This is a genomic window from Citricoccus parietis (assembly GCF_042433045.1).
Lineage (GTDB): Bacteria > Actinomycetota > Actinomycetes > Actinomycetales > Micrococcaceae > Citricoccus > Citricoccus parietis.
The window spans coordinates 1-115,343 of the sequence record NZ_JBHLWH010000019.1 but is presented as its reverse complement, the minus strand read 5'-3'; the positions used below and the strand labels follow the sequence as shown (position 1 = coordinate 115,343).

Here is a 115,343-nt window from a genome sequence, read left to right as displayed (position 1 = left end):
ACCGGCACACGGTAGTCGCCCTCGGTCTGGTGATAGCCGAGGATGCGGCCGGCGAAGCCGGGCACCGTGCCCGAGTAGACGACCTCGCCCGAATGGGCGACGTTCTCGGCGATCTGGGTGTTGTTGCCGCTGCCGGGGTACGCGACGATCAGGCCGGCGTTGATGCCCCGGGTGCCCGCGCCGCCGTCGGCCAGGGTCTCGAGGGTAGCGGTGACGATGTTCTCGCGCGCCGCGCTCTCGTCATGGATGTAGGAGGCGACGCCGGCCGGCATCTTCTTCGCGGTGATCTCACCGTCCACCCAGTTGTTGCGGACCGTGCTCTCCCCGCGGAGTTCGGCGGCCAGGCCGGCGACCTTCTCGGCGCCCGGGGCGTTGAGCTCCGCGTCGACGACGCTGACGCCTTCAATGGTCGCGTCGGTGGCGATCACGGCGACGCCAGAGACGTAGTCGCCTTCGTCCGCTTCGCCTGCCGGCCGGCCCTGCGCGGTCACGCCCTGGAGTTTGAGGTCGCGGACGGCGCCACCGTCGAGCTCGCGGATGAGGCCGAGGCGGTTCGACGACTCACTGGGGGCGTAGTCGAGGTTGGAGATGGTGTGACCCTGGCCCGCCAGGGTCCCGGCGAAGCGGTCGATGCCGGGGAAGGCCTCACGGTCGGTGAAATCGAGGTCCGCGGTGAGGATGAGGTGGGTGGCCTCGGTGTAGATGGGGTTCTCGCTGTTGAGCTGTTCGGCGAGGAACTCGAGGTCGTGTTCGCTGCCGACCTCGAACGGGAATTCCTCCGTGCCCTGGCCCGCGAGGGAGTACGTGTACTTCGGCACGGGGTGCCCGAGGGTTTCGTCGAAGGACCAGTGGTTGGCGAAGTCCCAGCCGAGGTTCTCGTAGGTGGCCTGCTGGGCGAGTTCGGCCGCGGCTACGTCCGTGCCGTGCTGGTTCTTGGTGCCAGGACCAGTCACCGCGTCCCCGGAGATCGTGATGGCCGAGTTCGCCAGGTTGTCCTCGGCCGTCCAGCCGTCGTAGCCGGTGTAGCCGACGATGCGTCCGGTGAAGCCGTCCACCTTGCCCTCGTAGGCGATGGATCCGTCCAGGGCCACGTTGTTCGAGATGACGCTGGCGTTCGGGTTGCCGGGGTACGCGACGATCAGGCCGGCGTCATTGCCGCGGTTGCCCTCGGCGCCACCGGGTGTCAGCATCTGCAGGTCCGCGCTGACGAGGTTGTGCGTGACCGTGGTCTGGTTCTTGATGTAGGCGGCGATGCCGGCGGGCATCTCGTTGGCCGTGATCGAGCCCTGCACGACGTTGTTGGTGATGGTGCCGCCGTCAGCTTCCGCTACGAGGCCGCCAGCCTTCTCGCCGTTCGGCGCGGCGAGCTCGGCGTCGAGCACGGAGCTGCCCGTGATGGTGCCGCCCTTGGAATAGACCGCCAGGCCGGAGACGAAGCCGGTGCTGGAGCCGTTGTCCCCGCTGACGCCGTCCAGGGTCAGGTTGGTGATGGTGCCGCCGTTGAGGTCTCGGACGAAACCCAGGTGGTTCGAGTCCGTCCCCTCTCGGGTGTACTCGATGTTGCTGATCGAGTTCCCGAGGCCGTCCAGGGTGCCGGAGTACGCGGTGATGCCGGAGAAGGCCGGCTGGCCTTCCAAGTCGATGTCCGCGACCAGGTCAATGTGCGAGGCGGCGTAGCTTCCGGAGTCGCTGTTGATCGCCTCAGCCATCGCGAAGAGATCCTCGGGGCTGTCCAGCTGGTAGGGGTCAGCGGAGGTACCAGTGCCGTCCACACCGTCCGGCGCGGCATGGGCCGCCATCGGCATCATGGGCACGCTCAGCGCCGCGATCACCGCCCCGACCATCGCGATCCTGCCGACGTTCTGCCGGCGTTGTGGCTGCGTCACTGCTGTCATTGGATGGCGTCCCCTACGCTGTTCAACTTTCACGGCTGGACTCACGCGAGTCACTCGTGCCCCGGTGAATCGAAAGGGCAACGTGGGACATCACACCGTTAGCTCGTGACGTGGGAGGGCCGCTTGCTTTGCGGGAATGCGCCCATCGGATGAACCGTGTGTGAACGAGGCCGGGTTGTAGACGATCGCCGTAAGCGCCGCGGTGGCCCCGGGTGTTTGCATGGAAGAGGCCTCACCCTGAGGGATCGGGTCTCATGGCCCCCGAGAGACGGCGGGCCGCAAGCTAGCGCCGGCGGCTTTCGGGCCAGCGACAATGAGGGCATGCCTTCCGCTGACGAACTCCTGGGACCATTCGCGGCCACCACCCTCACCCATTCCATCCAAACCGTCATGCCTGGGACCACGCTTCACGAGCTGCCCCGTGCCGCTGATTCGCTCAGCGGCCTCGCCCTCCGCGAGCGCGCGGACCTCCTGCGGGACGCCCTTCTCGCCGACCTCCCGGGCGACTACCAGTCACTCGCCCACGTCTTTCGTCAGGCGCGGGACCACAGCGCGGATTTCTCCGGCTGGCTCATCTGGCCGGTCACCGGTGCGGTCGCTGCCCGGGCCGTCCAGGAGGACACCGATGTCGCGTTCATGGATGCCATGGCGCTCCTGGCCGAGCTCACGGGCCGGCTGACCTCCGAGTTCTCCCTCCGCACCCTCCTGCGTCATGATCTTCCCCGGGGGCTGGAGATCATCACGGGATGGACGGATTCTGCGGACGAGCACGTGAGGCGCCTGGCCAGCGAGGGCACCCGCCCGTACCTGCCGTGGGCTGTGCGCGTTCCGGGAATCACCGCCCATCCCGGCGTGACCGTGCCGCTCCTAGAGGCTCTATACCGGGATCCCAGCGAGTACGTTCGGCGTTCGGTGGCCAACCACCTCAACGACCTCAGCCGGGATGCCCCGAACCTCGTGGTGGAAACGGCCCAGAGGTGGCTGGACCATCCAGAACCGACCACGCCGGCGCTCGTACGCCACGGCCTGCGTACCCTCCTCAAGAAGGGCCACCCCGGTGCCCTCGCCCTGCTCGGGTTCGCTCCCGCATCGGTGGACGTGGACGGGCCGCACCTCGCCGATACGCAGGTGCCCTGGGGCGGGGAGGTCCGCTTCACCGCGGTGCTGCGGAACAGCGGCCCGGAGCCCGCCCGCCTCGCCATCGACTACGTGATGCACCACCGCAAGGCCAACGGCAATCTCAGCACCAAGGTCTTCAAGCTCACCACCCGGGACCTCCCGTCCGGAGAGGAGTTGGTCATCAACCGGGCACACTCCTTCCGGTCGATCACCACCCGCCGCTACTACCCCGGCGGCCATGCGGTCGCGCTTCAGGTCAACGGCATCGCCACCGCTCCGGTGCCGTTCGAGCTACTGCCCACGGACGGCGCGCCCGGTTCCTGACCCTGCCCGCACCTGGAGCACCACCTCGCCCTCTCCAGGCTCTCCGCTCACTATCATGGGGAGCATGCCGCGGCGGGTGGACGACTTTCGGGGGCTCACGCAGAGGAGCCGATTGCGGCTGCTGCACGCCGTGCAACGGATCCCGGGCCGGCTCCTGCAGGAGCTCGCCGAGGAGACCGGGCTGCCCTTGAACACCGCCCGCGATCACCTGCGGGTCCTGGAGGACGAGGGGCTCATCGCCAGGGCTCCCGTCGAGACCGGCCGGCGGGGCCGGCCACCTAACGGGTACTCCCCCGTACGCCACACCGAGCACAGCCCCGTGGCGGAACGGCGCGCCCGAGCGGCCCAGGAACGGGGCGATGTCCTGCGTGGCCTGGACCCGGAGCTCGACCATCGCGACGCGCTCGGGGACGAAGCGGTCCATCAGCTCGACGCCCTCTACGAGCACCTCGAGGACGCCGGCCTGGAGCCGGAGGTGAACGACCGGGACCTCACGATCGGGCTGCTGCCCTGCCTCTACGAGGAGATGATCGACGCGGATCGGCCGGCGGTCTGCTCCGTGCATGCCCGGCTCGTGCGGGACCAGCTCGAACAGGTCCCCGGGCCGCTGGAGCTGCGCCGCCTGCATCCGTTCGTCGGTCCGGAGCGCTGTGTGCTCGTGCTCGGACGCCAGGGGGAGGCGGCGCCGTCGTCGCGTTCCGGCGGGATCGAGGCTGATCGCGACGATGCTGACCTGGAGCGGGCTGCCGTGCGGGCGCTGCGGGGCCTGCCCGACCGCGGACGAGAGCCGGGCCACGGAGTTCCCAGACCCGAGTAGTCACACCGGCCGGGACCCACCCAACACCGCATCCGCCGGGGTGAGGTCATGCGGGCTGTTGCGCCCACAAGTCGGGTCCAAACACCTCGTAGTGGATGTTCTCGCTTGGCACGCCCTGATCGATCAGCGAGCGACGGGCCCTCTGCATGAACGGCAGCGGTCCGCACATGAACACCTGGGCGCTTTCGGGGAGCTCGACGTCGGAGAGGTCCATGAACCCTGACTTCGCCGGATACAGGGTCGGCGCGGTCTCCGCGTCTTTGCGGTACCAGTTCTGGGCCCGTGCGTCTGGCATCGCCAGCACCTGCCGGCGCAGTCCGCTGTACAGGGCGTGGTGCGCGTGGGACTTGTCGGCGTGGAAGAGCCGCACGGTGCGCCACGGCTGCCGGCGGGAGAGGTCCTCCACAATCGCCGCCACCGGAGTGATGCCGATTCCCGCGGAGACCAGCACCAGGGGCGTGTCGCTCTCATCGAGCACCACGTCGCCGGAGGGTTGCGACACGTCGAGGATCGCGCCAGGCTGCGCGTGCTCGTGCAGCCACCCCGAGACCTGACCGTCCGGTGCGCCGTCCACGCCGTGCACGCGCTTGATCGTCACGCGCAGAGAGTCGCCACGGGGTCCGGAGGAGATCGTGTATTGCCGCGGCTGGCGCAGCCCGCCCGGCAGATCGACGGCGATGGCCACGTACTGTCCCGTCCGGTGCGCGGGAATCTGTCCCTCCACCGGGGACAGCAGCAGCGAGAAGACCTCCTCGGACTCCTCGAAGCGCTCCACCACGCGGTACTGGCGCCACGGGTGTTGCGGGTCAGTGCCACCCTCGGCGTAGAGCTTGCCCTCCTCGGCGATCAGGGCGGTGGCGAAGAGCCAGTAGACCTCGTCCCAGGCCGCCCCCACCGCGGGCGTGATCGCATCGCCGAGCACTTTTTTCACCGCACCGAGCAGGTAGCGGCCGACGATGGTGTATTCGGGCGCCCGGATGCCGAGAGAGACGTGCTTGTGGGCGATGCGCCGCATCACGGGCGTGAAGTCCGGTGCCCCGGGATTCAGCAGGTGCACCGCGAACGCCACGACCGAGGCCGCCAGCGCCTTCGGCTGCTCTCCGATCGCCTGGTTCGCCTGGTTGAACACGTTGAGCAGCTCGGGGTGGGCGGCGAACATGTCCGGATAGAAGACCTTGCTGATCTCTTCGGCATGCTCGGCGACGACGTCCGCCGTCTGGGCCACGACGGCTTCGGAATCTGGGGACAGTCTCACGGGGAGCCTCTTCTTCTGGGTCGATACGGAACTGCGGGACCCCCCGATCGTTGCGCACCGCCCGACCCGGGCGCTGGCGGTTTCACCGTGTTTATTCGGGAGCGGCGTCACCGCAGCAGATCTGCAGAGCCGCCGGGCGGATGGTGATCCGTGCAGCGAGGATCGAGCCGAAGCTGTCACCGTCGAGCTGCACGCCGTGCGGGACCTCGAAGCGGACTGTGAAGTCCCAGCCCTGGGCATAGGCCAGCGCCTGCATGTCGGGCGCCAGCTGCAGCATGCTTCGCCCGAACCGGGAGCGGTGGGCCACGCCCTGCACGGCCAGGCGCGTGCCGATTCGAGCCCAATCGAATCGGCCCTTCGGGCGCAGCATGACGACGTCCAGCAGCCCGTCGTCAGGCTGGGCGGCCGGAAGCAGGAGCATGCTGCCCGTGAGCGTGCCACAGTTGCCCACGATGATCGTGTGTGCCCGGGCTGAGCGCACCCGTCCGCCGTCGACCCGGTACCGCAGGTGAATCGATCGGTTGGCCAGGAGCGACTGCGCGATGGGACTGACATAGGCCAGCCAGCCGAGGTGCCGCTTGGCCAGCGCACTGGTGTTCTGAGCCATCTGGGCATCGAGACCGATGCCGGCCATGACCAGGAACACCTGGCTGCTCCGGTTCCCGGCGGTGTCCTCCAGCTCGGCCAACCCCACGTCGATCGGACGGGTCGTGCTGCCGAACGCGGCACTGACCGAGGCGTTGATGTCCCCCAGGGGCAGGCCCAGGTTGCGGGCCAGGAGATTTCCGGTCCCCGCCGGCACCAGGGCCAGCGCCGTTCCGCTGCCCTGGATGACTTCCGCGACCGCTCGTACGGTTCCGTCCCCACCAGCGACGATGACCACCGTGGGCTTCGTCGCCAAGGCCTCCTGCGCCGCGCTCCGGCCCGAGTCCTCCCGGCCGGTCGGATACCACCGGGACTGGTTCCAGCCGAGATGACGCTCGTGCGCCTCGACGGCGGCACGCACCTGGTCCAGCGCGATCCTACTGGCCGGGTTGTAGACGATCGCCGCATGCGCCGCGGTGGCCCCGGGTGGTTGCATGGAAGAAGCCTAACCCTGAGCCGTCAGGCCTCGGTTTCCTTTCGCGACGCCCGCGCCAGCCGTTCGACGAGCTCGTCCGGAATGGGTTTGCGTGGCGAGAAGGTGATTCCGGTCTTGGTCGCTTTGAGGCCCGCGGCCGCGATGTCATCGGCATGTGCGGAGATGGCGCCCGGCAGGAGATACAGCCCGCACTGCTTACTGAACGCCGCATAACTCGCAACGACAGTGCCACCGATGCTGAATCCCGGCATGTTGTACGCCACCATCTCCTCCGCCTCCGGCAGGGTGCGGGCCAGAATCGAGCGCAATCGTTGCAGCTCCGGCCGGAAGGGCTCGGCTGCCGCGGCAATATAGGCGTCGTGGTCGTCGATCGTCGTCATGACTGTGACTCGCTTCCGATTCCGGTAACTCTCAAGATTCTCTTTCCCTGTCCCCGAACACTCCTCCATTGTCCGGGAGTCAGGGCCCAGGGTGCTACTCGGCGATCTCCGCCACGGCTGACTTCCACCCTGTAGCCCGCTAGGGCAGATCAGACGGCCGGGGCTTTAATCTTGCCCGACCCCAGCCTGGGACATGACTCCCGGTGGAGAGCGGATGGAGAAGCCCCCTGTGGTAAGGGGCCTCCTCGTTCTATCGCAGCGGCGCGTTCTGCAACCACCACTACGACGCCGGCCCGGTCGCCTCCCGCACGGCGGCGATCGGCACGTCGTGCTCGCGGCCCCAGGCCTCCCATTCCACGGCGGTGAGCGATCCTCTGCTCCCCGATCGACCAGGAACTACCCTTGCACCATGCGGGAATCCTGGGCGTCCAGCGAGGCCAACCGCCGCTCCATGCGGGGCAACAAGGGACGCGACACCAAACCGGAGCTGGCCGTCCGGCGGCTGCTCCACGCCCGGGGACTCCGCTACCGCGTCAACTTCCGGCTCGAGCAAGACCTGCGCCGCACCGCCGACCTCGCCTTCACCAAGGCACGCGTCGCGGTCTTCATCGACGGCTGCTACTGGCACGGCTGCCCCGAGCACTACACCGCCCCCCGCCACGAACGCCCCGTACTGGTCGGACAAGGTCTCCACCAACCGCACCCGCGACGCCGAGACCACCCGGATCCTCGCCGAACGCGGATGGACCGTGCTGCGGTTCTGGGAGCACCAGTCCGCGGACTCGGTCGCGGCATCGGTCGCCGAGGCGGTCGCCTCGAAGAAGACGGACGACGCCGGCCTCGGCACCGTGGGTGTCCACGGTCCACACCAGGAGCATTCATGATGGGTCCCGGCAGCGTGCTGCAGTCGGTCTGGGACAACATCGCCCACTCCTGTACTGCCAACCGATATAGACGTTCTGGAGGGTGTCGTGTCCAAAGAAGCAGAGTTCACCGTGAAGCTCGAGCCTGAGCTTCGCGAAGAGTTCATGGCTGAAGCGGAAGCGGACCACCGCACTGCCTCCCAGGTGGTCCGTGAACTGATGCGGGAGTATGTCCAGCGCCAGCGCCATGCCCGGGAGTACGAAGACTTCCTCACGGCAAAGGTCAACGTCTCACGGCGGTCGCTCCAGGCGGGCGAAGGAATCGATCATGCCGACGTCAAGGCCGAGTTCACCCGGCACTTCGACTCCCCCACGTGAAAGTCCTCTGGCAGACGCTGAGTTCAGTGCAGCAGTCGTCCGCCTCACAGCCCAGTGTTGCGTCACTCCGAAGAGCTACCGGACGTGCCCCCTCGGGGGTGACGATCCGCGGATCAGTTCTGCGTAGCGTGCCTCTCGCACGGCAACAACGCCGACGAAGGAGCACCCATGCAACCCACCATCCCGACCCCAACCCCGAGCCCGGCCCAGCCTCCGGCATCGACGACCCCAAAGACCCTGCAGACCCCGTTCTGGCCCCGTCCGTCGGTGCGCGCGACCACCATGGTGGTCGCCTTCACCGCCATCATGCTCATCGTCAACTCCGTGGCGGCAGCGTTCGGCAACCCGGTCACCGCGCTGCTGATCGGCCCGGCCCTCGGGGTACTCACGCTGTGGCTCTACGCTGCCACCGTTCGCCGTCTCGAGAAGCGTTCCGTCACCGAGCTCGCCCGACCCAACGCCGCGAGAAGGGTGCTCATCGGTACCCTCGGCGGCCTCACCCTGAGCTGCGTGGCCATCGGCATCATCGCCGCGGCCGGCGGCTACCAGATCATCGGCTGGGGATCACTCACGGGGGCTCTCACCATCGTGGGCATGATGTGCACCGTGGCTGTCGCCGAGGAGGTCCTCTTCCGTGGAGTGATCTTCCCTCTCGTTCAGCAACGCTGGGGCACGTGGATTGCCCTCGCCGCGTCCTCCCTCCTCTTCGGTCTCATCCACCTCGTCAACCCTGGCGCTACCCTCTGGGGAGCCCTCGCTATCGCCGTCGAGGCAGGCCTCATGCTCGGTGCCGCGTACGTGGCCACCGGTTCGCTCTGGCTGCCCATCGGCCTCCACCTCGGATGGAACATCACCACCGCCGGGATCTTCGGCACCGTCGTCTCCGGAGGCGACGCACAGGAGGCACTCGTGCAGGCCGTGACGCACGGACCCATCTGGCTCACCGGCGGCAGCTTCGGTCCCGAAGGCAGCCTCATCTCCGTGGCGGCATGCTCCGTCGTCACCGTCATCCTGCTGGTCTCCGCCCACCGCAACGGCCGCATCACCGCCCGGCCCCGTCGGCGCTGATCACACCGGATGGTCCGCCACCCGCGCTCAGAACCCGCCCAACACCTCTCGCACCACAGCCCCCGGGTCCTCGGCCTCCATGAGCGCCCGCACCAGCGCGACGCCGGACACCCCGGTCCCCGCCAACGCGGCAGCGTCGGCGGCGGTGACGCTCCCAATCGCCACGACCGGCAGATTCGTCGCCGCCACCAACTCCGGATACCCCGCCACGCCCAGCGGCTCCCGCCCGGAATCCTTCGTCGGAGTCGGCCGGAACGGCCCGGCGCCGATGTAGTCCAGTGCCTCCCGCTGTGCCTCGGCGGCGCGGACCAACTCCAGGGTCCCGGTGGTCAGCCCGATGATCGCCTCCGGCCCCAGCAGCTCCCGCGCCGCGGCCACGGGCAGGTCGTCCTGGCCGAGGTGCACGCCGTGGACCGCAGCTCCCTGGGCGCGGGCAGCGAACGCCACGTCAGCCCGGTCGTCCACCAGCACCCGGGTGGCCGGGTTCGCCGCGCGCACGGCCTCCGCCACGGCACACGTCAGCTCCAGCAGCTCGGCCGCGGACACTTCCTTGGCCCGCACCTGCACGACGCCGGCCCCGGCACCCGCGGCGGCGGCCGCCACCTCCACGGTCCGTCGCCCGGACCCCGAGGTCACCAGGTAGCAGCGCAGGTCCAGCGGCTCCCGCCGCGCCGCCTCACCGTTCATGAGGGCACCCCGTTCTCCACAGCCTGACCCACCACATCCAGCGCATCCAACAACTCCACCCGGAAGCTTCCCGGCCCCGCGGCCCGCTCCGCGGCGAGCTCCCCGGCCACGTTCAGCCACGTGGTCGCGGCCAGCGCCGCCCGGAGGGGGTCCACCTCCACCGCGCAGCACGCCGCGGTCAGCGCCCCGAGCAGGCACCCCGTGCCGGTGACCCGGGTCAAGAGCGAGGTGCCGCGCGCCACCGAGGTGCCCCGGCCGGCGTCGAGCACCAGATCTATCTCGCCGGAGACGGCGACCGCTCCCCCGGTCTTCCGCGCCACCCCGCGCGCGGCCTCCTCGGCCGCGGCCGGCACCGCCAGCGAGTCCGCTCCACGCCCACCAGGCCCACTCCCTACCAAGGCCAGCACCTCGGAGGCGTTGCCCCGCACCACGGCCGGACGGGAGTCCAGCAGCCCCCGCGCCAGCGGCGTGCGAACAGGGGTAAGCCCGATGGCGGTGGGGTCGAGCACCCAGGGACGCCCGTCCCGCACGGCGACCTCCACCGCAGCCGGGATGCCCTCCATCGCGTCGGTGCTCAAGGTCCCGAGGTTGATCAGGAGCGCGTCGGCCACGGTGGTCACCACGGGGGCCTCGGCCAGGGTCTCGGTCATCATGGGGCGGGCGCCGGCGGCGAGCAGCCCGTCGGCCACGATCCCCATGGACACGGTCGCGGTGATGCAGTGCACGAGCGGCTGGCGCTCGCGCACCGCACGGATCACGTGAGCGACGGCGGCCAGGTCCGAATCAGGCGCAAGGTCCGGTCCCAGCTCGCTCACCCCACTCACCGGCCGTCCCCCGTTCCGACAACGCCCGCGGCGACCTCGTCGAGGTCCCCGTCCAGGTCCCGGGGTGCCAGCTTCGGCCCGAGCGCCGCACCGAGCACCAGCAACACCCCGCCCAGGACCACGAGCGCCATCACGGAGCCGTGCCGTCCCAGCCCGGCCTCGAGCGCGGGCAGATAGAACGGATAGAGCGCCGGGATGATCAGGGACAGGCTGTACCCGGAGCCGTAGCCGGTGGAGCGGATCTCGGTGGGGAACCGCTCGGAGAGGTACGCCGAGACGGGGCCGTAGGCGGAGACGGTGATGACCTGCAGCACGGCGGCGCACGCGGCCGCGGTGGCGAGGGTCGGCGAGTGCACCGCGAGCCACCACACCGCCGGGCCAGCGATGGCCGCAGCCAGTCCCCACAGCACGAAGACCCGGCGCCGGCCCACCCGGGTGGACAGATGCCCGGCCAGAGCCATCACCACGGCCTGCGCCACAGAGGCGATCCCCATGACCACGGGGACCGCGGTGGGATCCAGCGCGGAGTCGGTGGCCAGCCGGTCGGTCAGCAGCAGCACCGTGGTGTTGGTCAGCAGCCACAGCCCGGTCATCAGCACGAAGACCTGCCAGAAGGCCCGCGCCCACCGGCCTGCGAGCAGCTGGCGCAGTCCCGGCCGCCCGGCCGGCTTCGCCTGCTCCGCGGGTACCGTCTCCCCCGCCTGGCCCGCACGCTCAGCCTGTTCAGCCCGCTCCGCCCGCTGCCTACTGCGGTGGAACACCGGGGCGTCGGTGACCTGCCGGGAGTAGTAGACCAGCATCCCCACGGACAGCAGCGCGCCGAGCACGAACAGCAGCCGCCAGCCCCAGGCGGCGTAGGCGTCGGGCCCGATCAGCGCGAGCAGCCCGGCCACGGAGAACGCGATGGTGGCCTGCGCCCACGGGGCCATGGACAAAATCAGTCCGCTCATCAGCCCGCGGCGTCGGGGTGCGGACCACTCCATGGCCAGCGGGATGGCCGCCGAGTACTCCCCCGCCACGAAGATCCCGCACAGGAATCGCAGGGCCAGGATCAGACCGATGGTCCCGGCGCCGAGGATCTCATGGGTGGGGGTGGCAGCGATGGCCAGGGCGCACAGGGCCGTCCCGGCGATCGCGATCCGCGTGGTGCGGGTGCGCCCGAGCCGGTCGGCGATGCGCCCGAACACCACCCCGCCGATCGGCCGCCCCAGCAGCATCGCGATGACGATCAGCGCCCCGGTGGACGCGGCGGCGGCCGGCCCGGCGAGCACGAGCATCGCCGGGGCCAGGGCGGTCAGCGGCAGGAACACGTGGATGTTGTCGATCCAGTTGCCCACCACCCCGGCCCGCAGGGCGGCCTTGCCCTCCGGGGGCAGGTGCACGACGGCGGCCGGCGCCGTGGCAGCGGCCGTCACCGGGTGCTCCCGGCCAGCTGGGCGGCGGCAGTGTTGCTGGGGCTGGTGCTTCCGGGGCTGCGGGTGGTGCCGATTGCGGTTCCTTGGACAGCACTAGCCTCGCCGGGTTCGATGCGCAGCGCCTGGTCGAAGAACTCGAGCTCGTGGCGGCAGGCAGTCAGGTACGCCCGCGTCGCGGTGGCACGCACGGCCGGGGAGGCAGCAGCCATCTCAGACTCGAGCTGGGCCAGCGCCTGTTCGGTGGCGGTGACGAAGCCGGGGTCCCGGTAGGTGTCCAGCCAGGCGGCGTAGGGGTGGTCGGCGGGGACGGCGGGCAGGGCGGCCCCGACCTGCGCGTAGAGCCAGAAGCAGGGCAGCACGGCGGCCACGCCGACGGCCCGGTCCTCGCCGAGGGCGGTGGCCAGCAGGAAGTCGGTGTAGGCGGCGGTCACCGGGCTGGGCGCTGGCGTCGGGGCAGGTTCACTGTTGCGGCCGAGCCAGCCGCGGTGCAGCTCGGCCTCCTCCGTGAGGGCCCCGGTGGCGGCCTGGGACCAGTAGACCTGCGCGGCGGGGTCGGTGCTGCGGGCGGCGAGTGCGGCCAGGGCCCGGGCGTAGCCGTTGAGATACAGCGCATCCTGGGTCAGGTAGAACCCGAAGGCGTGCTTCGGCAGGCTGCCGTCCACGAGGGCGCGGACGAAGTCCGAGTCGGCGATGGCGGCGGTGGTCTCCTCGCCGGCGGCCCAGAGCGCGGCGGTCCACGGGCCGGCGGAAGCGACGGCTGGCGCGGGTCCGCCGTCGTTGCCGGCCCGCGAGGTACCCAGGTCCGCAGGTGTCTCGAGAAGGTGGGGGACGGCGTCGGGCGTGATCCAGGGGGCGGAAGAGGCGGCGGCCGCCAGCCGGCGGGCGCGGTGGCCGTGGTCCACGGGGCCGTGGCCGGAGCCGACGCGCAGGGCGGCGCCGTGGCTGATGGACTCGTGGAGCCAGTCGGTGGCCCAGGCGAGGGCGGCGGCGGGGGTGTCCCCACAGCCGAGGCGGGTGGCCAGGGCGGAGGACAGGGAGCAGCCGGTGCCATGCGTGCTGGTGGTGTCCACGCGGGTGGAGGGCACGGCGATGCGGGTGCCGTCCGGAGACAGCCAGGTGTTGGTGACGGTCAGGGTGTCCAGGTGCCCGGTCTTCACGATGACGGCCACCCCCATCTCCGCGGACCAGCGGGCGGCCTGGTCGAGGGCTTCGTCCTCGGTGGCGGCGCGGGGCGAGCCGGTGAGCACGGCGAGCTCGTCGATGTTGGGGGTGACCACGGTCGCGCGGCGGCAGAAGGTGACCATGGCCTGCTCGGCCTCGGGCTGCAGCAGGCGATCCCCGCTGGTGGCGATCATGACCGGGTCGACGACGAGGATCGGGGGCCGGACGTCGTCCAGCCAGACGGCGACCGTGGCGATGATCTCCGCGGTGCCGAGCATGCCGGTCTTGACGGCGTCGAGGGTGACGTCACTGCTGACGGCGTGCAGCTGGGCGGCGAGGAACTTTACGGGCGGGACGTGGAGGTCCCGCACGCCGTGGGTGTTCTGGGCGACCAGGCCGGTCACGACGCTCATGCCGTAACCGCCTGCGGCGGTGATCGACTTGAGGTCCGCGGCAGTGCCGGCACCCCCGGTCGGATCGGTCCCGGCGATCGAGAGCACTCGTGGCACTGCGGGCAGGGCGGAGCTGGGTGAAAATTGGGTAGGGCAAGAAGAAGTCACGCGGACATCCCTTCGCTAGTTCGAACTAGATCAGGTTCCACGGGTGTTATCTCAGCGCCGGCCGGCGCACCCCGTGTCCACGGCCCAGTTTAGACCGGTCATGCGGTGGGTGGATTCCGGACGTCATGGAGCGTTGGGCCCGCTAATCCTAGGCCCCACGTTCACGACCATCTCCCAATCGACCTGTCCGCCATGGCTGTCAGGATCGGCGGGGAGGCCTGCGCAACTTCGCCTACCGCCAGTTCGATCTCGTGGTCGCCTGACCCGCCTTGGAGGCCATCGCGATCACTGTTCAGCTGGTCCGCCGGCCGTGGAACGCGCCGACGAATAGCGGCGGGAAATGCTCCAGCCATACTCTCTTGGCACTTATACATGCCGCGAGTCCCGCTTTCTCCAGCGTCCGGAATCAATCAAACTCCAATACAGAAAGTGACACTCACCGTCAGGCTGCTTCATCCTTCGCGCTTCGATTTGGCGAGAGCGTCTTCCGATGAACTGCCCCAGTCAGAGATCGCATCATGTCGCCGAGGTCTAAACCCAGCGCCACGCCAAGCGAGATCACGGTAAACAATCCCGGCTCCAATGTGCGCCCGTCCTCGATCGCTTGAATGCTCGACTCCGCCACCCCTGACCTCTCAGCGAGCTCTCGCCTCGAAATTTTTAGTACATGTTGTCGCTCACTCTTAAGAAGCCGTCCCAGCTCTAAACTTCTTTCAGCATAAGGAAAAGTTCCCTTGCTCCTACGTCCCACCATGCAACCAAGTTACCAAACTAATAGTAACTCTGCATAGATGACGTGATACACTCGGATGCATGGCAGGCAGGCATATCCGCGACATGATCGCTGCGTACGGGCAGCGAGACGACTTGAAATTTCGTCGAGCCGCCCAAGCCATCATTCAGGAAGAGGAGGCGAAGAAGCACACCGTCCTCGCACGCGAGCTTCGTTCAGCGCTAGCCGCGAATGCAGGCGTTGGCGCATCCGAGCATGCCCCCGCACTCGAGCCACCCCTCGATAGGGACAGTTCACTACCGCTTGCTCGCGTGGAATACCCACAGCGATACTTGAGCGACCTCGTGCTGGACCGTAGCGTCGCTGCCTCTTTGGAACGACTTGCTCATGAAGTCAGAAATTGGCCTGCCCTTGATGCGGCTGGCCTACCAAGGCGCAATAGGTTGCTTCTGTCAGGACCGCCAGGATGCGGGAAGACATCGGCAGTTTCAGGAATCGCACACGAACTAGGGCGCCCTCTCGTCACCGCTCGAGTTGAAGGACTCATTTCGAGCTACTTAGGTGAGACCGCTGCGAATCTATCAAACCTTTTCGATTTCGCCTCAACCGGGTCCTATGTTCTTTTCCTCGATGAGTTCGACAGTCTCGGCAAAATGCGGGGCGATACGTCAGACCACGGAGAGTTGCGGCGGGTTGTAAATGCCGTCCTGCAGCAGATCGACACGTACAGTGGCCCATCCCTGATAGTCGCCGCTACCAATCACTCACAGATTCTTGACTCCGCACTCTGGCGTAGATTCGACTCGGTAATCGAACTCGGACTTCCAGACTCGCGACAAGTATCAGCGTTGCTGGGACGCTTGCTACCGAACAACGGCGCATCACTTGCGCGGCACTACGTTGAAGAACTAGTCGGTCTACCCCATGCGGCTACTGAGTACTTTGCCGTTTCCGCCAAACGCCATGCTCTACTCGAAGGAAGAAAGCGCATTGGCGACACAGACATTAATTTCGCTTTGACGGAGACAATCTCCCGACGCTGGTTATGATGTGCTGCCCTTGGCTGGTCATTGTCGTATTCTCATAGTGTGGCCGATCATCTAAAGCTCCCCCATCACTTGGATTTACCTTCGAAGAGGCCCCTGCGTCGATTTGATCCGGATCCACCTCCATTCGATTTTTCGGCACATGCCAAGAATCTCCGCGGAGTTCTGGAAGGATTGGAGTCTTCCACGCCCGGCATCTTCAGCTCTACCGTCAACGATGAAGTTGATACTGACCCTGAAGCACCTTATCTCGGCGACGTCGTGCTTAAGTTTTCGGGCTCTGCCCCCTTCACTAGCAACGCATTCAACGGAGTCGGCATGGTGCCGCTCGCTGTTAGCGAAGAAAAGCGATATTTCGCGCTCACCGACTCACAAGCACGAATGGCCTTCAACGAGTATGTTGGGGGGTTCCTGGACAACCCGGAGGACTTCACGGCCGGGTCTCAGGCTTTACGCGAAGCGCTAAAAAACATCAAAGGCGTAGAGCTATACAACCGAGACGATCGTTTGCAGGGCCTATCCTCCCCCATCGAGGGCTCCGTTATGGACGTCGACATTGTTCTCTGGCCGACGTCAATTGCGATTCAACGGGCCGAAGAAGAAGGGCGCCGACGAGTCGAAGTGCTGGCCAGCCTTATTGCAGGCTTTGCCGGAGAAGATGAACGAGTGGCTGCGTTGGCGACGTCATCAGATGATCCTGACATGTTATTGATACACGCTTCCCTCAACGAAGAGGCATTCAATGCCATAGCGAATCACCCATACGTTGAACGGATCCGAGGCCCGTTGAGCACTAATGTAACCCTGGCCGAAATTGGGGCCGGGGGTCCTCCAATGGAAGTTGTTCTGCCGGAGGGAGCGGCCATCGGGATCATCGATGATCTCGTGGACGACAACAATCCTTGGCTAGATGGCGTCGTCGTTGACCGACGATCGTTTCCCCCTGACTACGCGTTCGGACACTCGACTACTCACGGGACACAAGTTGCTGGCATCGCAGCTTGGGGAAATGTCAGAAATCTCCTTGACCCGGCCTTTGACGGCCAGCCACATCCGATCTATGCCGCTCGCCTAGCTCAGATGAACTCAACGTTCGACACACAGGTAGTCGGTAATCCAGCGGATCAGTTCCGAGATGCGCTGGATTGGCTCGCCTCATGTGGCGTCCGAATCGTCGTACTTGCCCTAGGGGAAGGTCATGCAGATGATGGCGCCATACCGTCCGATCTATCCGCCGTGGTGGATCAAAAAATCAAGGAACATGGACTAGTTGTCGTAACCAGTTCTGGGAACCTCCAAGTAATTGAGGGGCACTGGAAGGCTGACTATCCCGAATATCTGAGCCATCGAAGTTCCAAAGTGGCAGCGCCAGGGACAGCGGCAATGGCTGTAACGGTTGCTTCGATCGCGCACACGCATGCATTCGATAGGTCACGGTGGCCCCACGGAACCGCCATTGCGCCGGAGGGTCAGACAGCGCCCTTTAGTCGAACAGGACCCAGTCGGGGAACGAATTCGTCCGGTCGCCAGAAACCTGAATTCTCTGCACACGGCGGAAGCTGGGCGTTAGACCAGGCCACTGGCAATCTCATTGCAGACGACGCCGAGCTCGCGATCACGACACTCATTCCTCCAGTTAATGGCAGGTTATTCGGGTCCGCTTCTGGTACGAGTTTCGCTGCACCTCGGGTTGCCCATGAGATCGCCAGGATTCAAACTCGATATCCGGAAGCATCAGGAAACCTCTTACGGGCTTTAGCCGCCCTAGCAGGGGACCAGCGCCCCAGAGGCATGCTCAAGTCCGGAGACCACATAGCCGGCTTGTACGGCATACCCAATGCAGATCGCGTCTTGGACAGCGGGGACAATCGCGTCATCTTCACCTATGAGGGTGAGATGCCAACGAATCGTCATGCTGTAATACAGGTCCCGATTCCGAAGGAATTCGCGTATGGAGCCTCCGAACGCGAGCTGCGAATTGCTTTGGCATTCGACCCACCGGTTCGCAGAAGTCGCCGTGACTATGTTGCCGGTCGGATGCGCTTCGATTTTCTCCACCGCGAGAATATGGCCGACATTCGGAAAGCGTATGCGTCTCAGCCTACGGAAGCTGAGCGCAGATCGACTGGCACTGACCTCATCAAATTGCCGTCAGGGCGAACGCTGGAGCCACCAAAAAGTCGTATGTACACTGACACGCTTGTTTGCCGTTCTTATCACTCGCAAAGCGCAGGATGGGACGTAGACGACGAAAACTACTACATTGTAGTCTCTCATGATCACAGCCCCTGGACTGAATCTCAAAAGAAGAAATACACGAGTCAGCGCTTTGCCATCGCCGTGCAACTAATCGATCATGAACGACTCGACCTGGATCTGTATAACCACGCTGCAGCCGAGCTTGCAGTACAAGTCCGCGGGCGGGTGATCAATTGACGGCACATGAACACATCGAATTTGAATGGCAAGACCCGACCTCGAGTTTCAGAGAGGAAGTTCTTAGGGAGGGGACAGTAGCATTCGACCCACCCCGTCGCGCTAGGCAAGTGACAGTTTCAGGCCCTTGCCCCTATTGCTTGGGACCGAGCGTTTTCGTACAGGAACTTAAGTTGGTCCACGCCATTCCGGAAGGTGTTATTGGTCAGTCCGCCAGTAGAAAGCACGTAGAAATCACCGTGAGTTGTCGCTGCCAATTGTCTCATGAGGGACGGCCGTCAACAGAGTCTGGGTGCGGACAATCATGGGTTGCAACGGTGGAATCCTGATGAACGCAAGAATTGTCGGGGGGCGACCTGCTACGGCTTCTGAAGTGAAAGAGGCTGCAAACGTCGCTTCCATTTCAGGCAATCAGCTGCTGGCCGTTCGTCATGCCGCTACCAACTGGCGAAATGGCGTCGGACTGGCAAGTGCACTCGTTGTGACAACCACGACTATTACCGCTCCCGATGTTCTTTCTTCCCTTCCAGAGCAGTCGAGATTCGACGGCGGTTGGCTGCTGGGACTCGGCGCTCTATGCACTGCTGTATCCCTGACTCTGGCAATGCTCGCCTCGTTCGGCTGGCCAAGACTTGTACGAGTTTCTGAAACCGGAGCTCTACGGAAATGGGAAGGCCGAGCGTGCATCCGGGCGCGTCGAAATCTGACGATATCAATGTTCTTTGCCCTGGGGTCCTTCTTTCTATTTAGTGCTGCAATCGCTGTGATGATTTTCGAAGTACCCAGCCCAATAACTTTCCCCGGATGGTAAGGATCATGAGATATCAGGCTTACGTCAGGATATTATGAGGTTTGACCTTCTTCTCAAGTTACCACTTCATGCTGAGTTCCATTCATGAAAATAGTTAACCATGACTCTTTCTTCATGCGAACTCTGGAATTTATCAGTCGACTTAATCGTGTTTCTAGCGATATCCACTACGCAACGGCGCTCGCAATTCGGAAGACGTCAATTGGTATTTCTTGATGCAGTGTCCACGTGATCTGTATTGGTCGTTCACCCTTCCACGTACGCAAATCAGCCGTCCCGAGGCAGACGAATGGAGCGGTACCGATCTCGTTATTCGGAGATTCGCGAACGAACAGCAGGGTGTTCGTGCCATTGGTTCTCTTTGTGGTGTATCGACGGCCCGCAGCCGACCTCGCTCTGGTGTGGTTCTGACTTTCCCAATGAAACTGATGGCGGCTGATGGCGTAGTCGCGGTACATCGTGGTGGGCGAGAAGTTTCTCTCCGACTTCTTCAGGTTGATTAGGAGCGCGTCAGTGGAAAGCTCCTCGGACCAGGCAACTCCGGATACGTGAACGGCGTCGGGTGACTTATCGAACGTTCTGAGGCCGAGAGCGGGCAAGATCTCTTCGCGTCTGTAGTGAGCATGGGCCAGGAGCGGAGTCTCATTGCCCAGCGCCGTTTCGCTGGGATTCGTCCGAGTCGACGAGAGCGTGTGCTCGAAGATTTCCTCAACTTCATCCACGAATCTCCTCTGGGTGCGGACCCACTGGAAGGCCTCGTCCAGCGAGCCGAACTTACCCTTCTGATAGATCGCAGTGAAATACAGCATTTCAGCGAACTGTTTTTCCCGGGCGGACAGAGACGCGATCTCGATATCTTCACTCAGCAGTCGCAGATAAGTGTCAGCGCGCTCCTGGTCGTCGACATGGAGTAGCGCCGAAGCCCGCAAGACCTGTGTCAGCTCAATCTTCGGCTGATCGGCTCGAGGTTCTGCCCGGTCGGCCTTCATCTTGAGCGTCGTCCACGATCGGCCGTTGGCCCCGGAGCGGTAAATATCCGACAAGCTTCGACCAGCCTCCTCTAGGTACTGATCGAGCCGGTACTCCCACAGCGATCGATCACCGGCGTGATCACGAATGTCCTGCGCGAGCTGGTTCGCCGTCATCGCGATCTGTCCCTTGACGTTGTTGATGACGACGTCTCTGGCCACGGCATCCAGGACGATCTGAGATCCGGCGGGGAGGAAGGGGAAGTCGTTCTCGATGTCGTCGATCAGACGCTTGCGCCCGGACCCCGTGAGGGCGCGGAGTTTTTGGTCAAACCTGAACTCCTTCCGTTGCATGCCGATGAAATCCAGAGCCGTTAGCACGTCCTTGCCATGGGCCCTTCGGAGTCCGCGGCCGAGCTGCTGAAGGAAGATCGTTGCGCTCTGGGTGGGACGGAGGAAGAGCACCGTGTTTATCTGCGGAATGTCTAAGCCTTCGTTGAAGACGTCGACGGTGAAGATGCACTTGATGTCGCCACGGCGCAATCGTTCCAGCGCCGCGCGGCGTTCCCCTCCCGGCGTTTCGCCAGTGACCACCGCCGACGAGATATTCGCGAGGTTGAAGCGTTCGGCCATGTACTGCGCGTGGCGGACCGACACGCAAAATCCGAGGGCCTTGATGTCATCGACCGAGGACGACTTGTCCACGAGTTGCCGAACGATCAGCCTCGCGCGGGCCTCGTTGCCCGTGTAGAGATTCTCGAGCTCTGACGCGTCGTACTTACCGGACCGCCACGAGACCTCGGAGACGTCGACCTCGTCGGCGACTCCGAAGTAGTGGAACGGAACCAGGATGTCGGTGTCCAGGGCATCCCACAACCGCAGTTCCGAGGCAATGCGGTTGTCGAAAAACGACTTGACGTTGACCCCATCCGCACGCTCCGGCGTCGCTGTCAGTCCCAGCAACTCGGCGGGCTCGAAGTGTTCCAGGATCCGTCGGTAGGTCGATGCCTCGGCATGGTGGAACTCGTCGATCACCACGACATCGAAATGCTCACGTCCAATGGTGTTGAGCCCTCTCGAGGTCAGGGACTGGACGCTGGCGAAGACGTGGTTCCACCGCGTCGGGCGCTGGCCACCGACGAACAATTCCCCGAAGGAACCATCGCCCAGGATGTTCCGATAGGTCCGCATCGCTTGCTCAAGGATCTCCTTGCGGTGCGCCACGAACAGCAACCGCCGGTCCTTCTTGTGCTCGGTAACGAGGTTCCGATAGTCGAGACCGGCAACCACGGTCTTTCCGGTGCCCGTTGCTGCGACCACCAAGTTCCGGTGCCGGTCATGAACCGTCCGCTCGGCCTGGAGGTCTTCCAGAATGAGGACCTGATGCGGGTAGGGACGAACCTCGAGTCCTGACAGATCGACGTCCTTGCCTTCACTGCTGAACGACCCGTTGCTGATCTCGCGGTCCAGCCGTTCTGCATCCGTATCCGGGTCATACGGTTCAAACGCAGGATCCTGCCAGTAGCTCTCGAAGGTGGCCTTGAACTTCTTCATCAGCTCGGGGGTGGCTACCGACGACAGCCGGACGTTCCATTCCAATCCGTCGAGCAAAGCCGACTTCGACAGATTCGATGAACCCACATAAGCCGTGCTGAATCCGCTCTCGCGGTGGAACATCCAGGCCTTCGCATGAAGCCGGGTCGACTTGGTTTCGTAGCTGATGTGGACCTCGCCGCCGAAGTCCCGCACGATCCGGTCGAGCGCACGCCGCTCCGTGGCCCCTACATAGGTGGTGGTGATGACCTGGAAGGGCACCTGCCGGCGTTTCAACTCAGCAAGTTGTTCCTCGAGGATCCGCAGGCCGTGCCATTTGACGAAGGCACAGAGCAGATCCACCCGGTCGGCGGTGTCGAGCTCGGCACGCAGCTCCGCACCGAGACTCGGTTCGTGCGATGAGTTGGTCAGCAGGGCGGCCGCTGCCAGCGGTGATTCCGGACGGTGGAACGGTGCGGTCGACGGTTCATCGAGTGCCCGGACTTCCGTGAGTGTCGCCAGATTTCCTTCGACACGGGGAGCAGACTGTCGGTAGTCGTCGCCGAGTACCGCGATGAGCTTCCGCGCCAGATCGACTCGTTCAGCAGCCCCCTTTTTTGACTCCAAAGCATGTCGGATAACGCCCGATAGATGGGTCGCCAGGTGATGTGGTTCCTCCCCATCCTCCACATCAGCCGTCTCGTACCTGATGCCCTCGGAACGGGACAACTGGCGATCCAGTTCTTCGGTCAGCAAGGATTCATAGATCCCCACAGGAATATCCGAGGGTAAGCCGTTTCTGATCGGATCCACTGGAACGACCTTTCCCCTGAGCAGTGCCGAGCATCGGGATATCGGTACAGACGAAATCCCGGATGCTCGAACCGTAACAGGAGCAACGGACGCGATGAGCTACTGCGCCACGTAGCCGCCATCCACGGACCACACGGCACCGGTGACGAAGCTGGCGGCGTCGGAGGCCAGGAAGCAGATGACCTCGGCGACCTCCTCGGGCGTGCCGAGACGACCGATGGGCTGGCGGGCGGTCATCTGCGAGCGGACCGACTCGTCCAGGCCGGCGGTCAGCGGCGTCTCCACGTAGCCGGGGGCGTCCGCGTTGATACGGATTCCCGTGGGTGCGTATTCGAGGCCGGCGGAGCGGACCAGGTTGGCCACCCCGGCCTTCGCAGCCGAGTACGGCGCGGAGTTCGTCTGGCCCACCAGCCTCAGGATCGAGGAGACCGCGACGACGGCCCCGGAACCCTGGGCGTCCATGTGCCGCAGCGCGTGCTTCATGGACAGCGCCGCCACGGACTCCTCGTCGGTCACGTCGCACCGCACGGACAACGCCCGACCACCCGCACCTTCGATCTCAGAAACCACGTCAGCGGCCCGCGGATCGACATCACCGATCACCACGGCAGCCCCGCGGGCAGCCAGCGTTCGTGCGGTCGCCGCACCGATCCTGCCTGCCGCCCGGTCACCACCGCCGTGCGCCCCCAAAGGGCGAACGGTCCAGAGCCAGCCGAGGGCCGGCGTCGGGCCTCCCGACACCGGCCCCCACCGGATCAGCTGAACTCACGCACCGATCTCCATGGCTCGCTCGAGCGCGTCAGCAGAACCGTACTCGGCGGCCAGGGCGGCGATGTCCCGACCCATCCGATGACCGAACACCTGGGCCCGGCCTCGAGCCGTAGCCCGGCACCCGCCGCGGAACACGGACACGGCAGCGGCGCGCACGGAGTATAGCCCCGGAATCCGCTTCCCGTCCCCGCGGGTCAAGCGTGCCGCGAGCCCACGTCAATCCCGGCGAAGTGACCTCTTGGATTAGCCCGAGAGGCAGGAAGTCAGTAGCCCGGGAATGGGACGAGACCTGCTTCCATGCCTGCCTTGAGGCCAGCGTCGGCGTCGATCGTCTGGCCGTTGACGAAGCGGGCGTCGTCTGAGGCGAGGAAGAGGATGACGTTCGCGATGTCCTCCGGGTCCGCGAAGCCGCCGATCAGATCGTGGACTCGCTGCGTACGTTCTTCTCCCATGGCGTCGGTGAAGTGCGTGATGAGCGGGGTGTCCGTCAGGCCGGGGCAGACGGCGTTGATCCGCTGCCGGCGTTGGATGAAGTCGATAGCCCGGTGGATCGTGTAGAAACTGACGGCCTCCTTCGAGAAATTGTAGGCCTTGCCCTCGGGCGCGTTCTTGCGGAACCAGTCCAGCCCCTCCTCGAACGACGTCGTCTGGGCCAAGGCCTCGTGCTGCTCCCTGCGGGTGCGCCACATGACGTCTCCCTGTGAAGAGACATTCACGACGGCGGCCCCCTCGTTGAGCTGGCTCTCCATCGACTCCGTGAGGTGTCGCAAGCCCAGGTAGTTCACCGAGAAGATGAACTCGGGATCAAGCGTCCCGCCGGGTACCCCGGCGATGTTCAGCAGGCCATCCCAGCTACCGGACAATTTCGACGTAGCCTCGTCGATGCTCTTCGGGGACGAGAGATCTACCGTGATGTGCTGTTCGACCGCGGCCCGCGGTTCGTTGCGGTCCAGGCTGACCACCTGCGCACCGGCTTCGATGAGCTTGGTCGCGGTGGCGTGGCCCATTCCGGACGCCGCGCCGGTGACGATGATGCGCTTTCCTTCAATTGACATAGGGGGTCTCCTTGGCTTGAGAGATGATGAGGGGCTTGTTCGGGGTGAGAGGACGCGATGGGCTACTTCGCGGGCGCGTTGACGGCGTGCAACTGCGTATAGGCCTCATAACCCCACGCACCGTTCTCCACGCCGATTCCGCTCCACTTGAAACCGCCGAAGGGCATATCAGGTCGGATGCCCCGGCTGTGATGGTTCACCGCCGTCTGGCCTGCCTCGAATCGACGGGCCAGGTCCAGGGCGCGATCGATGTCCTCAGACCAGACCGAGCCGCCCAGTCCGTAGTTGCCGGCGTTGGCCCGGCGAAGAGCGTCTTCGTCCCCGTCATGGCCGATGATCGGCATGATCGGGCCGAACTGCTCCTCATCCACGATGCGGTCACCGTCAGTGACGTTGATCAGAACCGTCGGCTCGAAGAAGTTCCCGGGGCCCTCCATCGGCTTCCCACCGGTCACGGCCACGGCCCCTTGGGCGATGGCGGTGTCCGCGAACTCCTTGATCTTCTCCCACTGGGGCCGGGTGGCCAGCGGACCGATCTGGGTCCCCTCAAGGGCACCGTCACCTACGCGGGCGGTACGGGCAACGGTGGCGATGGCCTCGGCGAAGTCCTGCACCCGGGCTCGGGGCACGTACAGCCGTTTGATCAGCGAGCACAGCTGACCGTTGTTCTTGAAGGCGGCCCAGAACAGGTCGCTGGCGAAACGCTCCGGCTCCACGTCGTCCAGGACGATCGCGGCATCGTTTCCGCCGAGTTCCAGGGTGATGCGCTTCAGATCCTCCGAGGCGCTGGCGGCCACCCGCTTTCCGGTCTCGATGGAGCCCGTGAAACTCACCTTGCGGACCAGCGGATGGGCGGACAACTGGCTGCCCAGCGGATCGGGGCCCGAGGCGACGCTGAAGACGTTCGGAGGGAAGACCTCCGCGAAGATCTCCCCCACGGCCAACGCCGTGAGGGGGGTGAAGGGAGACGGCTTGATGATGATGGTATTACCGGCCAGTAGAGCGGGCGCAGCCTTCCACCCGATCAGCAGGACCGGCATGTTCCAGGGCACGATCCCGGCCACGACGCCCAGCGGCTGACGGGTGACCTCGAGGAAGACGCCGTCCACGGTCCTCTGTTGCACCGAGTCGACCTCCAGGTCCGCGTAGTACCGGAACCACCCAGCGGTCCGGGTGACCTCGCCGACGGAGTCCGGCAGGGGCTTTCCCTGTTCGGCCGTCATGATGGCCCCCAGCCTCTCGGCGTGGGATTCCAGAGCATCGGCGGCCTTCCGCAACAGCTCGCGGCGCGCGGACTCGTCCCGGCGCCAGGAGGTGAACGCCTCATCGGCCCCGCGGACCATTCGGTCCAGCTGCTCGGGCGAGCAGGCCGGTGCCTGCGCCACGAGCTCGTCGGTCGCCGGGTTGAAGACCTCGAACGTGTCCGCGGTCTCCATTGGCCGCCCGTCCAGAATCATGGGTGCTGCCTGCATAGGGTTTCCTTTCCTACTGTCCGATCTGTGTGTCCTGCATGTTCGGCCTGGTCTGTCTGATCTCTGTTGATGTTCCTGCCATCGCGTCTGCCGCCCCAGTGCACAGCTCAGTCCAGGAACCGCACGTTCTCCTCCAGCCCGGCCCGCGGCACCCGGAAGGCATTGGCCGCCGCCTCGGTGTCCTCATAGCCCAGCGCCACGGTGGCCACGATCCGCTCATCGGCCGGGATCCCCAGCGCGTCTCGCAGCGCCGGCGAATACAACGCCGGCGCCGCCTGGGGGATGGAGGCCAGACCCAACGACTCGGCGGCCAGCAGCAACGTGGCGATGTAGGCACCGATGTCCACGGCTCCGTACTCCCGCAGCTCGGCGGCCAGGGTCACCACCACCACGTGGGGGGCGCCGAAGAACCGAAAGTTCTCCAGGTGCTGCCGTCCGCGAGCCTCGCGGTCCTCCCGGCCGATGCCCAAGGCGCCGTACAGGGCGAACCCGGCCTGCCGGCGTCGGGCCAGCCGTTCCCCGGTGTAGGTCTCCGGGTCCAGCAGGTCCGGTTCCTTGCCCGCTCCCCCGGTGACGTGTGCGGTCAGGGCCTCACGGGTACGCTCCAGGGTCTCACCGGACAGGACGTAGGACGTCCACGGTTGCGCGTTGCACCACGTGGCGGTGCGCTGGGCCATCTCCAGGACGCGTTCGAGGATGTGACGGTCCACGATCTCGGCGGTGAAGGACCGGCAGCTGTGTCGGGACGCGAGCAGCCGTTCCAGTTCGCCAGCCGGATCGGTGGCCCCCTCGGCGCCAGCCTTCCCGGCTGGCGAAGCGGAATCGATGGCGGCAGTGGTTGCGGCGGTGGTTTCGGATGTCATGGTGTCAGCTCCACTAATCGACGGGTCATCTCAACGGGTTCTCAAAACGGGTCATCACATGGTTCAGGCAGCCTTAGCGGCATCCGTCCGCCGCCACAACAGCAGGCTGGCCAGCACGGACAGGACGCCGAAGGAGGCGGCAATGATGACGAACGGGGTCTCGCCCAAGGAGACCAGACCCAACAGGAACGTGCCGGCGGCCATGCCGGCGTAGAGGGCCGCGTTGTTCCAGGACAAGGCGTAGGCCCGGTTCTTGCCGGCGGAACGGGTCAGCATCTCCTGGCCGTTGCTGACGAAGGCAGCCCCGGCGGCGAAGGTCACCACCCAGCCGATCAGGGACAACCAGATGTTCCCTGCCGCGGTGGCGAACACGATGAAGACAGTCATGAGGCCGGCGTAGATGAGGTTCAACAGGGGTTGGGAACCGCCCCGGGCGTGGATCCAGTCCACGAGCCGCCCACCGACGACGGAGCCAATCAGGGATCCCACCCCGACGGCAGTCCCGACCAGGCCAAGTTGGGCGGTGTCCAACCCGAAGCGGGTGAACAACAGAACCCCGGCGAAGGTGTAGGTGGCATATCGGGTGGCCTGCGCGAAGAAGTTCGCCGTCACCAGGAAGCTCATGTTCGGCCGGCGCCAGAGCCCCAGCGAATCCGCGAGGGCCACCCGCAGACGGACCTTCTCCGGGACGCGGACCTCCTGGCCAAGTCGCAGGCCGATGAGTACCGCGAGCCCCGCCGCCAGCAGGCCGGTGCCGAGGAAGGCCCAGCGCCAGGACGCGAAGGAAGCGACCAGGCTGCCCAGGGGAACCCCCACGATCTGGCCGGCCGCGAACGTCGAGGCCACGCTTGCCACGGCCTTGCCGACCTCGTGCGGGGCGGCCGTCTCGGTCACGAAGGACCAGACCGGCGGACCCATGATCGACGCCCCGACTGCGGCCACGACGCGGCCGACGACCACCAGCCCCAGCGTGGGCAGCACGGCGACACCCAGCGCGCCCACGCTGAACACGGCCGCGCCGACCCACATGGCCGAGCGCCGCGTGAACCGGTTGGTGATCAGCGCGACGGCAGGGCTGAGCAGGGCGTAGACGAGGGAGAAGCTCCACCCGACCACGGAGGCCTCACCGCTGCTGACCTCGAACGTCTGGCTGATCTGCGGCAGCAGGGGCGAGACGATGAACATGTCCGTGCCGAGCACCAGGAACAGCGAGGCGGCCATGCGCTGCGCCGGCCACGGGGTGGCCGTAGGGACGTGTACGGTCATGGACGGTGCCGTGCCCAGAGTCCATCCACCGGACTGGGCGTGGTCGGCGGGCTGTCCGGCGCCGGCGCCGGGGTGCGGGAGAACCGGGGAGCCGGCGCGGGCTGCACCACCCCGTCCACCTCGAGAAGCGTGCCCCGGCTGCCCAGGTGCTCGTCCCGTTCGGCCTCCGCGTAGGTCAGGACCGGCGTGACGCAGGCGTCGGTGCCGCTGAAGATGTCCGTCCAATGGGCCTGGTCGTACTGGACAAACCGTTCCGTGAACAGTTCGCGCAAGCGCGGCCAGGTGGTCGGGTCGTCGCGGTCCGGCGCGGTGCGCTCGGGCACGGTGCCGTCCAGTCCGAGCCCGGTCAGCAGCTGAGGGTAGAAGGCCGGCTCCAGGGCGCCGACGGCCATGTGCCGCCCGTCCCGGGTGCGGTAGACGTCATACCAGGGCCGGCCGCCGTCGAGCATGTTGGACCTCGGCTGATCCGTCCAGCGGCCCACACCGCGCATGGCCCAGACCCACTGACCGAGCATCGAGGCACCGTCCACCATGGCGGCGTCCACCACCTGGCCCCGGCCCGAGACGGAACGCTCGAGGAGGGCGGAGAGAACTCCTGTCATCAGGAACATGGTGCCCCCGCCGTAGTCCCCCACGAGGTTCAGCGGGACGGCCGGCTGGGCGTCGGAGCCGGTGATGGCAGCCAGATGGCCGGTCAGGGACAGGTAATTGATGTCATGGCCCGCGCTCTGGCTGCGGGGACCGTCCTGGCCCCACCCGGTCATGCGGCCCAGCACCAGCCGCGGGTTGCGTGCCAGCAGCTCCTCCGGCCCGAGCCCGAGGCGTTCCAACACACCAGGCCGGAACCCCTCCAGCACCACGTCGGCCCCCGCGGCCGCCTCCAGGAAGGCGAGGCGGCCGTCGTCGTTCTTCAGGTCCAGCTCGATGACCCGGCGGCCCCTCCGGGTGCCGTCCAGCCGGTTGCCCTGGCTCTCCAGCCAGCCGGGGCGTGCCACCAGCACGACGTCGGCGCCCAGGTCCGCCAGCATGGTCCCGGCCAGCGCCACCGGGCCCAGGGCCATGACCTCCAGGACCCGGATTCCGGCCAGCGGACCCCGCTGCTGCGGCTCCTCGTCAGGCTGATCGGACATCAGGCGCCCCCTGCCCCGAGTAGGACGAACTCCGGGACGAAGATGATGAACACCAGCATCGCGATCCCCGCCACCAGGAAGGGCCCGGTGCCCTTGAACACTTCGACCAGGTCGACCTTCGTGCCGCCGTTCACCTCGGGATTCTGGGACACGCGGTGGACGATGTAGCTGAGGATGCCGATCGGCGGGGTGACCATGCCCAGCTCCACCAGGATGACCATGAAGATGCCGAACCAGATCAGGTCCACATCCAGTGCGGTCAGCACCGGGGCGAGGACCGGGACGGTCAGCAGGATCATGGCCAGGCTGTCCATGAACATGCCCATCAGGATGAACACGGGGATCAGCAGCAACAGCAGCATGGTCCGGGTCAGCCCGATGGACTGCACCCAGGTGGCGAGCGCCTCGGCCAGGCCGGACAGCGCCACCACGCGGGTGAGCACGTGGACGCCGATCAGCAGCAGGAAGATCGGGGCCACGCCGGCCACGGTCTCCTTGAGCGAGTCGATCATGCGCGGCCAGAAGGTCTTCCAGCTGCGGTCCTTGCTGAAGGCCCAGCCCATCACGATGGCGAGGATGGCGCCCACCGCACCCGCCTCGGTGGGCGTGAACAGGCCGGAGAACATGCCGCCGATGATGGCCAGGATGATGACGGTCATGGGGATCACGCCGGGCAGGGTCCGGAACCGTTCGCCCCAGGAGACGCTGCCCGCGGCGGACTTCGGTGCGAGGTTCTTGTCCGCCAGGGACCACAGCAGGATCACCACGGAGAAGGCGACGGCCAGGACCACGCCTGGCAGCACGGCCGCCGTCAGCTGCGGACCAACTGCTGTGCCCGCCGTGCTGGCGTAGACCACCAGCACCACGCTGGGCGGGATGAGCATGCCCAGGGTGCCGGACATCGCCACGGACCCGGTGGCCAGCTTGGGCTTGTAACCTGCCTTGAGCATCTCCGGGATGGCCACCCGGCCCAGGGAGTAGGTGATGGCCATCGAGCTGCCGCTGGCCGCGGCCAGGCCGGCGCCGGCGAAGTTGGTGGAGATCGCCAGGCCGCCCGGCAGCCCGCCCATCCAGGCCTTGGCGGCCTCGAACAGCCGTGAGGTCAGGTTGAAGCGGCCCATCACGGTGCCCATCAGGATGAACATGGGGATGACGCTCAGGCTCCAGCTGGCGGTGGTGTCGAAGGGGATGTCCTCGAAGCTCACCATCACCGCGCTGAACCCGGACATCCGCCACAGGCCCACGGCCGCGGGGATCAGGATGGCGAAACCGATGGGGATGCCCGCCAGCATCAGCACGATGGACAGGGCGATCACCATGATGCCGATGGTCAGGTCCCCGACCGGGCCGAACAGGATCAGGGCCAGCAGGACCACCATCACCACCACGGCACCGATCATCAGGCGCCGGCTCGCGACGCCGGCGGTGGGGGCTTCGATATTCTCCGCGCTCTTCAGCTCGGTGGAGACGTGGCGCTCCACCAGCACCGACTCGGGGTCGACCCGGCCGGCCACGACCATGTCCACCATGGTGGCCACGATCTGCACCGCCAGCAGGATCAGCCCGGCGGCGACCATGATCTTGACGGGCCACACCGGGATCTCCACGGCGCCCAGGGCCTCCAGGCGGATCTCCGTGGCGAAGGCGGCGCTGGCCACGGCGGCGATCGCCAGGGTGACCGTGGCCACCAGGCTGATCGCCTGGGCCGTCAGGTTCGCGATGATGGCGTCCCTGGGACTGAGCCGGTCCACCAGGATGGTCGCCCGGATGTGCTCGCCGATGGACTGCGCGAAGGCCAGCGAGAGGAACACCAGCAGCGGCATCAGCACATACTGCGTCAACTCCAGGACGCCCGTGATCGGCTGGTGGAGCAGCCGCATCACCACGTCAGCCCCGATCAGCAGGCACAGGACCATGGTCAGCACCCCGGCCACCTGGCCGCCGATCTTGCTGATCAGGTGGGCCACCCGGGTCAGCCAGGTCGTCCCCGTACCGTCCGGCTCGTTTGCCGCCGGGGGAAGGACCACCAGGTCGCCGTCGGCCTGTGGTGGGGCCTCGGCCCCGACCGGGAAGGAGTTCGCCTCGTCCCGGGGCCGGGACTGCTGTTCGGTAACACCGTTGGGGGTCATGGCCGGTTCCTATCCCACAGTTCGCTCTTGGCCGTCTCCTCGTATTCGGAGAGGTTGATGTCCTCAGGTGTGCCCAGGTCCATGCCCTGCACACGCTCGAGCCAGGTGTCCATGGTGGAGACGTACTCGTCGATCACTGCCTCCGGGTCCTCCACGGACTCAGGCGCGTCGGCCGGCATCTGGTCGATGACCTTCTCCTGCTGGTCCTCGATGGCCCCGACGAGGTCCTCCTCGCCTTGGAGGAAGGTCACGCCCTCGTCCTCGACCCCCTCGGTGCGGAGCTTCTCCTCGAGCCCGAGCCCCTCGTACTTGAGGTATTCGAGCCACCAGGTGTAGCCGGCGTCCCACACGATCTGCTGATCCTCGGGTTCCAGGGCCTCCCACTGGTCCTTGTTCATGACCGCGTACTGGGCGTTGATCCCGGACAGCGGGATCTCCGTGTAGTACTTGGCCACGTCCCACAGGCTGTAGGCCGTGACCGTCTTGGGCGAGGCCAGGGCACAGTCGATCACGCCGCGCTGCAGCCCCTCATAGGTCTCCGTGATGGCGACGTTCACCGGGATCATCCCGGCGGCCTCCAGCTCACGGTCCCAGAGGGCGCCGCCGCTGCGGACGCGCTTGCCCTTCGCATCGGCCAGCGATTCCACCGGCGACGTGCAGATGATGTCGTACTTGGTGATCGAGTGGGAGGAGAAGAGCAGCTTGATGCCGCGGTCCTCGAACTGCTCGTTCACCGCCTCCGAGTTCATGGCGAAGTCCGCCTGGGCGGCGTTGGCCTGCAGGATCCCGTCCGGGTACTCCGTGGAGGAGACGCTGCCCAACGAGCTGATCCACTCCGTCAACGGGAACTCGCTGCCGTAGTAGGTCGCGGTGAACATGCCCAGGTCGGCCACGCCCCCGCGGATGCCGGCCGGCATGTCCGCCGTACCGAGCAGGCTGCCGCCCCAGTACTGCTTGAAGTCGATCCGCCCGTCGGATTCCTCGGTCACCTGGTCCGCGAAGGCCTGGAACGGGCCGCTCGAGGTGGCGCTGGAGTAGTCCGCGTAGCGCAGCACCAGAGGGCTTTCCTCCGAATAGGCCGTCCCCGATGGGGTCGCTCCGCAGCCGGCGAGGGTGCCCGCCATGAGTGCGACCGCTGCACCGGCCAGGGCCCGCAGGCGTCTTCCGGGCCGTTTCTGTCCATGAGTTGTCATCGTGCTCACGCTTCCTTGACACGGGCGGGCCTTTCGGCCCGGCTCCATAGGTCAGAGACCCATCCTCTTGGCGAGGACGTTCCGCTGGATTTCATTGGTACCGCCGCCGATCGGGCCGACGCGGGAGTCACGGAAGTACATCTGCATGTCGTATTCCATGGCGTAACCGGAACCGCCGTAGACCTGCAGGCCGATGTCCGAGACCTTGAAGTTGTTCTCCGTGGCGATGATCTTGGCCGCCGAGGTCTCCTCGATGGCCAGCTCGCCGGCGTCGAGCAGCTCGGCGACCCGATACGTGGCCTGACGCGACTGCTCGGCCAGGAGCCACATATCCACCAGTTTGTGCTGGATGACCTGGAACGAGGAGATCGGCTGGTCGAACTGCACGCGCTGCTGCGCATACTCCCGGGCGTCCTCCGTCACGCGGTAGCAGTTACCGGCCGCGATGGCGGCCAGGCCGAGTCGCTCTCCGGCCAGGCACTTCATGAGGTTCTTCCAGGTCTTGCCCTCTTCTCCGATGCGGTTCTCCTCGGGAACGACGACGTTCTCGAAGACCACCTCGTTGGCGTGGGTGGTCCGCCGGCCCAACATCTTCAGGGGATTGATGGTGACGCCGGGGCTCTTGACGTCCACCAGGAACGTGCTCAGGCCCTGGTGCCGTTCGGCGTCCGGGTCGGTCTTGGCGATCACCACGATGTAGTCGGCCACGTGCGCGCCGGAGATCCACACCTTGGTTCCGTTGAGAACATAGCCGCCGTCTTGCTTGACGGCCTTGGTCGAGAGACCGGCCACGTCGGATCCGGTGCCCGGCTCGGACATGGCCAGCGCCAGTTTGACGGAACCGTCGATGACGCCGGGGAGGATGCGCTTCTTGAGCTCGTCGCTGCCGAACTTGGCCACGTGGCCGCCGGCGTAGACGGAGGTGATCATGACGGCCTGACCGATGCCCGCGTAGTGGTACCCCAGGGTCTCCATGAAATTGGTGATGTCCTTGTAGGAGCCGCCGGCGCCCCCGTACTCCTCCTCGAAGAACAGGCCGAGGAATCCGCTCTCCGCCAGCGCCTGATACGCGGCCTCCGGGAACTCCTTGGCCTCGTCGATGCGCCGGATCTCCTCCTTGGGAAGGGTGGACTCGAGGATCTCGAGGACGGCCTCACGAACCATCTTCTGGTCTTCGTTCAGACCGGTGGTGTTGACCAATGACTTCATGACTTCTCCTGTGAATCGTGGGTGTTCGTTGCTGTCTCGAGGCCCGCACGGGTGTAGGCCATGGTCTTCATGACCCCCCGCTGGACCACCGTGTTGTCCTGGTTCACCAGCTCCATCAGCCGGGTCACCACGCCGCGGTCGGGCTTCGAGGTGGCCCGGGCGTCCTGGATGGTGGTGCGCAGCCGCACCGTGTCACCGATGAAGATCGGGGCGAGGAACTTCCAATCCTCCACGCCCAGGGCCGCGATGGCCGTTCCGTCGAAATCCCCCATGCGAGCGCTGAGCCCGGTCACGATCGACATCCCGAGGGTGCCGTGGGCGATGCGCTGGCCCAGGGGGGAACGCGCCGCATACTCCGCGTCCGTGTGCATGGGGTTGAAGTCTCCGGAGATCCACGAATAGACGACGACGTCGGTCTCGGTCACCGTCTTCGCCTGGCTCTCCTGGATTTCCCCGACGGTGAAGTCCTCTACACACTTGCCCATTGGACGTTCCCTTCCTGTTCTTGCCCGGCCGGCAGCGCACCGTCCGTGGCGCCGGTGGTGTCCTCGCGGTCCTCCGCGAGGACGATGAGTGCGTCGACCGCAACGGGGCCGCGGTCCCGGGTGATGCGTACGGGGTTCAGCTCGACCTCCGTGGCGTGACCGTCGAGGTCACGGACCAGTCGGGAGAACGCCACGATGCAATCGGCGATGGCGTCGACGTCATAGGGCGCCTCGCCGCGGGCACCGTCGAAGACCCTGGCGAGGGTCATCCCGGCCACGGCCTCCGCTGCGGCCTGGTGGTCGATCGGCGTGAGGTGGACCTTCACGTCCTTGAGGATCTCGACCCAGGTTCCGCCCGAACCCAGCAGGACCAGAGGGCCGAAGACCGGGTCGAAGCGGGCGCCGAGGAGGATCTCCGGCCCGTCGCCGGCCATCTGCTGCACGCTGTAGCCCTCGATCCTGGCCCCTGGCGCGTCCTTCGCCAGCCGTTCCCGCATGCCGGTGACGGCTCCGCGGACCTCTTCGGCGGTCCGGAGGTTGACCCGCACACCGCCGACCTCCGATTTGTGGAGGATGTCCGGGGAGACCACCTTGACGACCACGGGAAAGCCCATGGACTCGGCGGCGGCAACGGCCTGATCGGGGCCGGCGACCACCTGTTCTGACGGAACCTCGATGCCATAGCGGGCAACGATCTCCTTGGCTGCCGACTCCGTCAGCGCTGTGGTCCCCGCAGCGTGGGTGGCCAGCAGGTCCGCTGCGGGGTGCTGGCCGGCAGTGCCCTGGTCGGTCAGGTCCTCGGCGTCCCAGTCGGTCCGGGCATGCCAGTCCATCCACTGCCTGATGGTCCACATGCACCGTGCCGGTGATCGGAAGATCGTCACCGACTCGTCGCTGTCCAGGTCCCGGCTTCCGGGGCCTTCCAGCCATTCGTTCATCCAGACGGCGGCGAGAGGCGTGCTGGACTGCCCGGCCACTTCGGCCAGGTACCGGGCCCGGATGCCGGTGGTCTTCTCGTGGACGAAAGTCAGTGGCACCACGACGGCGCCGAAGGCCGGGTCGTCGCAGAAGGCGGTGAGGCTTGTCTTGAAGGTCTCGACGTTCTTGAGCACCTCCGCGGTCAGGTCGGCCGGGTTGGCCAGCGATCCGAAGCCGGGGACCACGTCACGCAGCACCTCCGTGGTCGCCTCCCCGAGGGGTGGCAGGGGCAGGCCGTTCTCCTCGGCCTTGTCCGCACAGATCACGCCAGCCCCGCCGGAGGTGGCCATGATGCCGACGCCGTGACCGGTGGGGCCCTCGGTGTTCCGGTCGAAGAAGGCGGCGACCTCCATGAGGGCCTCGAAGTCCTCGACGAGGACCGCGCCCGCACGCTGGAAGGCGGCACGGTAGGCGTCCGCCGACCCGGCGAGGGTGCCGGTGTGGGACAGGGCCGCTTTGCTGCTGGCCGCACTGTTGGCGGACTTGTAGACGATCACCGGTTTGCCGGCGCGGCGGGCCTTGCGGATCGCCTCGATGAACCGGCCGCCGTCCGCGATGCCCTCCAGCAGGCACACGATGGTCGAGGTCTCCGGGTCCTCCGCGAGGTAGGACACGTAGTCGGCGACGTCGATGTCCACGGAGTTGCCGCAGGCGAGGAACTTGCTGAAGGACACTCCGCGGTGCAGCCCCTGCAACAGGGCGTAGCCCAGCGCGCCACTCTGGGACACCAGGGAGATGCGGCCGGCCTCCCCCTGGATCATCTCTCCACAGTCGGTCATGAAGTTCATGCCGGCCCGGCTGTTGGCGTTCACGAGGCCCACGCAATTGGGCCCCGCGAGTCGCAACCCAGCCGATCGGGCCGTGTCCAGCAGGCGTTGCTGAGCCGCCTCGCCGTCGGCATCACCGGTCTCCCGGTAGCCGGAGGCATAGATGACCGCCCCGCCGATGCCGAGGTCAGCGGCCTCCTTGATGACGGTCTCAGCGAGCTTCTGCCCGACCCCGACGATCACACAGTCCGGGGTCTCCGGCAGATCGGACAGCGTCGGAAAGGTCCGATACCCGAGGATGTCGTCGTACTTGGGGTTGATGCCATAGACGGTGCCGCCGAAATGCGCGAGGTTCTCGAGGGTGCGGCGCCCGAAGCTGCCCTCGGTGGCGGAGGCGCCGACGACCGCGATGGTCTGGGGCTCGATGAGCCTGCGCAGGTCTTCACGCCCATACAAGGGACGGTGGTGAGTCATGTCACTCCTGAATTTCAAAGGTTGATCCATTGCCAGTGTGACTGTAGTCTCACATCACGTCAAGGGGCTTTCCAAGCGCCTCGATTCGCAACCGCCAAGAGGAGCACGACATGGGCAGAGTGGCAGTCATCGGTTATGCGGCAACTCCTGTGGGCCGCCTCCAACCCAAGGGGTCGGACATCGGCTCCCTGGAACACGAGGTCATGGCCGACGTCGTCCTCCGGGCAGTCGAGATGGCCCAGGTGGACAAGTCGGAGATCGGCGGGCTGAGCTTTGCCCAGCCCCGCCCCTACACGCAGCAGAAATACTTCGCGACCTTCATGGCCAGCTATCTGCAGCTCCCGTGCGACGGGTTCGTGGCCGAGGTCCTCGGTAACGGGATGACCGGTGGCTTCGCCTTCGAGCACGCGGCCGACAACATCCGCACGGGCCGCGCCAAGGTGGCCCTGGCGCTGGGCGTGAACTACGAGACAGCCATCTCCTCCGGCGAGCACATGATGAGCTCCATGCGGGCCGTGGGTGACGTGGATTTCCAGGCGCCCTTCGGCATCACACCCATCGCCTGGTACGCCATGGACATGATGCGCTACCTCCACGACTTCGGGGCGACTCGCGAGGACGTTGCCACGGTGGCCGTGAAGAACCGCCACCACGCCACGCTGAATCCTCTGGCCCAGTACCGCAAGCCAACCACCCTGGAAGAGGTCCTGGACCAGCCCACCATCGTGCACCCCCTGGGGCTCTTCGAGGTACCCCCGCGCAGCGACGGGGCGGTGTGCCTGGTGCTGGCCGACGAGGAGGTCGCCCGCGCCAGTGGGCGGCCCTATGTGGTGGTGCGCGGCACCGGCTTCCATCACGAGGGCGCCCACCAGATCACGGCGACACCCAACGACATGATCGCCTTGAACGCAGCCCAGAAGGCCGGTGGCCAGGCCTTCGAAGAGGCAGGGCTTCGTCCGTCCGACGTGGACTTCGCCGAGCTGTACGCGCCCTGCACCATCGTGGAGGTCCTCGTCAGTGAGGCCCTCGGCTTCGCACCCCGTGGAGCCGGCGCACGGTTCGCCGCGGAGGGCCGCACCTCCCTGGGCGGGGACATCCCCCTCTCCACCTCCGGCGGACTGACCTCCCGTGGTCATCCCGCCTATGTCACCCCGCTCTACAACCTGCTGGAGGCCTGCGAGCAACTCATGCACGGCGCTGGGGATCGCCAGGTCGAGGACGCGGCCATCGGATTGGCCACGGCCGAACTCGGCAACTACAACGCTGCACTGGTCCACATCCTCGAAAGGGTCTCCTGATGATCAACACCGTCGAAATCGATCGCCCGCACCCATACCCGCCCCGGAAGACGCCCTTCACCACCCGCTTCTGGGAGGCTCTGGCCGAGGGCCGGTTCATCACCACCCGGTTCGGCTCCGACGGCGTCCCCACGTTCCCGCCCAGGGACTTCGACCCGGCCACCTGGAACCGCGATGTCGAGTGGGTGGAGCTGTCAGGACGGGGGAGGCTGTATTCCGTCACCTCCGTGCATGCCGCGCCCGAGGCGTTCAAGGCCTTCACGCCCTATCAGGTCGCGATCGTCGACCTCGAGGACGGGCCACGGCTGGCCACGGCATTCCTGGGTCCCGTGGAGACCCCCCTGGACAGTCAGGTGGAAATCGTCGCGTTACGATACACGGACAACATGGCCTTCGCCGCCCGGCCCTTGACCAGCTGATGCCATGCAGACCGTGACACCGGCTGGCCAGACCGGCCAGCACCGAGGAAAGCAGCCCGTGAGCCCTCCATCCCAGCCGTTCGCGAGTGTCCGACCCCGGCGCGCCGTCGACGACATCATCGAGCAGATCCGCGGCCGCATCCAATCGAACGAGCTCAAGCCCGGGCAGAAGCTCCCGAGCGAACGCGAGCTGGCCGAGCAGATGGGCGTCAGTCGGAACACCGTCCGCGAGGCGATCAGGATGCTCGAGGTCTCCGGACTTGTCACGCTGAAGAAGGGCGCCACCGGCGGGGCCTTCCTCACCGCCTCGAATGCCACGGCCCTGTCCCAGAACCTCCTGGACGGGATGTCCCTGAAGCAGTTCGACATCAAGGAGCTCATCGACGTCCGCCTGGTCCTCGAGAATTACGTCGTCGACCAGGCGTGCGAGCTGGCCACGGGCGAGGAAATCGAGGAGCTGGCCGCTGTTGCCGACGCCTCCAACAGGGCCGAGACGGACGTTCCCGAGTGGGAGGACCGGCTGACCCTGCACATCGATTTCCACCAGAAGCTGACCAGCATGGCCCACAACGGGGTGGCGGAGACACTCATGGGACCGCTGCTGGAGATCACCCGGCACTTCCACCTCAAGGCCGGCCCCACTGGCGGCCCCGAGACCCATGAGAACCGCACGAAGATGGTCCAGGCCCTCCGAGACCGCGATCCTGAAGCAGCCAAGGACGCGCTCGCGAAGCACCTGGACGTGCTCCAGCGCCGCATCCTTGCCGGCACCTTCGGCTAGGGACACCGAACGCCAGTCCTACTGAGCCACATAGCCGCCGTCCACGGACCACACGGCACCGGTGACGAAGCTGGCGGCGTCGGAGGCCAGGAAGCAGATGACCTCGGCGACCTCCTCGGGAGTGCCGAGACGGCCGATCGGCTGGCGGGCGGTCATCTGCGAGCGGACCGACTCGTCCAGTTTGGCGGTCAGCGGGGTCTCCACGTAGCCGGGGGCCACTGCGTTGACGCGGATCCCGGTCGGCGCATAGCCCAACCCCGCAGAGCGGACCAGATTGGCGACCCCGGCTTTCGCCGCGGAGTACGGCCCGGAGCCAGCCTGGCCGACGAGACCGATGATCGAGGACACGGCCACCACCGCGCCGCTCCCCCGCCCGTCGTCGGCAGCAGCCATGTGACGCAGCGCGTGCTTCATGGACAGGGCCACCCCGGTCAGGTCGATGTCCAGCACCGTGCGCCAATGATCCAGGTCCAGCTCGTGCAAAGGTCCCTTGCGCTCGGCGATGCCGGCGTTGGCCACCAGCACGTCCACACTGCCGGATCCGCCAGCAGAGCCACCGAATTTCGCCGCCACATCCATCAGCGCCGCCACGGAGTCCTCGTCGGTCACGTCGCAGCGCACAGACAGCGCACGGCCGCCCGCAGCCTCAATCTCCGCCACCACGTCCTCGGCCCGCGGATCCACATCGCCGATCACCACGGTGGCCCCGCGCGCGGCCATCATCCGCGCGGTGGCCGCGCCGATACCGCCGGCCGCACCGGTGATGACAGCGGTGCGGCCGGCGAACGGAGAAAGGGCCACGCCAAGGCTCAAGCCTTAACCTCCATGGCCCGCTCCAGGGCATCAGCGGATCCGGACTCGGCGGCGAGCTCGGCGATGTCCCGGCCCATGCGGTAACCGAAGACCAATGCCGGCCCGATGTGCGAGCCGTAGCCCGGGTATCCGCCACCGAACACGGACACGGCGGCGGCGCCCACGGAGTACAGGCCCGGGATCCGCTTCCCGTCCTCACGGATCACCGCGTGGCGGGAGTCCACGTCGATCCCGGCGAACGAGCCCAGGTCTCCCATCCGCACCTTCGCGGCGTAGTACGGGGCCTTGTCCAGGGTCGCCAGGTTCGGGTTCGGCTTGTGGTCCATGTCCCCGCGGAAGTGGTTGTAGGCGGTGGACCCGCGGCCGAACTCGGTGTCCTCGCCGGCCACGGCGTCCCGGTTGAACCGGTCGATCGTGGCCTGCAGACCGGCGGCGTCCACGCCGATCTTCTCGGCCAGCTCGGCCACGGTCTCACCCTTGACCAGGTAGTCCGCGGCGTAGAACAGCTGGCGCGGGATCGGCGTGGGCTTGGCGAAGCCGATCCCGTACTTGCGCATCAGCTTCTCATCGCCCACGATCCACGCGTAGACCGACTCCTCGTCCTTCATGTGGTCCAGCATCTGCCGGCCGAAGTCGTGGTAGCTCAGCGCCTCGTTGCCGAAGCGCTTGCCGTGCTTGTCCACGGTGATCATGCCGGGCAGGCCGATCTGGCGCAGGTGCGGGAAGAGCCGCTGGGTGCGGGTGACCAGGTTCTTGAACACCGTCACCGGGGCCCAGGAGCCCGGGGAGGACACGTCTGCGTTGATCCGCCCGCCGACCGCCATTGCCATCCGCGCCGAGGAGCCGTCGTGGCCCTGGGTCGGGGTAAAGTGCTCCCCGCCGTGGGCATCATGCGGGAAGTACTGGCGGCGCAGCTCCTCGTCCCCGGAGAAGCCGCCACCGGCCAGCACCACGCCGAGGCGTGCCTGCACGGTACCGGCATGCGTGCCGGACAGGACCGCACCGGTGACGGCGCCGTCGCTATTGGTCACCAGCTCCCGCACCGGAGTCGAGGTCCACACCCGCACCCCGGCCTCCAGCGCGGAGGACACCATGCGGGTCATCAGCGCGGATCCGTTGGTGCGCTTGAGCGGCTGCTGGAACAGGGCGGTGTCCACCCAGGTGCGCAGCAGCTTGGAGGCGGTGTAGGTGAAGGCCTTCACGGACTGGTTGGCCTTGAGGATGGTGGCCATGTCCGGGCCCACCTGCGGCATATACCCGAACACCGTGTAGGAGCTCAGGTAGGGCTGCAGCTCCTTGCGCCGGGCCCCGAGCATGCGGATGTCCGCGTCCGAGGGCAGGATCGCGCGCCCTCCCAACCGAGCTCCCGGCAGGTCCATCTGGTAGTCAGGGGCCTTCTCCGGGTAGGAGAACACCACCGAGGTGTTGTCCTCGAAGAAGTCAATGGCCTCCGGCACGGTGTCCAGGAAGCCGGCCACGCCCTCCTCGTTGTAGAAGTCGCCGGACAGCTCCTGGAGATACTCCTCCGCCTCGGCCCGGGTGTCGCCCGTGGCGGCGGCGCCCTTCGGGTTGCCCGGCACCCAGGACCAGCCCGCGGACAGGGCCGTGGTGCCCCCGAAGTGCGGGGACTTCTCCGCCACGATCACGTTCAGCCCGTCATGGGCGGCCCGTAGGGCGGTGGCCATGCCGGCGGCGCCGGAGCCGACCACCAACACATCACACTTGTGCACGGTCCCGCGGGCGGCACCGGCCCCAGCGGTAGGGGCGGGGGTGTTCTCAGTCATCGTTCGTCTCCTTGAGATCGTCAGAAAATCGGGGCCACCGGCCGAGCGCCGGCCGGCCGCGGAAGGCGACCGGACCGGCGTCGTAGGTGGTGGGTTGATGGGACAGGGGCTCAGATCCGGCCGGTGGCCTTGAGGTAGGGCTCGCCCAGCTGCTGGATGGGGGTGTGTGCGGTCTCCCGGGAGCTGAAGCAGGCCGCGGCGGCGATGAGGGCCACCACGCAGCCGAAGATCGCGACGGGGACCCAGCCGAAGGTGCCGGCGCCGAGCAGCATGCCGCCGATCATCGGGCCGAAGCCGGCCAGGACCAGGCCCAGCTGGTTACCCATGGCCATGCCGGTGTAGCGGACCGGGGCGGCGAACAGCTCGCCGAAGAAGGAGGTCCACACGCCGTTGAAACCGGAGTACAGCACGGTCATGAACAGCATCGAGGCGGCCAGGACCAGCCAGATGTTGCCGGTGCCCAGGGCCAGGAAGTACAGGAAGATGGCCACGGCGCAGCCAAGCATGGAGGTGATCAGCAGGGGACGGCGTCCGATCCGGTCGGAGAGCTTGCCGGCGAAGGGCATGACCGCCATGGACAGGCCCACCGCCACCGCGTTGACGGTCAGGATGTCCGTGCGCTCGAACCCGCCCTGGTCCACGGCGTAGGACAGGCCGAACACGGTGAAGATCGTCTGCATCACGGAGAACGCGGACATCAGCATCACGCGGAACACGTCCCCGCCCTGGTACTTCAGCACCTCGCCGGCGGGCAGCTTCTTCACCGCACCGGCCTCGGCCACCTCCTCCTCGAAGACGGGGGTCTCGTCCAGCTTGGTCCGCACCCAGAAGGCGATGGCCAGCACGAACACGGAGAGCAGGAACGGGATCCGCCAGCCCCAGCTCAGCAGGGCCTCCTCCGGCAGGGCCGCGATGGGGATGAACACGATCGTGGAGAGGACCATGCCCGCGGCGTAGCCCATCATCACGAAGGAGGTGAAGAAGCCGCGGCGGCCCTCCGGGGAGTGCTCGATCGTCAGCGACGAGGCCCCCGCGGACTCGGCGCCGGCGGAGAAGCCCTGCGCCAGTCGGGCGATAACCAGCAGCACGGTGGCCCAGATGCCGATCGAATCGAACGTCGGCAGCAGGCCGATCGACAGCGAGGCCAGGCCCATGATCATCAGCGTCACCAGCAGCACGTTCTTGCGCCCCAGCCGGTCGCCGAAGTGACCCATCACCAAGCCGCCGAGCGGACGGGCAATATAAGCAACACCGAACGTGGCGAAGGAGGCGATGGCCGCGATGGCCGGGTCACCGCCCGGGAAGAACAGCTGCGGGAACACCAGGGCGGCGGCGGTGCCGTAGATGAAGAAGTCGTAGTACTCCATGGTGGAGCCCAGGAAGGAGGCCAGGGCCGCCTTCTTCGGGGTGCCCTGGTGCTCCAGCACGACGTCGTCCCGGTCGCCTGCGCCGGTCCGCGCGGCGTGCGCTCCGGTCCCGGTGGGCGAGGGTGTGGCGGTGGTGCTCATGAGTGGTCCTCGGTGGTGTGGGAAGTGGTGTGGGTGTCGGTGGTGCTGACGGGGAGGTCGGCGGGGAGGTCGAGGTCCACGTAGGCCAGGTCCCGCACGTTCGGCAGGGAGAAGGGCTTGATGGCCTCGTGGGCAGGATGGGTGTTGTAGACGGTGAGGGCGTCACGGTCCTCGAAGTCGGCGATGATGACGTGGTCCCAGGACTTGTCCGTCTTCAAAACGTCGGGTCCGTGCTGGAGGGCCAGCAGTCCCGGGATGTTGACCTGGAGCTTCTCCAGGCCGGTGATCCACTGGGCGCGGATGTCCTCGGTGAAGGAGTCCTTCCAGCGGAACATCACGATGTGCCGGATCATGCGGAGACCTCCTCGAGGTCCCGGGAACCGGACCTGGCAGCGCCCGGTGCGCGGCCGTCGTCGTGCCCGGTGTATTCGGCCGGCTGGCCCGCCAGGCGGCGGCCGGCCAGGTAGGCCATGGTCATGAGCGGGCCGAGGGTGGCGCCGGCGCCGGGGTAGCCGGCGGCGTAGGGGCTCTCGGTGGTGTTGCCCGCGGCGAACAGGCCGGCGATCGGTGCACCGTCGACGTCGAGCACCTGGCCGTTGCCGTCCGTGGCCACGCCGCCGCAGGTCCCGAAGGCCCCGTTGACCACCTCGAGCGCGTAGTAGGGGCCGTACTGCAGCGGGCCGAGGGAGGGGTTCGGCCACTGGTTCTCGGCATCGCCCCAGTAGCGGTCGTACTCGGAGGTACCGCGGCCGAAGTCCGGGTCCTCCCCCACAACGGCGTGCTCGTTGAAGCGAGTCACGGTGTCCTCCAGCGCCTCGGCGGGGACGCCGATCTTCACGGCGAGCTCGCCCAGTGTGGGTGCCTCGATGAGGTAGTCCGGGGTGGGTTGGCCGGCGCGGTGGTCCATCAGTCCGTAACGCTCCAGATAGGACTGGTCGAAGACCACGTGCGCCGGGGTGTTCAAGGTCTGGTTCTGCGCCGAGTCCCAGGACTGCAGCACGCGGGCCAGATCGTTGTAGTTCTGCGCCTCGTTGGCGAAGCGCTGCCCGTGGCGGTTGACCATGATGGAGCCCGGGCCCTGGCGCTCGAAGCGCAACAGGTTCCCGACCGGCTCGCCGTCCCGGAGCGTGCCGACCACGGACATCGGCGCCCACCAGGCCTCACGGGTGCCACGGGTCATGGCGCCGATCCGCTGGGCCATCTTCAGGGCGTCGCCCGTGTTCGAGGGCGGGGAGCACATCGTGTACAGGCGGGTGGCGAGCATCGAGTCGGCCAGGGCCTTGTCCCACTCGAAGCCGCCCGCGGCCAGCATCACGCCCGTGTTGGCCTGGATCTCGGTCCCGTCCGCCAGCACGACGCCGGCCACGCGGCCCGCGGAGGTGCCCGCGCCGCCGTCGTGGGTCCCGGTGGTCAGCAACCGCTCCACCCGAGCCTCGATGGCGAACTGCACCCCGTGTTCCAGGCAGGCTTTGAGCAGCATGGCGACCAGGGCGTGACCCTTGGCCGCGAAGCCCTGCGTCTGGCGCTCGTTGAGCTCATCCCAGGGGAAGGTGGTGAAGGCACCCCAGTCCTCGTACTCCTGCATGGTGTAGGGATGGCGGCCGTCCGTGCGGACGTGCTGGGCCAGTTCCCCGAGGGCCTCGCGGGCGTTGAACAGCTCCGGCTCCACCGTGCGGCCGCCCGTGACGGCCCCGGGCAGGTCCTGGCGGTAGTCCGGGAAGTTGTCCAGGAAGATGAAGCGCACGCCGAGCTCATCCTCGGCGAAGCGGAGCATGGTGTCCCCGTGGTCGAGGGCGGCGTCCAGCAGCTCGGCGCGGCCACGGCCGCGGGCCACGGCCTCCACGTACTCGCGGCCAGCCTCCTTGGAGTCGGCGATCCCGGCCTCGCGGGCGTAGTGGTTGTCCACGACCCAGAGCATGCCGCCGGAGACGGCGGAGGTGCCGCCGAGCAGCTCGGACTTCTCCAGCACGAGAACGGACTGGCCGGCGCGGGCGGCCGTGGCGGCGGCGGTCAGGGCGGCGGCACCGGAGCCGACGACCACGACGTCGTAGGCGAAGCCGTCCGCGGAAGCCGGCCGGCCGGCGTCGGGCGTGGGGTCTGCGTTGAGCAGGCGCATGGGGGTGTTCCTTCGGTCAGGGGCCCGCAGCACCGGCTCGTTCAGGAACGTGTCACCGGTCACTGCGGAAGGTCTGAGAAGGATCGTGACACCGGCCACACCCGGGGCGAGAGGGGGTGTTCCATTGAATCGAACGTGCCCGTCCGTTCATCGGGACAGCCCCGCGTTTTCAGTCGAGTTCGGGTGGGTGTTGGGCCAAAACACCCACCCAACTCGACTCAAAGCGTGGGGTTAACGAGGACGGGGCTCACTGCGGCGCTGCATGCCTCGGGCGGTGGGCTCATAGCCGAGGCGGCGGGTGATGGCCCGGGCGGCGAACTGCAACTGCGGAATGGTCACCGCCAGGTGCTCCTCCCCACGGGGCACGATCACGGTGAGCGTCCCCACGATGCGCTGGTCCTCCACGAAGATCGGCACGGAGATCCCGCTGGACTCCTCCACGATGATCCCCGCCATGGAGACGTAGCCGTTGCGGCGAATATCGGCGAGGATCCCCCGCAGCTGGTCGGGGTCCGTGACGGTGTCCGGGGTGAGCTTCTCCAACCGCCGGCTCAGGAACCGCTCCTGCTGCTCCTCCGGCGCGTAGGCCATGAACACCAGCCCGGCCGAACAGCCGTGGACCGGCAGGCGGCCGGCGATCCGGGTGATGTTGATGGTCGCGTCATCGGCGGCGAGCCGCTCCAGGTAGAGCACGTCCGTGCCCTCCAGGACACCGAGCGAGACGTGGTTGCCGGTGTGGTTGAGCAGGTCCTCCATGGGCGGTAAGGCAGCCTCCCGCAGGGACGAGGCCCGCGACCCCCGCGAGGCCATCTCCCACATGCGATGTCCGTGGCGCAGCCGGCCGGAATCGTCCCGGACCAACAATCCCTCCACCTCGAGCTCGGCCACCAGCCGGTGCACGGTGGAGACCGGCAGCCCGACCTCCCGCGCAAGCTCCCGTAGATGCAGAGCCGGGACGTCATCCTTGAAGGCGGAGAGGATCCGCACCACGCGATGGATGACGGATTCCCCGGAGGGAGAATTGGCCAACTGGCTGCCTTTCGAGAGTGAGACGTCGATCATACCGTTCAACGGAACAACCCGGTCCGGCGCTCCATCCCAGCCCCTAGCGTGACGGCCATGAACGAGCATCCCACTCCACCATCCGGCCGCGCCGCCGGCAAGGTCGCCCTGATCTCCGGAGCCGCCCAGGGCATGGGCGCCTCCCACGCTCGCGCCCTGGCCGCGGCCGGGGCATACGTGATGATCGGTGACCTGCAGGAGGAGACCGGCACCGCCCTGGCCGAGGAGATCAACACCGACGTCGGCCGCTCGGCCGCCGCCTTCGCCCCGCTGAACGTGACGGTCCTCGAGGACTGGACAGCCGCCGTCGGGCACTGTGTCCGGGAGTTCGGGAAGCTGGACGTGCTGGTCAACAACGCGGGCATCTACACGCCCGGCAACGTGGAGGACGCCTCCGTGGAGGACTGGTCCCGGACCCTCGACATCGACCTGACCGGGACGTTCCTCGGCATGAAGGCCGCGGTGCCGGAGTTGAAGAAGCAGGACACCTCCTCGATCATCAACGTCTCCTCGATTGCCGGACTGGTCGGCTTCAAGAACCGCGCTGCCTACTCCGCCGCGAAATGGGGCGTGCAGGGGCTGACGAAGACCTCCGCGCTGGACTTCGGTGAGGACGGCATCCGGGTGAACTCTATCCACCCCGGCTCCGTGGAGACCCCGCTGACCGCCGGGCTGAAGCGGGGCCTCGGGCAGGTGCCGGCCGGTCGGGCCGCCCAGGTCGAGGAGATCAGCTCGCTGGTGCTCTACCTGGCCTCGGACGAGTCGCGGTTCGTCTCCGGCGCCTCGATCGCGATCGACGGCGGGGAGACGGCCGGGAACAACCTGCGGCAGGATTCCTGACCGAAGAGCGGTGGGCGCACCGGCACCTCCTTAGCCTCGATCGACCGACGTGGTTCGGAGTCGAGGGTTGATTCCGTAGACCCTGGGTGAGCCGGTTCTGGGCATATCAGTGTGGTCGGCCTCGCTGCCGGTGGTGTTCCACTGAAGCTCCTGAATCGTGCCGTTGATCGGCTGGTGGACTGGTTTTATACGGTCTGTGGTGGCGGGTGGAGGGCGGTGAAGAGCCGCTCGAAGGCGTGTTGCCAGGGCCAGGAATCGGGCATTCGGATCCGGAGCCGGCGGGCGCTGGAAGCGAGCCGGCCCGGAATGTTGACGAGTTTGGCCCTGATGGTGCCGGTGCGGGCTTTGGTGAAGGTTCCGGCGGCGAGGAGCCCGGCGGTGCGGGTGAGGTTGTAGGCTTTTCCCTGCGCAGACCAGCCAGGCGCTGTTGGCCCCGAAGTTTCCGGAGGGCAGGTGCGCCAGGGCGCTGTCTTTGAGATCAGCGTTGACCTGCTCGATGATCGCATGCTGGCGGTGAGTGGCGTCGGCGGCCACGGTATCCAGGACCTCTGGATCGGTGGTGGTGAAGAACGCGTGGAACCGGTGGGTGTCGAACAGGGTCAGCTGACCTTCACCCTGCTTCTGGTTCAACTCGGGGATCCGGCGCACCACCAACCGGCCAGCGACGCGTTCGGCTTTCTTACGAGAGCTGAAGGCGGTGAAGGGGATCTCGCCGACCTCAGCCTTCGAAGTCCAGGTCCCGGTGCCCTCGTCGTAGATCGCCTGTGGGTATTTGATTCCGGTCCAGGCCTTGTCGTCGATGGTGGCGATGGCCTTCTTGACGGCTTTGTCCATCCTGACCGTGACCGAGACCTCGGCTCCTGCCTTCAACGCTGTGGCCACCGTCGGGTAGCCCTAGAACGCCGAGTCGGCGCGCATCAGGACCCGACCCCGGTCCGTGGGACGCATTCGGCGCAGGGTGGCCAGAGAGTCACCAATCAGCCGGGCTGCCCCGCGTGGGGAGCCCGCCGAGCCTTGACGCAGGCGCTGGCCCAGGATCACCGGGGCCGTGCCGGCGGTGCTGGCGGTGGCCAGCAGCGCGTTGAGCCCGCGGACCCCCGAGTACCCGTAGCCCGAGCCCTGCTTCTGATAGCCGTGGACTTCGATGATTGTGTCGTCCACGTCGACAAACACCAACCCCGAACCCGAATCGGCAGCTGCCGGGTTTCCCAGTAGTAGTGGGGCCCGGTCAGCCAGTCCGGCCAGGAAGCGGGAGGCGACCGCATCGAGCTGGCGGACATGCCCGAAGGTGAAGGCGCGTAGGAACGAGCCCAGCGTCGAGGGCGCATAACATGCGTTGAAGAGCCGCTTCATCGCCCCGTGGCGCAGGATGGCCATGTCATCGATGCTGTCGGCTCCGGCGCACATCCCCGCGACCAGGGCGGCGACTTTCGCCCCGGCGTTGGCGCCTTTATCGGTCGGCACGCTCAACCGCTGCCCGGCCAGTTCATGAAGGCCCGATTCGGTGGCCAGTTTCATCAGCGGAACCAGCCCCGCGGAACCCACGAGATTCGGTTCGTCGAAGGAAACTGACAGGGCGGAACGGGTGTGGGAAACTTGCATCTGCGAGATGCCCTCTCATCGCGGTGGAACGGAACCTTAGACAAGTCCCATTCTTCCCGGTCAGACGGGCATTTCGTCTTTAATTACGGGCCCCACCCAGCGCGACGATCGGTGGATCAAGGCTTAGGCGATGAGCCCGAAGATGAACTCCTCAGCGTGCCTGATGGCCTTGGAGAAGGCCTGGTTGCGCAACGTCACCCGTTCCCGGTCCGCTCCGCCCTCCGGCTCGACGTACTGGGTCGGGCCGGGATGCAGAACCCAGATGTCGCCCTGCGGTGGCAGATAGAACACGCCGAACGAGCGGTGCTCGGAGTCATCGGCCCACATCGGCACGACGGCGACGGCCGCCCCCGTGTCCACATTGACCCACTGAGCGCGAGGCATCGGTGGCTCGGTCACCTCGGGATCCAGAAATGGGGCTGCGCCCTTACCCCACCGTTCCTCGAATCTCTCGTAGAAGGTGGGTAACAGCGAGTGGTTGTACGGTCGCCACGAACTCATTCCGGTCACCTCCATCAAGCTACCTCCGGGCCCGCACCCGCCCTTCGCCCCACCCTGTGCGGGTCCGAGGGCGGGACGGGGCCCCGGAACGATATCCGGGGCCCCGCTGTGCCGATTCTCAGGAGTTGGACTCCACCAGCTGCCTCGGCTCGCCGGCCGCCTCGACCTGGATGCGCCGTGGCTTGGCGTGCTCGGCCACGGGTATGCGCACGGTGAGAACACCGGCCTCATAGCCCGCAGTGATCGCTCCGGTATCGAGTTGCTCACCCAGGATGACCTGGCGGCTGAAGACACCGCTCGGTTGCTCCGAGGCCAGCATCTCGGCCCCTTCGGGTGCCCGCGGTGCCCGCTCGGCCCGGACGGTCAAGGCGTTGCCTTCGATCCCCAGGTCGATGGAGTTCGCCTCAACCCCGGGCAGGTCGAACGCGATGGCGAACTGGTCGCCCTCTCGCCAGGCTTCCAGTGGCATCGCGGCCGGCCTGGATCGGGTGCCCAGCACCTGCTCGGCGAGACGGTCAAGGTCGCGGAACGGATCGGTACGCATCAGCATGATGACTCACTCCCAACAGATGATCGATGTATTCAGTGGTCCCAGCCTTGAGGATCTCAACTGGCTGGTACATATTTAATAACTCACGGACACAAGGTGTGCAAGGGTGGATTCCCGGACGAGTGGAAAGGTTCCCCGAGGTGAGCAAGGACAACCACGGCGTGTACAGCATCTCGGTGACCGCCAGGATGGTGGGGATGGAGCAGCACAATCTGCGCCAGTACGAGAGCCGTGGCCTGCTGGAACCGGACCGAACCTCGGGCGGCACCCGCCTCTACAGCGACCGGGACGTCGCCGTGCTCCGGCGCATCGGCGACCTGCTGGCCGAGGGACTCAACCTGGCCGGGGTACGGCTGGTTCTGCAGCTCGAGGCACGGAACCGACAGCTGACGCATCAGGTGCGGCGCCTCCAGGACCGGGCGTAGACCGCGCGGAGCCAGGAACGGCTCCGTCCTCCAGCGTCACCCTCCGCGAGCGTGATCGGCTTTTCCGGCGACACCGCCGAGACTCCCAACATGGTCCGGTTCAGCCAGGATGCCGACCTCCTGGTCCACGAGGTCGTCAGCATGGACGACTACCGGGACCAGGACTTCACCGAGGAGTTCCTACACCACCTGGAGTCCTGCCACCGACGCCCGAGGGGATCGGGCGGATCGCCGCCGAGGCCGGCGCGGATAGACTGCCCGAATGTCCGCGCCTCCCCCTTCCCATCGCATCCCCGGCCGCACTTTGCTCGTGGGCTGCGGCGCCCTCGGCACCCGGCTCGGGGAGCGGCTGACCGCGGACGGCGGGGAGGTGTTCGCCCTGCGCCGCACCACGGCCGGGCTTCCCGCCGCCTTCACCGCCCTGCCGGTGGACCTGCAGGCGCCCGTGCGCACCGTCCTGCCGGCCGTGGACGCCATGGTCATCACCCTGCCTCCCGGCGGCCCGGTGACCGGTCCGGCGGGCGGACCGGCGGGTGGCTCGGCATCCGCCGGGCAACCCGCGCACGACGACGGCTACCTCGCCTCCCTGCGGAATCTCGCCGCCGCGTTGCCGCAGGTCCCGCCCCGCGTGGTCCTGGTCTCCTCCACCCGCGTGCTGGGCGGCCACACCCACGGCCGTCCCCTCACCGAACTCGACGCGCCTGCCCCAGTGGGCCCGCGCGCCACCACCCTGCTCGAGGGTGAGCGGCTGGCCACGGAGCTCTTCGACGCCGTCATCCTCCGCCCGGCCGGGATCTACGGGCCGGGGCGCGAGATGCTGCTGCGCAAGACCCTGGAGGGGGACCCGATCCAGTACGCCCGCCGCACCAACCGCATCCACGAGGACGACCTGGTCCGCACCCTGCACGCCCTGCTGACCTCGGCGGAGCCACCGCGCGTGCTGCACGCGGTGGACCAGGCACCGGCGCCGCTGGGCGAGGTCATCACCTACGTCGCCCACCGGCTCGGGGTCCCGCCACCGCCGACCCTCGAGCCAGCCGAGGCGTCCGGCACTGTCCTGGACGGCGCGCGGCTTCTGGATTTCCTGGGCAGCCTGGAGCACCCCACCTTCCAGTCCGGCTACGGTCAGCTCACCGACGCCCGGAACGGGGCGGGATCCCCGGAGCAGTCCTAGGGCACGTGGTGGCCGGCAGCCCGGAGCAGCCCGTACCACTCGCCCCGGGTGAGCGGGAGGTCGGAACCGGCCACGGCGTCGGCGATCCGCTGCGGGTTGGTGGTGCCGAGGATCACCTGCATGCGGGCGGGGTGGCGGGTGATCCAGGCCGTGGCGATCGCCGTCGGGGTGACACCGTACTGAGCGGCCAGCCGGTCCAGCTCCGCGTTGAGCGCCGGGTGGTCTGCGGAGCCGAAGATCACGCCACCCTGGGCACCGCGCTGGAAGGGCGACCAGGCCTGGAGCGTGATGCTGTGGAGGCGGCAGTAATCCACGATCCCCCCACCGTCCCGGGTCAACGAGTCCTCCTGGCCGGCCATGTTCGAGGCCAGCCCCTGGGCCACGATCGTCGAGTGCGTCAGGGAGAGCTGGACCTGGTTGACGAGCAGCGGCTGGCGGACGGCGGTCTTCAGCAGGTCGATCTGGCGCGGCGTGTGGTTGGAGACACCGAAGGACCGCACCTTCCCGGCGGACTCGAGCTGATCGAAGGCGCGGGCCACCTCCTCCGGTTCCACGAGGGCGTCCGGGCGGTGCAGGAGTAGCACGTCGAGGTACTCGGTGCGTAGCGCCCGCAACGACTCCTCGACGGAGGCCACGATGTGCTCGTACGAGGAGTCATAGTGCCAGTCCCGGTCCACGATCCCGGTCTTGGTCTGCAGCGTGATCTGCTCCCGCTCCGCAGTGCTGAGGTTCAGCGCCTCGGCGAAGACGCGTTCGCAGTGGTGGTAGCCGCCGGGGTGGTTGAAGCCGTAGAGGTCGGCGTGGTCAAAGAAGTCGGCGCCGGCCTCCCGTGCCGCGCTGTAGAGCTCACGGACCCGCTCTGGTGACAGGTCAGCGATCCGCATCATGCCGGCGATGATGTTGGGCACGGGTGTCTCGGTGCTACCGAGGGGCACGGTCTTCATGGGGCTCCTTGCCGGTGGTGGTCTCGGGCGGTCGGTAACAACCGACATCGCCGTCATCCCCCATGATGCCCGGTCACGGGAGATCCGTGGCAGGGCTCATTCCGGACCGAGGGCTCGGTCACAGGGGTACCGAGAGGGACTCCCAGGCCGCCTCGCTTGATGGTTCACTGGTCCGGTGACCGCGGCGGGCAACCCCTGCGGCGGACACCTCCATCCGTACTGACCGTGCAAAGGAACCTGATGACTGCTGTTGCCGCCTACATCGCCGCGAACGCCACCGACCCGATGACCCTCGGGACCGTGGAACGGCGACCCGTCGGCCCCCACGACGTGCGGATCGACATCCACTGGTCCGGCATCTGCCACTCGGACATCCACACCGTCCAGGGCGACTGGGGCCCGCAGCCCTATCCGCTGACCGTCGGGCACGAGATCGCCGGGATCGTGGCCGAGGTCGGCTCCGAGGTGACCACCCATCGGGTGGGCGATCGCGCCGGCGTCGGCTGCCTGGTGAATTCCTGCGGCGACTGCGCCAACTGCACCAACGGGGATGAGCAGTACTGCCTCAACGGCTCCGTGGGTACCTACGGCGCCACGGACCGGGACGGCACCATCACCCAGGGCGGCTACGCCACCGGGATCGTGGTGGATGCCGATTTCGTGCTCCGCATCCCGGAAGCCATCCCCTTCGAGGCCTCCGCCCCGCTGCTGTGCGCCGGGATCACCACCTACTCCCCGCTCAAGCACTGGGGCGCCGGACCGGGCACGCGGGTGGGCGTCGTCGGCTTCGGCGGGCTCGGGCACATGGCCGTGAAGATCGCCCACGCCATGGGCGCCGAGGTCACCGTGCTCTCCCAGTCGCTGCGCAAGCAGGAGGACGGCGAGCGCCTGGGCGCGGACCACTACTACGCCACGAGTGATCCGGAGACCTTCAAGACCCTGTCAAAGAGCCTGGACCTGATCATCAACACGGTCAGCGCCCCGGTGGACGTGGATGCCTTCCTGGGCCTGCTGGCCGTCAACGGCGCCCTGGTGAACGTGGGCGCCCCGGCCGAACCGATGAGCCTGAACGTCGGCTCCCTGCTGGGCGGGCGGCGCTCCTACGCCGGTTCCATGATCGGCGGGATCGCCGAGACCCAGGAGATGCTGGACTTCTGCGCCGAGCACGGCATCGCCGCCGAGGTCGAGGTCATCGGTGCCGAGCAGATCAACGAGGCCTGGGGGCGGGTCCTCGCCTCGGACGTGCGCTACCGCTTCGTGATCGACGCCTCCACGTTCACGGGTTGAAGCTCACGGGCCATGGTCCGGGTGTCCGGGCCACGGCCCGCGGCGCAGGGCTCAGGAACCGGGTTCCAGGCGCAGGATCCTATCGTCCTCCGGCCCGGGGGCCCCGCGGCCGTCGGTGTTGTTGGTCAGCACCCACAGGGAGCCGTCCGGCGCCACCGCCACGTCCCGCAGCCGGCCGTGCTCGCCGGCCCAGTGTTCGGCGGACTCGCCGAGCGCGTCCACGGGAACCTCCCGCAGCACCTCGCCCCGGAGGTTCGCGACGTACAGCGCGTCTCCGCTCACCGCGATCCCGCTGGGGCTGGCCTCGGCGGGGGCCCACTGCTGGACCGGGTCCACGAACCCCTCCTGACCGGCGATGCCCTCCACCTCGGGCCAGCCGTAGTTGGCACCGGGCTCGATCACGTTGAGCTCGTCCCACGTGTTCTGCCCGAACTCGCTCGCGTACAGGGTGCCCGCGGCATCCCAGGCGATCCCCTGCGGATTGCGGTGCCCGTAGCTGTACACCGGGGACCCCTCGAACGGGTTGTCCTGCGGCACGCCGCCCTCCGGTGTCAGGCGCAGGATCTTCCCGGCCAGGTCCCCGGTGTCCTGGGCGCTGGACGCCTGGCCCGCGTCCCCCGTGGTGGCGTAGAGCATCCCGTCCGGCCCGAAGGCGATCCGCCCGCCGTTGTGGTTGCCGGCGGCCGGGATGCCCCCGAGGACCGTCTCCGCCTCGCCGAGGGCCAGCGCCCCGGGCCCGCCCTCCAGGGGGAACCGGTCGATGCGGTTCTCCCCGCCGGCCGTGAGATAGGCGTAGAGAAAGTCCTCGTGGACGGCGAGGCCGAGCAGGCCGCCCTCGCCGCGCGGCGTCACGCCACCGACCACGCCGACCTCCCGGCTGGCCCCGGTCTCGTCCAGCTCGAGGATGCGGGCACTGTCCCGCTCGCTGACCAGCGGCACCTGGCCGTGGAAGGCCAGGGACCAGGGTGCCTCCAACCCGGAGGCCACCACGATGCCGGCCGCGTCCGGTTCCGCGGTCGGCGCACCGGAAGAACCCGCCCCCTCCGGTCCGGGCCCCGCCCGCTCCGGCGACGGAGCGGGCGTGCAGGCGGCGAGGCCGATCGCAGCGGCGGCGAGCGCTGTGGCGAACGCTGCGGCGAGGCTGACGCGTGGGCGACGGGCCGGCGTCGTGCCCGGGGTCCGCACGGTCACCGCGTCCCCTCGCGGATCTCCGCAGCCACCGGCGCAGCCTCGCCAGCCGCCAGCGAGGCCAGCAGCTGCAGCCGCTCGGCCGAGGCCGATCCCGGCTCCGCCGTGTAGACGAACAGTGCCAGCCCGGGGTCGGCGGTGATGGCCAGTTCCTCGTAGGCCAGGACGAGCTCGCCGACCTCGGGGTGATGGAAGCGCTTGGTGCCGGCGCCGTGGGTGCGCACGTCATGGGCGGCCCAGAGGCGGCGGAAGGTCTCCGACTGCGTTGACAACTCCCCCACCAGGTCCTGGAGGCGGCGGTTCTGCGGGTCACGGCCGGCCTCGGCCCGCATGATCCCCACGCACATCTCGGCCATCTGGTCCCACTCGGGGTAGAAGTCGCGGGCGGCCGGGTCCAGGAACTGGAACCGGGCCAGGTTGGGCACCCGGCCGCCGTCGCCGATCACCGGGGAGTAGAACTCCCGGCCGAGCCGGTTCACGGCGAGCAGGTCCTGGGTCTCGTTGCGCACGAAGGCCACCGCGTGGGTGATGGCCTCCAGGGTGCGCTGCAGTCCCTCGCGCGGCGTCCGCGCCGGGGAGGCGGGCCGGCGGGCCGGCCGGAAGTGGGGATGCCGTCCGCGGCTCGGGCCAGGTCGAAGAGGTGGGCGCGCTCGGTGTCCGTCAGGAGCAGGGCCCGGCACAGCGCCTCCAGCACGGAGGACGACGCCCCGGCGATCGCGCCCCGCTCCAGCTTCGTGTAGTACTCCACGCTGACTCCGGCCAGCACGGCGACCTCGCTGCGCCGCAGCCCGGGCACGCGGCGGTTGGTCCCCGCCGGCAGGCCCGCCAGCTCGGGGGTGACCTTGGCCCGGCGGGACATGAGGAACTCGCGCACTTCGGCCTGGTTGTCCATGGATTCAGCGTAACGAGGCCGGTCCGCGTGGAGGAGTCCCTGCCGGTACCCCCACCAGCGGGGCCTCGCGCCGGGTCGGGTCGGCGCCTTTCGGCAGATGGGCTGGCTATGCCTAGGGCGAGATTCTCAGGCCGCTCCGGGGCCTGGTTCGTGGCCCGGGACCATATTCATAATGTCTCACCTTTGATACCTTGAGTCACAGGACATCACAGAAGTGAGGCATTCAGATGGAAGCAGAGCAGATCGTTGGAGACCACCTCCGCCGATGGCGGCTGCTCCTGGACCTGCCCCAGGAGCTCGTCGCCGAACGGGCCGGCATCTCCCGGGCCACCTTGGCGCGCCTCGAACACGGCGAGGGCGCCCGGTTGGGCTCTGTCCTCGCCGTGGCCCGGGCACTCGGTATCCAGGACCACGTCCTGGCCGGCTTCGACCCTCTCAGGACAGATCTCGGCCAGGCTCGGGTCCGGCACCTGGGTCGGCGGCGGGCGAGGTCCCAGTGATGGCCCCGCACGTCGAGACCATTGAGGTCTTCTGCGGCACCCGGCAGGCCGGTTCGATGGGCGTCGAATCCGATCCGGTGAGCCCGCTGGAACACGTCACCTTCACGTACCACCCGGACTGGCTCGACGACGGGTTCACCCTCTCCCCCGACCTCCCCCTCCGGCGCGGCCCGCAACGCCCCACGCTGGGCCGCGAACTCTTCGCCTCGTTCGAAGACGCCGCCCCGGACTCCTGGGGACGCAAGCTGCTCTTCGAAAGGCTGCGCCTGCAGGCCGTCGAGTCGGGCATCCACGTCCCCCGCCTGACGGCAGCGCGAGGGCTGCTGATGGTCAATGACGACACCCGCCAGGGAGCACTGCGGTTCCACCAGCACGGCCGCTTCCTGTCCGGTTGGGCAGAGGAAGCCACCGTGCGCGACCTGGCAGATCTGGCCTCGTCCGCGCGGCGTTTCGCGGACACCGGCCACGTGGACCATCGGGACCAGCTGCTCATCGGCGCAGGCTCGTCCCCCGGTGGAGCTCAGCCGAAAGCCTGGGTGCGGGATGAGGACGGTTCGATGCAGTTGGCCAAATTCCCCAAGACCTCAGACCCGGGGGATGTGCACCTCTGGGAGATGGTGGCCATCCGCCTGCAATCCCTCGCCGGCATCACCGTGCAACCATCCAGACTGATGCCACTGGGTGAATACAGGAACATCTTCCTCACCCATCGTTTCGACCGCGACGGGGACCGCCGGATCCCCTACATGAGCATGCGCAGCGCCCTGCAACTCACGGACGGCGAGCATGCCAGTTACGAACACCTCGCCAGGGAGCTGTCGCTGATCTCTGCCGCGCCACGGGAGGATGCTCGGGAGCTCTTCGCCCGGGCGGCGTTCGGGGCCATGGTCAACAACATCGACGACCACATGCGCAACCACGGCCTCCTGCACACCGGCAGGGGGTGGCGGCTCGCCCCCTCCTTCGATGTGAACCCCTCCGTCTCCGGGTACTCGGACACCCCGCTGACAGACCGTGGCGACCTGGTGGACCGGGATATCGGCGACCTGTTGGAGGCTGCCGGCAGCTTCCGGCTCACCCCGGCGGATGCAGTCGCCATCCTGCGCCGGGTGGCCCAGGCCGTCTCCCACTGGCCCGAAGAGGCCCGGGGCCTCGGGGCGGATCACGAAACCATCGACGCGTGGAAACGTGCCTTCACCGGTCCGAACGTGGATCGTGCCCTTGCCTTGAACTGACGGGGGTACCTGCGGTACCTCTTTCAGCAGAGCCTCCCGGGCCGCCGTCGTGCATGGTTGTCTGGAACCTGACCCCAGAACCCCACCCGAAGGAGAACGCCATGCGCGCAGTCATCATGGACGCCCCCGGCCAGATCACCGTCGGCGAGCGCCAGGACCCGAGGATCATCGAGCCGACCGACGCCGTCATCCGCCTCACGGCCACCTGCATCTGCGGCTCGGACCTGTGGCCGTACCGGGGCGTGGAGCCGGCGAACCACACCCCGATGGGCCATGAGTACGTGGGCGTCGTGGAGGAGGTCGGGGCCGAGGTCACCACCGTGAAGCCCGGGGACTTCGTCGTGGGGTCCTTCGTCATCTCCTGCGGCCGGTGTGAGATCTGCCGGTCCGGCTACCCGTCCCGCTGCGTCCACGCCGTGTTCGTGGCGGGCAACATCGGCACCCAGTCGGAGAAGGCACGCATCCCGCATGCCGACGGCACCCTCGTGGCCGCCCCCGGTCAGCCGGATGCGGACCTCGTCCCCTCGCTGCTCGCCGCCTCGGACGTGCTCGGCACCGGCTGGTTCGCGGCCGACGCCGCCGAGGCGGGCCCGGGCAAGACGGTCGCCGTGGTCGGCGATGGGGCCGTGGGCCTGATGGGCGTGCTGGCCGCGAAACAGCTCGGGGCCGAGCGCATCATCGCCATGTCCCGCCATGCCGACCGTCAGGCCCTGGCCCGCGAGTACGGGGCCACGGACATCGTCACCGAACGCGGGGACGAGGGTGCGGCCCGTATCAAGGAGCTCACGGACGGGCTCGGAGCCCACAGCGTGATCGAGGCCGTCGGCACCGAGGAGTCGTTCCTGCAGGCCATCCGTTCCACCCGGCCCGGTGGCCACATCGGCTTCGTCGGCGTGGCCCATGAGGGTGTGACCCTGCCGATGGACGAGGTCTTCTTCGCGCAGGTGCACCTGCACGGCGGGCCCGCCCCGGTGCGCCGGTACCTCCCGGAGCTGATCCAGCTCATCTGGGACCGGAAGATCAACCCCGGCACGGTCTTCGACCTCACCCTGCCGCTGGACCAGGCCGCCGAGGGCTACCTGGCCATGCACGAGCGCCGCGCCACCAAGGTCATGCTCACCCTCTGAAAGGCACACGATGGAACTCGAGGACCTGCTCGCGGCGCTGAACGCCGGCGAGACCATCACGGGCGATTCGCCCCTGCACGAGGTCATGCACCGCACCAGTCAGGAGGCGCTGCGCCTCACCGGCGAGCTCAACGGCGGCTACCACGAGCCGGACCGCGTGCGGGAGCTGCTCTCTGAGCTGTTCGGCCGGCCGGTTCCGGACTCGGTGATGCTGTTCCCGCCGTTCCGCACCGACTTCGGCAAGAACACCGTTATCGGCGAACGGGTCTTCCTCAACTCCGGCTGCGCCTTCCAGGATCAGGGTGGCATCACCATCGGCGACGGCTGCCAGATCGGGCACAACACGGTCATCGCGACCCTGAACCACGCCCTCGATCCGGTGCGCCGCCTGGACATGCACCCGGCGCCCGTGGTGATCGGGAACAACGTCTGGATCGGTTCCAACGCGACGATTCTGCCGGGCGTGACCATCGGGGACAACGCCGTGGTGGCCGCGGCCGCCGTGGTGACCAAGGACGTCCCGGCGGACTCGGTGGTCGTCGGCTCCCCGGCCCGGGTGGTGCGCAGCCTGTAACCGCGAGGGCTGCCGACCAGGGGCAGGTCAGTGGAGACCAGTTGTGGGATCCAGACGCCTCTCCGCAGTAGAAGCGGCGGGCTCAGTTCCCGCACCCTCGGCACCCTCGGCGCTCTCGACAGATTCCAGAGACTCCGGGGACTCCGGATCCTCGAGGGTGTCCCGCAGCGGGACCGACTTGATCAGCAATGCGGCGATGATGGCCACCACCACCAGCGGGATCGCGGCGATGAAGACTCCGTGCAGGGCATCGGCCAGGCCGGCGCGGACCGCCTCGGCGATGCCCGCCGGCAGCTGGGACAGCATGGCCGGATCGAGCACGGAGTTCACGCTGACGCCCCCGGCCGGCATGGCCTCGGCGGCGCCTGCGGGCAGGTGCTCCGGGATGGCGGTGGCCAGACGGGAGGCCATGATGGTGCCGAGCACCGCGATGCCCACCGTGCCGCCGGCACTGCGGAAGAACTGGGTGGCGGCGGTGGCCACGCCTAGATCGCGGCGGTCCACGGCGTTCTGCACGATCAGCGTGAAGGTCTGCATGGCACCGCCCAGGCCGACGCCCACCACAACCATGGCCAGGGTCAGCTGGAGTTCGCTGGAGCCGTAGTGCAACTGGGTCAACAGCCAGAAGCCCACCAGCATGACGACGGTGCCGCCGACCACGAACATCTTGTACTTGCCCGTCTTCGTGATGAGCAGGCCCACCAGGATGCCCACCACGATCATGGCGGCACTCATGGGGATCATGATGGCCCCGGACGTGGTGGCGTTGACGCCCAGGACGCCCTGCGCATAGACGGGGACGTAGAAGATCGCACCGAACATGCCCATGGCAACGGCCAGGCTGGCGATGTTGGAGAAGGTGAAGATCGAGTTGCGGAACAGCCGCAGCGGCAGTACCGGCTCCTCGGCCTTCAGCTCGATCGGGATGAACAGGGCCAGGAACACGGCCCCGGCAATGTAGAGGCCGATCACCTCGGCGGAGTTCCACGGGAAGGTGGTGCCGCCCCAGGAGGTGGCGAGCAGGATGGTCACCAGGGCACCGGTCAGGGTGATGATGCCCGCGTAGTCGATCTTGGCCTTGCGCTGGACGTGCGGCAGGTGCAGGTACTTGGCAATGAACACCAGGGCGACGATGCCGAAGGGCAGCCCCGCGAAGAAGAGCCAGCGCCAGCCCAGGTGGTCCGTGATCCAGCCGCCCAGCAACGGCCCGGCGATCGAGGTCAGGCCGAAGATGGCTCCCATGAACCCCTGGTACTTGCCGCGTTGCCGGGGCGGGATGATGTCCCCGATGATCGTCTGGGAGAGAGTCATGAGGGCGCCCATCCCGAGGCCCTGCACGGCGCGGGCGATGACGAGCCACCAGAAGTCCTGCGCGAACCCGGACAGGATGGAGCCGGCCATGAAGATGACCAGGCCGGCGATGTAGAAGGAGCGCCGACCGTAGAGGTCGGAGAGCTTGCCGACGATCGGGACGACCACGGCAGAGACGAGCATGGCCGAGGTGGCCAGCCAGCTGTAGTGCTCGATCCCGCCGAGCTCGGCAACGATCACGGGCATGGCGGGCGAGACGATGGTCTGGCTCACGGCGGCCACGAGCATGCCCAGCATCAGGCCGATGAAGACCATGCGGGATTCGGGACTCAGCCCGGGGGATTTCGATGGGGGCACGGCGGCGACCACGGAAGAAGTCATGGGAGGGGGCTCCTCGGTCAAGGACGGGATGGCTCACCGATAGTAGACCCAAACTTTCAGCGCGTGCAAGTTTGCGCATGATGCACTTTTGCGCCGGAGTCGGTATCGTGGGGTCCCATGGTCACGACTTCCCCGCCGTCCGACGCCCCCCACGACGCCGGCCCGGCCGGCCCGGGCGGTGGCCTCCGGGAACGCAAGAAGCGCGCCACCCGGATGGCCCTGCGCTGGGCGGCCGTGCGCCTGGCCTCCGAACGGGGGCTGGACAACGTCACGACCGAGGAGATCGCCGCGGAGGCCAACGTCTCCCAACGCACCCTCTTCAACTACTTCAGCTCCAAGGAAGAGGTGATCGTCGGCGACGATCCCGAGCTGGGACGCCACGCAGCCTCCGCACTGAGGGCGCGCCCAGAGTCAGAACCGCCCCTGCAGGCACTGAAGGCGGTCTTCGTGGAACTCTCGGAGACCATGACCGTGGACGGTGACCTGTGGCGGGCGCGCATGAAGATCATCCACGAGAACCCCAGCCTCTACCCCGGACTCCTGGGCTCCTCGGCCGGATTCGTCCGTGAGCTCGCCGGTGGGGTCGCCGAGCGGACGGGGCTGGACCCGGAGCGGGATGCCTACCCGTCTCTGCTGGTCAGCGTGGTCATGTCCGCCGTGCGCACCACCGTGCAGCACCACCTGTCGAACGGGATCGAGAGGCCGGTCCCGGAACTGGTCGCCGAGGCTTTGGACCAGGTCATGGCTGGCTTGCCTCAACCCCGGTGAGCACCGGCCCGCCCACGCCGTCAGCTCAGCCGGGCAGGTCCTCCTGCATGACCGCCACCAGCGCCCGGATGCCCTGGGTGAGGGCCTCGAGATCCGCGAGGGCCAGGCGGTCCAGGGGGAAGTGGGTCAGTTCGGGCCGGGCCGCCAGCAGGTGCTGGATGGTGTCTCGGCCGGCGTCCGTGACGGTCACCCGGCGCACCCGCTGGTCACTGGGGTCCAGGGTCCGCGCGATCATGTCCTGCGTCTCCAGGCGGTCGACGATCCCGGACATGGTGGCCAGCGAGACTCTCATGGCGGAGGACAGCCCCCGGATGGTGCTGCCCGCGGGCTCGGCGACGAGGAGGGTGAGGACCTTGAGCTGCTGCATCGTCAGCCGCAGGGACATCATGGGCTCGAGCACGGCCGGAACATAGGACCGCTCCAGCTCGTTCTGCAGGCTCAGCAGCTCGCCGCGCAGGTGCTCGCGCTGTTCGGTCTCGTCGGGATTCACAGCCCCGAGCTTAGCCCGCAGCCGGCGTCAGCCAGAGGCCACCAACCGGAATCGCCGAATTGCATAGCCCTGCACTAAGCTTTGCCTGACCCTACGTTTCGATCGTGCCGCGTCCGGCGCGGTCCGACCCGCTTGCCAACCCCCATCGGTGGTGCCCGTGTTCCGTCTTGCCCGCTTCAGTCTGGCCAATCGCCTGCTGATCGCCCTCCTGACCCTGTTCATCGCAGCCTTCGGCCTGTACTCGATGACCCAGCTCAAGCAGGAATTGATCCCTGCGATCGAGTTGCCCCAGACCACCGTGGTCACCGCCGTGCCCGGCGCCAGCCCCGAGGTACTGGACGAGCAGGTCAGCGAGCCGATCTCCCGGGCCGTGGGCGATCTGGACGGGGTGGAGCAGGTGGTGGCCACCTCGTCGGCGAACATGTCCATGGTCTCGATCGCCTATGAGTACGGCACGGATGCCGATGAGTTCAACGCCTCCGTCGAGGCGGCCATCGACACGGTGACCCTGCCCAACGACGCCGAGGCGAACCTCATGTCCGGCGGCACGGACCAGATGCCGGTCATCTTCATGACCGCTTCCTCCTCCGAGCTGGACGAGGCCGAGATCTCGGCCGCCCTGCAGGACACTGTCAAGCCGCGGCTCGAGGCCATTGAGGGAGTCCGCTCCGCAGCCGTCTCCGGCGGTGCGGTGCAGCGGGTGGAGATCACCCCGAACCAGGCCTCGATGACCCAGCACGGGTTGAGCCAGCAGGCCATCACCCAGGCCCTGCAGGACAATGGCACCACCCTGCCGCTGGGCACCGTCAACCAGGACGGCGCCTCGCTGCCGGTCGATGGCGGCACGGCCCTGAGCTCGCTGGAGGACCTGGAGACCCTGCCGCTGGCCAGTCAGACCGAGCCGGGCACCGTGGTGCGCATCGGCGACGTGGCCGAGCTGGAGCTCGCCACCCAGGAACCCACCTCCATCACCCGGATGAACGGCGACCCGGCACTGTCGGTATCCATCACCGCGAGCCAGGGAGCCGACGTCGTGGGCGTGTCCCATGCGGTGGAGGACGCCCTGGCCGAGCTGGCCGCGGAGGTGCCCGGGCTGGAGCTGACCGTGGTCTTCGACCAGGCACCGTTCATCGAGCAGTCCATCGAGGGGCTGGCGGTCGAGGGCCTGCTCGGCCTGCTGTTCGCCGTCATCGTGATCCTGGTCTTCCTGCTCTCTGTGCGCTCCACGCTCGTGACGGCCCTCTCGATCCCGCTCTCCGTGCTCGTCACCTTCATCGGCCTGAACCTCGGCGGGCACTCGCTGAACATGCTGACCCTCGGTGCCATGACGATCGCGATCGGCCGCGTGGTGGACGACTCGATCGTGGTCATCGAGAACATCAAGCGGCACCTGGCCTACGGCGAGCCGAAGGTCCACGCGATCCTCACCGCGGTGCGCGAGGTGGCTGGCGCCATCACCGCCTCCACCCTGACCACCGTTGCGGTCTTCCTGCCGATCGCGCTGGTCGGGGGCATGGTCGGCGAACTGTTCGCCCCCTTCGCCCTGACCGTGGCGATCGCCATGCTCTCCTCGCTGCTGGTCGCGCTGACGATCGTTCCGGTGCTGTCCTACTGGTTCCTCCGGGCACCGAAGGACGTCAAGGACCCGGAGGCGGTCCGTGCCGAGGCCGAGGAGAAGGAACACCGCAGCTGGCTGCAGCGCGGCTACAAGCCCGTGCTGCGCGGCACCCAGAAGCATCCCGTCATCACCGTGGTGGCCTCGGCGCTGCTACTCGTGCTGACCGTGTCCCTCATCCCGCTGCTGAAGGTCGATTTCCTCGGCAACACCGGCCAGAACATGGTCATGGCCACCCAGACCTTCGACTCGGGCACGGACCTTCAGACGGTGTCCGAGGGGGCCGAAGCGGTCGAGGATGCCCTGGCCGATGTCGAGGGCGTTCAGGACATCATGCTGATGGCCGGCTCCTCCGGCGGCGGCGCGGGTGACTTCTCGGCCCTGCTCGGCGGCGGCGGCGGTTCGGCCACCTTCATCGTCAACACCGATCCCGACGCCGACCAGTCGGCCCTGCAGGAAGAGATCCGGTCCCGCCTGGCGGGCCTGGACGGTCCCGGCGAGGTCAGCCTGATGGACCCGGCCTCCATGGGCGGGTTCGGCGGTTCCGTGGACGTGGAGGTCCATTCCCAGGACGAGGCCACTCTGGCCGAAGCCGCACAGGCCGTCCAGACCGCCCTCGAGGGGACCCCGCACACGGCTGAGCTCAGCAGTGACCTGGCCGCGGAGCAGCCGACCGTCCAGGTGGCCGTGGACCGCACCGCCGCCCTGGAGCAGGGGCTGACCGAGATGCAGGTCCTCGGCATGGTGGCCGGGACGCTGTCCCCGCAGAGCATCGGCTCGGTGACCCTGGACGGTGACGACTTCGACATCTACATCGAGGGCACCGACGCACCGGAGACCATCGCGGAGCTGGAGGACATGGCCGTGCCCACTGCGGCCGGCATGACCACGCTGTCCGAGCTGGCCAGCGTGGAGGAGGTGACCGTTCCCGAATCGGTCACCCGTCAGGACGGCGAGCTGGTGGCCACCGTCTCCGTCACGCCCACCGAGGGAGAGCTCGGGGCCGTGACCACGGAGGTCCAGGAGCGCGTGGACGCGCTCGACCTGCCGGAGGGCACCCAGGCGAGCATGGGCGGGATCGCCCAGACGCAGCAGGAGTCCTTCGAGCAGCTGGGCCTGGCCATGGTGGTGGCCGTGATCATCGTGTTCATGCTGCTGGTGATCACCTTCCGGTCCATGATGCAGCCGCTGATCCTGCTGGTCTCCATCCCGTTCGCCGCCACCGGGGCCATCGGCCTGCTGCTGGCCACCGGCAAGCCCCTGGGCATCTCCGCCCTGATCGGCATGCTGATGCTCATCGGCATCGTGGTCACGAACGCCATTGTGCTGATCGACCTGATCAACCAGTACCGGGTTCAGGGCCAGAGCCTGCAGGACGCCATCTTCAACGGGGCGCGCCAGCGGCTGCGACCCATCCTGATGACGGCGCTGGCCACGATCTTCGCCCTGATCCCGATGGCCATCGGCATCACCGGTTCCAGTGGGTTCATCAGCCAGGACCTGGCCATCGTGGTGATTGGCGGGCTCATCTCCTCGACGCTGCTCACCCTGATCCTGGTGCCGGTGCTCTACCAGCTCTTCGAACAGCGCCGGGAACGCCGCCGCGCGGCTCGCGGCGAGCCCGCCGTCGGGGATGCCCTCGAACGCGAGCTGGCCGGGGAAGCAGTGGCCCCTGGCGTGCCGGATGCCGAGCCCACGGGCCGGCATCGGGACCCGAACGCCTCGTAATGTGACCTGCGCTGCCATGGCGGAGCACTCTTGTTCCTTGCCCGCAGCGAGGTGACCGGCACGTGACGCGGAAGTACTCGGCAGTGATCGCCGAGTACTTCCGCGAAGCTGGCGGTGGGTGGCAGGAAGAACGGCATGTTCGAGCCCCCGGCTACTCAGCTCTGCTGGAAGGCCACGATCCGCTCGATTGCCTCCGCCACCACCTCATACCCGGCGGCAAAGGACAGGCGGACGTATTCGTCCCCGTGCGCGGTGTCGAAGTCGGTGCCGGGCGTCAGCGCCACATGGGCCCGCTCCAGCAGCGCCTCGCAGTACGCGGTCGAGGTGCCGTACCGCGCGAGCATGGCCTCCCCCGGCTTCGCCCAGAAGTAGAACGCCCCGTCCGCCGGCGCGGCATCGGTCCAGCCCAGCCGGTCCTGGTTCTCCAGCACCAGAGTACGAGCCCGGGCGAAGCCGGCCACCTGGGCATCACAGGCGGCGTAGGACTCCACGGAGAAGGCCTCGACCGCCGCGTACTGCGCGGGGGCCGGCGGGCAGAGGGACACCGAACCGGAGAGCCCGCCGATCGCCGGCGCCAGGTCCTCCGGCATCAGCATCCAGCCGATGCGCCAGCCCGGCATGCCCCAGTACTTGGAGAACGAGCTGATCACCATCGCCTCCGTGGAGTACTCCCAGGCACAAACCCCACGCTCGACGCCGGCCCGGTCACCGGCCGCTCCCGCCGCACCGTCCCCGTCGGTCCCATCGTGCACCCCCGACGCACCGTCCGCGTCGGCCCCGCCGGACTTGGTGGAGATGTCTGAGGCGCCATAGGTGATGCCGTGATAGATCTCGTCCGACACCAGGCGCACGCCGCGCTCCCGGCACCACGCGGACAGCACGGCCATCTCGGCCCGGGTGGCCATGGTGCCGGTCGGGTTGTTCGGGGAGGCGAGAATCAGACCCGCCAACGGACCGTGCACGGACTCCGCCTCCTCGAGCAGCGCCGGGGTGGGCTGGAAGCGGACCGCCGGGCCGGCGTCGAGCTCCACCACCTGGCAGCCGAGCGCGGCGAGGATGTTGCGGTAGGCGGCGTAGCCGGGGCGGGCCATCGCCACCCGGTCGCCCGGGTTGAACGCCGCCAGGAATCCGGCCATGAAGGCCCCCGAGGAGCCGGTGGTCACCGCCACCCGCGCCGGGTCCACCTCGATGCCGTACCAGCGCTGGTAGTGGCCGGCGATCGCGGTGCGCAGCTCCTCGATCCCGAGCGAGGGCGTGTAGTTCAGGGCTCGTCCGGACGCGTGCAACTCGGCCGCCCGGGCACTGACCCCCGCGGGCGCTCCCCCGCCGGGTTCCCCGGCGCACAGGCTCACGACGTCGGCCCCGGCTGCCCGCAGCTCGGCCACCCGGCCGAGGATGGTCATCACCTGGAAGGCGGGCACCTGCGAGCGCGAGGAGGGGCCGAGCGGTGGGGCCGGGGGTAGTGGGATGGCGGGCTGGTCATCAGGCTGGTGATCGGGATGGGGGCTGGACATCATGCCCCATTGAATCAGCCGGCGGCCGGTGCCGTGAGCCCGTTGACCATGGCATCGATCCGCTGCGGGGACATGGCGTGGTGGATGGCCAGCATGCTGGCGCCGAGGACGCCGGCATCCAGCCCGGAGCCCGACTGGACGATCTGCAGGTGCTGCGTGGCCAGCGGGACGGTCCGGGAGTACACCGCCTCACGGATGCCCGCGATGAAGTGTTCGCCGGTCAGGGTCATGGAGCCGCCGACCACGATCACGGACGGGTTGATGAGGCTAATGCAGGCGGACAGGACCTCGCCGACGTCCCGCCCCGCCTGCCGGACCGCGTGGACCGCCTCGGTGTGACCGGCTTGAACCAGGCGCACCACGTCCTCGCCCGTGTGGGCGTCCAGTCCCTGCGCGCGCAGCTGGGCGGCCACCGCCGGGCCGGAGGCCACGGCCTCCAGGCAGTCCAGGTTGCCGCAGTGGCAGGGGACGCCGCCGCCGCGGTGCACGCGGATGTGGCCGATGTCCCCGGCCACGCCGTCCGCGCCGCGCTGGAGCCGGCCGCTGGCGACGATGCCGGCGCCGATGCCTGTGGCCACCTTCACGAACATCAGGTCGTCCACCTGTGGCCAGGCGACGTTGCGCTCGCCGAGGGCCATGATGTTGACGTCATTGTCCACCAGGACCGGCACGTGGAAGTGGTCCTGCAGGAATCCAGGCACATCGAAGCCGTTCCAGCCGGGCATGATCGGTGGATTGATGGGCCGGCCGGTGCGGTGTTCGACGGGGCCGGGGACGCCGACGCCGATCGCCAGCAGGTCGCCCGTGGTTCGCTCCGACTCCCCGAGGAGTCCGGTGGCGAGTTCGACGACGGCCTGCAGCACCACCTCGGGGCCCTGCGCCACCGCGATGGTGCGGGTGGCCTCCCGGAGGCGGTGGCCGGCGAGATCCGTCACGGCCAGTCGCAGGTGGGACGCGCCGATGTCCACGCCGAGAACCACCTTGCTGCCTGCCTGCAGGGCGATGCGTGAGGACGGGCGGCCGCCGGTGGGAACCGCTTCGTCGACGTAGCCGACCAGGCCCAGCTCCATCAGCGCCTCGATGCGGAGGGTCACGGTGGACCGGGACAGTCCCATGCGCTCCGCCAATTCGGTCCTGGTGCGGGGGTGCCCGTCCCGCAGGATCTGGAACAGTTCGCTGGCGCCTGATCCGCCCGATCCGTCCAGTCCGTCGAACCTGCTTATGTCGTTCATCGACTCATTACAGCACACGTATCGACGCAACGGCCCACTGGTCCTCCCTTCGCGCGGATCACCCTAGACCTTGAGTGGCTTGGCCGTGGCCCGGCGCTCATTGCGGGCGGCGAAGCGCTGCTGCAGGAGGACGGCCACCACGATGATGAGGCCCTTGGCCAGCGCCTGGACGGACGTGTCCATGTTGTTCTGCGTGAACATGTTGGTCAGGGTGCTGAAGATCAGCACGCCGAGCACGGTGCCCATGATGGTGCCACGGCCGCCGATGAGCAGGGTGCCGCCCACCACCACGGCGGCGATCGCGTCCAGCTCGTAGAGCAGGCCGTGCGTGGAGGTGCCGGCCGTCGTGCGGCCCATCATCATGAGCCCGGCGATGCCGGCCGCGAGCCCGGCCAGGACATAGAGGTAGACGAGGTGGCGCTTGACCTTGACGCCGGCCAGGCGCGATGCCTCGAGGTTGCCGCCGATCGCGACGGTGCGGCGGCCGAACGTGGTGCGGTTGAGCAGGAACCAACCGGTCGCGGCCACGAGGGCGAAGATCCAGACCAGCACGGGGACGCCGAGGAAGTCGGCGCGCATGAAGTCCAGGAAGTCGCCGTTGTTCACGATCAGCGTCCTGCGCCCGGAGATGAGCTCGGCGAGTCCACGCGCGGCCACCAGCATGGCGAGGGTGGCGATGAAGGCCACCACGTTGCCGTAGGCGATGATCACGCCGTTCACGAGTCCGGCAATCCCGCCCACGAGGAGCGCCACGAGCACCATCACCAGCCATGTGGACTGCGTGGCGGCCAGCTGGACGCTGGCCAGGCTGGCCACCACCGTGGTCAGGCCCATGACCGAGCCGACGGACAGGTCGATGCCGCCGGCCGTGATCACGAAGGTGATGCCGATGCTGATCACGCCGATGATCGAGGCATGGCGCAGGATGGTGAGGATGTTCTCGACCGCCAGGAACCTCTCTCCGCTGGTGATGAGGCCGATGGCGACGAGTGCGGCCAGGGCGATGACCAGTCCCAGGCTGCGGGCACCGGAACCGTGGAGGAGGTTCCGTCCAGGGGTCCTGCCGCCCGGGGCGCTGTGGCTGGAGGCCGGGGCCGGACGCCGCTCGGCCACGGGTGTCTTCTGCTCGCTCACGCGGCACTTCCCTTCATGACGAGGTCGAGCACTCCGTGCTCGTCGATGTCGTTGGCGTCGGATTGGGCCAGGACGCGGCCGTCGTCGATGACGAGCACGCGGTCAGCCAGACCGAGGACTTCCTCGATCTCACTGGAGATGACGATGATGGCGGTGCCGGCTGCGGCGAGCCGCCGGATGAGCGTGTAGATCTCCGCGCGGGCGCCGACGTCCACGCCACGGGTCGGCTCGTCCAGCAGGAGCACCGGGGTTCCGTGCACCAGCCACCGGGCCAGGAGGATCTTCTGCTGGTTGCCACCGGACAGCGTCCGCGCCGGACGGTCGGGATCAGCCGGGCGCAGCTCCAGGGCGTCGATCTGCTCCCGCGCCGCCTGGCGTTCGGCCGACTCGTCGAGCAGGCCCGCCCGCGCGAAGCGCCCGAAGGTGGAGAGGGTCACGTTCCGGTAGAGCGGCTCGTCCAGGATGAGCCCCTGGCTCTTGCGCTCCTCGGGGGACAGGCCGATGCCGGCGCCCACGGCCGCGCTGACCGAGCCGGGCGGGAGTCTCCTGCCGTTGACGCAGACGCGTCCGGCAGTCGCCTTCCGGGCGCCGTAGATGGTCTCGATGATCTCCGAGCGCTGTGAACCGACCAGTCCGGCGAGACCAAGGATCTCGCCGGCGCGGACCGTGAAGCTGACCGGCTCGAAGTGACCCTCCAGCTCCAGGCCGTCCACCTCGAGCGCCACGGGGGCATCCGCCGCGACGGGCGTCCGCGGCGGGAACACGTTCGCGACCTCGCGGCCGGTCATGAGCCTAATCAGCTCCGCTTTCGGGGTCTCGGTGACGTGGAGGCCGTTCGCGGTGCTGCGCCCGTCCTTGATGACGGAGATGCGGTCCCCGATCTGACGGATCTCCTCCAGGCGATGCGAGATGTAGACGACGGCGATGCCTTGGGCCGTCAGCTCGCGGATCACCCGGAACAGGTTCTGGACCTCGCCGGAGTCCAGGATGGCACTGGGCTCATCCATGATGATCAGCTTGGTGTCCCGCGAGAGCGCGCGGGCCATGCTGACGATCTGCTGGTTCGCGGCCGAGAGCGAGCCGACTTCCCGCGACGGAGAGAGGCCGCCGTGGCCCAGCCGCTGCAGGAGGGACCGCGCGGCCGCGTTCGTCCTCTTCACGTGCAACACGCCCCCGGTCGACCGCTCGTGGCCCAGGAAGATGTTCTCCGCGATGGTCAGCCCGCCGACCACGTCGAGCTCCTGGTACATCGTGGCGATGCCGAGTTCCAGCGCCGTGGCGGGGCTGTCGAGCTCGACGGCACGGCCCTCCCAGAAGATCTCGCCCTCATCCGGTCGATGTACGCCGGAGAGCGTCTTGATGAGGGTGGACTTGCCGGCCCCGTTCTGGCCCATGACGCAGTGGACCTCCCCGGCGCGCACGTCCAGGTCGACTCCCTTGAGCGCCTGGACGGCGGCGAAGCGCTTGGAGAGTCCGCGCACCTCGAGCAACGGGGACACCTGATCATGTTCCGACATGTGACGAAGCTAACACATTACGTCGATCATCGGTACAAGGGCGTCGATTTCTCTCATGGTTCTGTTATTGTGACTCACATCACGTCGATGAGCCGTCTTTCGGAAGCAGGCTCCCCCGACGCAGACGCACCCACTCATCGAGGAGACAGACATGCTCGCAGTTCGTACCGGACGGTCAATGCTCGTCACCACCGGCGCCCTCCTGGCGGTCGGTGCACTCGTCACCGGCTGCTCATCCGGATCAGCCGGTGACAGCACCCAGCCCACCAATGCCTCGGTGGAGGGCAACACCGAGGAGGGCGAGACCGTGGTCGTGGGCTTCTCGGGCCCCGCGGCAGACCACGGCTGGCTCGGGGCCATCAACGCCGCCGCCACCGCCGAGGCGGAGCAATACGGTGACATCGATTTCCGCGTGGCCGAGGGCACCAATGACGCCAACCTGCAGATCAGCCAGGTCGAGCAGTTCATCAATGACGGCGTGGATGCCATCGTCCTGCTCCCCACCGACGGCGCCGCACTCACGGCCGTCGCCACCAAGGCCATGGAAGCCGGGATCCCGGTGGTCAACGTGGACCGCGAGTTCTCCAGCCCGGCAGCGGCCCGTACCACGATCCTCGGGGACAACTACGGCATGGGTCAGAGCGCCGGGAACTACATCTGCGAGCAGATGAGTGACACTCCGGACGCCGTTGTCGCGGAGGTCGCCGGTGTCGACTCCCTGCCGTTGACCCAGGACCGCAGCCAGGGCTTCGCCGATGCCCTGGAGTCCTGCGGCCTCGACGTGGACAACCGCGTGGCCGCCGACTTCACGGTCCAGGGCGGCGAGGCAGCCACGTCCCAGCTGCTCGCAGCCGCCCCGGAGATCGATGCCCTCTGGAACCATGACGATGACCAGGGCATCGGCGTCCTGTCCGCCATCGACAATGCCGGCCGTGACGAGTTCATCATGGTCGGCGGCGGCGGTTCCGCCAACGCCATGCGGGAGATCCAGTCCGGTGAAAGCGTCCTCGAGGCCACGGTGATCTACCCGTCCACCCAGGCGGCCGACGGCGTCCGGCTGGCGCGCTTGATCGCCCAGGACAAGGCCATGAGCGACCTGGTGGAGGTGGAGGTCCCCAAGCGGATCGTCCTGAACGCCCCGGTGGTCACCAGCGAGAACGTCGAGGAGTACCTCCCCACCGCGTTCGAGTCGTAGAGCCATCCGCTGCGGGGCGGGGCGTTCCCCGGTGGAACGCCCCGCCCCGCATGCCGCCATCAACGAGCCGTCATCCATCCGCCATCCATCCGTCGTCCAGCCGACGCCCCCTGCAGGAGAGACCATGCCCCGCCCCGCACCGCCCCTGAGGATCGCCCTGATCGGGCACGGCTTCATGGGAGCCGCCCATTCGCAGGGGTGGCGGGTGGCGCCCCGGTTCTTCGATCTGTCCGCCCGTCCGGAGATGACGTTGCTGGTGGGCCGCCGTGCCGCCGGCGTCGAGGCTGCCGCCACCCGGTGGGGGTGGGCGGAGACCGCCACGGACTGGCGCGCCGCCGTCGAGCGGGAGGACATCGACGTGGTGGACATCGTGACCCCCGGCGGCTCCCACGCCGAGATGGCCATTGCCGCATTGGAGGCCGGCAAGCACGTGTTGTGCGAGAAGCCTCTCGCGAACACCCTCGGGGAGGCCGCGGCGATGGCCGAGGCCGCGGAACGGACCGGGGCGAACGTCTTCGCCATGGTCGGGTTCACCTACCGCCGGGTGCCCGCCGCGGCCTTCGCCCGTGACCTCGTCCGCTCCGGTGCGATCGGCGAGGTCCGCCAGGTCCGTGCCGCCTACCTGCAGGACTGGTTGTACGACGCCGAGGCACCCCTGACCTGGCGGCTCCAGAAGGAGCATGCCGGCTCCGGCGCGCTCGGTGACCTGGGCGCCCATGCCGTCGACCTGTCCCAGTTCATCACCGGGCAGAAGGTGACCGGCGTGAGCGGCATCCTGAACACGTTCGTCCAGGAACGGCCGCTTCCGGACTCGGCGTCGGAGCGCGGCCGGGTGTCCGTGGACGACGCCGCCCTGTTCACCGCCCGTTTCGACGGCGGCGCCATCGGTTCCTTCGAGGCGACCCGTATGGCCACCGGGCGCAAGAACTCCCTGCGCATCGAGGTCTCGGGATCCCTCGGTGCGATCGCGTTCGACTTGGAGAACTACAACTCGTTGGGCTTCTACGACGCGACCGCCCCCGGCACCCGCCAGGGCTTCACGGACATCATGGTCACCGAGCCCGAGCACCCCTATATGTCCGCCTGGTGGCCCACCGGCCACGCGCTCGGCTACGAGCACGGCTTCGTGCACCAGGCCCGTGACTTCGTCGAGACCGTCACCGAGGGCCGGCAGCCCGAGCCGTCCTTCGCCGACGGCTACCAGGTGCAACGCGTCCTCGACGGCGTCCAGCGCAGCGCGGAGCACGGCAGCGCCTGGACGGCGACCGGCTAGCAGCGGCGCCGCAGCATCGAACCGCACCACAGATCCCCACCGCAGAACCCCGAACCGAAGGAGCAACCGGATGGCACGCAACTACACCCTGTTCACCGGCCAATGGGTCGACCTGCCCCTCGAAGACGTCGCCCGCCTCGCGGCCGGCTGGGGCTACGACGGATTGGAGATCGCGGTCTCCGGCGGGCACCTCGATGCCTGGCGCTGGGACGATGACGACTACATCGCCGAGCGCCTCGGCATCCTGGAGCGGTATGGGTTGAGCGTCTGGGCCATCTCGAACCACCTGACGGGACAGGCGGTCTGCGACGACCCGATCGACTTCCGCCACCAGGCGATCGTCGGCGACCGGGTGTGGGGCGACGGCGACCCGGAGGGCGTCCGCCAGCGGGCGGCCGAGGAGCTCAAGAACACCGCACGGCTGGCACGGCGGCTGGGAGTGGACACCGTCGTCGGATTCACCGGGTCCTCGATCTGGCAGTACGTGACCCTGTTCCCGCCCGTGCCGGGGGAGGTCATCGAGGCGGGCTACCGGGACTTCGCCGACCGGTGGAACCCCATCCTGGATGTCTTCGATGAGTGCGGGGTGCGCTTCGCCCATGAGGTGCATCCGACCGAGATCGCCTACGACTACTGGTCGACGGTCAAGACGCTGGAAGCCGTGGGTCACCGTGAGGCGTTCGGCTTGAACTGGGATCCGAGCCACATGATGTGGCAGGGGATCGATCCGGTGGAGTTCATCTCCGACTTCGCCGACCGGATCTACCACGTGGACTGCAAGGACACGCGGATGCGGATGGGCGGAGGCCGCAACGGCGTGCTCGGCTCACATCTGCCGTGGGGCGACCCGCGGCGCGGCTGGGACTTCGTCTCGGTGGGACGAGGTGATGTGCCGTGGGAGGATGCGTTCCGCTCGCTGGCGGCGATCGGCTACGACGGTCCGATCTCGATCGAATGGGAGGACGCCGGGATGGACCGGCTGCACGGTGCGCCGGAGGCCCTCGCAGTGCTGAGGAAGCTGGACTTCCCGGCACCGTCCGCGTCCTTCGACGCGGCGTTCGAGCAACGCCGGCCGTCCGGCTCCGGTTCTCCGGACACCTCGCACTAACCGATCCGCAGTACCGGTTTGATGGTCTCGCCGGACTTGGAGTCGGCGAAGGCCTGGTCCACCTGGTCGAAGTCGTAGTACCGGACCAGCTCATCGAACGGGAACCGGCCCTGCTGGTACAGCGAGATCAGTGCGGGGATCAGGTCCTGCGAGGTGCCGGAGCCGCCCAGGGTGCCCACCACGTGCTTGCCCCACAGGGTCCGCTGGTGATCCAGGCTGAACCGGGCCTCGGCCGGCGCCCCGCCGATCAGGATCAGCGTGCCGAGCATCCCGACCGCCTCGGCGGCCTCCTCGATCACGGCCACCACCCCGGTGCAGTCCACGGCGAAGTCCGCGCGGCCGCCGCAGATCTCCAGAATCCGCTCCAGCGCATTCTCACGCCCGGAGTTGATGATGTGGGTGGCGCCGTACCGGGCCGCCAGGTCCAGGCGGGAATCGTGCAGGTCGATGGCGATGATCGTGGTGGCCGGGGTGTTGCGGGCCGCCATGATCGCCGCGAGTCCCACTGCCCCCGCGCCGTAGATGACCACAGACTCCCCGGCGGCGGGACGGGCGGTGTTCAGGATGGCACCCGCACCGGTGGTGATGCCGCAGGCCAGCACGCCCACCAACTCCAGTGGGACCCCCGGGTCCACGGTCACGAGGGCGTTCGCGTTGGCCAGTGCATAGGTCGCGAAGGAGGACTGGCCGAAGAAGTGCCCGGACAGCGTGGATCCGTCGGCGCGAGAGTAGGCCGAGGTTCCGGCCTGGGGGCCGATGAACCGCTGTCCGCTGGCCACGGCCGGACCGAGCAGGTCGCAGTAGCGGTGCTCGCCACGGCGGCAGTTCCGGCATTGACCGCAGTAGGGCCAGCCCATGATGACGTGGTCACCCACCGCTACCGAGCCCACGCCTTCGCCGACGGCCTCCACCACCCCTGAGCCCTCGTGGCCGAGCACGCCGGGCAGCGGCAGGGGCATGTCCCCGGCTTGGGTGATGGCGTCCGTATGGCACACCCCGGAGGCCACCACCCGCACCAGGACCTCACCGGGGCCCGGCTGCTCGAGTTCGAGCTCCTCCCGGACGAAAGGGGCGTTCTTCTCTTCGACAACCAGTGCTTCGATCTTCACGGTGGCCTCCTAAGCCATGATCAGGACGGGCTGATACCCGTCCGGGCGTTTCCGGTAGATCCGGGCCGGACGGCCCAGTCCGTTGCCACCCGGCGGCACGGCCCGCTCCTCGAGTGCCTCGAGGAGCGGCTCCATGGTCCGCCGGAAGGTGTCCTTCTGATGGACGGTTCCCGCCACGGCATCATGGGCCTGGCGAAGCTGGGTCATGGTGAATTGGGAGTCCAGTAGGTTCCACGGGTCCGGGGCCTGGCCGTACTCCCAGCGCACCATCTTCACGGCCCACGCGATGATCTCGTCATGGCTGAAGGGAAGGCCGTGGACCTCGGACACCGGTCGCAATTGACCATGGCCGTGCTCCAGCCCCAGTGTCAGCTCGGACAACGGCAGCACGTCCAGGTGGGTGACGGTGAGGACCCAGCCGCGTTCGTCCCGCCCGGGATCGTCGAAGACATGGAGCTGTCTCGGCGAGCGGCCCTGGATGTGCATCCGCGTGTCCAGGCACCGCAGCACCGCGTCACCCAGCCGCTCGCGTTCACGCAGCATGGTGCCCGGCAGCATCCACTCCCCCGCATGGCTGCCCTGGTCCCGCTTCCGCAGGACCACGTTCAGTTCCCCGTCGGCCACGGTCAGGAGCACGACGTCGGCCGCCACGGACGGGCGGGGATAGGCCAGCAGGTCATCGCGTTCCGGAGACATGCCTCCCAATCTATCCAGCCCGGGGGCGGGGCCCGCGTCAGGCGAAGAGAGCGGCAGCGTCACGGACGAACTCCTCGCCCGTGCGGAAGGTGGTGTCCCAGATCTTCAGGGCGTCCGCCACCGGTTCCTGCATGACGGCACGGCTGAATCCCTCCACGCCGAACCGTCCCGCATAGCCCAGGACCTGGACCTCCGCCAGGATCCGGGGCAGGTCCAGGGAACCCGTGGAAAGCAGCCCGCGGGAGGACTGCCCGAACTCCAGGTACCCCAGGTGCGGAAGGGCGTGGGCCACCGCCCCGAGCAGGTCCTTCTCCTCGATGGCCATGTGGAAGGTGTCCAGGTGGATCTTCAGGTTCCTCGACCCGGAGAGCTCCACGAACCGCACGGCCTGGGCCGCCGTGTTCAGCACGGAGGTCTCGTACCGGTTGACCACCTCGAAGGTCATCAGGATCCCGGCGGCGGCGGCCTCATCCGCCACGTCACCCACCAGTTGCGCCGTGTTGGCGAGCGCTCCCTCCGCGGGCCGGACGGTGGTGTCACCGTGGACGCCGTAAGGCACCCCGTTGAGCTGGTCCCCGCCCATCCGCTCTGTCATGTCCACGAACCGGCGCAGCTGCTCGAACCCGCGCCGGCGCACGTTCGGCTCGTCAGACGTGACGTTCGCCTCCGGGGACTGGACGGCCATCGTGATGGGGGCCAGGCCGGCGTCGTGAATCCGCTGTCCGAGGGACTCGATCCCGCGGCTGGACGGATCCAGCGGACCGAGCACCACGCGCCGGTATCCGGCGTCCTGCAGGACCGGGAGCGAGCGGGTGAACTCCGGACTGAATGGGTCCGTGGTGAAGGCCGCGCTCTGGCAGGCCAGGTCCACCCGCACCCTGGAGTCCTGTAGCGGTTCGGCGGCTGAGGCGGGCAGCGACATCTCAGAACTCCGGCAGCTCGAAGCGGTGCTTGAACACCGAATAGCCGTCATCCACGTTCACCACGGTGCCGTTCATGGCGTTGGACTCCTCGGAGAACAGGAAGGCCACCACGTTCGCGATCTCCTCCGGTTCCGTCATCGTGTTGCGCAGCTGCTCGGAGGCGAAGAGGTCCCGCAGGTGCTGGGGGAACTGCTGGATGATCGCGGTGTTCGCGCGCCCCGGGGTGATCGCCAGTACCCGGGTACCGTGCTCGGCCAGTTCATAGGCGGCCGAGCGGGTGAAGGAGATGACGGCGGCCTTGGCGGCACTGTAGGTGAAGGACAATTCAGCAGCTTGCTCCCCGTAGATGGAGGACGTGTTGACGATGACCCCGCCACCGCCCTGCTTCACGAACTGCCGTGCCGCGGCCAGGATGCCGTAGTACACGCCGTCCTGATCGATCCGGATCATCGGGTGGTAGTCCTTAGCCGGATCGTGGTCCAGCAACGGCTTGCCGCCGGCGATGCCCGCGTTGTTGAAGATGCCGTCCAGGCGTCCGAAGGCGTCCACGGCGGACTGCACGGCCCGCTCGACGGCGGCGAAGTCCGAGACGTCGACGGCCACCGCGTGCGCTGTCCCGCCGGCTGCGGCGACCTCATCGGCCACCGCCTTGGCGCCGTCGAGGTTCAGGTCTGCCACGATCACCGTGGCGCCCTTCTCGGCGCAGCGGCGCACGGTGGCGCGGCCGATGCCGCTCGCTCCGCCGGTGATGAGCAGGACTTTGTCCGTCAGGGTGGTCATGGGGCCTCTTTCGGTCAGGTCGGATCGGGTCCGATGGGTCAGGTCAGGTGACATCGAGGTGGGCCGCGTCAAGGCAGCCCGCCTCGGGGTGGGGCGGGTTGGGTCGCACCGGGCCGGCTTGTTCAGAACATGCCGTGGGAGAGGGCCAGGGCCCCGCCGTCGACAGCCAGGACGGCCCCGGTGACGAAGGAGTTGCCGGGGGCCACGAGGAAGAGCATCGGGGCCTGGATCTCTGCCATGGTGCCCATCCGGGCCAGTGGGATTGTCTCCTCCCACAGCCGCTCTCCGGCCTCGTCCAGCACGGCGTCCCCGCCGATCCGGGTGCCTTTGAAGGGGCCGGGGGCGATGACGTTGACGCGGATCCCGCGGGGTGCGAGTTCCAGGGCGGCCTGCCGGGCAAGGTTGATGATCCCGGCCTTGGTGGCGCCGTAGGCGTAGGAGACCATCGGATCGGTGCGCAGCCCGGCGGTGGAGGAGGTCACCAGGATCCGGCCGTGGTCCGGCAGGACGCGGGCGGCGGCGCGGACGGTCTCGAAGGTGCCGTTGAGGTTGGTGGCCACCACGTCCCGCCACTCCTCGTCCGGGTACCGGCCGATGGCCCCGCCCTCCGTGCGGTAGCTGCCGCCTCCGGCGATGCCGGCATTGGCCACCACCACCGTCGGGCGGCCCACCTCCGCCACGATCCGCTCCAGCACCGCATCGACGGCGCCCGGCGCGGCCAGGTCGGCGGCGTAGGCGTGGGCCGTGCCCCCGGTGGCGGCGATCGCGTCCCTGACCTCGTCCAGCCGGCGCTGGTCCCGGCCGAGGACGACGACGGTCGCGCCGGCGTCGGCGTAGATCTCGGCCGCGGCGCGGCCGATGCCGCTCGAGGCCCCGGTGACCACGACGATGTCGTCGCGCATCGAGAACAGGTCCATCACACGCTGGGTGCCGGTGGCGGTCTCACTCATAGGCCACTCACATCTTCGGTTCGTAGGTGGCCACGTTGGTGCGGTCGATGAGTTCGGCCTCGACTTCCACGAAGTTCTCGGCGGGAAGCTCTCCGGACTCCCGGTAGGCCTCCACGCTCTCGACCGTCATGTCCACGACCTGGGACCAGTCCTGCAGCACCGATGCGTAGAAGGGACCTTCCTTCTCGATCTCCGCCGCAGCAGCACCGAGGGCGTCCACACCAGTCACGTAGATGTCGTCCTGGCCGGACTCGTTGATGGCCTGGACGGCGCCGAGCGCTGCATGGTCCCAACCGGTCCAGATGCCGTCCAGCCCGTCCGGATTGGCCTGCAGGTAGTCGGTGACGAACTTCAGGGTCTCCTCCTGCGAGGTGCCCGGGTTCAGCACCTGCTTCATCTCGCCGCCGGCGATGGTGGCCCCGGCGGCTTCGAGCTCATCAACGGCGATGTTGCTGCGGGTCATGATCCCGACGTGCGGATCGTGGCCGATCACCATGACATCCTTGCCCTCGAGCCCGCCCAAGGCCTCGTCGAGCGCGTTGATGCCCAGGTCGGCGATCTGCTGCTGGTCGAACGTGATGTCCTGGACGAAGTCCTCGTTGGGCTCCACGCCACCGTCGATCGAGAAGATCGGGATATCAGAACTTTCCGCGGCGGTGACCAAGGGGGCGATCTGCCGGGGGTCCGGGAAGCCGGCCACAATGACGTCAGTCCCCTGGGTGATGGCCGACTGCATGTCGGTGTTGATCTTGTCGTAGTCGAAGTCCGAGGTGTACAGGGTGACGTCCCAGCCCTGTTCCTTGCCCTTCTCGACGAGTTCGTCGAGGGACTCCTTCCCGGCGGGCGTGCCGTAGCCGGCAGTGAAGGCGGCAACCTTGAAGGGTTCGCCCTCTCCGCCTCCACCTCCGGCGCCGGCGTCGCCTGAACATCCGGTCAGGGCCAGCAGTCCGGCAACGGCCAAGCCTGCGGTGAGCTTCAGTGGTGTGCGCATGATCTTCTCCCTGGGGGAAATGCCGCCGAGGGCGGCCGTGTGGTGAGTGGACGGGGATGTCCGGTGATGTCCGCGGTGCAGTGAGCCCGCGGTGCTACGAGTGTTTGGACTTGAAGGAGGACAACAGGACGGCCCCGACGATGATCAGGCCGGTCAGGACTTGCTGGACGTAGGTGTTGACCCCCACGATGTTCAGGCCGTTCTGGAGGACACCGATGATGCCCACGCCCACGAGGGTGCCGCCGAGGTTGGCTTGACCGGAGTTGGCGATGGTCATGCCCAGGAAGACGGCCGCCACGGCCAGCATCATGTAGTCGTTGGCGCTGGTGGCGCTGGCGCTGGAGAGCCGGCTGACCAGCACGATCCCGCCGAGCCCTGACGCCAGGCCGGCGAGGGCGAAGGCCCAGAACACGTTCCGGCGGACGCTGACCCCGGACAGCCGGGCCACCTCGGCGTTGCCACCCACGGCGTACCAGCGGCGGCCGATGGTGGTGTACCGCAGCACCACCCAGACGATGAGGGCGACGGCGGCCGCGAAGAGGATCGGCATAGGCAGGCCCAGGGGGCGGGCCTGCCCGATCCAGAAGAAGGACTCGGGCATGCCGTAGAGAGTGGTGCCGTCCGTGACGATGAAGGCCAGACCGCCCACGGTGGTCATGGTCGCCAGCGTGGCCACGATCGCGGAGATCTTGAGGTAGGCCACGAGCAGTCCGTTGATCATGCCGACCACCAGCCCGGCTGCCAGTCCCAGCAGGATGGCCATCGGCACCGGGAGCCCGGAGAGCATCAGTGCCGAGGCGGTCGCTCCCGAGAGGGTGGCCGTGGTGCCGACGGAGAGGTCGAAGTGGCCGGTCACCATGACCATGGTCTGGGCTGCGGCGATGATGGTCAGGATGGCCACCTGGGCCAGGACGTTCGTCAGATTCCCCAGGCTGAGGAATGCGGTGGGGTTCAGCACTCCGAAGATCACGATGAGTGCGACCAGGGCGATGATGGTGCCGCCCTGCCAGACCATCTGGACCAGGGGCGGGCGCTTTTCCGCCAGCGGGGGCGCGGCCGAGGCCTCAGGGACGGTTGCGGTGGCCATCTCAGCCACTCCTTCCATAGCAGTATGAGAGCAGGACTTCCTCGTCCGCGCCTTCGGCAGGCATTTCGCCGGAGATTCGGCCTTCGTGCATGATGAGGATCCGGTCGGACAACCCGATGAGTTCGGGGAGTTCGGAGCTGACCGCGATCACGGTGGTTCCCTGCGCGGCCAACTGACGGATCAACCGGTAGATCTCCGCCTTGGTCCCGACGTCGATCCCGCGGGTGGGTTCGTCGAGCAACAGCACGTGCGGGTCGCGGGCGAGCATCTTGGCCAGTACGACTTTCTGCTGGTTGCCGCCGGAGAGCAGACCCACGGCCTGCCGGGGGCCTTGGGCCTTGATGCGCAGCTCCTCCATGCCCTTCCGGGCCAGAGCGGTCACGCGGCGGGCGGACATCCAGCCGGCCGAGCTGACCTGGTCCAGGTTCGCCATGGCGATGTTGTCCTGGATGGAGGCACCGAGGGATACCCCTTGACTGCGGCGTTCCTCGGGGACCAGAACCATGCCGGCATCCAGCACGGCACCCACGCTGCCGGAGACCGAGAGCTGTTTCCCCGCCACGGTGATGGTTCCCGACACGTACTTCTGGTCGCCGGCCAGCAGGCGCAGTAGCTCGCTGCGTCCGGACCCGGCGAGGCCACCGACGCCGAGCACCTCTCCGGCATGGGCCGTGAACGAGACATCCTGCACCCGGTTCCCGGTGAGGGAGTCCACCGTCACCACGGGGCGGTCCGTGGCCGTACCGCGTCCGGGGTACATGTCCCCGGGGGCGCCCCCGACCATGGTGGAGATGACCTCGTCGATGGAGATGTCCGCGACGTCCCGGGTGGAGATGGTCGATCCGTTGCGCATGATCGTCACCCGGTCGCACAGCTCGAACACCTCCTCGAGCCGGTGGGAGACGTAGACGATCCCCACCCCCTCAGCCCGCAAGCTACGCAGCACCGAGAAGAGGTCCCTGATCTCGGTGTCCGTCAGAGACGCCGTGGGTTCATCGAGGATCAGGACGCGGGCATCGGCTGCGAGCGCCCGGGCGACCGCGACCATCGTCTGCTGCACCGGGGAGAGCCGGCCGGCCAGTCGGCGCACGGGGATGCGTTGGTTGAGGCGGTCGAGATGCCGTTGCGCCTCGCGGCGAACCTCGGTCCAGCGGAAGATCCCCGCCGAGCTCGGCGTCTGGTCGCCCAGCAGGATGTTCTCAGCCACGCTGATGGTCGGGATGATCGACAGTTCCTGGTAGAGCGCCACCACACCGGCATGGTTGGCATCACGGACCCCGGAGAAGTGCACGGCGGTGCCATCGGACTCGATCGAGCCGGCGTCGGGCTGGTGGACCCCGGTGAGGACCTTGATCAGTGTCGACTTGCCAGCACCGTTCTCCCCGAGCAGGGCGTGGATCTCCCCGGGTCGGACCTCCAGCCGCGCCTCGGTCAGGGCGGCCACGCCGTCGAAGTGCTTGGAGATACCGGAGGCGCGCAGCGCCAGGCGCTCGGTCCCGACCTCGTCTTGCTGTTCGATCACCGGGGCGCTCATGCGTCCTCCGGCAGCCGATTGCAGCGGATGATGACCTTCGGGAAGGCCCCGCCCACGTGCGTCTCGAAGGCCTCGGCGGCCTGTTCCAGGTCGAAGACCGACTGCAGGAAGGGCTCCAGGTCCAGCTCAGCCAGGATGCGCACGGCCCGCGGGAACGTGTACGGGGAGACGAAGACCCCGGTGAGGGTCAACTCCTTGCGGTACAGGTAGTCGGAGAGGTTCAGCGGCAGCTCGTAGTCCTCCGGGTACATGGCCCCGTAGACCACGGTGCCACCCGGAGCCGCGATGTCCAGCAACCCCGCCACCGCGTGCCGGGAGCCGGAGGCATCGATCACGACGTCGAAGCCGGCCCCACCGGTGATCTCGCGCGTCCGCTCCTCCAGGGACTCGTCCTTGGGGTCGATCACGTGAAGCGCTCCACAGCGCCGGGCGAGTTCGCGGCGCTCCGCGATCGGTTCGATGAGCGTGAGCGAGGTGGCCCCGTACCGAGCCATGAGCTGCAGGGTGAGCTGGCCGATGGGCCCACCGCCGCAGATCGCCACGCGGTCGCCCGGACGCACCCGGGCCTTGTCCGCGATGCGCACGGCCACGGAGGTGGGCTCCAGCAGGCAACCCTTGAGCAGGGAGACCTCCTCCGGGAGCTGGTAGACCTGCGATTCGTGCCAGACGACGGAGCGGGCCATGCCGGGGCGGTTGTAGTCGCCCAGGTGTTCGCAGAACTGCTGGCGTCCGTCCTGGCAGGGTGGGCAGGCCCCGCAGAAGCGGACGAAGTTGCCCGAGACGCGGTCCCCCACCCGCAGGTCCGTCCGGCGCACCTTCGGCCCGAGTTCGGCCACGACGCCGGAGATCTCGTGTCCCAGCCCGATCGGCACCTCGGTGCCGAAGAATCCCTCGGCCAGGTGGGGGTCTGAGCCGCAGATCGCGGCATAGGCGACGGTGATGCGCACGTCCTCCGGGCCCACCTCGTCCGCGGGGAAGGTGACGACGCCGATGGTCCCGCGCTGGCCGGCGTCGGGCGCCCGAAGGCTGCCGATGCGGGTGACCGCGACGGTCTCGACGCCGTCCGGCGCACCTTCCGTAGCGGCGCTCACGGTGGTGCTGGTGCTGGTCATGCGATGTCCCCCGTGCTTTCGCTTTCGGCAGGGCGGCCTCCAGTGACCGCGAGGGCCGCGTCCACGGTGGCCTGCAGCCCATAGCCGTGCTTGTCCCGGAGCTCGGTATCCTCGCCGAAGCCCGCGAAGACCTGCGGGATGCCCAGGCGGCGGAACCCGTCGAGCCGGATGCCCCGGTCCGCGATGACGTCCGCCATCTGCGAGGCGAGTCCGCCGTAGGCGAGGTGATCCTCGACCACCACGAAGCGGCCGGTCTCCTCGGCGCAGCGCAGGATGAGGTCCTCGTCGATCGGCTTGAGGGTGAACATGTCCACCACGCGGGCGTTGATGCCGTGCTCGGCGCCCAGGATGTCCGCGGCGTCCAATGCCTGGGACACGGTCTCGCCGTGGGCGAAGAGGGTCAGGTCAGTGCCCTCGCGGGCGGTGATCCCCTTGCCGATCTCCACCGTCACGGAGCCGGGCTCGTAGACCACCTTGTCCTTCTTGCCGACGGCCAGGCGGATGTACAGCGGTCCGGTCATGGACATGGACTGGCGCAGCACCTCGCCGACCATGAGGGGGTCCCCGATCGAGGTGACGGTCATGTTGACCAGGGAGGTCATCAGGCCCAGGTCCTCCACGGCGTAGTGGGTGGAGCCGCCGTTGCCGACGAGCCCGCCGTGGGTCCCGACGATCTTCACGGGCAGGTTCGGATAGCAGATGTCCGAGCGGACCTGCTCCAGGGCGCGCATGCTCAGGAACGGGAGCATGCCGGAGACCACCGGGATGTTGCCCTCGTTGGCCAGGCCGGCGGCAATGCCCACGCAGGCCTGCTCGGACAGGCCCACATCCACGAAACGGTCCGGATAGGCATCCCGGAACTCGACCAGGGTGGCCCCGATGTCCGGGGTGAGAACCCACAGGTTGTCATGGGTCTCGCCGAGTTCCTTGAGTGTCTGGCCGATCACGGTCCGGGAGGAGAGCAGCTCCCCGAAGGTGAAGGAGGTGATCTGGTCCGTGCCGGGTTCGGTGCCTGTCTTGGCTGCAGTGGACATGCTCACGCCGCCTTTCGTCCGTGGGCCAGCGAGGCCAGGGCCCGCTGAAGATCCGTGTCATTGAGGGAGCCGGCGTGCCAGGCGAGGTTGCGCTCCATGAAGTCGACGCCCTTGCCCTTGACCGTGTCGCAGATGACCACGGTGGGAACGTCCGAATCCGGGGCCGGCAGGGAGTCGAAGGCCTGCACGAGGGCAGCCATGTCATGGCCGTCCACCTCGATGACATTCCAGCCGAAGGCACGCCACTTGTCCGGATAGGGCTCCAGCTTCACGCGTTCCTCGGAGAAACTCGTCATCAGCTGACGGTTGCGGTCGATGAACGCCACCAGGTTGCCCAGGTTGTTGCTGTGGGCCGCCAGGGCGGCCTCCCACACGGACCCCTCGCCGGTCTCGCCATCCCCCATGAGGGTGAAGACGCGGTGGTCCATGCCGCTGCGCTTGCCGTGCAGGGCCATGCCGGTGGCCAGCGGCAGGCCGTGGCCGAGGGAGCCGGTGGACACCTCCACACCGGGCAGCTGCACCTTGCACGGGTGCATGCCGTAGGCGGAGCCGAGTTGGCCGTAGGTGTCCACGATCTCCCGGTAGTCGAAGAACCCGCGGATGGCCATCGTGATGTACATGCAGACCGCTGCGTGGCCCTTGCTCAGGACGAACCGGTCCCGCTCAGGGTTGTGCAGGTCCTGTGGGTCCACATGCATCCCGTACTGGAACAACAAGGTCAATATGTCAGCACAGGAAAGGTCACCACCTATGTGCACTGAACCGTCATACTCTCCGCAGAGAAGGAGCAATTTCTCCCTCAGCTCGTACGAAAGGTCTTCCAACTCGGAAACATCGGTCTCCGGTCTCGTGATGGTTGCCGCCATGTGTTCCCCCAGGGAAATCGCGTTACCCCAGCCACTTCGCTGAGATGTGATCTATGTCTCTGGAGACCATAGGCTCCCCCGAGTGTCCGCGTAAAGGGGTATTTCACGCAAATTTGCGCTAACTGTCACAGGGTCCGTCTGACCTGCCCTTTTGTTCAGAAACCCACTCCCCCAAGCCCGGCGGTACCAAAAACGACTCCTCGGCGGCACCTCGTCCTTGACGCACCCCGAACGGCTTTGGTTCACTATCCTTGAAGTGATGTTCCTCACGCTGTCGCGCCTGCGTCGCCGGGGCTCGCCGTCTCACCGTGGAACCGTTTTCACGGCATTTGTTTTAGGCATTCCACTTCACATCGGCCGCATTCATCATCCCTGAAAGAGGCATCATGACTGACACCACCACCTCCCCATCACCGGGAAGCGTCGAGGACCACGATCGTCCCAGCACGCCGTTGTACTACGGGGGGCGGGAGCACCAGGGCGAGTCCAAGCTGACCGTCGTCAATCCCGCAAAACCCTCCGAGGTGGTGGGCCAGGCGGCCGCCGCGTCGCGCGAGCAGGCACTGGCCGCCGTCGCCGCCGCCCAGGAGGCCTTCCCGGCCTGGGCCGCCCTGTCCGGAACCGAACGCGGTGAGGCCCTGACCGCGGCCGCCGCCGCCATCATGGAAGGCTCCGGACAGGAGGCCGCCATCCTCTCCTCCGAGAACGGCAAGGTCGTCGGGGAATCGACCTTTGACCTGATGGGCCTGGTCCAGCGCTTCGAACTGGCGATCGGCCTCGCCGAGGAGGTGGACGCCGTCGAGACCCTTCCAGGGCCGCCCACCGAGGTGCGCATCTCCCACCAGCCCATGGGCGTGGTGACGATCATCGTGCCCTTCAACTGGCCCATCGCCATCCTCGGCGCCTCCCTGCCCTACGCCCTGATGGCCGGCAACACCGTGGTGGTCAAGCCACCGCCCTCCTGCCCGCTGGCCACCACCCGCGCCGTGCAGCGCGTGGCGGAGCGGCTGCCCGCCGGCGTGCTCAACGTGGTCACCGGCGAGGACGCCGAGATCGGCGAGGCCCTGGTCTCCAACCAGAACGTGGCCAAGGTCTGCTTCACCGGCTCCGTCGGTGGCGGCAAGAAGATCATGTCCATGGCTGCACAGACGCTGACCAACGTCACCCTGGAACTCGGGGGAAACGACGGCGTGCTGATCCTCGAGGACGCCGAGTTCACCGAACAGAACATGGACCTGCTGTTCATGGGCATCTTCGGCACCACCGGCCAGGTCTGCATGAACGCCAAGCGCATCTACGTCCACTCCTCCAAGAAGGACGAGCTGGTGGCGGAATTGACCCAGCGCCTGGAGCAGGTCAAGCTCGGCCCGGCCACGGACTCCTCCACCACCATGGGCCCCTTCCATCAGAAGGCCCAGCTCGAGTTCGTGCAGGCCCTGGTCCAGGAGGCCAAGGACTCCGGTGCCGAGGTCCGCGAGTTCGGCGAACTGCCCGGCGGCGAATGGGCCGAGGGACACTTCATGCGCCCCTCGCTCGTGCTGGACCCGGACCCGGCCCTGCGCGTGGTCACCGAGGAGCAGTTCGGGCCGACCATCCCGATCCTCGCCTTCGAGGACCTCGAGGACGGCATCCGGATGGTCAACGACACGCAGTACGGCCTGTGCAACTCCGTGTGGACCGCTGACGAGCAGACCGCCATCGAGGTCGGCTCCCGGCTGCAGGCCGGCTACGTCTTCCACAACACCCACGGACCGGCCCTGCTGGACCAGCGCGCCCCCTTCGGCGGCATCAAGCAGTCCGGCATCGGCCGCGAGATGGGCACGATCGGCCTGAGGAATTTCCAGGAGCCGCACGCCCTGGGCCTGCTGAAGGCGGAGCCCTCGTCGGGTGAGGCAGACAGCACACCCGTCGGCTGACCCCTCCGCGGGATGGCGAGTCAGGTACCCCGCGACCCGGTCGAGGCCGCGGGGTACCTTTGTGTTGCCACTCACACCCTTGCTAGGGTCGGCGGGTTGCAGCACCCGGGCCATTCGACTCCGCAGGAGGAATGACGCCTCCATCCCGTGCGGAAGGTAGCACCATGATCGCCGTTCACACCCTCATCGCCATCCTGGTGATCGTCGTCCTCATCATCCGCCTCAAGGTGGATCCGGTGATCAGCCTGGTCCTCGGTTGCCTGTACCTGGGGATCGCCTCCGGAGTGGGCCTGGCTGGCACCGTCGAGGCGATCACCACGGGATTCGGCGAGATCATGGTCGAGGTCGGGCTGCTCATCGGCTTCGGCGTGCTCATCGGCTCCCAGCTGCACGCCAGTGGCGCCTTCACCCGACTCGTGACGGTCCTCGTGCGGACGGTGGGCGCGCATCGGCTGCCGTATTCGCTGGCGGCGTTGCTGTCCGTGGTGATGCCGTCCATCTACGTGGATGTCCAGGTGGTCCTCGCGGCCCCCGTGGCACGGTCCGCCGCCCCGAAGATCGGCAAGCACGGCCTGCCCCTCCTGGCCGCGGCACTCGGCACGGGTATCTTCTCGGGCTACGTGTTCGTCGTCCCGGGTCTGGCTGCCATCTCCATCACCGGGCTCATGGACATCCCGCTGGGCCAGTGGCTGCTCTACGGCCTCGTCTTGGGGCCGGTCACGGCTCTCCTCACCACGCTCGTGATGCGCCTCATCCTGCGCACGAACTACTGGAAGCCCGCGACCGACGAGGGCAAGGCCCCCGCGTCGGAGCTCGAGGAGGCCCGCGTCCAGGCGGCTCACGGGGACTCCACCGGCCACGCCGGAACCACCGGTGGTGCGGGCGGTGCCGGGTCCACCGGCTCGGACGGGCAGACCGGCTCTGCCAGCACGGCGACGGCGGCGCGTGAGCTGCCCCTGATCGTCCTGTTCCTGCCGATCATCGTGCCACTCGTGCTCATCGCCTTCGGGGCATTCGCGGGCCTCTTCGAATTCAGCAATCCGGTCATCGAGTTCTTCGGGGACGCCAATATAGCCCTGTTCATCGGCCTGCTCGGCGCCTATCTGCTGTCCCGGATCACGAACGGCAATGACACCACGCAGGAGGCTCTGCAGTCCGGCTTCCACACCACCGGCGAGATCCTGCTCATCACCGGCGTGGGCGGTTCGCTCGGTGCCGTGATCGGCGCTTCGGGTCTCGACCAGCTCCTGGCGGGTCTGTTCACGGCCGATGAGAGCATGCCGACCGTCCTGATCATCGTGCTGGCCTGGTTCGTCGCGGCGCTCTTGCACCTGGCCATCGGCTCGGTCTCCGTCGCGGCTATCGCGGCGGCCGGCATCATCGCGCCGGTGCTCGGGGCGGTGGCCGTGAGTCCCATTGCGATGGGCCTGGCCATCGCCTCCGGTGCGATGTTCGCGCTCCAGGTGAACAGCAACTTCTTCTGGATGTTCAACTCGCTGCTCGGCCTCACGACCAAGGGCTCCCTCAAGACGCTCACGATGTCAACGTCCATCTCCTCGGTCATCTCTTTGCCGATCGTGGTGGTCCTCGCCCTGTTGCTTCCTGCCTAGCCACTCGGTGGCGGCGGACGTGCTGGGTGCTGGCTACACCGCCGTGGGCTGAGAGGTGGTCGTTGGGCATGTTCACGGACTCCACGGCGGCCAGGGTCCCCTCGCGGAAGCAGAACACGGAGAACTCCGGGTGGGCAGGATCCGCATCCCGGCTCTACCGGGCGGTTCGTCCGTCAGACGGAAAGGCAACCTCGGTCAGGTGCTCAGAGATCTCCCAGATGCGGCGCGCTTCTTCTGCGCTGCGTAGGCGAGAATAGAGTCTCTGCTCTGCCGGGGCTCCACTGAGGTGCCCGAGCCCGCGTGGCCCGTAGAACCCTCCACGCTTGGAGTCGGGCGAGGTTGCGGCCATGAGCGCAGGCAAAGTCGCCGAGGTGACTGTTCCGACGAGGACGCCCCGCCCCGACAGGGCGCGGATCACCCGCCGCCCCAGCGTCTCCTCACGGCGGCCCAGCTCGGGGCGCGCGGCTAGGAGGTTCGTCGGAGCGACACCCGGGTGGGAGAGGTTGCTCGTGACGCCCCAGCCGCCTGCCTGACTGCGCCGGTCAAGCTCGAGACCGAAGAGTCCGAACGCGATCTTCGACTGGCTGTAGGCGCGCTGACCGTGATAACTGCGCTCCCAATTCAGATCATCCCAGTTGATAGCGCCCTGGTTCGCGGCAATGCTCACTTGCGAGGTGACGTGCGCCCTGCCGGAGCGCAGCAGGGGCAGCAGGTGGCCGACCAAGGCGAAGTGACCGAGGTGGTTGGTGCCGAACTGCAGCTCGAACCCGTCAGCGGTGGCCTGCCGCTCAGGTGGGGTCATCACGCCGGCATTGTTGATGAGAAGGTGAATCGGACGGCCCTCCTCTTGCAAGGTCTGGCCGAGGGCAGCAACGGAACTGAGGGAGGACAGGTCGAGGCTGCGCAGCGACAGGTTCGCGCCGGGGGTGACCTGCTTGATCGTGGTGACCGCGGATTCGCCCTTGCTGTGGTTGCGGACCGGCATGATCACCTCGGCACCGGCGGCAGCCAGTCGCGAGGCAATTCCCAGGCCCATCCCGTCACTTGCGCCGGTGACCAGCGCGCGCTGTCCGGACAGATCGGGGATGGTGATGTCGATGCGTGTACGTGGCATGGGTTCACTCCTTGAGGATTGCGTGGATGGCTCCACTGTCCCCGATGGGGACGAAGATATTCAGGACCTCTTGATCCGCCCTTGAGGGGATAGGGGGATTGATGATCCGTGGCGCGCCACGGCCCCGAACGGTAGACATGAAGCAGCAAGGCGGGGAAGGCCACCAAGGAGGAAGAGATGACGATCGATCGGGCCGGACTGGCCGACTTCCTCCGCCGGCGCCGGGAGTCACTGCAGCCGGAGGATGTGGGGCTACCACGCGGCCCGCGGCGCCGGACGAGCGGGCTCCGGAGGGAGGAAGCGGCGCTGCTGTGTCACATGTCGACCGACTACTACGCACGGCTCGAGCGCGAGCGGGGCCCCCACCCTTCGGAGCAGATGATCGCCTCCATCGCCCAAGGACTCCACCTCAGCCTTGATGAGCGCGACCACTTGTTCCGGCTCGCCGGACACCGTCCACCGACGCGTGGCGCGGCCAGTGCCCACATCAGCCCGGGCCTGTTGCGCATCCTCGACCGCCTGGACGATACCCCTGCGGAGATCGTCACCGAGCTGGGTGAGACCCTTCGTCAGAGTCCGCTCGGCGTCGCGCTCACCGGAAACACGGCTGGTTACAGTGGTCCCGACCGCAGTATTGGCTACCGCTGGTTCTCCGACCCCACCACACGGGAGCTCTACGCTCCCGAGGACCACGCGTCCCTCTCCCGACTCTTCGCCTCCGGCCTGCGCCACGTTTGCACACTGCGCGGCCCGGACTCGCGGGCCGCGCAGTACGCCAACCTTCTCCTGGCGCAGAGTGCGGAGTTCCGGGAGGTGTGGAATGAGCACGAGATCGGCATTCGCCCAGCTGAGATCAAACGCTTCGTACACCCTGAGGTCGGCGAACTCGAGCTGACTTGTCAGTCGCTGCTCGATCCGGACCAATCCCACCGCCTGCTGGTCTACACCGCCATACCCGGCAGCGAAAGCCATGAGAAACTGCAGTTGCTGTCCGTCGTCGGGTCACGGTCGCTGCGCTGAAGCGCATGCCGGAGCAGGGCAGCCCGGACGGCCTGGAGCCGATCGTCCTTGGCCTGTTCCATGGCGTAGCTTGTCCTGGTGAGGCCCCCGAAGAACCCCCAGATGCCAGACGGCGGCTCGCCCGAGCGCGTACCCGTCTCCATCGCCCTGGCCTCCTTCACCTCCAGCGTGGACCGTTTCGCGGTCAGCCCGTTGCTGGTGTTCCTGGCCGTGGACCTGGGCGCCTCCCTGGACGAGGCGGTGGCCGTGGCCGGGGTGTACTTCCTCGCCTACGGATTCACGCAGCCACTCTGGGGCGGCCTCTCGGACCGGTTCGGGCGGATGCGGCTGATGCGGATCGCCCTGGCCGGGTCCGTGGTGTTCGGCCTGCTCTCCGCGATCGCGCCCACCCTGCCGGTGCTGATGCTCTTCCGCTGCCTGACCGGCGCGTGCTTCGGCGGGATCATCCCCACTGCCATCACCTTCATCGGGGATACCGTTCCCCCTCTGCGCCGCCAGGCCGCGCTGGCGGACAACATGGCGGCCATCGCGGTGGGGACGGCGATCGCGACGGCCGCGGCCGGCGTCGTGGGCGAGACGGTGGGCTGGCGGCTGATGTTCGCCCTCCCGCCAGTGCTGGCCGTGGGCTGCATCGCGGCCCTGTGGACCACGGCCGAACCCCCATTGCCCGCCCGGCGGCCCCTGCTGGGGGCCTTCGCCGAGGCGTTGCGGCACCGCTGGATGCTCGCGGTGATCGGGTTGGTGTTCGTGGAGGGGGCCGTGGTGCTGGGACTGTTGACCCTGCTGGCCCCGGCCCTGCAGGACCAAGGATTGGACGCGTCCGTGGCGGGTCTGGCCGTTGCCGCCTACGGGGTGTCCACCCTGGCGTGCAGCCGGCTGGTCCGGCCCATCCTCCGCCGGCTGTCCGTCCCGGCGACCATGGCCCTCGGCGGGGCGGGCATGGTGGCCGGCTATGCCGCCGTCGCCGTCCATGTCTCCGTGCTGACCGTCGCGTTCGCCGCCGCCGCGCTGGGCTGGACCTGGGCACTGCTGCACACCTCACTGCAGGCCTGGGCCACGGATGTGCTGCCGGGGCTGCGCGGAACGGCCGTCGCGCTGTTCGCCGCCTCCCTGTTCGCCGGCAGCTCGGTGGGCACGCTGGTGGCGGGTCCCCTCGCCGACGCCGGCCAGTGGGCCTGGCTGTTCGGCGCCACGGCGGCGGTGGCCGCGGTGTTGGTGGGGCTCGTGGTGGTGGCGCAACGGCGCTACCTCGCAACGGGCCGCCCCTGACCCGGGTCCACACGCAACTGGCGGTCGAATTCGCCCCATTTCCGGACCCGCGGAGGCTCAGAATGGGGCGAATTCGACCGCCAGATGTGGAGGTGGTGGTTTGCTTAGCGGGGCTGGCCCGCGGCGGCGTGCGTCTCTTCCCGCACGCCGGGTGTGGACTGGCCGCGGACCCCCTCGGCTTCGGACGCGACCGTGGCCCGGGCGGCCTCAGGCGCCACGATCGACATGCTTCCCGTGGCCAGAGGTTCGCTCTCGACCGCACGCTCGATCCGGGTGGCCAGCGGCTTCTCCTTCACGAAGCACAGCAACACGGCGGCGATCAGGGCCAGTGGGGCGATCCACAGGAAGATCGGCGTCAGGGCGTCACTGTAGGCGGTGATCACCGTGTCATGGAGCGGTTCCGGCAGTCCGGAGACGGCCGCCGGGGTCAGCGAGTCGGCACTGCCCATCTGACCGGACGCCCCGGCGGGGATGCGCTCGGACATGAGGTTCGCCAGGCGGGAGGCGAACAGGCTGCCGACCAGCGAGGAGCCCAGGGTGGCACCGATCTGACGGAAGTAGTTGTTCGAGGCCGTGGCGGTGCCGACCATGGTGATCGGGAAGGTGTTCTGCACGATCAGCACGAGGATCTGCATGGACAGGCCCAAGCCGAGGCCGAGGACCGCCATGTAGGTGCAGACGATCCAGATCGGCTGATGCGGATCCATCAGGGACAACAGACCCATGGCGCCGGTGATCACGAAGGCACCGACCACCGGGTACCACTTGTACCTGCCGTACTTGGAGACCAGCTGCCCGGACACCGTGGAGGTGACGAGCATGGTGGCCATCATGGGGATCATCGCCAACCCGGCCACGGAGGCTTCCAGGCCGAAGGACATCTGCAGGTAGGTCGGCATGTAGCCGAGCGCGCCGAACATGGCGACGCCGACGAACAGCCCCGAGATGGTGGTCAGCACGAAGTTGCGCTCCCGGAACAGCGTCATCGGGATCAGCGGCTCGGCGGTGCGGCGCTCCACCAGCACGAAGACGACGGCGGACACCACGAACACGGCGATGAGGCCCAGGATGATCGGGTCGGTCCAGGCGTAGGTGCTGCCGCCCCACGTGGTCACCAGGACCATCGAGGTGGTGGCGACGGCAATCAACGCCATGCCGGCCCAGTCCAGCGTCAGGCGGCCATGGTCCTTGCGGGGAAGCTTGAGGAAGAAGACGGCCGCCAGCAGTGCCAGCACGCCGATCGGCAGGTTGATCCAGAAGGCCCAGCGCCAGCCGGGGCCGTCCGTGAACCAACCGCCCAGCAGGGGGCCGATCACGGAGGACAGGGCGAAGACGCCGCCCATGATGCCCATGTACTTGCCGCGCTCACGGGCCGGGACCACATCCGCGATGGCAGCCTGGGACAGGATCATCAGGCCGCCACCGCCGAGTCCCTGGATGACGCGGGCCACGATCAGGGTGGTCATGTCCGGGGCCAGGCCGCCGACCACGGAGCCGCCCATGAACACGGAGATGGCGAAGATCAGCAGCGGCTTGCGGCCGATCTGGTCACCGAGCTTGCCGTAGATCGGCATGGCGATGGTGGTGGCCAGGATGAACGCCGTGATGACCCAGACCATGCTGGACACGCCGTTGAGCTCACCGACGATGGTCGGCAGGGCGGTGGAGAAGACGGTCTGGTTCAGGGACGCCAGCAGCATGGCCAGCATGAGGCCGATGAACAGTGGGACGAGCGTTCCCTTCGGGACCGCGGAACCGGACGTGGCCGAGGGTGTGGCCGGGCCGGCGTCGGGCACGGTCTTCTGGGCCGGCGCGGCGGGGGCGGATGCGGACCCCTGGAGAGCATCCTTGGAATGGTGGGTCATGAAAGCTTCCTGTAGAGGTCCTGGTAGAGGTCAAGGGCGGCGGTGAGGGACCCGGACTCCAACCGGGCGCCGGACATGCCCCCACTCACGACGAGATAGCGCAGGGGGACTCCCGCGGCCATGGTGAGCATCCGGGCAGCGCTCTCGACGCTGTGCCCGTTGAGCCCGCCGGACCACGCCCGGTGGTCTGCCATGGCGGCGGCGATCGCCTGATAGACGAGGTCCTCGCCTTCGATCATCATTTCGCGACGGCGCAGCAGCAGGTGGGGGAACTTCTCGAAGAGCAGGCTCCGCCGCTCGGCGTTCCCCTCGGAATAGGTGCTGCGGCCCACCGCCAGGAGCAGTTCCGTGGTGCGCTGGATCAGACCGTCCTCGTCAAGGAAGTCCTCCGGCAATTCGGGCACCGCAGGGGTGCGCACGCCGAGGATGGCGTCTTCCTTGGTGGGGAAGTAGTTGAAGAACGTCCGCTGGGAGATTCCCGCCTCGCTGGCAATGGCCTCGACGGTGACGTGCTTGGTGTCCTCATCGAGGGCGAGTCCTGCGGCAGCGTCATGAATGGCGTGCCAGGTCTCGGTCTTCTTGCGCTCGCGAAGGGACGTCGAAGCAGGGATATCCGTGGGGGGCATGCCTATATTTTTGCACGACTGCACTTATTGCGCAACTGCAAAATTGCAGTGATGCATCTCACCCCAGGCGTGCTGGGTCAGACTGCGCCGACTGCTCCTCCGCCATGCGGCGCACCTCGGCGACCTCCAGGCTCTTGACCTGTTCCAACAGCTCTCCGAGGGCAGACCCGGGCAGGGCTCCGGCCTGGGAGAAGACCAGCACGCCACCTCGGAAGGCCATCAGCGTGGGGATGGACGTGATGCCGGCCATCGCGGCCAGCTGCTGCTCGGCCTCGGTGTCCACCTTGGCGAACACCACATCGGGGTGCTGCTCGGAGGCGGCCTCGAACACGGGGGTGAACTGGCGGCACGGGCCGCACCACGCGGCCCAGAAGTCGACCAGGACGGTGTCGTTCTCGGCAACGGCGGTGCCGAAGGTGTCTACGGTGAGGTCAACGGTGGCCATGGGGCTCCTGTCAGGAGAGGGATCGGAATCTACACCCCTCAACCCGTCCGACCCTGCCTGCTATTCCTGGGCGCGCGCCAGCTCGGTCAGCAGCCGGGCCAGCTCGGCCTGGTCGGGCTGGGACAACACCGAGAAGTAATCGCCGGCCTCTCGGCGCCGGGCTTCACGGACCTCTTCCCGCAGCTGGACGCCGGCCCCGGACAGGCTGATGCGGGTGGCCCGCCGGTCCGCGGGGTCGGCGCGGCGCTCCACGAGTCCCTTGGCCTCGAGCTGGTCGATGACCTCGGTGGCCGAGCGCGGGGCGATCCGCAGCCGGTCAGCGATGTCCTTCAACCGCAGCCCCTCCTCGACGTGCCGGCCAGCCTCCTGGCAACGGCGGTGGTCAGCACACGCACCGTGACCATCCGGCCCATGCCCGTGGGCGCCACCTCCCACGGCCTGCAGGGCCCGGAACTGATACGGCGTCAGGTCGAAGGGAGCCAGCTGATGACTCCACCGGTGGCGCAGCCGGCGGAAGGCGGCGTGCATGAGGTCACCGAGGTCGGGGGTCTCGGCCGGGGGGCCACCAGCAGTCATGCCCTCTATCCTACGCGATTATTGACGCCCAACCTCTTAGTGAGGTAACCTCTCTATGTCTCCTGAAGGGAGGACCATGAGCACCCCCGCCCTCCACACCCCGTCCGACCCGCCCAGCGGCGGAGGCCGCGGCCCCGCCAAGGTGGACCCGGCTGACAAGACCCAATTGCAGCGCCACCCCGTGTCCCTGCGCCGCATCGCGGCGCTCTTCGCCCCTCACAAGGTGACCATCGCCGTCGTCGTGCTGTTGATCTCCGTCTCCTCGGTCGTCAATCTCGCCCAGCCGTTCCTGGTCCGCGGGGTGATCGATGACGCCCTGCCGAACCGGGACCTCTCCCTGTTGGCCCTCCTGGCCGGGGCGATGGTCGCCGTGGCGGCCGTGACCGCCGTGATCGGCGTGGTCCAGACGTGGATGGCCACGCAGATGGGTCAACGGGTCATGCACACCCTGCGCGTCAAGCTCTTCACCCACCTGCAGGAGCAGTCGCTGGGGTTCTTCACCAGGACCCGCGGCGGCGAGGTCCAGTCCCGCCTGACGCATGACATCGCCGGCATGCAGTCCGTGGTCACGTCCACCGCCACGGGCGTCGCCACCAACCTGACCACCACGGTTGCCACCGCCGTCGCCATGGTGGCCCTGTCCCCGCAGCTCTCGCTGATCTCCCTCGTGGTGCTGCCTCCGGCCATCTGGCTCTCCCGCCGGGTGGCTCTGATCCGCCGCGCCGTCACCGCCGAACGCCAGCAGACGCTCGCGGCGCTGCACACCCAGGTGGAGGAGGGCCTCTCCGTCTCTGGCGTCCGCCTGGCCAAGACCCTCGGCACCACCGAGCGGGACGCCGGCCGCTTCACGGACCGCTCCGAGGCGCTCGTGGGCCTGGAGATGCGCTCCCAGCTGGCCGGCCGCTGGCGGATGGCGACCATGCAGATCGTCTTCGCCGCCATTCCCGCCGTCATCTACCTGGCCGCCGGATTCCCCGCGACCTCCGGCGGCATGACCATCGGCACGCTCGTGGCGTTCACCGCCCTGCAGGGCACCGTGTTCCGTCCCGTCATGGGCCTGCTGAACATCGGCGTCCAGTGGGTCACCGCGCTGGCCTTCTTCTCCCGCATCTTCGAATACCTCGACCTCGATCCCGAGGTGAAGCCGCCGGCCACGCCCGCCGCGATCGAGCCGAAACAGGTCCGCGGCGAGGTCCGCTTCGAGAACGTCTCCTTCTCCTACGACGGCGGCTCCCGCCTCGTGCTCGACGGCATCGACCTGGCGGTCCCGGCTGGGACGTCCACGGCCGTCGTCGGCCCCACGGGGTCCGGCAAGTCCACGCTGGCAGGGCTGCTCCCCCGGCTCTACGACACCACCACCGGCCGCGTCACGATCGACGGCATCGACGTCAGGGACATCGTCCCGCAGGACCTGGCGATGATCGTCGGGGTGGTCTCCCAGGAGACGTATCTGATCCACGCCTCCGTGCGGGAGAACCTGCTGCTGGCCGACCCGGAGGCCACCGATGCCCGACTCTGGGAGGTCCTCGCCGCCGCATCGCTGGCGGACACCATCGCCACCCTGCCCGAGGGGCTGGACACCCTGGTCGGCGCGCGCGGCCACCGGTTCTCCGGCGGCGAGCAGCAGCGGCTCGCCATCGCCCGGACCATCCTGCGCGATCCTCCCGTGCTGGTCCTGGACGAGGCGACCTCCGCGCTGGACAACACCACCGAGGCCCGCGTGCAGGCCGCCCTGGACCGCCTCTCCGTGGGCCGCACCACGTTGATGATCGCCCATCGCCTGTCCACCGTCACGGAGGCAGACCAGCTCGTGGTGCTCGACGCCGGCCGGATCGTGGAGCAGGGACCTCCGGCTGCGCTCCTGGCCGGGAGCGGCCCCTTCGCGGTGCTCGCGGCCCGTGGGGAGCAGCCATCGGCCACGGCCCTCAGATCGCCAGTCGCCACGGGCTAGCCAGGCCACCGGGGGCCGTGCCTAGGGTGGCCACGGACCCACCCCAGTCCTGCAGTCCGGGATCCCGTCCCGCACGACGTCGTCGGCGCCCTCCGCGCCACAGGTCACGGTCTGCAGGACCCGACGAAAGGCCAGTTCCATGACCGAGAAGCAGCCTCCGATCCCCGGCTCCCCCGGCAGCACCGAACCCACCGTCGAGGAGCCCACCACTCCGGCCGGACCGCTGCCGCCCTCGCCGGACCAGTCCGGGCCGGCCACCGTGTCCCCCACCGGCCAGGAGACGGGCACGCCTCAGGACAAGATGGCCCAGGGTGGGGAGTTCCTAACCACGGCCCACGGCGCCCGCCTCCAAGACTCGGACCATTCCCTCCGGGCTGGGCCGCGCGGGCCCGCCCTGTTGCAGGACCATCACTTCCGGGAGAAGATCAGCCACTTCGACCACGAGCGGATCCCGGAGCGCGTGGTACATGCGCGCGGCGCGGGTGCCCACGGCACGTTCCGCGGCTACGGCACGGCCTCGAAGCTCAGCCAGGCCGGGGTCTTCGCCAAGGACAAGGAGACGGAGGTCTTCGTCCGCTTCTCCACCGTGGTGGGGTCCCGGGGCTCCACGGACCTGGCCCGGGACACCCGCGGCTTCGCCACCAAGTTCTACACGGATGAGGGCACCTGGGACCTGGTGGGCAACAACATCCCGGTGTTCTTCATCCAGGACGCCATCAAGTTCCCGGACGTCGTCCACGCCGTCAAGCCGCACCCGGACCGGGAGATCCCCCAGGCCCAATCCGCCCATGACACCTTCTGGGATTTCGTCTCCCTGCACACCGAGGCCCAGCACCACACCATCTGGTTCATGGCAGACCGCGGCATCCCGCGCTCCTTCCGGATGATGGAGGGCTTCGGCATCCACACCTTCCGCCTCATCGCACAGGACGGCTCCACCGTGCTGGTGAAGTTCCACTGGAAGCCGAAGCTCGGCGTGCACTCGGTGACCTGGGAGGAGGCACAGATCATCAGCGGTGCCGATCCGGACTTCCACCGCCGGGACCTCGCCGACGCCATTGAGGCCGGAGCCTTCCCCGAGTGGGAGCTGGGCGTCCAGGTCTTCGAGGACACCGAGGACCAGATGTTCGCCGGGATCGACCTGCTCGACCCCACCAAGATCGTGCCGGAGGAACTGGTGCCGGTGGAGCCGATCGGCCTGATGACCCTGAACAAGAACACCTCGAATTACTTCGCCGAGACCGAGCAGGTGGCGTTCAACCCGAACAACCTCATCCCCGGCATCGACGTCACCAATGACCCGCTGCTGCAGGGACGCCTGTTCTCCTACCTGGACACCCAGATCACCCGCCTCGGCGGGCCGAACTGGAACCAGCTGCCCATCAACCGCCCGCACGCCGCGGTGAATGACATGCTGCGGGACGGCATGCACCAGACCGCGGTGCACGCCGGGGTGGCCCCCTACCGGCCGAACTCGCTGGACGGCGGCAACCCCTTCGAGACGCCCGACGGCGACCGGCCGTTCATCGATCACCCCGCCCCGGTGTCCGCCTCGGTGAAGGAACGGGCCCTGCCTGCCTCCTTCGACGACCACTTCAGCCAGGCCCGGCTGTTCTTCCAGTCCCTGTCCGAGGTGGAGAAGGAGCACACGGCGCAGGCCTACACCTTCGAGCTCGGCAAGTGCTATGAGCAGGCCATCCGCGAGCGCCAACTGAGGGCCCTGGCCGCGATCGACCCGACCCTGGCGCAGGTCGTCGCGGACGGGCTGGGACTGCCGGTGCCGAAGCCGGCGGAGTCCCCGGCCGACGTCGTACCGTCCCCGGCGCTGTCCCAGGTGGGCCAGGAATGGCCCCTCGATGGACGGCAGGTGGGCATCGTGGTCGGGCCGGAGGTCGATGCCGGCGAACTGTCCGGCGCGGTCACCGCGGTGCACCAGGCCGGATTGGTGCCGCTGATCATCGCGCCGAGCGGCGGGGACGCCGCCACGCGGCTGCTGGACAAGAACCTGACGGCCCAACGCACCTATCTCACCGCCCGGTCCATCGAGTTCGACGCCGTGCTGGTCGCCTCGGCGACGCCGCCGGCTCCGGACGCCGCCAATGGGCTCGACAGCAAGGTCGGGTCGTCCACCCCGGAGGGCATCGATCCGAGGGTCTCCCTGCTGCTGGACGAGGTGTGGCGCCAGGCCAAGTCCATCGGCGCCTACGGGGCCGGCGAGGACGTGCTGCGCACGGCCGGGTACCTGGAGGGAGCCGGCGTCGTCACCGGTGCCGGAGGCGAGGAGGCGGTCCAGCAGCTGCTGCGCCTGATGCCCGCGCACCGGGTCTGGGAGCGGTTCCCGACGACGGGCCGCTTCGCCACCACCTGATCCGACCCCCGCTCCGCCCCACCGTCCGGCCGACCCTCCGGCCCGCCGCCGGTCACGGCGCCTTCATCGGCGTCTGACCAGCGGCGGGCCGGTCTCGGGTGCCCAGTTAGGATCGGGGCGTGACCGAGGACAACAGCACCACCCTGCCCGGACTCCGTCATGGCAGATCAGCCGCGTGGCTCCCGTTCCTCCTGAGCGCGGTCGCGTTGGCCGCCATCGTCATCTGGGGACTCCGGATCTACCCCGACCTGCCCGAGACCATTCCCACGCACTGGGGCCCCGGCGGGGTGCCCGATGCCTGGGAGGAGAAGTCCTTCGGCACCGTGTTCATGCCGCAGATGATCGCCGGGGGCATGGCGGCGCTGATGGCAGTATTGGCGATCATCATCCCCGCCTTCATGAACCCACCGAAGGATCCCTCGGCCTGGAAGCGATACCGGCTGGAGGGGGCCGAGCGCGCCACCATCTCCGTACTGGGCTGGATCTCCCTGTTGACCGTGCTGTTCGTCGGGTATCTCGGCATCCAAGGCTGGGTCACGCCGGAAGAGGTCTCCTTCAAATGGCCGATGGCCTGCTACCTCATCCTGGTCTTCCTCATGATCTTCCTGCCCTACCGGCGCTGGAGTCGCTGGGCAGATGCCCAGGCTGGCGAGCACGGCTTCACGCCCACCGCAGAGGAACAGGCCGAGGAGAAGCTCTGGCTCCCCGGGGGGATCTACAACAATCCGGATGAGCCGCTGATCATGGTCCCCAAACGGGAGGGCTACGGCACCGGGACCACCATCAACGTGGGCAACCGTGCCGGCCGGACCACCGTGATCGTGTTCCTCGTCGTGTTCGTGGGCGGACCACTGGCGCTGGTCTTCGCGGTCAGCTGAGTTGCTGTCTCCCTGAACCAGGCCGGGCCAGGGCTCTTCTTGGGCCTCGGGAACACGGCGGATGGCAGGTCTTCCCCCCGAGCCGGGTCCTGGGCCTACCGTGGACCGCGGACCCGGACGCCGGACACAGGAGGAACCATGTTCACCGCAGATATCGCCCCCGGCGTGCACCTGATCGAGCATGCCAACGTCAACTGTTACCTCGTGGAGGACGAGGAGGGCCTGACCCTCGTCGATGCTGGACTGCCGGGGGTCTGGACTGAGCTGGGCCAGGCGATCCGCGCCGTCGGACGACGGCCGGAGGACGTGAAGGCCCTGGTCCTCACCCACGCGCACTTCGATCACGTGGGCGTCGCGCGGCGGCTGGTTCAGCGGCTGGGGATACCGGTGTACGGCCACCGGGACGAGCGCACGCTGGCGGCCCACCCCTACCGGTACGCCCATGAGAACCCCCGCGCCACCTACCCCCTGAGGCATCCCCGGGCCGTGCCGATCCTGACCTCCATGCTGTTCGCCGGGGCGCTGGGGGTGAAAGGCGTACACGTCACCGACGACCTGGACCCCTTCGTCCCGGTGCCCGTTCCGGGGCGCCCCCGCGTGATCGCCTGCCCTGGGCACACCGCCGGCCACTGCGCGCTCCACCTGCCCGACCGGGACGTCCTGTTGACCGGTGACGCACTGGTGACGCTGGACCCGTACACCGGGGAGACCGGCCCTCGGATCGTCGCCGGGGCCGCCACCGCGGACAGCGATGTGGCTCTGCGCAGCCTGGACGCCCTGGCGCAGACACAGGCCGGCACGGTCCTGACCGGCCACGGCCGGCCCTGGACCGGGGGCATCGAAGGTGCCGTGACCGAGGCCCGCCGCCACGGGCGCGCCTGACCTCACAGTTGGACGGCCTGGTGAGCACAGCAGCCGCGAGGATGATCAAACAAAGTCCACGACGATGGCCCCTCGTTCCCGGCCGCGGCGCACGGATACCGTGGAGAGCGTGAGCCGAATTCCCCAACCCACCCTGTCCCTGCAGGCGAACTTCGCCTCCGATCTGCCGGAACTGTGCGTCCCCTGGCAGGCCGAGGAGGCCCCCGAGCCGCGCCTGCTGGTGGTCAACGAACCGTTGGCCGCCGATCTCGGCCTGGATCCGGAGTGGCTTCGCAGCCAAGAAGGCATCGGCCTCCTGACCGGCAACCGAGTGCCCGAGGGTGCCACGCCCGTGGCCCAGGCCTATGCGGGACACCAGTTCGGCTCCTACGTCCCCCGGCTGGGCGACGGCCGGGCCCTGCTGCTGGGCGAGATCACGGACACCGGCGGACACCGGCGGGACATCCATCTCAAGGGTTCCGGGCGCACGCCCTTCGCCCGCGGCGGGGACGGGAGGGCCGTCGTCGGGCCCATGCTCCGGGAGTACCTCGTCAGCGAGGCCATGCACGGACTCGGCATCCCCACCACCCGTTCGCTGGCCGTCGTCGCCACCGGCCGGACCGTCCTGCGCGAGGAGGGGCCGCTGCGGGGGGCCGTGCTCACCCGCGTGGCGTCCAGCCACCTGCGCGTGGGCAGCTTCCAGTACGCCCGCCATCACGAGGACCCCGCAGTGCTCCGCCGCCTGGCGGACCAGGCCGTGGCCCTTCACCACCCGGCGGCGGCCCAGGACGAGAACCCCTACCTGTCCCTGTTGCGCGGCGTCATCACGGCGCAGGCCGGCCTGGTGGCCCGGTGGCTCCTGATCGGGTTCGTGCACGGGGTGATGAATACGGACAACATGACCATCTCCGGCGAGACCATCGACTACGGCCCCTGCGCCTTCATGGACGCCTTCGACCGCAACGCCGTGTACAGCTCCATCGACACGGGCGGACGGTACGCCTACGGGAACCAGCCGGCGGTCGCCCAGTGGAACCTGGCCCGCTTCGCCGAGGCGTTGCTGCCGTTGCTGGACGAGAACGAGGACAGGGCGGTGGCCCTGGCTACCGAGGCCCTGGGAGAGTTCCCCCGGGAGTTCGGGGCGGCCTTCTCCACCGGCATGCGCGCCAAGTTGGGTCTGCCGGCCGACTCCCCGGATGAGACGGTGGGCCCGCTGATCGATGACCTGCTCGCGCTGTTGCAGCAGGACCACGTGGACTACACCCAGTTCTTCCGCCGCCTGGGCCAGGCCGCTCGCGGGGACCTGGGCCCGGTCCGGGCCGTGTTCACCGACCGGCCTACCCTCGATGCCTGGATCGAGCGCTGGCAGTCCTTCACCCCGAATCCCGAGGCGATGGACCGAGCGAATCCGGCGTATATCCCCCGCAACCACCTGGTCGAGGAGGCCCTCGAGGCCGCAACGGCTGATGACCTGGCACCCCTGCACCGCCTGCTGGAGGCCGTCAGCGAGCCCTTCCGCGAACGCCCCGGGTTCGAGCGCTACGCCGAGCCCCCGCCGGAGGACTTCGGTCGGTACCGCACCTATTGCGGGACCTGAACGGTCAGGGCGTCCGGTCCACGGGGACCAGCCGGACCTCCACCAACCGTCCGTCCTGCACCGTAGCGGTCATCAGGGTGCACTCGGGTTGCCGCCGGCGGTCCGTGGGCGAACCCGGATTCAGCAGCCGCAGGCCGGGGTTGGCCGTCGCCTCGCCGGCCACCGAGTCCCAGGGGATGTGGCTGTGGCCGAAGATGAGGACATCGTCCTCCGGGAACGCGGTGGCCATCCGCCGCTCCCGGCCACGGGCCGCCCCGGTCTCATGCGTCATGGCAAACCGGACGCCGCCGATCTCCACCCGCGCGGTCTCCGGCAGACGCCGGCGCAGCTCCTCGCCGTCATTGTTGCCCCACACGCCCACCAGGCGACGAGCCCGGGCCTGGAGCTCATCCAGCACCTCCGGAACCTGCCAGTCTCCAGCATGGAAGACGACGTCGGCCGCCTCCACGGCCTGCCACACCTGCGCGGGCAGGGCGCGCGCCCGGTTGGGGACATGCGTGTCCGCCAGCAGCAGCAGGCGGACCGGGGCGGAGGACATGCCCTGAGACTAGCGGCCTCGACTCCGGATCGACCGGAGCTCCAATTCGAGTTGACATAGGGTAGCTTCTCGGCCTCAGCCCGGACGTCGGGCATACTCGCCGCAACCCTCCCGCCGCAGAAAACATAGACCGTCTTTGGCTGCGGAAGCGCCTACAAGTCGGTGTCCAATCAGGTGTGCACTGGGTCCAGTGCACACCATGTCATCGGACACTTCTGTGGGGCAGGTATACCTGCCTTGACAGGCGCAATCGCCATTGCGACTTTATGCAGCCCAATGGATGTCCATCGACGCTCTCGACCATCACCTGATCACATTGTGGATACTGACGGCCGCCGAAATCGGAACCTAAGGGGTAACCATCTGGTTGACAGGGGGCAACCAGATGGTTACCCTGGTGATTCGGGTCACACGACCCCATTTATCAAGTCTCGCGGACGGCGACCACGCGGCCGCAGTAATCATTTTTTCGAGGACGAAGAAAGTTGTAGGGACTCTTCATGGCGATCGAGGCACGAGCGGTGAAACCCGATATCGGGGAAGTCATCGACAATCTTCCGTTCAGTCGCAAGTACTACATTGCTCTTGCCGCGACGATGCTCGCGTTCATGTTCGATGCATTCGATACACAAATCATGGCGTTGGCGCTGCCCTCCGTTCTTGAGGAATGGAATCTCACGACGCTCGTCGGTGGTCTCATCGGCAGCGCGGCCCTGTGGGGCATGGCGGTCGGAGCACTGACCTTCGGGTTCTTGAGCGACATCTACGGCCGCCGCATCGTCATGATGATCACGGTGTTGGGGATCGGCGTGTTTACGGGGCTGAGCGCACTGTCCACAAGCTTCGAGATGCTCATCGCCTTCCGGTTCATCAGCGGTCTGTTCATGGGCGCGATGATCCCGATCGACCTTGCGTACATCGCCGAGATTGCACCCAAGCGCCGACGCGGTCTACTGATGGCGGCGCTGGGATTGACCTGGCCCATCGGCACGATCCTCGCAGCCCTGTGCGCAGGCGCCCTCATCCCGACGGCCGGTTGGCGTTGGCTGTTCGTGGTCGGCGTCATTCCCGCCTTCATCGCGCTCTACATTCGGCGGCAGGTTCCAGAGTCACCGCGTTGGCTTGCGAAAAAGGGTCGGCACGCCGAGGCCGTCGTTGCAGCACAACGTCTAGGCGCGGAGATTACCTCCGTGGACGACATCGACACGTCAAGTGATTCGGACACCGGTGAGAAGCGCAATGCTCTTAAGAGCTTCAAACTACTCTTCAAACCTCTCTATATGCGGCGGACCGTCGGCGCCTCGCTCGCCTTCTTCCTGTTTCAGGCACTGACCTACGGTTGGAGCGTATGGGTGCCATCCATTCTCGTCATGGTGCTCGGCTACCCCCTCCAGAGCGCAATTGGGGCCGTCATCCTGATCTACGCGGTCTCCATTGGTGGTCGACTCTTCTTCACCCTCACCGCAGATAAGCTCCCGCGCCGTTTGGCGTTCATCCTCGCGTACGCGCTAATGGCGATAGCCGCGCTGACAATGTCGTCACTGCTCGGGCTGGGACCGGAATTCGGTTGGATCTTTCTCCTCGTCATGATGGTTTACCAGTTCGCTCTCGACACGAACCCCTTGCAGGTCTGGGTTTCAGAGCTCTTCCCGACCGAGGTCCGCGGACTCGCATCATCGTTCGCTTCGACCGTCGGCCGAATTGGAGCAGCAACCGCACCGATCATCTTCGGCGCACTGATGGGGGCTGGTCTGACCAACTGGGTGTTCTACGTGATCGCCGCAATGTGCATCCTCAGCATTCTCGTCGCAGTCTTCGTGATGAAGACGGAAACGTCCGGCCGGTCGTTGGCCGACGTCGGTTCGGTGTAGGCGATTTGCTCATCATGGCTACGAAAGGATCTCACAATGGGTGACCAGCACACCGTGGAAACCGCCACTGGAACGATCTCTGTTGACGAGCTCGGGGCGACGTCGATGCACGAGCACGTCTTCACTCTCAACGCCGAATTGCGGATCAACTACCCCTGGGACGAAGAGGAGATGGTCGCGTCAGCGGTCGAGCAGCTCGCCGAATTCAAGGAGCGGGGCATATCGACGATCGTCGACCTGACCGTTTACGGTCTGGGCCGGGACCTGCCGCGCGTCGCGCGAATCTCACGTGAATCTGGGATGCAGATTGTCGTTGCAACGGGGGTCTACACGTTCCGCGACCTGCCGACCTTCTTCCGCCTCAACGAGATGAGCCGCCCTGGGTTCATCGCCGACTTCTTTGTCCGCGAGGTAGAAGAAGGAGTCGGCGGGACCGGTATCCGGCCAGCGATCTTCAAATGCGCGACCGACACTTATGGAATCACCGAGGATGTCGAGACCGTGATCAGGTCGGTGGCACGTGCCCACCGACGAACGGGGGTTCCGATCTCGACGCATGCACACGCGGCCTCACAGCAGGGTCTTGCCCAACAGCGGATCCTGGAGGAAGAAGGGGTCGACCTCAGTCGAGTGGTCATCGGCCATGTAGGTGACATCGCCGATCTGGAGTACGCCGAACAGGTACTCGCACGAGGCTCTTTCATTGGGCTCGACCGATTCGGCATCAGCATCAACGGCATGCATGCGGAGGAGGCCACGCCGACAGATGAGCGAATCGCCATCGCCGTCGAGCTGTGCCGGCGAGGCTACGCATCGCAGATGGTCATGGGGCATGACACCAACGTGGAATCAGACAGCATCACGCGCGAGCAGCGTGCCGTCATGCCAGGTCTAAAGGACTGGCGATTCACATACATCACCGACGAGGTGGTCCCCGCGATGCGGGCGCAGGGAGTGTCGCAGGCCGACATCGATCAGATCCTCATCGAGAATCCGCGCAGAATCTTCGCCCACGGCGGAGCGTACTAACCACGCGGCTTCAACGGTTGCGAGAAAGCAGAGAAGGAACCATGTCCGATCACGGTGAGAACCGCACTAATAACCCCAAGACTGTCCTCGATGGAATTCGGGTGATCGAGCTCGCGGATGTGACTGCGGAGTATGTCGGTCTTGAGCTCGCCGGACTCGGTGCTGAGGTCATCAAGATCGAGCCGCCGACCGGCGCACAGTCGAGGGCGATCGGGCCCTTCGTGGGTGACGTTCCTGATGCGGAACGATCCCTGCACTTCTGGCACTACAACCGGGGCAAGAAGTCGGTGACGTTGGACCTGTCGACCCGTGAGGGGCAGGCGGATCTCCTGCGCCTTATCGGCACGGCGGATGTTCTGCTCCAGTCGATCTCGGGGGACCACCCTGACCCGATCGGACTCTCGCAGGATGAGATTCGTGAGCGGTTCCCCGCGCTCGTGCATGCCCGGATGACTCCGTTCGGTGATGACGGGCCATGGTCGGATTTCGTGGGATCCGATTTGGTGCACCTCGCGCTGGGGGGTGTCGCGATGTGTTGCGGCTATGACCCGGCCCCGGCGGCCGGCTATGACCTTCCGCCTATCGCTCCCCAACTCTGGCAGGCGTACCACATTGCCGGAGAACAGCTTCTCTACGGCGTCCAGGTGGCACTGTTCCACCGTGCGCGTACCGGTGAGGGGCAGACCGTGGGGTGCGCCATCCACGAAGCAGTCTCGAAGAACACTGAGATCGACGTCATGGAGTGGGCGATGCGTCGGGTCGAGATCCACCGCCAGACCTGTCGGCACGCTGCGGCGAATTCGGACTACGCGAAAACCATCGCGCAGACGAAAGACGGTCGGTGGATCATGGCGTTCTCGATGATGGAGAAAGACGCCGACCGCACGATGGCCTTGGCACAGTCATACGGCATCTCCGTACCCGGCTTCGACCCGAGCGAGGAGAATCAGGCGACGGGCAACGGGCGAAACATTCCCGGCTCGGCCCCACTGTCTCCCAAGGTACTTGAGGCACAGCACTCGGCGAAGCGACTGATAGAGTCATTCACGTATGACGCCGTGCCATGGCGTGAGGCTCAGGCGGCTGGGCTCATGTGGGTACCGCTGCGCAAGCCGCACGAGAACGCGGAGGACGAGCACTGGCTCGCCCGCGGGACGTTCGACCATGTCGAGCATGAGGATCTCGGCGAGAGCTACCTCTACCCCGTCTCCAAGTGGCGCTCCTCTGAGACGTCGTGGAAGACTGGGATACGCGCTCCGCATGTGGGTGAGCACACGGCCGAGGTTCTCAATACCGAGGTTGCGAGTCATCCAGTTTCGGTGAGTGCGAGCCCTCGTCTGCTCGATTCTCCTCATGGCAAGCCGTTTCCGCTCAGCAATGTCCGCATCCTTGACTTCGGTTGGTTCCTTGCCTCCGCCGGGGGCACGCGCATACTCAGCGGGTTCGGTGCCGAGACGATCAAGGTCGAGTGGCATGCCCATCCCGATACCCGGCTTGGGGCCATGGCTCCGGTCGGGGGTCGTGCCGCCCGCGATGTGGCGTCCGGTCCGCTTCCTCCCGTGACGGACCCGGACATGGGAGGGCAGTTCAACAACAAGAACCCCGGCAAGCTCGGGCTTTCGCTGAACGTCACCCAGCCCAAGGGACTCGAGATCGCACGCGAGCTCGTTCGCGTCTCAGATGTCGTGACTGAGGGATTCTCCCCGGGGGTGCTGAACAAGTGGGGTCTCGGGTACGAGGCGCTTCGCGAACTCAACGACCAGATCGTCTACGTTCAGCAGTCCGGCATGGGCAGCCAGGGAACCTACGGGCGATTCCGCACGGTGGGCCCGGTCGCGGGATCCTTCTCGGGCCTGTCGGAGATGAGCGGGCTCGGCGCCCCGTTCGCGCCGGCCGGCTGGGGCTATTCCTACCTCGACTGGATCGGCGCCTACGGCTTCGCGCAGGCGGTACTGAGTGGTCTGTACTATCGCGAGGTCACTGGACAGGGCCAGCACATCGATTCGTCACAGGTCGAGTCCGGCATCGGACTTATCGGGCCGACACTGCTTGATTGGCAGGTCAACGGACGCGAGTTCGCTCGATCGGGAAACCGGTCCCCCTACACCAGCGCCAGCCCCCACGGAATCTACCCCAGCCGCGGCGAGGATCGATGGATCGCAATCGCCGTATTCACGGACGACGAGTGGCAGCGACTCGCGCATGCCGCCGGGCATGAGGAGTGGATCGCCGATCCGCGCTTCCGAGATGTGGCCGCTCGAAACGCTCATCGCGCCGAAGTCGACTCGCTCGTGTCGGAGTGGACCGCGCTGTGGGACGGCCATGAACTGATGGAGCGGCTTCAGGCGGTGGGTGTTCGTGCCGGTGCGGCGCAGACGGCGGCCGATCGATACGATCGGGATCCGCAACTGGCCCACCTCGAATGGCTCACGGAAGTCGAGGGCACGAAGATCGGCCGCTGGCCGGTGTATGAGCTACCCGTTGATCTGAGCGCCACACCCTCGCACGCCGGGGGACGAGCGCAGCGCGGCGCACCCAACTACGGCGAGGACAACGAGTACGTGCTTGGTGACCTGCTGGGCATGTCGTCCAAGGAGATCGGCCGGTTGCGGTCGGAAGGAGTCATCTGATGGGAATCTCACCGGATACCCTCGCGGTTGTAGGCATTGGCCGTACAGCGCAGGGTGAACACCCCGGACGCACGGCGTCGAGCCTCGCCGTTGAGGCGCTGGGAGAAGCGCTCTCCGATGCTGGCATCCCAAAGGACCGCCTCGACGGACTCATCACCTGCAAGCAGATGGCAGGTGATGGAAACGACGAGCTTGTCGCGACCACCGCGGGCATCCACCCGAAGTACTCCACGACGCTGGACTACGGAACCTGCAACTTCTCGCTTCACCAAGCCCAGATGGTGTTGCGATCGGGGATGGCTTCGACGATCGCCCTCACGTACGGAACCAACCAGAGAACGGACCGGTTTCCCTTTGCGGGAGGCAGGGCACCCGGTGCCGGTTCCTTCAGCACGCCCTATGGATTCGCACACATCGCGGGGCAAGCGGGCATGGCATTGCAGCGTTGGCGGCACCTCTATGGCACGACAGAAGAAGAGTTCGCGCATATCGCGTTGTCACAACGCGAATGGGCGCAGCTGAATCCAATCTCCCTGTTCAAACAACCGTTGACCATGGATGACTATCTCGCCCAGCCGTACCTGGTCGATCCTCTCCGGCGCGCAGACATCACGATGATCTCCGACGGGGGCGTGTCGCTGATCGTGACGACCGCGGATCGCGCATCCGAATACACCGACCGCCCTATTTATCTGTCCGGCATGGCGCAGGTGGGAGCGACCGGTTCGACCTACACCCAGGACGACACCGTGCTACGTGGGTGGCTGCGCGACGTGGGCGACCGGGTGTTCGAGAGCGCCGACATGGACCGATCCGATATCGATGCCGTGTATATCCAGGATCCGACCGCGGTCTGGCCCTTGCAGATGCTGGCCCACCTGGGGTTTCAATCCCCGGAGGATGTAGGGCCATGGCTCGCGGAGCGTCACACCTACCCCGGCGGCAGCCTTCCGGTGAACACCAACGGAGGCCAGCTCTCGGAAGCCTATATGTGGGGGTGGCTTCACATTTTCGAAGGCGTTCAGCAGCTGCGTGGCGCCGCCGACCAGCGACAGATCAAAGATGCACGAGCAGTGATCTACGCGTCGACCTTCGCGTTCGTCAAGGCAGCGGCATCCATTTTGGTGAGAGGTGACTCATGAGTACAGACGTAGGGGCGGTACTGCCCAACCTTGAAGACCCACAGGCAGCACCATTCTGGAAAGCTGCCAGGCACGGTCAGCTGACGATGCAGCGTTGCTTGGTCTGCAATGACCTGCGGTGGACTCCTCAGGACACCTGCCCCTCGTGCCTCTCTCGCGATTATGAGTGGGAAGTGCTCTCAGGCAAGGGAAAAATCTATAGCTACTGCATCTACTATCGTGTGCTGAATCCCGCGTTCACGGACGTTCCATACACCGTCGTCATGGTTGAGCTTGATGAGGGTCCGGTCATCATCGGACGGTTGCTCAACGAGCCCGCCGAGGCCGCGATTGACGAACGAGTAGTGTGTGCATTCACCGCCATTTCGGACGAGGCGGCGCTGGTGAACTTCACACTGGATAAGTGAAGCGATCGGTGCGCAATATTCACGCACCGATTTTCTCTGCGCTAGTTCAGGCCGTCTCCGACGATCTGCCTGACGAAAGCAAACCAGTCGCGCAGGTCGTCATCGGAGATGTCCTCCTTGTCGAGGATCAGTTTAAACGTTCTCGGCATCGTGATGGGGAAGATGCTCGCTGCCATGAGTACGGCGTTGAGACGCTCGGGCGAGTATCTGGAGGAGATCTCGCCCCTGGTCTGGTCGCTTCGGATCCACTCGTTGCGTGAGCGGAAGTTGGCCCGTCGAAGCTCCTCGGTCTGATGTGTCTCGGAAGCATTGGTCATGCCCTCCCATCCGAGGATTCGTGCCCACAAGGGAAACTGCGAACTACTATCAAGCCCCGACTCGCGCGTACTGAGAAAGTCGAGGTAGGCGAGACCTGAGGCCCTCTCCTGGGCAAGCAATGCTCGCGATGTGCGGGTCATCTCGACGAGTACTGCCTCGTAGAGTTCCTGCTTTCCGCCGAAGTATCGGTAGATGAGTTGTTTGTTCGCGGACGCGTCGGCCGCAATTCGATTGATGCGGGCACCCGCATATCCATAGGCCGCGAATTCGTGAGTCGCGGCATCGATAATTCGCCGCTTTGTTGCCGCTGACTGAGACTCGTCCGTCTGCGACAGCGGTTCTTCAATCATCCAACGATCATAGCAATCGGATATCTACAGTGTCGGAGCCTTCGGCGCGGGGTGGAGATTCAATGGGTTAATTTGCTGAATATTCGCTCCGTTGGGGACCATCAGTCGTGTGATCGGGGGCCATTGCACTGACCGGCCGGTAGTGGGCTCGGGAGCCGGCAGTGGCGTGCTTGGGGGCCACCGTGCTTAGGCTCCTTCCGCCGCGTGTATAGGGCACGCGACGGAAGGAGACCATCAATGGTACGAAAGATCAGGGCCAAGCTCGTGCTGCAGCTGCGCGCCGAGGGCTTGTCCGGACGGGCTATCTCGACATCGCAGGGCATGTCCCGCAAATCCGTCACGGCGGTGCTGGAGGCCGCTGATGCGGCCGGGATCGGCTGGGACGAGGTCAAGGACCGCACGGACGGCGAGGTGTACGGGTTGTTGTTCCCGGGCCGCGGTGAGCACCAGAGCGTGTTCGCCCAGCCCGACTGGGATCGGGTCCACCAGGAGATGGCCCGGGTCGGGGTGACGCTGAAGCTGTTGCACGGCGAGTACGCCGACGAATGCATTGCCACGAATGCGCCTGCGATGGGCTACGACCGGTTCTGTCGGACCTACCAGCGCCACGTGCTGGTCACCGGCGCGACCTCCAGGGTCGGACACAAGGCCGGGCAGACAGTCGAGGTCGACTGGTCCGGACCGACGATGCGCCTGCACGACCCGGCCACCGGCAAGACCACGACGGTCTACCTGTTCGTGGGGTGCCTGCCGTTCAGCCGGTACTCCTTCGTGGAGCCGACCCTGGACATGAAGCAGGACACCTGGCTGCGGGCCCATGTAGCGATGTTCGAGGCATTCTCCGGTTCGGTGCCTCGGATCGTTTCGGACAATCTGAAGACCGGGGTGATCAAGCACCCGGCCGAGGGCGAGATCGTCCTCAATGATGCCTACCGGGAGATGGCCGCCCATTACTCGGCGGCGGTGTTGCCAGGCAGAATACGGGCTGCGAAAGATAAGGCCAGCGTGGAGAACACGGTCTGGCATGTGGCGATGCGCGTCATCGCCGACCTGAGGGACCAGCGGTTCGCCTCGCTGGGCGAGCTGAAGGCGGCGATCACCGATCGGGTGGCGGCCTACAACCAGGAGTCGTTCCAGAAGCGGCCCGGCTCCCGTGCCAGCGTGTTCGCCGACGAGGAGCAGCCCCTGCTGACACCCCTGCCGCAGGTGACCTACGAGATCAGCCGGTGGGTCTACGGCCGCAGGGTGGCCCGCAACGGACACGTGGTCTTCGAACGGAACCACTACTCCGTGCCGTTCGCACATATCGCCACCAAGGTCGACCTGCGGATCACCGACCGGATGCTGGAGGTATACCGGGGCACCGAGTGGCTGTCCAGTCATCTGCTGCTGCCCGAGGGCTCGGCCAACGGGTACCGCACCAACGACGCCGATCTGCCGGCCGGAGAGCGGTACCGGCCCTGGGATGCTGCCAGGGTGCGGGAATGAGCCGAGCGGATCGGTCCCTCTGCCCTGGTGGTGGTGAACCGGGTCTTCGAGTCCGTTCCCGTGGACGAGCAGGGCCTGGACGCCGCCCTGGCCGTACTGCGCCTCTCCCGCCGTTACTCCGCTGAGCGGGTGGAGGCGGCCTGCCGGATCGCTTTGGCCGGCCCGGTGCGTTCTCCGCGCTATGCGCACCTGAAGCCGATCCTGGCCACCGGCCAGGATCAGGCCGGCCGACTCAGGCCGCCACGGGCCGAACCCGTCGAACTCGGCGGGTACGTTCGCGGGGCCGATTACTACGCGGGAGGGGCAAAGTGAGCGGGATTGACATCGAGACCAAGCGCAAGCTGCGCGAGATGGGAGCCGCGCCGCTACTGGAGGCGATCGAGGCCCAAGAGGATCACCTGGTGCTCGGGATGGGCTTCAATGAACGCCTGCAGTTGGTGGTGGACGAGGCGCACTCCACGTTCAACCACGCCAAGGTCGAGGGGCTGATCCGCCGGGCTGGGCTGCGCTACCCGGCGGCGGACCTGCGTCGGTTGGACCGGGTCGAGGAACGCGGGCTGGACCGGAACGTGATCGCCCAGCTCGGGACGTGCTCATTCATCGCCCGCCAGCAGAACGTGGTGTTCCAGGGCTTCACCGGCTCCGGGAAGTCCTATCTGGGGTGCGCTCTGGCCAAGCAGGCCTGCCAGCACCGGATCCGGGCGCACTACATTCGGATGCCCGACCTCGAGGAGGCTTGGGCCCTGGCCAGGGACAAGCCCCAGGGGACCACGAAGTTCCTGAAGAAGTACGCGGCCTTCACGCTGCTGGTGATCGACGAGTGGTTGCTGGACCACCCCGACGAGTCGATGCGGAGCATGCTGCTGGAGTTACTTGAACGCCGGTACGACGCCGCCTCGACGGTGTTCTGCACGCAGTACGCCAAGAAGGACTGGCACCAGCGCCTCGGCTCCGGAGTCCACGCCGATGCCATCATGGACCGCATCGTGCACAACACCCTCTGGGTGGACACCGGCAACCACAACATGCGTGAACACGCCATCGTGAATCAGTGAGGAAACAGTCGGTGGGAGCCGGTGGCCCCCAAGCCTGCGGCCGCTGGCCCCCACCGGCAATATCGCTGGCCCCCAAAGGCAATATCGCGTGGCCTCCAAGCCTTCAATTACTCATTTGCATCTCAACCCATGTGGAGGGAATGCCCCCATTGGCCTCCGAAAACTCCGAATGGCAGTTACTCGCAGTTGATGCCGTCGCTGTCACCGTCCCGGTACCAGCGGTATTCGGGGTCGGTTCCGGCGACGTAGGGCCCGTAGCCGGCGGCCTTGGCCTTCTTGCAGCTGCTGAACTGCGGATCCGTCCCCGCCTGCGCGGGAGCAAGCACTTGTGACGGCGGCGCCTGGGTCTTTCTCGGCTAGCGGTGGGGGGCTGGGTGGAGCGTGGGGTGATCTCGTACGCGCGTGAGGCCTCGCCGGCCAGGTCGCGGGACAGGATGTCGTTGCGGGTGTCGCAGCCGTTGCGGTCGGTGTCGGCCCAGGCCTGGCCGAACTCCTCCCGCTCGTATCCGGTCTTCGGGGCCCGACCCTTGACCGGCAATGCCTCCAGCGCGGCCAGTGCGGTTCCCGCCGCCGCTGCCTCGGTGTCTTGGCCTCGGGCCGGGGTCGGGGTCGGCGCCGGCTCAGCTCGGCCAAGGAGGCGAAGTCCGGTACCGGGACCAGGTGACGACGGCGGAACCAGCCGACCTCACCCTCGACCCCGCCCTTCTCGTGGGCCCCGTCGATCCCCGGGATACAGAAGAAGCTGTCGAACCCGTAATGCGACCGCAGTGCGATGAACCGCGGGTTCTCCTCCCGCTCCCGGCCCAGCGCGCACCGGATCACCGCTGGGTCAGGTTGTCATACCGGATCATCCCGGTCGGCACCCCGCCCAGCCGCTCGAAGGCCTGAATGTGCCCATCGAGGAAGGACTCCTGGGCCTGATTGGCGTAGGCGATGTGCACGGCCTTGCCCGAGTGCGACAGGCGCAGGATGAACATCCACAGCATCACCATCACCCCGGCGATCTTCGCCTGAAACTCGCCGAAGTCGACTTCGGCCTCGGCGGCCGGGACATGGGTCTGCGGGACCTTCACCTGCACGGACTAGTCCCCGATCTGACGGCGCAGAGCGACCAACGCCCGCACGCTCGGCTCGGCCACCTCAGCGCCTTCCTCCTCGACCAGTCGCTGCCACACCCGCCGTGCCGTATGGCGTTGCTTGCGCGGGGCGTCCTGGTCTGCGACCAGCCAGCCCCGCACCGTCTCCGCGTACGGGCCCTGCACCGGGGCGGCCCTCACGGGGGCCTTGCGCGGCGGCGGCATCGCATCAGCCAATGCCTGGCGCACCGTGCACCGATGCACCTTGTACTTCTCCGCCAAGGCCCGGATCGACATGTCTTCATCCCGCCGGACTCGTCGGATACGTTCGAATAGCTCCACTCTCGACAAGTAGTGCCCCATAGAGTGGTGTAACGCACAGGTGGCAAGGCACGTCGTTCCAGACGTGGACGCGG

General features: G+C 67.5%; 98 protein-coding genes, 4 pseudogenes and 1 riboswitch (1 of these 103 running past the window's edge). Of the genes and pseudogenes, 40 read left to right on the top strand and 62 right to left on the bottom strand.

Going from position 1 to position 115,343, the window contains the following annotated elements; translation table 11 throughout:
- On the bottom strand, positions 1-1,886 hold the 5' portion of the coding sequence (locus tag ACFFIO_RS06875) for a DUF2341 domain-containing protein (protein WP_378040852.1). It extends 5,599 nt beyond the left edge of the window; only the first 1,886 of its 7,485 coding nucleotides appear in the window; the start codon lies at positions 1,884-1,886; its stop codon lies off the left edge, out of view.
- 330 nt (positions 1,887-2,216) lie between these two features.
- Between ACFFIO_RS06875 and ACFFIO_RS06870 the strand changes: the two genes are divergently transcribed.
- Together ACFFIO_RS06870 and ACFFIO_RS06865 are read left to right on the top strand one after the other, a co-directional pair.
- Positions 2,217-3,338 carry a DNA alkylation repair protein gene (locus ACFFIO_RS06870; RefSeq protein ID WP_378040851.1) on the top strand — a complete coding sequence of 374 codons (1,122 nt, stop codon included), beginning with the start codon at positions 2,217-2,219 and terminating at the stop codon, positions 3,336-3,338.
- 64 nt (positions 3,339-3,402) lie between these two features.
- Entirely contained in the window at positions 3,403-4,155 is a 753-nt protein-coding gene (locus ACFFIO_RS06865; protein ID WP_378040850.1) for a helix-turn-helix domain-containing protein, read from the top strand.
- 46 nt (positions 4,156-4,201) lie between these two features.
- Here ACFFIO_RS06865 and ACFFIO_RS06860 read toward each other — a convergent pair whose 3' ends face one another.
- From ACFFIO_RS06860 to ACFFIO_RS06850, 3 genes are all read right to left on the bottom strand, one after another.
- Entirely contained in the window at positions 4,202-5,410 is a 1,209-nt protein-coding gene (locus ACFFIO_RS06860) for a globin domain-containing protein (protein ID WP_378040849.1), read from the bottom strand.
- 91 nt (positions 5,411-5,501) lie between these two features.
- Positions 5,502-6,491 carry a diacylglycerol/lipid kinase family protein gene (locus tag ACFFIO_RS06855; protein WP_378040848.1) on the bottom strand — a complete coding sequence of 330 codons (990 nt, stop codon included), beginning with the start codon at positions 6,489-6,491 and terminating at the stop codon, positions 5,502-5,504.
- Between the two features lie 23 nt (positions 6,492-6,514).
- On the bottom strand, positions 6,515-6,871 hold the full coding sequence (locus tag ACFFIO_RS06850) for an iron chaperone (protein ID WP_378040847.1): 357 nt from the start codon (positions 6,869-6,871) through the stop codon (positions 6,515-6,517).
- Positions 6,872-7,064: 193 nt separating this feature from the next.
- On the opposite strand from ACFFIO_RS06850, the pseudogene ACFFIO_RS06845 reads away from it, so the two are divergent.
- The 4 genes and pseudogenes from ACFFIO_RS06845 to ACFFIO_RS06830 all read left to right on the top strand — a co-directional run.
- Positions 7,065-7,442: pseudogene (locus ACFFIO_RS06845) on the top strand (hypothetical protein); the annotation flags it as partial.
- Between the two features lie 178 nt (positions 7,443-7,620).
- On the top strand, positions 7,621-7,755 hold the full coding sequence (locus ACFFIO_RS06840) for a hypothetical protein (RefSeq protein ID WP_378040893.1): 135 nt from the start codon (positions 7,621-7,623) through the stop codon (positions 7,753-7,755).
- A gap of 87 nt (positions 7,756-7,842) precedes the next feature.
- On the top strand, positions 7,843-8,112 hold the full coding sequence (locus ACFFIO_RS06835) for a CopG family ribbon-helix-helix protein (RefSeq protein WP_378040846.1): 270 nt from the start codon (positions 7,843-7,845) through the stop codon (positions 8,110-8,112).
- 168 nt (positions 8,113-8,280) lie between these two features.
- The gene (locus ACFFIO_RS06830; protein WP_378040845.1) at positions 8,281-9,180 is read left to right on the top strand and encodes a CPBP family intramembrane glutamic endopeptidase; all 900 of its coding nucleotides are present in this window, start codon (positions 8,281-8,283) and stop codon (positions 9,178-9,180) included.
- A 27-nt stretch (positions 9,181-9,207) separates the two neighbouring features.
- Here ACFFIO_RS06830 and ACFFIO_RS06825 read toward each other — a convergent pair whose 3' ends face one another.
- From ACFFIO_RS06825 to ACFFIO_RS06805, 5 genes are all read right to left on the bottom strand, one after another.
- On the bottom strand, positions 9,208-9,867 hold the full coding sequence (locus tag ACFFIO_RS06825; RefSeq protein ID WP_378040844.1) for a thiamine phosphate synthase: 660 nt from the start codon (positions 9,865-9,867) through the stop codon (positions 9,208-9,210).
- On the bottom strand, positions 9,864-10,682 hold the full coding sequence (thiM, locus tag ACFFIO_RS06820; RefSeq protein ID WP_378040843.1) for a hydroxyethylthiazole kinase: 819 nt from the start codon (positions 10,680-10,682) through the stop codon (positions 9,864-9,866). Before thiM ends, ACFFIO_RS06825 begins: the two co-directional genes overlap by 4 nt.
- Positions 10,683-10,687: 5 nt before the next feature.
- Complete coding sequence (locus ACFFIO_RS06815) at positions 10,688-12,106, bottom strand: MFS transporter (RefSeq protein ID WP_378040842.1); 1,419 nt, start codon at positions 12,104-12,106, stop codon at positions 10,688-10,690.
- A complete protein-coding gene (locus ACFFIO_RS06810; protein ID WP_378040841.1) occupies positions 12,103-13,776 on the bottom strand; it encodes a bifunctional hydroxymethylpyrimidine kinase/phosphomethylpyrimidine kinase in 1,674 nt (557 codons plus the stop codon). The genes ACFFIO_RS06815 and ACFFIO_RS06810 overlap by 4 nt, the downstream gene beginning before the upstream one ends.
- A 41-nt stretch (positions 13,777-13,817) precedes the next feature.
- Positions 13,818-13,911, bottom strand: a riboswitch (TPP riboswitch).
- Between the two features lie 358 nt (positions 13,912-14,269).
- Positions 14,270-14,581: a helix-turn-helix domain-containing protein gene (locus ACFFIO_RS06805; protein ID WP_378040840.1), complete on the bottom strand. Its 312-nt coding sequence runs from the start codon at positions 14,579-14,581 to the stop codon at positions 14,270-14,272.
- A gap of 59 nt (positions 14,582-14,640) precedes the next feature.
- Here ACFFIO_RS06805 and ACFFIO_RS06800 point away from each other — a divergent pair, with 59 nt between their 5' ends.
- Both ACFFIO_RS06800 and ACFFIO_RS06795 read left to right on the top strand, forming a co-directional pair.
- The gene (locus ACFFIO_RS06800) at positions 14,641-15,609 is read left to right on the top strand and encodes an AAA family ATPase (RefSeq protein WP_378040839.1); all 969 of its coding nucleotides are present in this window, start codon (positions 14,641-14,643) and stop codon (positions 15,607-15,609) included.
- A 39-nt stretch (positions 15,610-15,648) separates the two neighbouring features.
- Entirely contained in the window at positions 15,649-18,042 is a 2,394-nt protein-coding gene (locus ACFFIO_RS06795; protein WP_378040838.1) for a S8 family serine peptidase, read from the top strand.
- Positions 18,043-19,020: 978 nt separating this feature from the next.
- Here ACFFIO_RS06795 and ACFFIO_RS06790 read toward each other — a convergent pair.
- The 13 genes from ACFFIO_RS06790 to ACFFIO_RS06730 form a co-directional block, all read right to left on the bottom strand.
- Complete coding sequence (locus ACFFIO_RS06790) at positions 19,021-22,134, bottom strand: DEAD/DEAH box helicase (protein ID WP_446681839.1); 3,114 nt, start codon at positions 22,132-22,134, stop codon at positions 19,021-19,023.
- Between the two features lie 132 nt (positions 22,135-22,266).
- Positions 22,267-22,908: an SDR family NAD(P)-dependent oxidoreductase gene (locus tag ACFFIO_RS06785; RefSeq protein WP_378040836.1), complete on the bottom strand. Its 642-nt coding sequence runs from the start codon at positions 22,906-22,908 to the stop codon at positions 22,267-22,269.
- A 24-nt stretch (positions 22,909-22,932) separates the two neighbouring features.
- Positions 22,933-23,094, bottom strand: coding sequence for a hypothetical protein (locus ACFFIO_RS06780; protein WP_378040835.1), 162 nt, complete (start codon positions 23,092-23,094; stop codon positions 22,933-22,935).
- A 107-nt stretch (positions 23,095-23,201) separates the two neighbouring features.
- Positions 23,202-23,993 (bottom strand): coniferyl-alcohol dehydrogenase, encoded by a 792-nt coding sequence (locus tag ACFFIO_RS06775; protein WP_378040834.1) that lies wholly within the window; start codon positions 23,991-23,993, stop codon positions 23,202-23,204.
- Between the two features lie 62 nt (positions 23,994-24,055).
- On the bottom strand, positions 24,056-25,465 hold the full coding sequence (locus ACFFIO_RS06770) for an aldehyde dehydrogenase family protein (protein WP_378040833.1): 1,410 nt from the start codon (positions 25,463-25,465) through the stop codon (positions 24,056-24,058).
- Between the two features lie 107 nt (positions 25,466-25,572).
- Positions 25,573-26,328: a nitroreductase gene (locus ACFFIO_RS06765; protein ID WP_378040832.1), complete on the bottom strand. Its 756-nt coding sequence runs from the start codon at positions 26,326-26,328 to the stop codon at positions 25,573-25,575.
- A gap of 63 nt (positions 26,329-26,391) precedes the next feature.
- On the bottom strand, positions 26,392-27,594 hold the full coding sequence (locus ACFFIO_RS06760) for an MFS transporter (RefSeq protein ID WP_378040831.1): 1,203 nt from the start codon (positions 27,592-27,594) through the stop codon (positions 26,392-26,394).
- Complete coding sequence (locus ACFFIO_RS06755; protein WP_378040830.1) at positions 27,591-28,724, bottom strand: CaiB/BaiF CoA transferase family protein; 1,134 nt, start codon at positions 28,722-28,724, stop codon at positions 27,591-27,593. The genes ACFFIO_RS06760 and ACFFIO_RS06755 overlap by 4 nt, the downstream gene beginning before the upstream one ends.
- The gene (locus ACFFIO_RS06750; protein WP_378040829.1) at positions 28,724-30,853 is read right to left on the bottom strand and encodes a TRAP transporter large permease subunit; all 2,130 of its coding nucleotides are present in this window, start codon (positions 30,851-30,853) and stop codon (positions 28,724-28,726) included. Before ACFFIO_RS06750 ends, ACFFIO_RS06755 begins: the two co-directional genes overlap by 1 nt.
- Positions 30,850-32,046, bottom strand: a complete 1,197-nt coding sequence (locus ACFFIO_RS06745; RefSeq protein WP_378040891.1) for a C4-dicarboxylate TRAP transporter substrate-binding protein — start codon at positions 32,044-32,046, stop codon at positions 30,850-30,852. The genes ACFFIO_RS06750 and ACFFIO_RS06745 overlap by 4 nt, the downstream gene beginning before the upstream one ends.
- Positions 32,047-32,097: 51 nt before the next feature.
- Positions 32,098-33,255: an acyl-CoA dehydrogenase family protein gene (locus ACFFIO_RS06740; RefSeq protein ID WP_378040828.1), complete on the bottom strand. Its 1,158-nt coding sequence runs from the start codon at positions 33,253-33,255 to the stop codon at positions 32,098-32,100.
- The gene (locus tag ACFFIO_RS06735) at positions 33,252-33,740 is read right to left on the bottom strand and encodes a MaoC/PaaZ C-terminal domain-containing protein (protein ID WP_378040827.1); all 489 of its coding nucleotides are present in this window, start codon (positions 33,738-33,740) and stop codon (positions 33,252-33,254) included. The genes ACFFIO_RS06740 and ACFFIO_RS06735 overlap by 4 nt, the downstream gene beginning before the upstream one ends.
- Entirely contained in the window at positions 33,725-35,959 is a 2,235-nt protein-coding gene (locus tag ACFFIO_RS06730; protein WP_378040826.1) for an acetate--CoA ligase family protein, read from the bottom strand. The genes ACFFIO_RS06735 and ACFFIO_RS06730 overlap by 16 nt, the downstream gene beginning before the upstream one ends.
- A gap of 110 nt (positions 35,960-36,069) precedes the next feature.
- Between ACFFIO_RS06730 and ACFFIO_RS06725 the strand changes: the two genes are divergently transcribed.
- Genes ACFFIO_RS06725 through ACFFIO_RS06715 form a run of 3 tightly spaced genes read left to right on the top strand, consistent with a single transcriptional unit; the run spans position 36,070 to position 38,457 of the window.
- Positions 36,070-37,257, top strand: a complete 1,188-nt coding sequence (locus ACFFIO_RS06725; protein ID WP_378040825.1) for a thiolase family protein — start codon at positions 36,070-36,072, stop codon at positions 37,255-37,257.
- Positions 37,257-37,676: a Zn-ribbon domain-containing OB-fold protein gene (locus ACFFIO_RS06720; protein WP_378040824.1), complete on the top strand. Its 420-nt coding sequence runs from the start codon at positions 37,257-37,259 to the stop codon at positions 37,674-37,676. The genes ACFFIO_RS06725 and ACFFIO_RS06720 overlap by 1 nt, the downstream gene beginning before the upstream one ends.
- A 58-nt stretch (positions 37,677-37,734) precedes the next feature.
- The gene (locus tag ACFFIO_RS06715; RefSeq protein WP_378040823.1) at positions 37,735-38,457 is read left to right on the top strand and encodes a FadR/GntR family transcriptional regulator; all 723 of its coding nucleotides are present in this window, start codon (positions 37,735-37,737) and stop codon (positions 38,455-38,457) included.
- Positions 38,458-38,475: 18 nt separating this feature from the next.
- Here ACFFIO_RS06715 and chcB2 read toward each other — a convergent pair whose 3' ends face one another.
- The 6 genes from chcB2 to ACFFIO_RS06685 all read right to left on the bottom strand — a co-directional run bounded on the left by chcB2 (position 38,476) and on the right by ACFFIO_RS06685 (position 45,707).
- On the bottom strand, positions 38,476-39,258 hold the full coding sequence (gene chcB2 / locus ACFFIO_RS06710; protein ID WP_378040822.1) for a cis-4-hydroxycyclohexanecarboxylate dehydrogenase: 783 nt from the start codon (positions 39,256-39,258) through the stop codon (positions 38,476-38,478).
- Between the two features lie 8 nt (positions 39,259-39,266).
- Positions 39,267-41,054 (bottom strand): 4-oxocyclohex-2-ene-1-carboxylate 5-dehydrogenase, encoded by a 1,788-nt coding sequence (gene chcC2 / locus ACFFIO_RS06705; RefSeq protein ID WP_378040821.1) that lies wholly within the window; start codon positions 41,052-41,054, stop codon positions 39,267-39,269.
- Positions 41,055-41,164: 110 nt separating this feature from the next.
- Positions 41,165-42,562, bottom strand: coding sequence for an MFS transporter (locus tag ACFFIO_RS06700; protein WP_378040820.1), 1,398 nt, complete (start codon positions 42,560-42,562; stop codon positions 41,165-41,167).
- The gene (locus tag ACFFIO_RS06695; protein ID WP_378040819.1) at positions 42,559-42,915 is read right to left on the bottom strand and encodes a Dabb family protein; all 357 of its coding nucleotides are present in this window, start codon (positions 42,913-42,915) and stop codon (positions 42,559-42,561) included. Before ACFFIO_RS06695 ends, ACFFIO_RS06700 begins: the two co-directional genes overlap by 4 nt.
- The gene (gene chcC1 / locus ACFFIO_RS06690) at positions 42,912-44,741 is read right to left on the bottom strand and encodes a 4-oxocyclohexanecarboxylate 2-dehydrogenase (RefSeq protein WP_378040818.1); all 1,830 of its coding nucleotides are present in this window, start codon (positions 44,739-44,741) and stop codon (positions 42,912-42,914) included. Before chcC1 ends, ACFFIO_RS06695 begins: the two co-directional genes overlap by 4 nt.
- 168 nt (positions 44,742-44,909) lie before the next feature.
- The gene (locus ACFFIO_RS06685; RefSeq protein ID WP_378040817.1) at positions 44,910-45,707 is read right to left on the bottom strand and encodes an IclR family transcriptional regulator; all 798 of its coding nucleotides are present in this window, start codon (positions 45,705-45,707) and stop codon (positions 44,910-44,912) included.
- 90 nt (positions 45,708-45,797) lie between these two features.
- Here ACFFIO_RS06685 and chcB1 point away from each other — a divergent pair, with 90 nt between their 5' ends.
- Positions 45,798-46,580 (top strand): trans-4-hydroxycyclohexanecarboxylate dehydrogenase, encoded by a 783-nt coding sequence (chcB1, locus tag ACFFIO_RS06680; protein ID WP_378040816.1) that lies wholly within the window; start codon positions 45,798-45,800, stop codon positions 46,578-46,580.
- A gap of 185 nt (positions 46,581-46,765) precedes the next feature.
- Here chcB1 and ACFFIO_RS06675 read toward each other — a convergent pair.
- From ACFFIO_RS06675 to ACFFIO_RS06665, 3 genes and pseudogenes are all read right to left on the bottom strand, one after another.
- Positions 46,766-48,182: pseudogene (locus ACFFIO_RS06675) on the bottom strand (IS1380 family transposase).
- A gap of 123 nt (positions 48,183-48,305) precedes the next feature.
- On the bottom strand, positions 48,306-48,683 hold the full coding sequence (locus ACFFIO_RS06670; protein ID WP_378040815.1) for a hypothetical protein: 378 nt from the start codon (positions 48,681-48,683) through the stop codon (positions 48,306-48,308).
- 118 nt (positions 48,684-48,801) lie between these two features.
- On the bottom strand, positions 48,802-49,233 hold the full coding sequence (locus ACFFIO_RS06665; protein WP_378040814.1) for an Hsp20/alpha crystallin family protein: 432 nt from the start codon (positions 49,231-49,233) through the stop codon (positions 48,802-48,804).
- Between the two features lie 140 nt (positions 49,234-49,373).
- On the opposite strand from ACFFIO_RS06665, the gene ACFFIO_RS06660 reads away from it, so the two are divergent.
- Both ACFFIO_RS06660 and ACFFIO_RS06655 read left to right on the top strand, forming a co-directional pair.
- A complete protein-coding gene (locus ACFFIO_RS06660; protein WP_378040813.1) occupies positions 49,374-49,658 on the top strand; it encodes a MerR family transcriptional regulator in 285 nt (94 codons plus the stop codon).
- Between the two features lie 262 nt (positions 49,659-49,920).
- On the top strand, positions 49,921-50,832 hold the full coding sequence (locus ACFFIO_RS06655) for an NAD-dependent epimerase/dehydratase family protein (RefSeq protein ID WP_378040812.1): 912 nt from the start codon (positions 49,921-49,923) through the stop codon (positions 50,830-50,832).
- Here ACFFIO_RS06655 and ACFFIO_RS06650 read toward each other — a convergent pair.
- Positions 50,829-51,776: an aldo/keto reductase gene (locus ACFFIO_RS06650; protein ID WP_378040811.1), complete on the bottom strand. Its 948-nt coding sequence runs from the start codon at positions 51,774-51,776 to the stop codon at positions 50,829-50,831. The genes ACFFIO_RS06655 and ACFFIO_RS06650 overlap by 4 nt on opposite strands.
- 240 nt (positions 51,777-52,016) lie before the next feature.
- On the opposite strand from ACFFIO_RS06650, the gene ACFFIO_RS06645 reads away from it, so the two are divergent.
- Positions 52,017-53,063 (top strand): NAD(P)-dependent alcohol dehydrogenase, encoded by a 1,047-nt coding sequence (locus ACFFIO_RS06645; RefSeq protein WP_378040810.1) that lies wholly within the window; start codon positions 52,017-52,019, stop codon positions 53,061-53,063.
- A gap of 51 nt (positions 53,064-53,114) precedes the next feature.
- On the opposite strand, the gene ACFFIO_RS06640 is transcribed toward ACFFIO_RS06645, so the two are convergent.
- Positions 53,115-54,254, bottom strand: a complete 1,140-nt coding sequence (locus tag ACFFIO_RS06640) for a PQQ-dependent sugar dehydrogenase (protein WP_378040809.1) — start codon at positions 54,252-54,254, stop codon at positions 53,115-53,117.
- Positions 54,251-55,143 (bottom strand): annotated as a pseudogene (locus tag ACFFIO_RS06635) (helix-turn-helix transcriptional regulator). Before ACFFIO_RS06635 ends, ACFFIO_RS06640 begins: the two are co-directional and overlap by 4 nt.
- Before the next feature lie 227 nt (positions 55,144-55,370).
- Between ACFFIO_RS06635 and ACFFIO_RS06630 the strand changes: the two are divergent.
- The 4 genes from ACFFIO_RS06630 to ACFFIO_RS06615 all read left to right on the top strand — a co-directional run bounded on the left by ACFFIO_RS06630 (position 55,371) and on the right by ACFFIO_RS06615 (position 58,579).
- On the top strand, positions 55,371-55,643 hold the full coding sequence (locus ACFFIO_RS06630; RefSeq protein WP_378040808.1) for a helix-turn-helix domain-containing protein: 273 nt from the start codon (positions 55,371-55,373) through the stop codon (positions 55,641-55,643).
- Positions 55,643-56,878, top strand: a complete 1,236-nt coding sequence (locus ACFFIO_RS06625) for a type II toxin-antitoxin system HipA family toxin (protein ID WP_378040807.1) — start codon at positions 55,643-55,645, stop codon at positions 56,876-56,878. The genes ACFFIO_RS06630 and ACFFIO_RS06625 overlap by 1 nt, the downstream gene beginning before the upstream one ends.
- Before the next feature lie 101 nt (positions 56,879-56,979).
- Positions 56,980-58,005, top strand: coding sequence for a zinc-dependent alcohol dehydrogenase family protein (locus ACFFIO_RS06620; protein WP_378040806.1), 1,026 nt, complete (start codon positions 56,980-56,982; stop codon positions 58,003-58,005).
- Between the two features lie 10 nt (positions 58,006-58,015).
- The gene (locus tag ACFFIO_RS06615; protein WP_378040805.1) at positions 58,016-58,579 is read left to right on the top strand and encodes a DapH/DapD/GlmU-related protein; all 564 of its coding nucleotides are present in this window, start codon (positions 58,016-58,018) and stop codon (positions 58,577-58,579) included.
- 27 nt (positions 58,580-58,606) lie between these two features.
- On the opposite strand, the gene ACFFIO_RS06610 is transcribed toward ACFFIO_RS06615, so the two are convergent.
- Positions 58,607-60,271 carry an MDR family MFS transporter gene (locus ACFFIO_RS06610; RefSeq protein WP_378040804.1) on the bottom strand — a complete coding sequence of 555 codons (1,665 nt, stop codon included), beginning with the start codon at positions 60,269-60,271 and terminating at the stop codon, positions 58,607-58,609.
- 117 nt (positions 60,272-60,388) lie between these two features.
- Here ACFFIO_RS06610 and ACFFIO_RS06605 point away from each other — a divergent pair, with 117 nt between their 5' ends.
- A complete protein-coding gene (locus tag ACFFIO_RS06605) occupies positions 60,389-61,039 on the top strand; it encodes a TetR/AcrR family transcriptional regulator (protein WP_378040803.1) in 651 nt (216 codons plus the stop codon).
- Positions 61,040-61,064: 25 nt separating this feature from the next.
- Here ACFFIO_RS06605 and ACFFIO_RS06600 read toward each other — a convergent pair whose 3' ends face one another.
- Complete coding sequence (locus ACFFIO_RS06600; protein WP_378040802.1) at positions 61,065-61,529, bottom strand: MarR family winged helix-turn-helix transcriptional regulator; 465 nt, start codon at positions 61,527-61,529, stop codon at positions 61,065-61,067.
- Between the two features lie 157 nt (positions 61,530-61,686).
- Between ACFFIO_RS06600 and ACFFIO_RS06595 the strand changes: the two genes are divergently transcribed.
- The gene (locus tag ACFFIO_RS06595) at positions 61,687-64,872 is read left to right on the top strand and encodes an efflux RND transporter permease subunit (RefSeq protein ID WP_378040801.1); all 3,186 of its coding nucleotides are present in this window, start codon (positions 61,687-61,689) and stop codon (positions 64,870-64,872) included.
- A gap of 155 nt (positions 64,873-65,027) precedes the next feature.
- Here the strand turns inward: ACFFIO_RS06595 and ACFFIO_RS06590 are convergent, their stop codons facing one another.
- The 4 genes from ACFFIO_RS06590 to ACFFIO_RS06575 all read right to left on the bottom strand — a co-directional run bounded on the left by ACFFIO_RS06590 (position 65,028) and on the right by ACFFIO_RS06575 (position 70,269).
- Entirely contained in the window at positions 65,028-66,389 is a 1,362-nt protein-coding gene (locus ACFFIO_RS06590) for a pyridoxal phosphate-dependent aminotransferase (protein ID WP_378040800.1), read from the bottom strand.
- Positions 66,390-66,400: 11 nt separating this feature from the next.
- Positions 66,401-67,618 carry an ROK family transcriptional regulator gene (locus ACFFIO_RS06585; RefSeq protein WP_378040799.1) on the bottom strand — a complete coding sequence of 406 codons (1,218 nt, stop codon included), beginning with the start codon at positions 67,616-67,618 and terminating at the stop codon, positions 66,401-66,403.
- Positions 67,619-67,681: 63 nt separating this feature from the next.
- Positions 67,682-68,752, bottom strand: coding sequence for an ABC transporter permease (locus ACFFIO_RS06580; protein WP_378040798.1), 1,071 nt, complete (start codon positions 68,750-68,752; stop codon positions 67,682-67,684).
- Complete coding sequence (locus ACFFIO_RS06575; protein WP_378040797.1) at positions 68,749-70,269, bottom strand: sugar ABC transporter ATP-binding protein; 1,521 nt, start codon at positions 70,267-70,269, stop codon at positions 68,749-68,751. The genes ACFFIO_RS06580 and ACFFIO_RS06575 overlap by 4 nt, the downstream gene beginning before the upstream one ends.
- A 151-nt stretch (positions 70,270-70,420) precedes the next feature.
- On the opposite strand from ACFFIO_RS06575, the gene ACFFIO_RS06570 reads away from it, so the two are divergent.
- The 3 genes from ACFFIO_RS06570 (at position 70,421) to ACFFIO_RS06560 (ending at position 73,845) form a co-directional block, all read left to right on the top strand.
- Positions 70,421-71,464, top strand: a complete 1,044-nt coding sequence (locus tag ACFFIO_RS06570) for a substrate-binding domain-containing protein (protein ID WP_378040796.1) — start codon at positions 70,421-70,423, stop codon at positions 71,462-71,464.
- A 124-nt stretch (positions 71,465-71,588) separates the two neighbouring features.
- Positions 71,589-72,737, top strand: a complete 1,149-nt coding sequence (locus ACFFIO_RS06565; protein ID WP_378040795.1) for a Gfo/Idh/MocA family protein — start codon at positions 71,589-71,591, stop codon at positions 72,735-72,737.
- A gap of 70 nt (positions 72,738-72,807) precedes the next feature.
- Positions 72,808-73,845 carry a sugar phosphate isomerase/epimerase family protein gene (locus ACFFIO_RS06560; RefSeq protein WP_378040793.1) on the top strand — a complete coding sequence of 346 codons (1,038 nt, stop codon included), beginning with the start codon at positions 72,808-72,810 and terminating at the stop codon, positions 73,843-73,845.
- Here the strand turns inward: ACFFIO_RS06560 and ACFFIO_RS06555 are convergent.
- From ACFFIO_RS06555 to ACFFIO_RS06505, 11 genes are all read right to left on the bottom strand, one after another.
- Complete coding sequence (locus ACFFIO_RS06555) at positions 73,842-74,954, bottom strand: NAD(P)-dependent alcohol dehydrogenase (protein WP_378040792.1); 1,113 nt, start codon at positions 74,952-74,954, stop codon at positions 73,842-73,844. The two genes, ACFFIO_RS06560 and ACFFIO_RS06555, sit on opposite strands and share 4 nt — an antisense overlap.
- 9 nt (positions 74,955-74,963) lie before the next feature.
- Positions 74,964-75,650: an NrtR DNA-binding winged helix domain-containing protein gene (locus tag ACFFIO_RS06550; protein ID WP_378040790.1), complete on the bottom strand. Its 687-nt coding sequence runs from the start codon at positions 75,648-75,650 to the stop codon at positions 74,964-74,966.
- A 37-nt stretch (positions 75,651-75,687) separates the two neighbouring features.
- Positions 75,688-76,572: a sugar phosphate isomerase/epimerase family protein gene (locus tag ACFFIO_RS06545; RefSeq protein ID WP_378040789.1), complete on the bottom strand. Its 885-nt coding sequence runs from the start codon at positions 76,570-76,572 to the stop codon at positions 75,688-75,690.
- 1 nt (position 76,573) lies between these two features.
- Entirely contained in the window at positions 76,574-77,353 is a 780-nt protein-coding gene (locus ACFFIO_RS06540) for an SDR family NAD(P)-dependent oxidoreductase (RefSeq protein ID WP_378040788.1), read from the bottom strand.
- Between the two features lie 122 nt (positions 77,354-77,475).
- The gene (locus ACFFIO_RS06535; protein WP_378040787.1) at positions 77,476-78,303 is read right to left on the bottom strand and encodes an SDR family NAD(P)-dependent oxidoreductase; all 828 of its coding nucleotides are present in this window, start codon (positions 78,301-78,303) and stop codon (positions 77,476-77,478) included.
- A gap of 7 nt (positions 78,304-78,310) precedes the next feature.
- Positions 78,311-79,294, bottom strand: a complete 984-nt coding sequence (locus tag ACFFIO_RS06530) for a sugar ABC transporter substrate-binding protein (protein ID WP_378040786.1) — start codon at positions 79,292-79,294, stop codon at positions 78,311-78,313.
- A gap of 94 nt (positions 79,295-79,388) precedes the next feature.
- Complete coding sequence (locus ACFFIO_RS06525; RefSeq protein ID WP_378040785.1) at positions 79,389-80,381, bottom strand: ABC transporter permease; 993 nt, start codon at positions 80,379-80,381, stop codon at positions 79,389-79,391.
- 1 nt (position 80,382) lies between these two features.
- On the bottom strand, positions 80,383-81,915 hold the full coding sequence (locus ACFFIO_RS06520) for a sugar ABC transporter ATP-binding protein (RefSeq protein ID WP_378040784.1): 1,533 nt from the start codon (positions 81,913-81,915) through the stop codon (positions 80,383-80,385).
- A complete protein-coding gene (locus tag ACFFIO_RS06515) occupies positions 81,912-83,027 on the bottom strand; it encodes a zinc-dependent alcohol dehydrogenase (protein WP_378040783.1) in 1,116 nt (371 codons plus the stop codon). The genes ACFFIO_RS06520 and ACFFIO_RS06515 overlap by 4 nt, the downstream gene beginning before the upstream one ends.
- Complete coding sequence (locus tag ACFFIO_RS06510; protein ID WP_378040782.1) at positions 83,024-84,061, bottom strand: transketolase family protein; 1,038 nt, start codon at positions 84,059-84,061, stop codon at positions 83,024-83,026. Before ACFFIO_RS06510 ends, ACFFIO_RS06515 begins: the two co-directional genes overlap by 4 nt.
- A gap of 2 nt (positions 84,062-84,063) precedes the next feature.
- Complete coding sequence (locus ACFFIO_RS06505; RefSeq protein ID WP_378040781.1) at positions 84,064-84,927, bottom strand: transketolase; 864 nt, start codon at positions 84,925-84,927, stop codon at positions 84,064-84,066.
- Between the two features lie 386 nt (positions 84,928-85,313).
- On the opposite strand from ACFFIO_RS06505, the gene ACFFIO_RS06500 reads away from it, so the two are divergent.
- Together ACFFIO_RS06500 and ACFFIO_RS06495 are read left to right on the top strand one after the other, a co-directional pair.
- A complete protein-coding gene (locus tag ACFFIO_RS06500; protein ID WP_378040780.1) occupies positions 85,314-86,843 on the top strand; it encodes an aldehyde dehydrogenase family protein in 1,530 nt (509 codons plus the stop codon).
- Between the two features lie 164 nt (positions 86,844-87,007).
- Complete coding sequence (locus ACFFIO_RS06495; RefSeq protein ID WP_378040779.1) at positions 87,008-88,453, top strand: GntP family permease; 1,446 nt, start codon at positions 87,008-87,010, stop codon at positions 88,451-88,453.
- Here ACFFIO_RS06495 and ACFFIO_RS06490 read toward each other — a convergent pair.
- Together ACFFIO_RS06490 and ACFFIO_RS06485 are read right to left on the bottom strand one after the other, a co-directional pair.
- The gene (locus ACFFIO_RS06490; protein ID WP_378040778.1) at positions 88,404-88,538 is read right to left on the bottom strand and encodes a hypothetical protein; all 135 of its coding nucleotides are present in this window, start codon (positions 88,536-88,538) and stop codon (positions 88,404-88,406) included. The genes ACFFIO_RS06495 and ACFFIO_RS06490 overlap by 50 nt on opposite strands.
- 69 nt (positions 88,539-88,607) lie before the next feature.
- Complete coding sequence (locus tag ACFFIO_RS06485; protein ID WP_378040777.1) at positions 88,608-89,567, bottom strand: SDR family oxidoreductase; 960 nt, start codon at positions 89,565-89,567, stop codon at positions 88,608-88,610.
- Positions 89,568-89,744: 177 nt separating this feature from the next.
- Here ACFFIO_RS06485 and ACFFIO_RS06480 point away from each other — a divergent pair, with 177 nt between their 5' ends.
- Together ACFFIO_RS06480 and ACFFIO_RS06475 are read left to right on the top strand one after the other, a co-directional pair.
- Positions 89,745-90,587 carry a helix-turn-helix transcriptional regulator gene (locus tag ACFFIO_RS06480; RefSeq protein ID WP_378040776.1) on the top strand — a complete coding sequence of 281 codons (843 nt, stop codon included), beginning with the start codon at positions 89,745-89,747 and terminating at the stop codon, positions 90,585-90,587.
- 78 nt (positions 90,588-90,665) lie between these two features.
- Positions 90,666-91,856, top strand: coding sequence for an MFS transporter (locus ACFFIO_RS06475; RefSeq protein WP_378040775.1), 1,191 nt, complete (start codon positions 90,666-90,668; stop codon positions 91,854-91,856).
- Positions 91,857-91,960: 104 nt separating this feature from the next.
- Here ACFFIO_RS06475 and ACFFIO_RS06470 read toward each other — a convergent pair whose 3' ends face one another.
- Genes ACFFIO_RS06470 through ACFFIO_RS06455 form a run of 4 tightly spaced genes read right to left on the bottom strand, consistent with a single transcriptional unit; the run spans position 91,961 to position 95,368 of the window.
- On the bottom strand, positions 91,961-93,721 hold the full coding sequence (locus ACFFIO_RS06470) for an MDR family MFS transporter (RefSeq protein WP_378040774.1): 1,761 nt from the start codon (positions 93,719-93,721) through the stop codon (positions 91,961-91,963).
- A complete protein-coding gene (locus tag ACFFIO_RS06465) occupies positions 93,718-94,347 on the bottom strand; it encodes a TetR/AcrR family transcriptional regulator (RefSeq protein WP_378040773.1) in 630 nt (209 codons plus the stop codon). Before ACFFIO_RS06465 ends, ACFFIO_RS06470 begins: the two co-directional genes overlap by 4 nt.
- Before the next feature lie 58 nt (positions 94,348-94,405).
- A complete protein-coding gene (gene trxA, locus ACFFIO_RS06460) occupies positions 94,406-94,792 on the bottom strand; it encodes a thioredoxin (protein ID WP_378040772.1) in 387 nt (128 codons plus the stop codon).
- A gap of 60 nt (positions 94,793-94,852) precedes the next feature.
- A complete protein-coding gene (locus ACFFIO_RS06455; protein ID WP_378040771.1) occupies positions 94,853-95,368 on the bottom strand; it encodes a MarR family winged helix-turn-helix transcriptional regulator in 516 nt (171 codons plus the stop codon).
- A gap of 76 nt (positions 95,369-95,444) precedes the next feature.
- Between ACFFIO_RS06455 and ACFFIO_RS06450 the strand changes: the two genes are divergently transcribed.
- The 5 genes from ACFFIO_RS06450 (at position 95,445) to ACFFIO_RS06430 (ending at position 103,023) form a co-directional block, all read left to right on the top strand.
- Entirely contained in the window at positions 95,445-97,319 is a 1,875-nt protein-coding gene (locus ACFFIO_RS06450; RefSeq protein ID WP_378040770.1) for an ABC transporter ATP-binding protein, read from the top strand.
- A 139-nt stretch (positions 97,320-97,458) separates the two neighbouring features.
- Complete coding sequence (locus tag ACFFIO_RS06445) at positions 97,459-99,687, top strand: catalase (RefSeq protein WP_378040769.1); 2,229 nt, start codon at positions 97,459-97,461, stop codon at positions 99,685-99,687.
- A 119-nt stretch (positions 99,688-99,806) separates the two neighbouring features.
- Positions 99,807-100,565, top strand: a complete 759-nt coding sequence (locus tag ACFFIO_RS06440) for a DUF1648 domain-containing protein (RefSeq protein WP_378040768.1) — start codon at positions 99,807-99,809, stop codon at positions 100,563-100,565.
- A 138-nt stretch (positions 100,566-100,703) separates the two neighbouring features.
- Positions 100,704-101,447: an MBL fold metallo-hydrolase gene (locus ACFFIO_RS06435; protein WP_378040767.1), complete on the top strand. Its 744-nt coding sequence runs from the start codon at positions 100,704-100,706 to the stop codon at positions 101,445-101,447.
- Positions 101,448-101,556: 109 nt separating this feature from the next.
- On the top strand, positions 101,557-103,023 hold the full coding sequence (locus ACFFIO_RS06430; RefSeq protein WP_378040766.1) for a protein adenylyltransferase SelO: 1,467 nt from the start codon (positions 101,557-101,559) through the stop codon (positions 103,021-103,023).
- A gap of 4 nt (positions 103,024-103,027) precedes the next feature.
- Here the strand turns inward: ACFFIO_RS06430 and ACFFIO_RS06425 are convergent, their stop codons facing one another.
- Positions 103,028-103,561, bottom strand: coding sequence for a metallophosphoesterase family protein (locus tag ACFFIO_RS06425; protein WP_378040765.1), 534 nt, complete (start codon positions 103,559-103,561; stop codon positions 103,028-103,030).
- 500 nt (positions 103,562-104,061) lie between these two features.
- Between ACFFIO_RS06425 and ACFFIO_RS06420 the strand changes: the two genes are divergently transcribed.
- Genes ACFFIO_RS06420 through ACFFIO_RS06400 form a run of 5 tightly spaced genes read left to right on the top strand, consistent with a single transcriptional unit; the run spans position 104,062 to position 110,640 of the window.
- Positions 104,062-105,432 carry an MFS transporter gene (locus ACFFIO_RS06420; protein WP_378040764.1) on the top strand — a complete coding sequence of 457 codons (1,371 nt, stop codon included), beginning with the start codon at positions 104,062-104,064 and terminating at the stop codon, positions 105,430-105,432.
- Between the two features lie 36 nt (positions 105,433-105,468).
- Entirely contained in the window at positions 105,469-106,461 is a 993-nt protein-coding gene (locus ACFFIO_RS06415) for a phosphotriesterase family protein (RefSeq protein WP_378040763.1), read from the top strand.
- Between the two features lie 41 nt (positions 106,462-106,502).
- Positions 106,503-109,091, top strand: coding sequence for a CaiB/BaiF CoA-transferase family protein (locus ACFFIO_RS06410; RefSeq protein ID WP_378040762.1), 2,589 nt, complete (start codon positions 106,503-106,505; stop codon positions 109,089-109,091).
- A complete protein-coding gene (locus tag ACFFIO_RS06405; protein WP_378040761.1) occupies positions 109,091-110,233 on the top strand; it encodes a thiolase family protein in 1,143 nt (380 codons plus the stop codon). The genes ACFFIO_RS06410 and ACFFIO_RS06405 overlap by 1 nt, the downstream gene beginning before the upstream one ends.
- The gene (locus ACFFIO_RS06400; RefSeq protein ID WP_378040760.1) at positions 110,230-110,640 is read left to right on the top strand and encodes a Zn-ribbon domain-containing OB-fold protein; all 411 of its coding nucleotides are present in this window, start codon (positions 110,230-110,232) and stop codon (positions 110,638-110,640) included. The genes ACFFIO_RS06405 and ACFFIO_RS06400 overlap by 4 nt, the downstream gene beginning before the upstream one ends.
- A gap of 41 nt (positions 110,641-110,681) precedes the next feature.
- On the opposite strand, the gene ACFFIO_RS06395 is transcribed toward ACFFIO_RS06400, so the two are convergent.
- Positions 110,682-111,308: a TetR/AcrR family transcriptional regulator gene (locus tag ACFFIO_RS06395; RefSeq protein ID WP_378040759.1), complete on the bottom strand. Its 627-nt coding sequence runs from the start codon at positions 111,306-111,308 to the stop codon at positions 110,682-110,684.
- Positions 111,309-111,545: 237 nt separating this feature from the next.
- Between ACFFIO_RS06395 and istA the strand changes: the two are divergent.
- Together istA and ACFFIO_RS06385 are read left to right on the top strand one after the other, a co-directional pair.
- Positions 111,546-113,108: pseudogene (gene istA, locus ACFFIO_RS06390) on the top strand (IS21 family transposase).
- The gene (locus ACFFIO_RS06385; RefSeq protein ID WP_378040758.1) at positions 113,105-113,851 is read left to right on the top strand and encodes an ATP-binding protein; all 747 of its coding nucleotides are present in this window, start codon (positions 113,105-113,107) and stop codon (positions 113,849-113,851) included. Before istA ends, ACFFIO_RS06385 begins: the two are co-directional and overlap by 4 nt.
- Positions 113,852-114,027: 176 nt before the next feature.
- Here ACFFIO_RS06385 and ACFFIO_RS06380 read toward each other — a convergent pair whose 3' ends face one another.
- The 3 genes from ACFFIO_RS06380 to ACFFIO_RS06370 all read right to left on the bottom strand — a co-directional run bounded on the left by ACFFIO_RS06380 (position 114,028) and on the right by ACFFIO_RS06370 (position 115,224).
- Positions 114,028-114,177, bottom strand: coding sequence for an excalibur calcium-binding domain-containing protein (locus ACFFIO_RS06380; protein WP_378040757.1), 150 nt, complete (start codon positions 114,175-114,177; stop codon positions 114,028-114,030).
- A 492-nt stretch (positions 114,178-114,669) separates the two neighbouring features.
- Positions 114,670-114,930 carry a hypothetical protein gene (locus tag ACFFIO_RS06375; protein ID WP_378040756.1) on the bottom strand — a complete coding sequence of 87 codons (261 nt, stop codon included), beginning with the start codon at positions 114,928-114,930 and terminating at the stop codon, positions 114,670-114,672.
- A 3-nt stretch (positions 114,931-114,933) separates the two neighbouring features.
- The gene (locus ACFFIO_RS06370) at positions 114,934-115,224 is read right to left on the bottom strand and encodes a hypothetical protein (protein ID WP_378040755.1); all 291 of its coding nucleotides are present in this window, start codon (positions 115,222-115,224) and stop codon (positions 114,934-114,936) included.
- Positions 115,225-115,343 lie beyond the last annotated feature (119 nt).

Coding starts and splice junctions, on each gene's coding strand:
- ACFFIO_RS06395 (WP_378040759.1), bottom strand. CDS start 111,308: ATGATTGAAGAACCGCTGTCGCAGACGGACGAGTCTCAGTCAGCGGCA.
- ACFFIO_RS06560 (WP_378040793.1), top strand. CDS start 72,808: ATGGCACGCAACTACACCCTGTTCACCGGCCAATGGGTCGACCTGCCC.
- ACFFIO_RS06400 (WP_378040760.1), top strand. CDS start 110,230: ATGAGTACAGACGTAGGGGCGGTACTGCCCAACCTTGAAGACCCACAG.
- ACFFIO_RS06765 (WP_378040832.1), bottom strand. CDS start 26,328: ATGACATCCGAAACCACCGCCGCAACCACTGCCGCCATCGATTCCGCT.
- ACFFIO_RS06870 (WP_378040851.1), top strand. CDS start 2,217: ATGCCTTCCGCTGACGAACTCCTGGGACCATTCGCGGCCACCACCCTC.
- ACFFIO_RS06540 (WP_378040788.1), bottom strand. CDS start 77,353: ATGACCACCCTGACGGACAAAGTCCTGCTCATCACCGGCGGAGCGAGC.
- ACFFIO_RS06465 (WP_378040773.1), bottom strand. CDS start 94,347: ATGCCCCCCACGGATATCCCTGCTTCGACGTCCCTTCGCGAGCGCAAG.
- ACFFIO_RS06485 (WP_378040777.1), bottom strand. CDS start 89,567: ATGCCACGTACACGCATCGACATCACCATCCCCGATCTGTCCGGACAG.
- ACFFIO_RS06805 (WP_378040840.1), bottom strand. CDS start 14,581: ATGGTGGGACGTAGGAGCAAGGGAACTTTTCCTTATGCTGAAAGAAGT.
- ACFFIO_RS06830 (WP_378040845.1), top strand. CDS start 8,281: ATGCAACCCACCATCCCGACCCCAACCCCGAGCCCGGCCCAGCCTCCG.
- ACFFIO_RS06775 (WP_378040834.1), bottom strand. CDS start 23,993: ATGTCAATTGAAGGAAAGCGCATCATCGTCACCGGCGCGGCGTCCGGA.
- ACFFIO_RS06620 (WP_378040806.1), top strand. CDS start 56,980: ATGCGCGCAGTCATCATGGACGCCCCCGGCCAGATCACCGTCGGCGAG.
- ACFFIO_RS06410 (WP_378040762.1), top strand. CDS start 106,503: ATGTCCGATCACGGTGAGAACCGCACTAATAACCCCAAGACTGTCCTC.
- ACFFIO_RS06455 (WP_378040771.1), bottom strand. CDS start 95,368: ATGACTGCTGGTGGCCCCCCGGCCGAGACCCCCGACCTCGGTGACCTC.
- ACFFIO_RS06445 (WP_378040769.1), top strand. CDS start 97,459: ATGACCGAGAAGCAGCCTCCGATCCCCGGCTCCCCCGGCAGCACCGAA.
- ACFFIO_RS06735 (WP_378040827.1), bottom strand. CDS start 33,740: ATGGGCAAGTGTGTAGAGGACTTCACCGTCGGGGAAATCCAGGAGAGC.
- ACFFIO_RS06535 (WP_378040787.1), bottom strand. CDS start 78,303: ATGAGTGAGACCGCCACCGGCACCCAGCGTGTGATGGACCTGTTCTCG.
- ACFFIO_RS06850 (WP_378040847.1), bottom strand. CDS start 6,871: ATGACGACGATCGACGACCACGACGCCTATATTGCCGCGGCAGCCGAG.
- ACFFIO_RS06500 (WP_378040780.1), top strand. CDS start 85,314: ATGACTGACACCACCACCTCCCCATCACCGGGAAGCGTCGAGGACCAC.
- ACFFIO_RS06590 (WP_378040800.1), bottom strand. CDS start 66,389: ATGATGTCCAGCCCCCATCCCGATCACCAGCCTGATGACCAGCCCGCC.
- ACFFIO_RS06370 (WP_378040755.1), bottom strand. CDS start 115,224: ATGTCGATCCGGGCCTTGGCGGAGAAGTACAAGGTGCATCGGTGCACG.
- ACFFIO_RS06565 (WP_378040795.1), top strand. CDS start 71,589: ATGCCCCGCCCCGCACCGCCCCTGAGGATCGCCCTGATCGGGCACGGC.
- ACFFIO_RS06420 (WP_378040764.1), top strand. CDS start 104,062: ATGGCGATCGAGGCACGAGCGGTGAAACCCGATATCGGGGAAGTCATC.
- ACFFIO_RS06750 (WP_378040829.1), bottom strand. CDS start 30,853: ATGACCCCCAACGGTGTTACCGAACAGCAGTCCCGGCCCCGGGACGAG.
- ACFFIO_RS06515 (WP_378040783.1), bottom strand. CDS start 83,027: ATGACCAGCACCAGCACCACCGTGAGCGCCGCTACGGAAGGTGCGCCG.
- ACFFIO_RS06495 (WP_378040779.1), top strand. CDS start 87,008: ATGATCGCCGTTCACACCCTCATCGCCATCCTGGTGATCGTCGTCCTC.
- ACFFIO_RS06525 (WP_378040785.1), bottom strand. CDS start 80,381: ATGGCCACCGCAACCGTCCCTGAGGCCTCGGCCGCGCCCCCGCTGGCG.
- ACFFIO_RS06415 (WP_378040763.1), top strand. CDS start 105,469: ATGGGTGACCAGCACACCGTGGAAACCGCCACTGGAACGATCTCTGTT.
- ACFFIO_RS06800 (WP_378040839.1), top strand. CDS start 14,641: ATGGCAGGCAGGCATATCCGCGACATGATCGCTGCGTACGGGCAGCGA.
- ACFFIO_RS06645 (WP_378040810.1), top strand. CDS start 52,017: ATGACTGCTGTTGCCGCCTACATCGCCGCGAACGCCACCGACCCGATG.
- ACFFIO_RS06630 (WP_378040808.1), top strand. CDS start 55,371: ATGGAAGCAGAGCAGATCGTTGGAGACCACCTCCGCCGATGGCGGCTG.
- ACFFIO_RS06545 (WP_378040789.1), bottom strand. CDS start 76,572: ATGTCGCTGCCCGCCTCAGCCGCCGAACCGCTACAGGACTCCAGGGTG.
- ACFFIO_RS06770 (WP_378040833.1), bottom strand. CDS start 25,465: ATGCAGGCAGCACCCATGATTCTGGACGGGCGGCCAATGGAGACCGCG.
- ACFFIO_RS06585 (WP_378040799.1), bottom strand. CDS start 67,618: ATGAACGACATAAGCAGGTTCGACGGACTGGACGGATCGGGCGGATCA.
- ACFFIO_RS06405 (WP_378040761.1), top strand. CDS start 109,091: ATGGGAATCTCACCGGATACCCTCGCGGTTGTAGGCATTGGCCGTACA.
- ACFFIO_RS06665 (WP_378040814.1), bottom strand. CDS start 49,233: ATGCTGATGCGTACCGATCCGTTCCGCGACCTTGACCGTCTCGCCGAG.
- ACFFIO_RS06865 (WP_378040850.1), top strand. CDS start 3,403: ATGCCGCGGCGGGTGGACGACTTTCGGGGGCTCACGCAGAGGAGCCGA.
- ACFFIO_RS06745 (WP_378040891.1), bottom strand. CDS start 32,046: ATGACAACTCATGGACAGAAACGGCCCGGAAGACGCCTGCGGGCCCTG.
- ACFFIO_RS06730 (WP_378040826.1), bottom strand. CDS start 35,959: ATGACTCACCACCGTCCCTTGTATGGGCGTGAAGACCTGCGCAGGCTC.
- ACFFIO_RS06655 (WP_378040812.1), top strand. CDS start 49,921: ATGTCCGCGCCTCCCCCTTCCCATCGCATCCCCGGCCGCACTTTGCTC.
- ACFFIO_RS06625 (WP_378040807.1), top strand. CDS start 55,643: ATGGCCCCGCACGTCGAGACCATTGAGGTCTTCTGCGGCACCCGGCAG.
- ACFFIO_RS06720 (WP_378040824.1), top strand. CDS start 37,257: ATGATCAACACCGTCGAAATCGATCGCCCGCACCCATACCCGCCCCGG.
- ACFFIO_RS06450 (WP_378040770.1), top strand. CDS start 95,445: ATGAGCACCCCCGCCCTCCACACCCCGTCCGACCCGCCCAGCGGCGGA.
- ACFFIO_RS06550 (WP_378040790.1), bottom strand. CDS start 75,650: ATGTCTCCGGAACGCGATGACCTGCTGGCCTATCCCCGCCCGTCCGTG.
- ACFFIO_RS06425 (WP_378040765.1), bottom strand. CDS start 103,561: ATGTCCTCCGCCCCGGTCCGCCTGCTGCTGCTGGCGGACACGCATGTC.
- ACFFIO_RS06505 (WP_378040781.1), bottom strand. CDS start 84,927: ATGGCGGCAACCATCACGAGACCGGAGACCGATGTTTCCGAGTTGGAA.
- ACFFIO_RS06575 (WP_378040797.1), bottom strand. CDS start 70,269: ATGTCGGAACATGATCAGGTGTCCCCGTTGCTCGAGGTGCGCGGACTC.
- ACFFIO_RS06605 (WP_378040803.1), top strand. CDS start 60,389: ATGGTCACGACTTCCCCGCCGTCCGACGCCCCCCACGACGCCGGCCCG.
- ACFFIO_RS06755 (WP_378040830.1), bottom strand. CDS start 28,724: ATGTCCGATCAGCCTGACGAGGAGCCGCAGCAGCGGGGTCCGCTGGCC.
- ACFFIO_RS06520 (WP_378040784.1), bottom strand. CDS start 81,915: ATGAGCGCCCCGGTGATCGAACAGCAAGACGAGGTCGGGACCGAGCGC.
- ACFFIO_RS06700 (WP_378040820.1), bottom strand. CDS start 42,562: ATGAGCACCACCGCCACACCCTCGCCCACCGGGACCGGAGCGCACGCC.
- ACFFIO_RS06825 (WP_378040844.1), bottom strand. CDS start 9,867: ATGAACGGTGAGGCGGCGCGGCGGGAGCCGCTGGACCTGCGCTGCTAC.
- chcC2 (WP_378040821.1), bottom strand. CDS start 41,054: ATGACTGAGAACACCCCCGCCCCTACCGCTGGGGCCGGTGCCGCCCGC.
- ACFFIO_RS06760 (WP_378040831.1), bottom strand. CDS start 27,594: ATGACCGTACACGTCCCTACGGCCACCCCGTGGCCGGCGCAGCGCATG.
- ACFFIO_RS06725 (WP_378040825.1), top strand. CDS start 36,070: ATGGGCAGAGTGGCAGTCATCGGTTATGCGGCAACTCCTGTGGGCCGC.
- trxA (WP_378040772.1), bottom strand. CDS start 94,792: ATGGCCACCGTTGACCTCACCGTAGACACCTTCGGCACCGCCGTTGCC.
- ACFFIO_RS06650 (WP_378040811.1), bottom strand. CDS start 51,776: ATGAAGACCGTGCCCCTCGGTAGCACCGAGACACCCGTGCCCAACATC.
- ACFFIO_RS06740 (WP_378040828.1), bottom strand. CDS start 33,255: ATGAAGTCATTGGTCAACACCACCGGTCTGAACGAAGACCAGAAGATG.
- ACFFIO_RS06480 (WP_378040776.1), top strand. CDS start 89,745: ATGACGATCGATCGGGCCGGACTGGCCGACTTCCTCCGCCGGCGCCGG.
- chcB1 (WP_378040816.1), top strand. CDS start 45,798: ATGAACGAGCATCCCACTCCACCATCCGGCCGCGCCGCCGGCAAGGTC.
- ACFFIO_RS06855 (WP_378040848.1), bottom strand. CDS start 6,491: ATGCAACCACCCGGGGCCACCGCGGCGCATGCGGCGATCGTCTACAAC.
- ACFFIO_RS06695 (WP_378040819.1), bottom strand. CDS start 42,915: ATGATCCGGCACATCGTGATGTTCCGCTGGAAGGACTCCTTCACCGAG.
- ACFFIO_RS06570 (WP_378040796.1), top strand. CDS start 70,421: ATGCTCGCAGTTCGTACCGGACGGTCAATGCTCGTCACCACCGGCGCC.
- ACFFIO_RS06615 (WP_378040805.1), top strand. CDS start 58,016: ATGGAACTCGAGGACCTGCTCGCGGCGCTGAACGCCGGCGAGACCATC.
- ACFFIO_RS06470 (WP_378040774.1), bottom strand. CDS start 93,721: ATGACCCACCATTCCAAGGATGCTCTCCAGGGGTCCGCATCCGCCCCC.
- ACFFIO_RS06530 (WP_378040786.1), bottom strand. CDS start 79,294: ATGCGCACACCACTGAAGCTCACCGCAGGCTTGGCCGTTGCCGGACTG.
- ACFFIO_RS06610 (WP_378040804.1), bottom strand. CDS start 60,271: ATGACTTCTTCCGTGGTCGCCGCCGTGCCCCCATCGAAATCCCCCGGG.
- ACFFIO_RS06510 (WP_378040782.1), bottom strand. CDS start 84,061: ATGTCCACTGCAGCCAAGACAGGCACCGAACCCGGCACGGACCAGATC.
- ACFFIO_RS06435 (WP_378040767.1), top strand. CDS start 100,704: ATGTTCACCGCAGATATCGCCCCCGGCGTGCACCTGATCGAGCATGCC.
- ACFFIO_RS06670 (WP_378040815.1), bottom strand. CDS start 48,683: ATGAGTTCGTGGCGACCGTACAACCACTCGCTGTTACCCACCTTCTAC.